Origin of the sequence: Streptomyces luteogriseus (assembly GCF_014205055.1) — a bacterium.
GTDB classification, from domain to species: domain Bacteria; phylum Actinomycetota; class Actinomycetes; order Streptomycetales; family Streptomycetaceae; genus Streptomyces; species Streptomyces luteogriseus.
Genome location: NZ_JACHMS010000001.1, coordinates 1,474,378 through 1,589,720, shown reverse-complemented (window position 1 = coordinate 1,589,720; position 115,343 = coordinate 1,474,378). Strand labels below are relative to the sequence as shown.

Sequence of the window (115,343 nt, the reverse complement as noted above, 5' to 3'; positions counted from 1 at the left end):
CGCCTCAACGGCATGGTCGGCGACCTCTTCGAGCTCTCCCGTATCCACGCCGGGGCCCTGGCCCTGACGCCCACCCGGATCTCCCTGTACGACCTGGTCGGCGATGCCCTCGCCGGTGTCGACCCGCTCGCCCGCGAGCACGGGGTGCGGCTGGTGGGCGGCCTCATCGAACCGGTGCCGGTGGAGGTGGACGGCAAGGAGATGAGCCGGGTGCTGGGCAACCTGCTGGTCAACGCGATCCGCCGGACCCCGGCCGACGGCACGGTCGCGATCGAGGCCGAGCGCTCCCCCGAGGGCGTCGTACTGTCCGTGACGGACGGCTGCGGTGGCATCCCCGAGGAGGACCTGCCGCGCGTCTTCGACACCGGCTGGCGCGGCACGCACGCCCGGACGCCCCCGGCGGGCGCGGGCCTGGGCCTCGCCATCGTCCGCGGCATCGTGGAAGCCCACCAGGGCCGGACCGGCGTACGCAACATCCCCGGGGGCTGCCGCTTCGAGGTGGTACTTCCGGCGGCAGCGTCGTGAACCCGCACGAGGCCCACGCCGCACCCCCCTGCGGCGTGGCGGCGCCCACGGACGCTCCGGCTTCGCGGTGGTCCCCTGCGGCCTGCTGACGTTGGCCGGTGTGCCGGGCTCGCGCCGGGATCGCCGTTGTGGGCGGGTGCCGGACGTCCTTGGGTTGTGCGGTGGTCCCCTGCGGCGTGCGGGTGCCGGGCGTCTCTGGGTTTTGCCCTGGTCCCCTGCGGCGCGTTGACGTCCGCCGGTGTGTCGGTCTCGCGCCGGTGCCGCCGTTGTGGGCGGACGTCCGGGAGGCCTGCGGTTTCGCGGTGGGGCCCTGCCGCGTGCGGGTGCTTCCGGTTCGCGGCGGAACTCCTGCCGCGTTCCGGCGCCCACGGACGCTCCGGTTTCGCGGTGGCCGCCCGCGGTCCGGCCGGCTACGCCCCGCGCATCCCCGCTCGCGCGAACTCCGTCATGCCCTCCTCGAAGCCGGTCTCCGGCTTCCACCCCGACTCCGCCCGCAACCGCGACGAGTCCGCGGTGATGTGCCGGACGTCCCCGAGCCGGTACTCGCCCGTGACGACCGGCTCGGGCCCGCCGTACGCGGCGGCCAGTGCCCGCGCCATCTCGCCGACGGTGTGCGGGTCGCCGCTGCCGGTGTTGTACGCGGTGAGTGCGCCGGACGCGGCCGGGGCCTCCAGCGCCACGGCGTTCGCCGCCGCCACGTCCCGGACGTGCACGAAGTCCCTGCGCTGCCGCCCGTCCTCGAACACCCGCGGGGACTCGCCCCGGGCGAGCGCCGAGCGGAAGAAGGAGGCGACACCGGCATAGGGGGTGTCCCGGGGCATGCCTGGCCCGTACACGTTGTGGTAGCGCAGCGACACCGCCGACCCCCCGGTACAGCGGGCCCAGGAGGCGGCCAGATGCTCCTGGGCGAGCTTGGTCGTCGCGTACACGTTCCGCGGATCGGCCGGGGCGTCCTCGCGGACCAGCCCCGGGGAGAGGTCCTCCCCGCACACCGGGCACGGGGGCTCGAACCGGCCCGCGTCGAGCTCGGCCACGGCCCGCGGCCCGGGCCTCACCACCCCGTGCCGAGCGCAGGCGTACCGTCCCTCGCCGTACACGACCATCGACCCGGCGAGCACAAGGGTCCGCACACCCGCCTCCGCCATGGCCGCGAGCAGCACGGCCGTGCCCAGGTCGTTGTGCGAGACGTAGTCCGCCGCGTCGGCGACCCCGTTGCCCAGCCCGACCTTCGCGGCCTGGTGGCACACGGCGTCCACACCGGCGAGGGCCCGCCGCACCGCCGCGGCGTCCCGCACGTCGGCCGCGGGATCCTCCCGCACGTCGAACACGACCGCCTCGTGCCCCCGCTCCCGCAGGGTGGCGACCACGTGGGACCCGATGAACCCGGCACCGCCGGTGACCAGTACGCGCATACGGGCACGCTAGGCGCCCACGGCCGTCGCCTCACGGGAACGCGGCCGTACGTCATGACTCCGTAAGACGGGCACGGGTGTGCCGAACCGCAACAAACCGGGCCTGCCGCGAGACCCTGCCCTCATGGCAGCCCTCTCCGCACCCGACGCCGTCCACGGCTTCGACGACCTGACCGCCCTCTACGTCAACTGCACCCTCAAACCGTCCCCGCAGCGCAGCCACACCCAGGGCCTGATCGACAAGAGCCGCTCCATCATGGAGAGCGCCGGAGTGGCCACGGACCTGATCCGCGCCGTCGACCACGACATCGCACCCGGCGTCTACCCGGACATGACGGAGCACGGCTTCGCCACGGACGTGTGGCCGGAACTGTACGAGAGGGTCATGGCGGCGGACATCCTCGTCCTGGCCGGCCCCATCTGGCTGGGCGACAACAGCTCCGTCACCAAGCAGGTCATCGAGCGCCTCTACGCCTGCTCCTCGCTGCTCAACTCGCAGGGGCAGTACGCCTACTACGGTCGCGTCGGCGGTTGTCTCATCACCGGCAACGAGGACGGCGTCAAGCACTGCGCGATGAACGTCCTCTACAGCCTCCAGCACCTCGGCTACACGATCCCGCCCCAGGCGGACGCCGGCTGGATCGGCGCGGCAGGCCCCGGGCCGTCGTACCTGGACCCTGACTCCGGCGGCCCGGAGAACGACTTCACCAACCGCAACACCAGCTTCATGACCTGGAACCTGATGCACATCGCGGCCCTGCTGAAACGCGCCGGAGGAATTCCGGCCCACGGCAACCAGCGCGCGCAATGGGACGCAGGCTGCCGCCCCGGCGCGGACAACCCCGAGCACCGCTGAACGGCGGGGCGGACGCCAAGGTGCCAGTTCTTACGCGACGGTGACGCACAGTCGGAACCAGTGGTCGGCCCTCGTCCCAGCGGTCACGGTGGTCACACCTGACACAGGAACGGAAAGGTCACCATGAACCAGGGACACAGGCGCAACCGGAAGCGGCGCAACGCGATCGTCCTGGTCGCCGGGCTGGCCGCGGGCGGTGTCGGACTCGCGCTGGTCACCATGCAGGCCAACGCGACCGACGCCCCCCGTGCCACCACCCGCGCGGCCTCACCCATTTCCTGCCCCTCGGTGGCCGACCGGCTGCCGGACGTGCCCCAACAGGCGCGTGCGGAGGTCGACCGCAATCTGGAACTGCTGCGGTCCCAGATCGCCGAGGCGGGCAATCGGCTGGCCACCACGCGCGGCCAGGGCGGTCCGGACTTCGTGCAGAACGCGATCCTCGGCCCCCTGAAGGACAAGCGGACCGCCACCGTCGACCGCATCGCCCTCGCGATCAGCCGCACGGGCGCACCCCGTCCGCAGGGTCTGAGCGGCCTGGCCGCCTGCACGCTCGCGGGCGGCCGGGGACAGCAGGGCCGGGGGCAGCAGGGCCAGGGACAGCAAGGTCAGCAGGGGCAGCAAGGGCAGGGAGCGAGCCCGTCACCGGCTGCCGGCAACGGCCCGGTACCCGAGGACTTCGTGGACATCACCAAGGTCGCCCCCAACGTGCCCGCCCGGCCCCGGAGCGGCCGCAACGCCTCCAAGGGCGTGTTCAAGACCCGTTGCGGTGTCAACGCGGAAGGCCGGCACAACTCCGACAACGTGATCGTCGCCCCGGGAGTGGGCAACGGGGCCCACCACACCCACGACTACGTCGGCGCCATAGGCGTCGACGCCTTCACGACGGACGACACCCTGGCCGCGGCGGACACCACATGCACCAATGGTGACCGGTCGACCTACTACTGGCCGGTGCTGCGCGACCGCGGCGGAGTCGAGCAGGCGGACGCGGGCAAGCCCGGCGGTGGAGCCGAGGGCAACATCGGCAAGATCCTCACCCCCACGTCTGCGAGTCTCACCTTCGTCGGCAGCCCCACCACCAAGGTGGTCGCCATGCCGCGCTTCCTGCGCATCATCACCGGTGACGCCAAGGCCAACGCCAACGGCGGCGCCAACGCCAACGCGGCCTGGTCCTGCACCGGTTTCGAGAACCGCGTCCAGCTCAAGGACAAGTACCCGATCTGCCCCGCCGGCAGCGAGGTGGTCCGCACCGAGCGGTTCCAGAGCTGCTGGGACGGCCGGAACACCGACAGCGCCAACCACCGCAGTCATGTCGCCTTCGCCGACGCCCGGGGCAGGTGCCCGGCCGGGTTCAAGGCGGTCCCGCAGCTCGTACAGCGCCTCACCTACAGCGGTCTGGCCGGCAGCACCGCCTTCGCCGTGGACAGCTTCCCCGAGTCGCTGCACAAGCCGATCACCGACCACGGCGATTTCATCAACGCGATGCCCGAGCGGCTGATGAAGCAGGCCGTGAGCTGCATCAACTCCGGCCGCCGCTGCGGCTGAGCCCGACGGGCGCCCCTGTTCACAGCGGCTTCTCGAACCAGTGGTGGGCGTAGGGCTCGTCGTTGAAGGCGGCGACCTCGGTGTACCCGCTGTCGCGGTAGAGACGAGTGGCCGCCGTCAGCGCCTTGTTGGTGTCGAGCCGCACCCGGTCGCTGCCGTGCCGGGCGGCGCGGGCCTCGAGTTCGGACAGCAGGCGCCGGGCCAGGCCGAGACCTCTGGACCGCGGGGAGACCCACAACCGCTTGATCTCCGCGGGGGCCCCGGCCGACAGCTTGAGCCCGGCGCAGCCCACCGGCTCGCCGTGCAGCCGAGCGACGAGGAACAGCCCGCGCGGAGCGCGCAGTTCGCGCGGGTCGGGCAGCAGACTGTGGGCGGGGTCGAAGCCGCCGTCGAAGAGTTCCCTCAGCTCGGCGGCGTAGGACCGCAGGCAGTGCGCGGCGTCCGGATGATCGGGGTCGAGTTCTTCCAGATGGACCGTCGAGGCGGTCAGAAGTCGCTCGACCTCCGCCATGGCGGAGGTCAGCCGCTCCCGCTGCCGGGCGTCGAGCGGGTCGAGGAGGGAGGCGGCGAGTGCGTCGCTGCGGTCGTCGAGCAGCGCGCGCTCCCGTCCGCCGGCCTCGGTCAGCCGCACGGTGCGGACCCGCCGGTCGTCGGGGTGGGGTTCGACGGTGACGAGGCCGTCCCGCTCGAGTGCCCGCAGCAACCGGCTCACGTAGCCCGAGTCGAGACCGAGCCGCTCCCGTACCCCGCGGAGGTCGTGCGTGCCGCCGTCACCGATCTGCCACAGCAGCCGCGCCTGGCCGTAGGGACGCGCACCGCCGAGATAGCGGTCGTGCAGGACCCCCACCCGCTCGGCGACCGTCCGGTTGAAGCGCCGTACCTGCTCCACCTGCTCCTTCGTCATTCTCTGACTTTAGTCAGCTAAGGGCGGCGAAGTGAAGGAAGGTCTCAGGCGCCGGGGGGCGCGAAGTCGGTCTCCTTCGCCGCGACGATGCGGGCGCCCATGTTGCGCTCCATCATCTCCAGGGCCGCTGACGCCAGGTGGGGGTGGATCGAGGCGACGGCGTCCCTCGGCACCGTCACCTCCAGATGGCGGATGTGCGCGTCCAGGGCGGAGTAGAGGACGCACTGCTCGGTGACCTGGCCCGTCAGGACCACGTGTCCGACGCCCAGGCTCCACAGGAGGTAGGACAGGGGCGTCTCGAAGAACACCGAGTGGCGGGCCTTCATGACGAAGAGCGACCGGTCGTCCGGCCGGATCGGCTCGATCAGGTGGGCGTGCCGCTGGGACAGGGCCGCGTCCAGCAGCTCTCCGTGGTGCGAGCGCCACGCCCCGAAATTGTCGTTCACGTAGATCACGGGGACGTCCGCCTCCCGGGCCCGGCCGAGCAACTCGGTCAGGACCGGGACGACCTGCTCCGCGGACGGCACGAGAAGCTCGGCGTCCTCGTGGTCGTAGGTGTTGATCATGTCGATCACGATCAGAGCCGACCGCCCGGGGTCTGTGCCTCGTTCCATGCCTCCGCCCTTCTGTTCGGTGCCGTGGTTCAGGGGGTGCGGGGGCGTTCTGGTCGTGGAGGAGGTCGGTGCATCGGATCTCCCGAGTGGTGCGTGTGGTGCGGGTTCCGGGAACGTACAGCTGAGTACCCGACGGCGCCGCGGGCGTAACAACCTGCGCCGATGTCGTCAGTCTGAGAAGACGGCGTCGCGGTGGATCCACTTCGGGGTCGCGGGCCGCCTTGTCGAGGAAGGCGGCGACGTCCGCGCGGCTGATGGTCGGGTCGCCCTTCATCGTCAGGCGCTCGCCGACGCGATAGCGGCCCTCGGCGGGCCCCTTGGTCAGCCTGGTCGGCTCGACCAGCGTCCAGCCCAGCCCGCCGGCGCGGATCATCCGCTCGGAGAGCTCCTTGTTCGCGTGGATGTTCCGGAGGAACGCTCCAGCGCCTCGGGTCTGCGGGCCAGGACGCTGACCGTGTCGCCCGCGTCGAGGGCCAGGTCGACGACGTGGCGGCCGGTGGTGCCGGTCGCGGGCGGCGCATCCCGTGGACGCAAGCTGTACAGCCCCGCGGCCCTCAAGGATCCGGGCGACCGGGAGACGCTGCGGGAGAGGGCCGCCCACGGCTTCCAGGTGCGCATCGCCACCCGCCCCGCTGCCGCAGGGGGCCGTCATCATCGACCGGCGGACCATGATCCTCACCGACCCGGCGCCCCCGCCACGGCCGCCCACGGCCCCCCGCACCTACACCCGGAGCGCCTCACGGCCCTGATCGGCGGTACCCATGCGCTGTTCGAAGCGGCCTGGGAAAGCGCCGCCGACCTGAACGCCGCCCTCGGCTCCCGGCGGCCCCGCATCGACGACCGGACCGCCGAGGTCCTGCGCACCCTGGGATCCGGCGCCACCGACGAGGCAGCCGCACGGGAACTGGGCATGTCGCTGCGCCCCTACCGCCGCCGGGTCGCGGAACTGCTCGACGGCAGCGACGCGTCCTCCCGCTTCCGGGCCGGGGTCCGCGCGGGGGAGCCGGGCCCGGGGCGATCACAGGCGTGGTACGCGAGATCAGCGGACGGCGTCGAGCTGCCCGCAAGGCCAGGTGCTGCGGGCGAAGCTCCCGGCCGTCCCCACGCGAAGGCGCGGCCAGGTGCTGCGGGCGAAGCTCCCGGCCGTCCCCACGTGAAGGCGCGAAGTCGCGGCCAGAACCTGTCCGCAAGCCCGGCTACCGTGCCTCGTATGACGAACACCAAGCGGAGCGTCACCGGCACGGCACCCCTGCTCGGCACGCGTGCCCTCAACCGCGCGACCCTCGACCGGCAGCTGCTCCTGCGCCCCGCCCGGCTCTCCGTCGCGGCGGCCGTCGAGCATCTGCTCGGGCTCCAGGCGCAGAACGTCAAGCCTCCGTACTACGCGCTCGCCGCCCGGGTCGACGGGTTCACCCCCGAGGCGCTGTCGCAACCGATGGCGGACCGCGAGGTCGTCCGCATCGTCACCATGCGCTCCACCATCCACACCCACACCGCGGACGACTGCCTCACCCTGCGGCCGCTGGTGCAGCCCGCCCGGGACCGGGAACTGGTCGCCTTCCGCGCCGGCCTCGAAGGCGTCGACCTGGACCGGCTCGCCGGAATCGCCCGCGACCTGGTCGAGGCCGAGCCCCGCACCATGAAGCAACTGCGTGAGGCCCTGCTCCGGGAGTGGCCCGACGCCGATCCGCAGTCCCTGGCCGTCGCGGCCCGCTGCCGGCTCCCGCTCGTGCAGGTGACGCCGCGCGGCCTGTGGGGGCGCAGCGGACAGGTCAGCCTCACCACCGCCGAGCACTGGCTCGGCCGTCCCGCGGAACCGGCCCCCGCCCCCGACGCCGTCGTCCTGCGCTACCTCGCGGCCTTCGGCCCGGCCTCCGTCAAGGACATGCAGGCCTGGGCCGGCATGACCCGCCTGCGCGACGCCTTCGAACGCCTCCGCCCGCAGCTCATCACCTTCCGGGACGACACCGGCGTCGAACTCTTCGACCTCCCGGACGCCCCCCGTCCCGACCCGGACACCCCGGCACCGCCACGCTTCCTCCCCGAGTTCGACAACCTGCTGCTCTCGCACGCCGACCGCACCCGCGTCGTCCCGCCCGAGCACCGCGGCCGCTCGTGGAAGGGGAACATGGCCTACTGCACGCTCCTCGTCGACGGCTTCCTCGCGGGGCTGTGGCGACTGGAGTCGGACGCGCTCGTGATCGAGCCCTTCGACCGCCTCACCAGGAGCCAGAGGGACGACGTCATCGCCGAGGGGGAGCGGATGCTGCGCGTCATGCACCCGCGGTCCTCGTACGACATCCGCTTCGGTGCCGTACGGACCTAGAAGTCCGCTTCACGGCATGGAGAGGGGGCGTTGCGGGCCGCTCGTGGAGGCCCGCAACGCCCCCTGGTCTTTCACCTGAGGGTTACTCAGGAGCTAATGCACGGTCACGAGTTGACCTGCGTCGTGACCAGGTTGGAGAAGGTGGTCAGCCGGGTGTAGACACCCGGGTAACCGGCCTGGGCGCAGCCTTCGCCCCAGGAAGTGATGCCTGCCAGGACGCCCCCGATGAGCAGGGGGCCGCCGCTGTCGCCCTGGCAGGTGTCCACGCCGCCGGAGGTCTTTCCGGCGCAGACCATGTCGCTCTGCACGAAGTCGGAGCCGTAGGAGCTCGCGCAACCGGAGTCGGACACGGTCGGTACGGTCGCGGTGCGCAGCTGGTTGGAGCTGCTGCCGCCCGAGGAGGTGGTGCCCCAGCCGAGGATGCGGGCCGTGGTGCCGGCCGCGTACACCGAGGTCTGGGAGGAGGAGACGTACTTCGCCGGGGTGTACGGCATCGACGTCGACAGCGTCAGCACCGCCACGTCGTCGCCGTTGGAGGCGTCGGTGTAGCTCGGGTGGATCCATATCTTGCCGACTCTGGCGACCGTGCCGTTGGTGCCGTTGAGGTAGGTGCGGCCACCGACGACGCGCACACTGCTGGTGGTCTCACCGACCATGCAGTGCGCGGCGGTGACGACCTTCGTGGGCGAGACCAGGGTGCCGCCGCAGAACTGGTTCTGCGAGGCGTCCGTGATCTGCATGACGAACGGGTACGCGGACGTCGTGGTCGTGGTGCCGCCGACGATCGGCTGGGGCGCGGCGACGGCCGTGGGGGCGGCGAGCAGCGCGGTCGTGGCGGCTGCGGCGGTCGCCGCGGCGACGGCGGCGGCCTTCTTGGCAATGCTGAGCCCGAACATGGGTCTCCTTGGGGAGTTGCCGGTGGGGGGTCGCGCGGGTGGTGGTGCACGGGGACCCTGACGCCGTTGTTCGGATCTCCGTGTGCCCGGCGAGCGGCACGCCCCAAAGCTAGAGCCAGGACGAGGGGGCTCCCAATGAGGGAACCCCCTAAGGGAGTTGGGCAGGGATAACCCTCGGTCCGGCTGCGTAAACCCAGGTGGGGTCAGGTTGTTCGGCGGCCCGCGGCCAGCCGGACGATGTCCACCCGGGAGCGGATGCCGAGCTTGCGGTAGACCCGGGTGAGGGTCGCCTCGACGGTCTTGACGCTGATGAACAGGCGCGCCGCGATCTCCCGGTTGGTCGCGCCCTCCATCACCAGCGAGGCCACCTGACGCTCCATCGCGGCGAGGCCCTCCAGCGCGTCGAGGGCGGCGGCCGGCGCGGCGGCGGCCGGTTCCACCGCCGCGGGACCCGCCGTGGCGGCCGCGTCGACCTGCCGCAGCCAGGGCAGCGCGCGGCAGCGCCGGAACAGCCGGGCGGCCTCGTCGTACGACGCCGGTCCCGGCAGGGGTCTGGCACCGGCCCGCGGGGAGGCGGCGGCCTGGGCGCGCAGCCGGGCCAGCGCGAAGGCGGCCCGGGCCTCCTCCAGGCCGTACCCGAGCCGGCCGAGCCGGTCCTGCACGGACGTCAACCGGACGACGGCGGCCTCGTGTTCACCGCGTGCCGCCCGCACCAGCGCCTCGGCCCGGTCGAGGACGGCCAGGACGCTCTGCCGGCCCAGCCGCAGCGCGTGCGCCCGGGTCGTGTCGATGACGTCCTGCGCCTCACCCGGTTCGCCGATGCGGACGAGGGCCTCGGCGAGGTCGCCGTGCCAGCGACCGCGTCCGGGGTCGTTGATGCCGAGCCCCTGCTCCAGCTCCCGCACCCGGCGCAGCGAACGGACGGTGGCGGCCGGGTCGCCGGCCACCAACTGGGCGTAGCCCAGTGCCGCGAGGGCCCGGGAGAGGTACATCTGGTCACCGTCGACCTCGGCGTGGTCGGCCGCCTCCCGGGCCAGGGCCAGGGCCCGGTCGACGTCCCCGGCCGAGGCCTCCGCGAGGGAGGCGAGCATGGCCGAGGCGCCCTCGCCGATCCCGGAGTCCCGGGCCAGCCGCAGGCTCTCGCGGGCCAGGTCCAGGGCCCGGCCGCAGTGCCCCGAGCGCAGTTCCGTGTCGGCGAGGAAGCGCAGGAAGTGCACCTCGCTCTCGACCATGCCGCGCCGGCGCACCTCGCGCAGCAGCGCGGTGATCGTCGCCCGCGCCTCGGGCAGCTGGTCGCTCATGATCAGCCAGCGGAACCGGGCCGACCCGGCGCCGTTGTGGTGGCAGGCGACATCGGGGTCCTGGGGTTCCTTCAGCGCCCGCTTGACGGTCACGGGGGCGTCCGGATGGCCCATCAGGGTCTCGGTGGAGGCCTGGAAGGCCAGGGCCATCAGTTCGGAGCGCCGGTCCCCGCCCCGGGCGGCCAGCTCCGCCGCGTGCGCGGCCTCCTGACGGGCCTCGGCGAAGTCGCCCTCGACGACCAGGCCGCGCCAGGCCAGCTGGTAGTGGACCTGGGCGAGCAGGCGCGGGTCGTCGCCCGCGTCGGCCAGGACCTGCGGGAAGACGGCGTCGACGTCGCCGAGGGCCTGGCCGGCTGCCTCGATGACCACCATCCAGGCCCGGACCCGCTCGGTGGGCACGGTGGCACGCGTCAGTACGTCACGCGCGATGTCCCGGGCCAGATCGGCCTCGCCGGCGGTGATCGCGTCCTCCGCGGCCTGCAGACGCCGCTCGTCGGGGCCCGGGGTGCTGTCCACCGGGGTGTGCCGGGCGGCGAGTAGCCCGAGCGAGGCGGCCACGGAGGGAGCCCCGCGGTCCCGGGCCAGCGCACCGGCCTCGGCGAGCCGGGCGGCCACGTCCGGGTCGGTGCCGGTGGTCGCCAGGGCCAGGTGCCGGGCCCGCTCGATCGGGTCGGAGGCCGCCGTGGACAGCGCGGCGTGCACGGCCCGCCGCTCCTGGACCGGGGCCTCGGCATAGAGGGCCGCCGAGATCAGCGGGTGCGCGAACCGCAGGGCCGGTGCCTCGGGGTCCGTGGCCAAGGCCAACAGGCCCAGCGCCGCCGCCTGGGCCGTCTCGGCCTCGGCGTGCTCCCGCCCGGCCGCGTGCAGCAGCGCCAGCGTGGGACGGGCACCGGCGCTGGCCACCAGGAGGGTGCGGCGCGCCTCGTCGGACAGCATCTCCAGCCGGCTCAGCACCAGGGCCCGCAGCGAGGTGGGCACGGGCAGCGGCTCGCCCGGCCGGGGCCGGGCCGGGCTCTCGGCCAGGGCCCGGCCGAGCTCCAGCGCGAAGAGCGGGTTGCCGCCGCTGGTGCGGTGGATGTCGCGGACCGTCGAGCGGGACAGAGGCGTGTAGCCGCGGTGGTCGAGCAGCGCCGAGACCTGCGTACGGTTCAGCGGGCCCAGCCGCACGGCGAGCGTGTCGGGCGGGGAGGCCGGCAGGTGGCGGTCGTACTCCTGGCCCTCGGTCCGCACCGCGCACAGCATCTGCACGGGCGTGTCGCCCAGCCGGCGGGCCGCGAAGCCGAGCAGCTCCGCACTGGCGGCATCCAGCCACTGGAGGTCGTCGGCGACCACCAGCACCGGGCCCTTCGCGGCGAGGACGCGCAGCGCCGACAGCACCGCCAGGCGCAGCGCGAGCCCGTCCCGCTGGAGCGTGGACTCGCCGCGGCCGGTGAGCGCCGACTCCAGGGCGGTGCGCTGGGCGCCGGGCAGCGCACCGGACACGTCGTCGAGGACCAGACCGAACAGGTCGGCCAGCGCCAGGAAGGGCAGGTGCGATTCGGACTCGGTCGCCGAGCAGCGCAACACCGTCCGGTCGGCACCGCCGTAATCCGCGGCCAGCGCCCGCAGGACCGTCGACTTTCCAATTCCGGCGGGGCCGTGGAGCAGCACACTGCCCCCTCGGCCGAGCTGCTCACGTGCCGCCGTGAACAGGTCCTCCCGGCCGATGACCAGGTCGGGGCGGCTCCTGGGAGGCTCCTGGAAGTCCCGTCGCACGGTCACCGCTCCCCTCCCTGTGTCGTGTCCTGGCCAATATTAGGCAACGGTTCTTTGAATTTCGGAGGGACGGGGTCGTGAGGGAAATAACAACATGTGTCGGCGGACGAATTCACCGGGCTCCCGAATGCGGCGGAACACGAGGCCGACACCCTGTCGGATCGAACGATTGGGCGCAACGGAAAACACCACAAAACTACGGCAACCACCCCGCCCGGCGCGCGGCGACCACGGCCTCGCCACGGGTACGCGCCCGCAGCTTCCGCATGGCCGACCGCAGGTACCCCTTGACGGTCTCCGGCGTCACGCCCAGCCGCTCCGCGGCGACCGCGTTCGTCGCCCCCGCCGCCACACACGCCAGCACGTCCACTTCGCGCGGCGCGAGCCGGACCAGGGGCGGCCCGGCGGGCTCGGCCGTCAGCAGCGCACACGCGCCGAGCAGCTCCGCGCGCAGCTCCGGGTCCGCGATCCGCGGCGCCAGCGCCCGCAGGGCCGTGTGCGCCTCCCGTACCTGCTCCCACCCCGGGCCCGCCCCGGCACCGGCCGCGGCCTCCGCGGCGAGCGTGCGGGCCTCGTCCCGGACCACCAGCGCCCGCTCCAGGTCCCGGGCCGCCTCCACGGCCACGTCCAGCATCCGTCCGCCCAGCGGCAGGGACGTGCGCAGCGCCCCGTACAGCACCCCGCGCACCCGGTGGCGCACCACCACCGGCACGGCCAGCACCGAGCGCAGCCCCTCCGCGGCCACCGGGGCGTCGTACTCGTGGCTGATCTGTCGCGACGCGGAGTAGTCCGTCACCACGCACGGCCGGGACAGCGCCACCGTCTTGCCGCCGAGACCGGTGCCGGAGGTCACGGCCAGCGAACGCAGGGCGTGCGTCGCCGTGCCGCTCAGTTCGCTGATGCGCATCCGCTGCCCGGCCTCCATCAGGCCGCCGAAGGCGATCGGGAGGCTGGTGCCCCGCCGCAGACGCAGCAGCGCGTTCCGTATCTCGACCGCGTCGGACGCGTCCGTCGTCACCTGATCGCCCCTTCGCTACGGCTCCTGTGCGGGCGCACCCCCCGTTCGGGGGTAGTGAGACCTGCATCACGGATTACACGATGGCTCAGAGCCGCCCGGCAATGGTCCGGTACCCAGGAGGACAGATGACATCGGCGACGGAGATGTTCCGCGAGGCGCGGGATTTCCTGCTGGAACACCGCGACGACTACCCGGCCGCCTACGCGGGCTTCCGCTGGCCCCGCCCCGAGTACTTCAACTGGGCGCTCGACTGGTTCGACGTGATCGCCCACGGCAACGCCCGCACCGCCCTGCACCTGGTCGAGGAGGACGGCCGTGAGACCCGGCTGTCCTTCGGGGAGATGTCGGTGCGGTCGGCGCAGTTCGCCACCTGGCTGCGCGAGCGGGGCGTGCGCGCCGAGGACCGGATCCTCGTCATGCTCGGCAACCAGGCGGAGCTGTGGATCACCGCTCTCGCCGCGATGAAACTGCGCGCGGTGGTCATCCCGGCCACCCCGCTGCTCGGCCCGGCCGACCTGCGGGACCGCGTCGAGCGCGGCCGGGTCCGGCACGTCATCGCGCGCCCGGAGGACACCGGCAAGTTCGCCGACGTCCCCGGCGACTACACCCGCATCGCCGCGGCCGCCGCCGGAGCCGTGCCGGAGGGCTGGCTGCCGCTGGACGACGCCTACGAGGCCTCCGCCGACTTCACCCCCGAGAGCCCGACCCGGGCCGACGACCCGCTGATGCTCTACTTCACCTCGGGCACCACCGCCCGGCCCAAGCTCGTCGAGCACACCCACACGTCGTACCCGATCGGCCATCTGTCGACCATGTACTGGATCGGCCTGAAACCCGGCGACGTGCATCTGAACATCTCCTCACCCGGCTGGGCCAAGCACGCCTGGTCCAATCTCTTCGCCCCGTGGAACGCCGAGGCTACGGTCTTCCTGCACAACTACACGCGTTTCGACGCCGCTCGTCTCATGACGGAGATGGACCGGGCGGGCGTCACCACCTTCTGCGCCCCGCCGACCGTGTGGCGCATGCTCATCCAGGCCGACCTGACGCAGCTGCGCACCCCGCCCCGCGAGGTCGTCGCGGCCGGGGAGCCGCTCAACCCAGAGGTCATCGAGCAGGTCCGCCGCGCCTGGCACCTCACCATCCGGGACGGCTTCGGCCAGACCGAGACGGCCGTCCAGGTCGCCAACAGCCCCGGCCAGCCGCTCAAGGCCGGTTCGATGGGCCGGCCGAGCCCCGGCTACCGCGTCGAACTCCTCGACCCCGTCTCCGGCGCGCCGGGCGCCACGGAGGGCGAGATCGCGCTCGACCTGTCGGAGCGCCCCGTCGGCCTGATGACCGGCTACCACGGCGACGCGGACCGCACGACGGAGGCCATGGCCGGCGGCTACTACCGCACGGGCGACGTCGCCTCCAGGGATGACGAGGGGTACCTGACGTACATCGGGCGCAGCGACGACGTCTTCAAGGCCTCCGACTACAAGATCAGCCCGTTCGAGCTGGAGAGCGCCCTGCTGGAGCACGAGGCGGTCGCCGAGGCGGCGGTCGTGCCCGCCCCGGACGACCTGCGGCTCGCCGTCCCCAAGGCGTACGTCGTGCTGGCCGAGGGCTGGGAGCCCGGCCCCGACACCGCCAAGGTCCTGTTCGAGCACTCCCGCGAGGCCCTGGCCCCCTACAAGCGCATCCGCCGTCTGGAGTTCGGCGAGCTGCCCAAGACCGTCTCCGGCAAGATCCGCCGGATCGAGCTGCGTGAGGCCACGGCGGCCGGATCGGACGCCGAGTACCGCGAGGAGGACTTCCGGTGAACTCCTACAGCCACGGCACCGGCGCGACGGCGCTGCTCGGCGACACCATCGGGGCCGACCTGGACCGGGCCGTCGCCACATGGCCGGAGCGCGAGGCCCTGGTCGACGTGCCGTCCGGACGGCGCTGGACGTACGCCGAGTTCGGCGCGGCGGTCGGCGAACTCGCCTCCGCCCTGCACGCCTCCGGCGTCGCCAAGGGCGACCGGGTGGGCATCTGGGCCGTCAACTGCCCCGAGTGGGTGCTCGTCCAGTACGCCACCGCCCGCATCGGCGCGATCATGGTGAACATCAATCCGGCGTACCGCACCCACGAGGTGGAGTACGTCCTGAAGCAGGCCGGCGTGTCCCTGCTGTTCGCCTCCCTCAGCCACAAGACGAGCGACTACCGGGCGATGGTCGAGCAAGTACGCGGCCGCGTACCGGAGTTGCGGGAGGTGGTCTACTTCGGCGACCCGGGGTGGGAGGCGCTGCTCGGCCGGGCGACCGCCGACGCCGTGTACGAGGAACTCTCCTGCGACGACCCGATCAACATCCAGTACACGTCGGGCACGACCGGCTTCCCGAAGGGCGCGACCCTCTCCCACCACAACATCCTCAACAACGGCTATTTCGTGGGTGAGTCGATCGCCTACACCGAGCGGGACAGAATCTGCATTCCCGTCCCCTTTTATCATTGTTTCGGCATGGTCATGGGGAATCTGGCCGCCACCTCGCACGGCGCCTGCATGGTCATCCCCGCCCCGTCCTTCGATCCGAAGGCGACCCTGGAAGCGGTCCAGCAGGAGCGCTGCACCTCGCTCTACGGCGTCCCGACCATGTTCATCGCGGAGCTGAACCTCCCCGACTTCGCCTCCTACGACCTCTCCTCCCTGCGCACCGGCATCATGGCGGGCTCGCCCTGCCTGGTGGAGGTGATGAAGCGGGTGGTCGCCGAGATGCACATGGCGGAGGTCTCCATCTGCTACGGCATGACCGAGACGTCCCCGGTGTCCCTCCAGACCCGCAGGGACGACGACCTGGAGCACCGCACCGGCACGGTCGGCCGGGTCCTGCCGCACATCGAGGTCAAGGTCGTCGACCCGGCGACGGGAGTCACCCGACCGCGTGGCACGGCAGGCGAGTTGTGCACCCGCGGCTACGGCGTGATGCTCGGCTACTGGAACGAGCCGGAGAAGACCGCCGAGGCCGTCGACGCAGGCCGCTGGATGCACACGGGCGACCTCGCCGTGATGCGCGAGGACGGCTACGTGGAGATCGTCGGCCGCATCAAGGACATGATCATCCGGGGCGGGGAGAACATCTACCCCCGCGAGATCGAGGAGTTCCTCTACGGACTTCCCAAGATCCAGGACGTCCAGGTGGTCGGCGTCCCGCACGAGCGCTACGGCGAGGAGGTTCTGGCCTGCGTCATCGCCCGCGACCCGGCCGATCCGCCGACGCTGGAGGAGGTCCGGGCCTTCTGCGAGGGGCGGTTGGCGCACTACAAGGTCCCGAGCCGGGTACGGATCCTCGACTCCTTCCCGATGACGGTGTCCGGGAAGGTGCGCAAGGTGGAGCTGCGGGAGAGGTTCGCGGACGGGCAGAGGTAGAAGAGTTCGGGATCGCCTTCGTCCAGCCCGTGCACCAGGCCCGCCGGTTGCCAGCCCGCTTTCAGAAGCAGTCGCTGCATGGGCTGGTTGGAGACGTTGGTCGAGGTGAACAGCTTGGGGGTGGCGCACCCGGCCTCGACGCCGGTGAGGAGCCGGGTGGCCACCCCTTGCCGCCGGGCGTCGGGTGCGACGCTCAGCAGGGTGAGGAAGCCCTGCTCGAAGAAGGTGTATTCCAGTACGGCGTAGCCCACGGGGCCGCGGGCGGTCGCTGCCAGCGTGACGAGGCCTGCCTCGCACCAGCGGCGGATACTCGCTCGTCGTGCCTCGTCCCCGGATGCCGCGAGCGGGTCCGTCCCGGCCAGTGCGGTCCAGTCGGCCGGCCCGGCTCGGCGCAGCGTGAGCGCGGCGGGGTCTGTGGTGTCCATGGAGTGCATCGTCGCAGCGGCGGAAGCCCGTTCACAGCGGCTTTCGCATGCACACCCGCGGCCAGCGGTCCAGGCCGTGCCCGGCCTCCGTCGCGCGGATCTCGCGCAGGCCGGGCGTGAGGTCCGCCTCGGGGAGGGGCCGGAAGCCGAGGCGGGCGTAGTACGGGGCGTTCCAGGGGACCTCCGTGAAGGTGGTCAGCGTCAGGGCCGTCAGGCCTTCCTCGCGGGCGCGGTCGGCGGCGTGGGCCAGGAGGGCGCGGCCCACGCCCCGGCGTGCCGCGCGCGGGTGGACCGAGACCTGCTCGATGTGCAGGGCGCCGTCCACGGCTTCGGCGAGGAGGTAGGCGGCCGGCTGGGCCTCCTCGTCCGCCGCGACCCAGCAGTGGCCCACCCGGCGGTAGCGCTCCAGCATGTCGAGCGCGGGCGGTTCGTCGTCCGCGATCTCCGGCATGCCGAGGTCGCGGAAGGGGGCTCCGGCGGCCCGTTCGATGTCCTGGAGGGCCGGGAGTTCGGCTCGGGTGGCGAGGCGGATGCGCATGCGGTGAGTATGCGGGGCCGTGGAGCCTGGGGTCCGGGCGTCCGGGGTCAGGGTGTCCGCTGCCCGGCGCCGGTGGCCGCCAGCGTCTCGGCCGGGGCGTTCACCGGCCTCGGGGTGCCGGTGAGGTCCAGGACGAACAGCGGGACGCCGAGGGAGTCGGCGCGGGCGCGGGCGTCGTCGGCGTACCCGGCGAGCGAGAAGTAGAGGCAGTCCGCGGACTCCGTCATGGCCGTCAGCCACAGGCACTCCACGTCCCGCAGGGTCGCCGGGTGTGCGGCCGGGTCCACCTGGGCGACGACACCGCGGGCGGCCAGACCGATGCCGCAGGGCGGACGCTGGTCCGCCCTGCGAACGCCCCGGTAGCCGAGCCAGCGCAGATACAGGGCAGTGGCCGTGACGGCATCGCGCGCGGTACGGATCGTGACGGAGGGGAAGGGGGGCCGGGCGGGACGCGCCTCGGCGGCGACCGTCGCGGCATCTCGCGGACGGTCGGGCTGGTCGGGCCGGTGGGGCGAGCCCTGCTGGTTGTCCTGGTCGGCCGCCGTTCCGTCCTGGTCGGTCTCCGGGCCCTGGGCGGCTGCCGTTCCGCTCCCGTCACCCGCCGCGGCCCGCGCCGTCGAACCCCGTCCCTCCACCACCGCCACCCGCAGCACCACCCCGCACGCACACCCCACCTCCGGGCGCGGCCACTCACCGTGCCGACCGCAGGAGCCGCACCGCACCGTCACCCAGTCGTCCTGCCAGACCCGCTGCGACACGGGCGTCGCCGGGCCGTCGCGGTCCAGGCGCGGGGCGACGGGCGCGCCGCACACGCAGGGGTACGCCGGCGCCGTGTAGCGGTGCTCGCGGCGGCAGGCCGGGCAGCGCACCGGAACGGTCTCGGCCATGGCCACTCCAGAACCGTGTCGCATCGGGACGAGGAGCCCATCGTGCTCCCTCGGGCCCCGCCCTGTCCGGCGCTTGCCGTCTCTTGACGCCCTTCACCCGCCCCGCATACATTCATTCCAGATCGTAGAAAACAATTTCCGCAATACGGAAGAGCTCACCGCGGGGCGCGACGGGAGTGCGAATCCGACAGCCGAAGCAGGAGAACTCGATGGCTCGAATGACCGCTGCCCGCGCGGCAGTTGAGATCCTCAAGCGTGAGGGCGTCGCCGACGCGTTCGGTGTCCCCGGCGCGGCGATCAACCCGTTCTACGCGGCGCTCAAGGCCTCCGGCGGTATCGCCCACACCCTCGCCCGGCACGTCGAGGGCGCCTCGCACATGGCCGAGGGCTACACCCGCACCCACCCGGGCAACATCGGGGTCTGCATCGGCACCTCGGGCCCGGCCGGCACCGACATGATCACGGGCCTGTACTCCGCGATCGGTGACTCCATCCCGATCCTGTGCATCACGGGCCAGGCCCCGACCGCCGTGATCCACAAGGAGGACTTCCAGGCCGTCGACATCGCCTCCATCGCCAAGCCGGTCACGAAAATGGCCGTCACGGTGCTGGAGGCCGCGCAGGTCCCGGGCGTCTTCCAGCAGGCCTTCCACCTGATGCGCTCCGGCCGCCCCGGCCCGGTCCTCATCGACCTGCCGATCGACGTGCAGCTGACGGAGATCGAGTTCGACCCGGAGACCTACGAACCCCTCCCGGTCTACAAGCCCGCCGCGTCGCGCGCCCAGATCGAGAAGGCCATCGGGATGCTGAACGCGTCCGAGCGGCCGCTGATCGTCGCGGGCGGCGGCATCATCAACGCCGACGCCGCCGAACTCCTCGTCGAGTTCGCAGAACTGACGGGCACTCCGGTGGTGCCGACCCTGATGGGCTGGGGCCTGCTGCCCGACCACCACGAGCTGAACGCCGGCATGGTGGGCCTGCAGACCTCGCACCGCTACGGCAACGCGACCTTCCTCGAGTCCGACTTCGTCCTCGGCATCGGCAACCGCTGGGCCAACCGCCACACCGGCAAGCTCGACGTCTACACCGCCGGGCGGACGTTCGTCCACGTCGACATCGAGCCCACCCAGATCGGCAGGATCTTCGCCCCGGACTACGGCATCGCCTCCGACGCCAGGTCCGCCCTGGAACTGTTCGTCGAGATCGCCCGCGAGCTGAAGACGGCCGGCAGGCTGCCCAACCGCTCCGAGTGGGCCGCGGCCGCGCAGGAGCGCAAGGCGACCCTCCAGCGCCGTACACACTTCGACGACATCCCTATCAAGCCGCAGCGCGTCTACGAGGAGATGAACAAGGCCTTCGGCCCGGAGACCCGGTACGTCTCCACCATCGGCCTCTCGCAGATCGCCGGCGCCCAGATGCTGCACGTCTACCGGCCCCGGCACTGGATCAACTGCGGCCAGGCCGGCCCGCTCGGCTGGACCATCCCGGCCGCGCTCGGTGTCGCCAAGGCCGACCCGGAGGCCTCCGTCGTCGCGCTCTCCGGCGACTACGACTTCCAGTTCATGCTGGAGGAACTCGCGGTCGGCGCGCAGCACCGGATCCCCTACGTCCACGTCCTGGTGAACAACTCCTACCTGGGCCTGATCCGGCAGGCGCAGCGGGCGTTCGAGATCGACTTCCAGGTCAACCTGGAGTTTGAGAACCTCAACTCCCCGGAGCTCGGCGTCTACGGCGTCGACCACGTCAAGGTCGCCGAGGGCCTCGGCTGCAAGGCGATCCGCGTCACCGACCCCGCCGGGCTGGGAGACGCCTTCGAGCAGGCCAAGAAGCTGGCCGCGGAGCACCGGGTCCCGGTCGTCGTCGAGGCGATCCTGGAGCGCGTCACCAACATCTCCATGTCGACGACCAACGACATCGGCAACGTCGTGGAGTTCGAGGAGATCGCCACGGAGCCGGGCCATGCGCCGACGTCGATCAAACCGCTGAAGGTCTGAGACCCGCGCGGCAGAAGGGGCGGCCCGTCCGTGAGGACGAGCCGCCCCTCACCCGTTCCTGCCCCTCACCCGTTCCTGCCCCTCACCCGTTCCCGCCCCTCACCCGTCCCCGGCCCCCTCGAAGGGCGCCGGGGACCTTCACTCGCCGCCTCCGCCTCCACCGCCCCCACCGCAGGAGAGGAAGGCGCCGCCACCGCCGTTCGTTCCGCTCGGCGAGTCCTTGAGGAGGGCCGCACGGCCGACCTCGGCCCGGCGGACCAGACCCGCCCGCAGGGCGAAACGCGGCACCAGCAGCCGCAGGGCCCCCTCGCCGTGCAGGCCGACCAGCAGCAGCCGTTCGCTGTCGCTCAGGCCGTGCCTGCTCGCCGGCAGGGAGTGCTCGCGCCGCAGGTCCCGGACATGGCGGCGCGCGGCGCGGGTCGCGCCGAGCAGCGGACGGCGCAGCAGGCCCGCCTCGGCGAGCGGGATGCGCATCACGGCCACCGCGAGGCGGACCCCGGGATCCTTCACCAAGGCCGTCGGAGTCGCGGGCGTGCGCAGACAGGCGTGCACCGCGGCCGCCAGGGGGGAGAGCGGCTGCTCCGCCCGCCCGGCGTCCGCGACACCCGCCCGGACCGTCCCGGGCAGGCCCGCCTCCACCTGGCCCCGCAGATACAGCTCCACCACGGCGACGGTGACGGCGGCCCGCGAACCGCCCCCCAGCAGTGCGATCTCGTGCGGCTCCAGCCGGACCGCCGTACCGTCGCTCATGGCTCCACCCCCGTACCGGGTCCCGCCGCCCCCGTGCCGACGGGCCCCGTGTGACGAGAATGTGCCCGGCCCCGGGGGCGGTTGAAGCCCCCGGGGCCGGGTTCAGAGGATTACTTGAGGGTTCCGTACGGGCTGTACGACCGGTGGCGTAGACGCGCTCACGCCTCGTGGTGCTCCGACAGCCCCGGCCAGTCGTCCGGCCCGCCGCCCTGCCACTCCACGAGGTCGCTCTCGGCGACGTCCGTGACATACAGGTCGGCCAGGCGCAGGATCTCGGCGACGTCGTCGGTGTGGGTGGCGACGCCCAGCGGCTCCTCGCCCAGGGTGACCCGGCGGGAGCCGTCCAGGGCGGGGGCGTGGACCACGACATGCGGATGCTCGGTGGGAGGTGCCATGTCTTCAGGCTGCTGCGAACGGGACCGGTCCGCACCCTGGGAACGGCTGGCCGTCCGGCGGCGCGAGGCTGGGCGCGACAGGACGTTCGCGCCGCCGGACGGGGTCTGGGGGGGGAGGGGTGGGTGGTGCTGGGACCGCGGCGGGTGCGACGGGCTCCGGGCGGGCTTCCCTCAGGTCGAGAAGCCGGCCCGGGCCCTTCACCACCGCACTGGCTCGCAGCCGCCGCGGTCCGCGCCCTGACCGTGTCCGTGCCCGGGGGACCACCCCTCATCCGGGTCGCCCCGGGCGGTCGGACACGGTCAGGGAGTTCAGTCCTCGCGCAGGGCGCGGACCGCCTCCTCCACGCGCCGCCCGTACTCGGGGTCGGCGGCGTGGAAGTGCGCGAGGTTCTTCTCGATCACGTCGTCGCGGGAGACCTGGGACAGGCCCCCGGCGATGTTCGCGACCAGCCGGGACTTCTCCTCGGCGGACATCAGCCGGAACAGCTCGCCGGCCTGGAAGAAGTCGTCGTCCTTGGTGTGCGGGGGCGCCTCGTGGGTGCCGGTGTGGCCGTTCACCGCCAGTGGCGCCGCGAGCGGGCGGCCGGTCTCGACCGGGCCGTCGTAGGAGTTCGGCTCGTAGTTCTTGGAGTACCGGCCCTGCGGGTTGGATGCCATGAGGCCGTCCCGGCCGTAGTTCCGCGCGGTCGTGGCGCGGGGCGCGTTGACCGCCAGCAGGGTGTGGTTGACGCCCAGGCGGTAGCGGTGGGCGTCCGCGTAGGCGAACAGGCGGCCCTGGAGCATCTTGTCGGGGGAGGGGCCGATGCCCGGCACGAAGTTGTTCGGGGAGAACGCGGCCTGCTCGACCTCGGCGAAGACGTTGTCCGGGTTGCGGTCGAGTACCAGCCGGCCCACGCGCTTGAGCGGGTAGTCCTGGTGCGGCCACACCTTGGTCAGGTCGAACGGGTTGAAGCGGTAGTCCGCCGCCTCGGCCGCCGGCATCAGCTGGACGTGGAGCGTCCAGGACGGGTGCACACCCCGCTCGATGGCCTGGAGCAGATCCGTCTGGTGCGAGCCCGGGTCCTTGCCCGCGATCTCGGCGGCCTGCTCGCTGCTCAGGGAGCGGACGCCCTGGTTGGTCTTGAAGTGGTACTTGACGAAGAACGACTCGCCCCGGCTGTTCGTCCACTGGTAGGTGTGCGAGCCGTAGCCGTTCATGTGCCGGTACGAGGCCGGGATGCCGCGGTCGCCCATCAGCCAGGTCACCTGGTGCGTGGCCTCGGGGGAGTGGGCCCAGAAGTCCCAGACGTTGTCCGGCTCCTGACGACCCGTGAACGGGTCACGCTTCTGCGAGTGGATGAAGTCCGGGAACTTGATCGGGTCCTTGATGAAGAACACCGGCGTGTTGTTCCCGACGAGGTCGTAATTGCCCTCCTCGGTGTAGAACTTCACCGCGAAACCGCGCGGGTCGCGCACCGCGTCCGCACCGCCGAGCGAGTCGGCCACGGTCGAGAAGCGCAGGAACACCTCGGTGCGCTTGCCGACCGCGCCGAGGAAGTCGGCGTGGGTGAAGTCCGTGACGTCGTCGGTCACTTCGAAGTGGCCGTACGCGCCCGAGCCGCGGGCGTGCACCACGCGCTCCGGGATGCGCTCACGGTTGAAGCGCGCCAGCTTCTCCAGCAGATGCTGGTCCTGGAGCAGGAGCGGGCCGCCGACACCGGCGGTGGCGGAGTTCTGGTTGTCGGCGACGGGGGCGCCGGACTCGGTGGTGAGCACGCGCTGCGACATCGTGACCTTCCGTACGAGAGGGCAGCGGAAATATGTTTCCGCTTTGTGGAGCCTAGGGTCGGGGCGAGCGGAGCGTCAACAGTTTGTTGAAGCGGTGGACATGGCTGGTTCCGGGCGGCGCCGCCCCTTTGGGCGCGACAGGACAGGTGTCAGCGGCGGCGCCGCCCGGGGATGGGGGGGACCCCGGGGCTACGAGGGTCGGGGGAGGGTCAGAGCTGCGCGCCGGAGAGCCGCTCCACGGCCCGCAGCAGCGCCGAGTGGTCCAGGCCGCCGTCGCCCTGCGCACGCAGGGACGCGACCAGCTGGGCGACCACGGCACCGACGGGCAGGGCCGCGCCGACATTGCGGGCGGCGTCCGTGACGATGCCCATGTCCTTGTGGTGCAGGTCGATCCGGAAGCCCGGCTTGAAGTCCCGGCCGAGGAAGTTGTCCTTCTTGCGGGTCAGCACGGTCGAGCCGGCGAGCCCGCCGTTGAGGACGTCCAGCGCCGCCTTCAGGTCCACGCCGGACTTCTCCAGGAACACCACGGCCTCGGCGCACGCCTGGATGTTCACGGCGACGATCAGCTGGTTGGCTGCCTTCACGGTCTGACCGGAGCCGTGCGGACCGCACAGCACGATGGTCTTGCCGAGCGCCTCGAGGATCGGCTTCGCGGTGTCGAAGTCGGCCTGTTCGCCGCCGACCATGATCGACAGCACGGCCTCGATGGCGCCGGCCTCACCGCCGGACACCGGGGCGTCCAGGACGCGGATGCCCTTGTCCTTCGCCGCCTTCGCCAGGTCGACCGAGGTCTGCGGGGTGATCGAGGACATGTCGATCAGCAGCGCGCCGGACTTCGCGTTCTCCAGGATGCCGTCGGGGCCGTAGGCGATGGCCTCGACCTGCGGGGAGGCCGGGACCATCGTGACGACGACGTCGGCGTCCTTCACGGCCTCGGCGATCGAACCGGCCGCGGTGCCACCGGCGGCGGCCAGGCGGTCCAGCTTGTCCTGCTCCAGCGTGAAGCCGGTGACCTGGTAGCCCGCCTTGATCAGGTTCTCGGACATGGGGGAGCCCATGATGCCGAGGCCGATCCAGGCGACCTTGGGGAGAGTGGTGCTCATGATGGGGTGCCTTTCGGTGAAGGGGGGTCAGCGGGCCAGCCAGTCGAAGGCCTCGGTGCTCGGGCGCTCGCCCGGCTTGTACTCGAGGCCGACCCAGCCGTCGTAACCCGCCTTGTTCAGCTGGTCGAGGAGGTCTTCGAGGGGCAGTGAGCCCGTGCCCGGCGCGCCGCGGCCCGGGTTGTCGGCGATCTGCACGTGGCCCGTCTTCGACGCGAACCGCTCGATCACCGCCGGGAGGTCCTCGCCGTTCATGGACAGGTGGTAGAGGTCCATCAGGAAGCGGGCGTTGCCCAGCCCCGTCGCCTCGTTGACCTTGTCGACGACCTCCACGGCAGCCGGGGCCGACGCCAGCGGGTACAGCGGGGACTCGGGCCGGTTCAACGCCTCGATCAGCAGGACCGCGCCGATCCGGTCGGCGGCCCGGGCCGCGAGGACCAGATTCTCCAGGGCGAGAGCGTCCTGCTCGGCCGGGTCCACGCCCTCGACGCGGTTGCCGTACAGCGCGTTGAGCGCCGTGCAGCCCAGGGAGGCGGCGAAGTCGGCGGCCACGTCGATGTTGGCGCGGAACCGCTCCGACTCCTCACCGGGAATCGACAGGGCGCCGCGGTCCGGGCCCGGGAGCTGTCCGGCGTAGAAGTTCAGGCCGGTGAGCTGGACACCGGCGTCCTCGATCGCACGCTTCAGGGCGTCGAGCTCGTACCGCTCGGGGACCGGCGAGTCGACCCAGGGCCACCACAACTCGACCGCGGTGAAACCCGCCGCGGCGGCGGCCGCGGGACGCTCCAGGAGCGGGAGCTCCGTGAAGAGGATCGACAGGTTGACGTTGAAGCGCTGGTCTGCGAATCCCATCGGGCTCGGCGCTCCCTTCCTGGATTTTCCGTAATGTGGAAGTTGCTTTCTGCTTACTGGAAGATTGCCCGTGACCGGGAAGGACTGTCAAGAGCGACCGCAAAAAAGCGCCCCCGCGCGGGGGCGCGGGGACGCATCGACAGGGGAGGCTCAGAGCGCGTCGACGCCGCTCACCTTCCAGCCCCCGGAGGTACGGGTGAGCGTCATCCGCACCCGGTTCAGGTCCACGCGGGACCCCGTGACCTGGGTGCTCCTGGTCACCTGGTTGACGAAGAGCAGTACGACCGCCCGGTCAGGCGAGGCCGACACGACGGAGGCCGCCCGGGCGCCACCGCCCGCGGGCTCCACGACCGTCGCCTTCACCACCCCGTGGTACTTCCGGGCGGTCGGCCCGACCACCGTCTTCGTGGTCCTGCCGTACTCGTCGCGGAAGTCGCCGGTCAGATGCGTGCGCGCCCGGGCGAAGTCGCGGTCCAGGCGCCGGTAGTCGTACGACAGCACGACCGGCGCCGCCTTCCGCGCCGCGTCGAGCGCCTCCCCCCGGGCCCGGTCCGCGCGCTGCCCCTCCCGGTACTGCCAGCCGAGCACGGCGGCGGCGACCAGCCCCGCCACGAGCAGGACGGCCGACGCGGCGGTGAGCAGCCTCCCGCGCGGGAACCGCCACCCGCGCGTGCTCTCCCGCGGCTCCTCCTCGGCGGCCTCGGGCGACGGCTCCGGCGGGTCGTCCCAGACGCCGTCCGGCGCGTCGACGAGCACCGTGCGCCCGTAGCCGGGCTCCTCCGCCTGCCGCGGTGCCTCGTCCGCCGGGGAGGAGACGGCACTCCTGCCGTGCTCGGGGAGCTCGGGTCGCCGGGCGCGTTTGGCCGCCGCGCGGGCGGCCGCGGTCATGGTGCGGCGGGCGGGGGAGCCGGCGCCGCGAACGCGGGAGGTCGGGTTCGCCACGGTCTTTCTCCTCACAGGCGGTACGGGGTGGTACGGGTGGTCAGCCGACGAACTCGACGTCGGAGGTCAGCCAGCGGCCGTCCCGATGCACGAGGTCGAGCTGCAGCCGGTAGGTGCGCGCCTCCCCGTCCGGCACGGCGGTGTTGGTCACCTTGCTGTCGGCGACGACCAGCACCCGGGCCGAACGCGCGTCGGACCGCACGATGCCCGCTTCGAGGACCTGGCCCTCGGACACCGACTTGTTCCCGGCGACGAGCTTGGTCAACTGCGCGGTCTGCGCGGCGAACTGCTTCTTGAAGTCGCCGGTCGCACCCTTCAGCACGTTCTGGCTGTCCCGGGCGTAGTGCCGGTAGTCGAGCGAGGTGAAGTTCAGCGCCGACTGCCGGGCCGCCGCCAGGATCTCCTGGCGGCGCTGCTCCGCCGCGCGCTGCTCGACCGTCTGGAGGCCGAGCCAGACCGCGAGCACCGTGGTCAGGATCGTCGCGGCGACGAGCCCCGCCGACTGCGCCCTGCGACGCCCGGCGGACCGCCCGGTGCGGCGGCCGCTGTCCGCCCGTCCGGCGGCCAGCCGCCGCAGCGGTCGCAGCGCCGAGGTGAGGGAGCCGCCTATCAGCGGGAGGAGGCCCCCGCTCATGCCATCGGTCCGACGAGCAGCCATTGCCACGAATCCTTTCCGAACACGGTCTGTTCGCCGCCCGTCGAGCCGATCTCGACGGGCGTTCCGTCCGGGCCGGTTGCCGTACCGGTCTCCGGGTCGTACGGGGCGACGTACGCGGCCGGTCCGGCGCCGCCGGAACGGCCGGACGCGCCGGGGGCGTTCTGCGCCCCGCGCACCGAGGTGCCGCCGCCGCGCGGCGCCGTGCAGCGCGCGTCGGTGTTCGCCGCGCGCGTGCCGGTGTCGGCGGGGTCGCGCCGCCGTGTGCCGTAGCCCTGGGTGCACGGCGGCGGGTCGTCGGCGTTGAGGACGAGGCCGAAGTGGGTGGTGCCGTCCCCCGGGATGACGGTGTGGCTGCCCGCGACCACCACCGGGAAGGTGACCAGGGCCTGCTCCACGCCGGGCAGCCGGGCCACCGTGACCTGGCCGCCGCTGATGAGGTTGGCCAGCAGGACCGGCAGATGCGGCCGGGTGGACCGCAGCAGCGAGTTGACCTCCTGACCGGCCGGCACCGAGTTGCCGATCAGCCGCCGTAGGTCGCCGTCGCTCGACTTCAACTCCGAGGTGAGCGCCGCCAGATCGCGGGAGAACGACTTGATGGACGAGCCCTGGTCGGCCTGCGTCTTGAGCACCTTCCGCGAGTCCTCGATCAGCGAGATCGTCTCCGGGAGCGAGTCGGAGGCCGACTCGACGAGCGCGTTGCCCGAGTCCACCAGCCGGCTCAGATGAGGTCCCGTGCCGGAGAAGGCCTCGCCCAGTTCGTCGACGGTGATGCGCAGGTCCTTCTTGCCGACCGAGGTGACGAGCCGGTCGAGGCTGACGACCATGTCCGTGACGGGCAGCGGCACCCGGGTGTCCTCGCGCGGGATCGCGCTGCCGTCCAGCAGGTACGGGCCGCCCGAGCGGCGCGGCTGCAGGTCGACGTACTGCTCGCCCACCGCCGAGCGGTTGGCCACCACCGCCAGCGTGTCCGCCGGGATGCGTGGCGCGCCGTCCTCGATCTCCAGGGCCACCGAGACCCCCTCGGAACCGGTCAGCCGCAGATCCCCGACCCGGCCCACCGGCACCCCGCGGTAGGTGACCTCCGCACCGCTGAAGATGCCGCCGGAGTCGGCGAAGTCGGCCCGCACGGTGTAGCCGCGGTCGAGGAGGCCGTCCACCAGGCCCGTGTACTCGGCGCCGACATACGACACCCCCACGGCGGTGACGGCGGCGAAGGCCAGCAGCTGGGCCTTGACCGTACGTGTGATCACGGCTGCATCCCCTTCAGCATGAGCTCCGCGAGCGCGAGGTCGATCCCCGGCGGGAGGCGGCGCGAGTCGGGCAGGGGGCCGTGGGCCGCGGTGCACACCGGCGGGCACAGCGGGTCGCTGTCCGAGGGAGCCGAGGGTTCGACGGGAGTGTCCGGCACGTCCGGTGCGTCCGGCAGGGCCGTCGGTGAGGGCAGGCCGGGCACGTCGGGAACGTCGGGCACGTCGGGGAGGCCGGGAAGGTCCGGGGTCTCGGGCTTGCCCGAGTCGCCGTCCTTGCTGCCGGGCTTGTCGGAGAGGTTGCCGTAGATGCCCGCCAGGTCCAGGTCGGCGGTCACATGGAGGTTGACGTAGTCGCCCTTGACGGCGTCCACCGCGTTGCGCGGGAACGGGTAGGTGGTGAGCATCTCGAGGGAGTTGGGCAGGTCGTCGCCCGCCTTGTTGAGCTGCTCCAGGATCGGCCGCAGCGACTTGAGGTTGGCGACCGTGTCGTCCCGCGAGGCGTTGACGACCCTGGTTCCCGTCTTGCCCAGCTTCGACAGGGCGGTGAGCATCTTCGTCAGGTCGCGCCGCTGGTCGGCGAGGACCTTCAGCGCGGGCGGCATCGTGTCGACGGCCGTGGCGATCGTCTTCTTCTCCTTCCCGAGCCGCTTGGCCAGCCGGTCGATGCCCTTGAGCGCGCGGACGATGTCCTCGCGCCGGCCGTCCAGGCCGCCGAGGAACGTGTTCAGCTCCTTGAGCAGGGACTTCACCCGGTTCTCGCGGCCCTGGAGAGCCTTGTTCAGCTCCACGGTGATCGTCTTGAGCTGGGCGACCCCGCCGCCGTTCAGGAGCGCGGACAGGGCGGACAGCACCTCCTCGACCTCCGGGTTGCGGCCGCTGCGGGACAGGGGGATCAGGTCGCCGTCGCGCAGCCGTCCGGCGGGTGCGGTGCCGGCCGGGGCGGACAGGGCCACGTACTTCTCGCCGAGCATGCTGGTCTGCCGCAGCTCGGCGACCGCGTTGCCCGGCAGCTTCACCGAGTCGGCGACCCGCAGGCGTACGCGCGCGTGCCACCCGTCGAGGTCCACCTTCTCGACGGCGCCCACGGTGACGTTGTCGACCTTGACCGCCGACTGCGGCACCAGGTCGAGCACGTCCCTGAACTCGACCGTGACGTGGTAGGCACGGCCGTCCGCGGCGGCGCCCCCGGGGAGCGGGACGTCGTACCAGCCGTTGAACTCACAGCCGGACAGCAGCAGCGTCCCGACCGTCGCCCACGCGACCGCCCCGGCTCTCGTGCGCCCGGCTCTCGTGCGCCCGCCGCTCGTGCGCCCGCCGCTCATGCGTCTGCCTCCAGGAGTCCGCCGAGTGTCCGGTCGACCGAGCCCGTGCTCGGCACCGCCGGCGCCTTCGGCACCTCGGGCAGGGAGTCGAAGAGCTTGTCCAGCTCCTCGCAGTCGGGGTTCTCGCCGCCCTCGTCGCCGGTCGTCCTCAGCAGGGAGCACAGCAGGTCGGCCGGGTCCTGCGACGCTTGCGCGTTGTTGCGGGTGTCGAGGGTGCCGGCGGACGGGTTGTAGGCGTTCTGCAGGTTGCCCAGTCCGGTGGGGGCCGCCTCCAGCAGCTCCTTCAGCGCGGCCCGTTGGGTGACCAGCACCTTGGTGACCTTGCTGAGGCCCTTGACGTCCGAAGCCAGGGTCTTCTTGTTCTTCTTCACGAAGTCGGCCACGTCACCGAGCGCCGCCGCCAGGTACTTCAGCGCCGCCGCCAGGTCCTTGCGCTCCCCGGCCAGCTGACCGGCCACCTTGGCGAGGCTGCCGTTGAACGACCGCACGCTCTTGTCGTCGGCCGCCAGCGCGGCGGTGAAGACCTGGAGGTTGCGCACGGTGCCGAACAGGTCGCCGCGGCCGTCGGACAGGGTGGTGACGGCCTTGGAGAGGTCCTCCACCGTCCGGTTCAGGTTCTTGCCCTGCCCTTCGAGGTTGTCCGCGCTCACGCCCAGCAGGCGCGCCAGGGAGCCGTCCTGGTTCGCGCCCTTCGGGCCGAGCGCCTCGGACGTGGTGTGCAGGCTGTCGAAGACCCGGTCCAGTTCGACCGGTACGGCCGTTCGCGACTCGGGGATGACGTCGCCGTCCCGCAGCAGCGGGCCCTTGCGGTAGACCGGCAGCAGCTGCACGTAACGGTCGCTGACCACCGAGGAGTTGATGATCGCGGCCTGCGCTCCGGCGGGGACCTCGCGGCCCTCGTCGTACTCCAGCTCGACCCGCACCCGGCCGCCCTCCGGGGTGATCTTCCTGACCTCGCCGATCCGGACGCCGAGCACACGGACGTCCGAGCCGGGGTAGATGCCGACGGTGCGCGGGAAGTACGCGGTGACGCGGACGGATCCGGAGCGGGGCCACAGGGCGACGGTGAGCGCGCCGGCGACCGCGAGCGCGGTGAGCAGTGCGAGAGCCTTCAGGCGCTTGTTCACGGCGCGCCTCCCTTCCGCGGGGCCACCGGAGCGGCCACCAGGTTCTGGACGTAGGCGTCGAACCAGCGGCCGTTGCCCAGGGTGTTGGTGAAGACCCGCACGTACGGGGCGAGCAGTGCGACGCTGCGGTCGAGGCTCGCCTGATTGCGTTCGAGCATCCTGACGAAGGTGTTCAGGCCCTTCAGCGCGGGCCCGATCTCGTCGCGGTTGTCCTCGACCAGGCCGGAGAGCTGGATGCCGAGCGCGGCGGAGCTCTTGAGCAGCTTGTGGATCGCCGTGCGCCGCTTGCTGATCTCCTTGAACAGTTTGTCGCCGTCCTCGACCAGCGCGGAGAAGTCCTCGGTGTGGTCGGACAGCACGCCGGTGACCCCGTTCGCGTGGTCGAGGAGCCCGCGCAGCGCCTTGTCGCGCGAGGCCACCGTCCGGGAGATCCTCGACAGCCCCTTGATGGAGGCGCGTACCTCCTCGGGCGAGTCCTGGAAGGTGGTGGAGAGGGTGTCCAGCGCCTTCGCCAGCCTTTGCGTGTCGACCTCCTCGGTCGTCGTCGTCAGATCGCTGAACGCCTGCACGACGTCGTACGCCGAGACCGTCCGCTTCAGCGGGATCTCGCTGCCCGGCTTCAGCCGGCCGGGCCCCTTCGGGTGCAGGGCGAGGTACTTGGCGCCGAGGATCGTCTTCACCCGGATCGAGGCGCCGGTCTCGGTGCCGAACTCCGGATCGTCCTTGACCTTGAAGGTCACCTCGACGTGGCCGCCGGCCAGATCGACCTCCTCGACCTTGCCGACCTTCACCCCGGCGATCCGCACCTCGTCGCCCGGCTTCAGCCCGCCGGCCTCCGAGAAGGCCGCGCTGTACGTCTCGCCGCCGCCGATCAGCGGCAGGCTGTCGGCGTTGAACGCGGCGGCCGTCAGCAGGGCCAGGGTGGTCAGGCCGACGGCGCCGATCACCACGGGGTTGCGGTCGCGGAACGGCTTCGTGCGCGGGCGGCGCAGCCGGACGCGCGGCAGCCGCGGCAGCTTCGGCGGCAGGATCCGCACCTTCACCAGCGGCTCGGGCCGACGGGCCCCGCGTTTCGGCGGCTTGGGGCTCCTTCGCAGCTTCGGCAGCCCCGGCAGTTTCGGCGGCAAAGTCCGCACCTTCACCAACGGCTCGGGGCGACGGCGGCGCCGCCGTATGACGCGCGGGCTCATCCGCCGCACCTCGCCCGCGCCACGTGCATCTCGGGAGTGAGCACCTGCTTCGTCTTCGGCAGCACGATCCGGCCGTCGAAGTCGCAGAGGTAGAAGTTGAACCACGAGCCGTAGGACGCCGTCCCCGTCAGCTCGTTCAGCTTGTTCGGCAGCCGCTTCAGCACGCCCTCCACGGTCTTCTCGTTCCTGTTCAGCGTTCCGGTGAGATCGGTCAGCCCGGCGATGTCGTCCTTCAGGGCCGGGCGGGCGTCCTCCAGCAGCCCCGAGGTGGCCGCGGTGAGGTTGCCGATGCTCACCAGCGACGTCCCGATGGGTTTGCGGTCGGCGGACAGCCCGGAGATCACCCGCCGCAGCTGCTTCAGCAGTCCGGAGAAGCGGGCACCGCGCTTGTCGAGCGTGGCCAGCACGGTGTTGAGGTTGTCGATCACGGAGCCGATCAGCTTGTCGCGGCCCGCGAGCGTCGTGGTGAGCGACGCGGTGTGCGCGAGCAGGCTGTTGACGGTGCCGCCCTCGCCCTGGAGGGTCTTGATGATCTCGGTGGCGAGCTGGTTGACGTCCTGCGGACTGAGCGCGGCGAACAGCGGCTTGAAGCCGTTCAGCAGCGCGTTCAGGTCCAGCGCCGGCTGCGTCCGCGACAGCGGGATCGTGCCGCCCGGCCGCAGCCGGGTGTCCGTGCCCACACCCTCGGTCAGTGCGATGTACCGCTGCCCGACCAGGTTCCGGTAGCGGACCACGGCCTGCGTGCTGGTGAGCAGCGGGCGCTCCGCCGCCACCGTGAAGCTGACCTCCGCCAGCGTCCGGTCCTTGATCCGGATGCCCTCGACCTCGCCGACCCGCACCCCGGCCACCCGGATGTCGTCCCCCTCCTCCAGGCCCGTCACATCGCTGAACACCGCGCGGTAGGTGTGCTTCTCGGCGAGGGAGACATTGACGATGGTCGCGGCGAGCAGGGCCGTCGCCGTGATCGTGACCAGCGCGAACAGGCTGAACTTGATCAGCGGCGCGGCTGTGCTGCGTGCTCCGGTCGCCCTCATGCGACGCTCACCGCCGTCCCGCGGGCCAGCGGTCCGAACAGCAGGGTCGTGACGGGCGGCACCTCGTCGGCGGGCACGCCCAGGACGGGGGCCACGAGCGAGCCGACGGCCCGCTGCTCGGCCTCGGTGGCGGACACGTGCGTACCTCCGGGCAGGGCGCCGTCCGAACCGTCGGCCGACGTACCGTCGTTGAGCTGGGGTTTCGGGCCGGGCACCGGCGGACCGGGCAGACCCCGGCAGTTCGGCCCCGACCGCTCGCCGTAGCGCGGCTCCTCGCCGGGCTCGTACGCGCGCTGGGCCCGCACCACTTCGAGGGTGATCCGCATCCTGCCGCCCCGGAACGCCTCCTCGGAGGCCTCCTCCTGCCGCACCAGGCCGTCCAGCAGGCACGGGTACTCGGGCGAGTAGCGGGCGAAGAGCGCCAGCGTGGGGCGGGAGACCCGGCCCAGCGTGATCAGCCGGTCGCCGTTCTCGGCCAGGAAGTCCTCCGTGGTGCCCGCCATGGTCGCGGTCGTGCGCAGGGCGGCGGCCAGCCGGTCCTCCTTCTCGACGAGGGTGCGGCTGGTGGTGACCGTGTTGCGCAGGATCCTCATCAGGTCGGGCGCGGCGTCCCCGTACACCTCGGCGACGTCGGCGAAGCGCGCGATGTCCTCCTTCAGGGACGGCAGGTGCGGGTTGAGGCGCCGCACATAGTCCTCGACGCGGGTCAGGTTGTCGCCGATCCGGTCGCCCCGGCCCTCCAGCGCGGTGGCGAACGCCGAGAGCGTCGCGTTGAGTTCACCCGGCTCGACGGTCCGCAGCAGGGGCAGCAGGTCGTTCATCAGCTGTTGCACCTCCATGCCCACCTTGGTGCGGTCCTGGGTGATGACGTCCCCGGCGCGGATGGGCCGGGCGGCCGTGGAGCCGCGCGGTGCCACCAGGTCGACGTACTTCTCGCCGAACAGCGTCTTGGGCAGCAGCCGCGCGTGCACGTCCGACGGGATGGACGCGACGTGCTCCGGCTTGAGCGCGAGGTCGAGCGTGGCCTTCTCACCGTCCGCGCGCACCGAACGCACCTCGCCGACCAGCAGCCCGCGCAGCTTGACGTCGGCCCGCGGATCGAGCTGGTTGCCGAGGCTGCCGGCCTCCAGCGTGACGCGCACGACCGGGGTGAAGGCCTGCTGGTAGACGGCCACGGCGAGGGACAGCAGCAGGGCGAGCACGGTGAGGAAGGCGATGCCGTACAACCGCAGCCTGAGCACTCTCATCCGGTTCATGTGACTCACCCCGCGATCCGTACGGTCGTGCTGGCGCCCCAGATGGCGAGGCTCAGGAAGAAGTCCAGGACGTTGATGGCGACGATCGAGGTGCGCACCGCGCGGCCCACCGCGACGCCGACACCCGCCGGTCCGCCGCTCGCGTAATAGCCGTAGTAGCAGTGCACCAGGATGATCAGGACGGCGAAGACGATCACCTTCCCGAACGACCAGAGCACGTCGACCGGCGGCAGATACTGCTGGAAGTAGTGGTCGTAGGTGCCGGCCGACTGCCCGTAGTAGCCGGTGGTGATGGTGCGGGCGGCCAGATACGAGGACAGCAGCCCGACCACGTACAGCGGGATCACGGCGACGAACCCGGCGATCATCCGCGTGGTCACGAGGAACGGCAGCGAGGGGACGCCCATGACTTCCAGGGCGTCGGTCTCCTCACTGATCCGCATCGCGCCGAGCTGGGCGGTGAAGCCGGCGCCCACCGTCGCGGACAGGGCGAGCCCGGCCACCAGCGGGGCGATCTCCCGGGTGTTGAAGTACGCCGACAGGAACGCCACGAAGTTGGAGGTGCCGAGCTGGTTGAGGGCCGCGTAGCCCTGGAGGCCGACCTCGGTGCCGGTGAAGAACGACAGGAAGGCGATCACGCCGACCGTGCCGCCGACGACGGCCAGCGCGCCACGGCCGAAGGTCACCTCGGCGAGCAGGCGCAGGACCTCCTTCTTGTAGCGGCGCAGGGTGCGGCCGGTCCAGGCCAGGGAGCGGCCGTAGAAGGAGAGTTGGGTGCCCAGCTCTTCGAGGGAGCGCAGGGGGCGGTCGAGGAGTCTCATCGGCTAACCCCTCTGCGGGACGACCTGGAAGTACACCGCGGTCATCACGAAGTTCGTCACGAACAGCAACATGAAGGTGATCACCACCGACTGGTTCACCGCGTCTCCCACGCCCTTCGGCCCGCCCTTGGCGGTCAGTCCCTTGTACGAGGCGACGATCGCGGCGATCGCCCCGAACACCAGCGCCTTCAGCTCGGCCGCCCACAGGTCGGAGAGCTGCGCGAGGGTGGTGAAGGACGCCAGGTACGCGCCGGGCGTGCCGTTCTGGAGGACCACGTTGAAGAAGTAGCCACCCGCGACGCCGACCACCGACACCAGGCCGTTGAGCAACAGGGCGACCACCATCGACGCCAGCACCCGAGGGACGACGAGGCGGTGGATCGGGTCGATGCCCAGCACCTGCATCGCGTCGATCTCCTCGCGGATCTTGCGCGCACCCAGGTCCGCGCAGATGGCGGTACCGCCGGCGCCCGCGATCAGCAGCGCGGTGACGATCGGGGAGGCCTCCCGCAGGACCGCGAGCACCGAGGCGGCACCGGCGAACGACTGGGCGCCGAGCTGCCGGGTCAGGCTGCCGATCTGCAGCGCGATGACCGCCCCGAAGGGGATGGACACGAGCGCGGTGGGCAGGATCGTGACACTCGCGACGAACCACGCCTGCTGGATGAACTCCCGCACCTGGAAAGGGCGACGGGGCATCGTGCGCAGGACGTCCAGCGCCATCGCGAACAGGCTCCCCGAGTGCCGCAGCGCCCCGGTGGGCGACAGGCTCATGCGTCCGCCACCTCCTTGCGGCGGTGCGGCTCGGCCTCACGTGCGGCGATCGCCTCCCAGCGGGGCGGGCGCGTGATGCCCGGCCCCGGCAGCAGGCGGGGAGTCAGGTCCCGGCCGCCGGGAGTCTCCGTGCGCGCGCCGGCGCCGAGCTGCGCGAGCTCCTGCTCGACCTGGGCGGCGTCCTTCTCCTCGGCCATGCCGATCGGCCCCTGCATCCGGCCGTTCAGGAACTGCCGTACGACCGGCTCGTCGCTGGTCAGCAGCTTCTCCCGGGGGCCGAACATGACCAGCTCGCGCCGGAACAGCAGCCCGATGTTGTCGGGCACCTGGCGGGCCGAGGCGATGTCGTGCGTGACGATCAGGAACGTCGCGTCGATCTGCGCGTTGAGGTCGACGATCAGCTGGTTGAGATAGGCCACACGCACCGGGTCGAGCCCCGAGTCCGGCTCGTCGAAGAGGATGACCTCCGGATCGAGCACCAGGGCGCGGGCCAGCCCGGCCCGTTTGCGCATGCCGCCGGAGATCTCGCCGGGCAGCTTCTCCTCGGCGCCGATCAGGCCGACCATGTCCATCTTCTCGAGGACGATCCGCCTGATCTCGCTCTCGGACTTGCGGGTGTGCTCGCGCAGCGGGAAGGCGATGTTGTCGTAGAGGTTCATCGAGCCGAACAGCGCGCCGTCCTGGAACAGCACCCCGAACAGCTTCCGCACCTCGTACAGCTCGTGCTCGCGGAGCTTGGTGATGTCCCGGCCCTGGATCGTGATCGAGCCGCGCTCCGGCTTCAGCAGTCCGACGAGCGTCTTGAGGAACACCGACTTGCCCGTGCCCGAGGGGCCGAGCATGACCGAGACCTCCCCGGCGGGCAGCGTCAGCGAGACGTCCTGCCAGATGACCTGGTGACCGAAGGACTTGGTCAGCCCTTCCACGCAGATCTCGACACCCATCCGGTTCACCCTTCAGCCGTGGAGCAGCTCCGACATCTGCTCTACGGGGAAGGGCGGGGCGTCCGTCGCGACCGGGGCGGATTTTTTTCGAACGGGTTTCGCGGGCCGGGTGGCGGGCCGCTCCAGGGGCGGCCCGACGTGCGGTTCTACGGGAGCGCGGGCGTCATGGGGAGGGCGTCCGGCACGGCGGACGTGTCCAGAACGGAGGGGGTCGCCGGGGTCGATCCGACCGACGGGACGGCGGACTCGGCCGGAACGTCCGGCACATCCGGGACGTCGGGCACATCCGGGAGGCCCGGCGTTTCGGTCACGTCGGCGAGCTCGGGCAGCTCCGGCACCTTGGGCACGTCCGGGACCTGCGGAACCACTGGGACCTCGGGGGCCGACAGCGCCGGAAGCGGGGGCACCGGAGCCTCCGGCAGGGACGGCACGGACAGCGGCAGCAGCGGACCGGCGGCGGGAGACTCCGCCGCCCGCCCACCGGGCACCGCCGGCACGGACGACGACCCGGGCGATCCGGGAGTGCCCACCCGGCCGTCACCGTCGGGCCGGATCGCCTCGGAAGGCCCCGACACGGAGGGCTTCGACGCGGGGCCGCCCCCGCTCCCGCCCCCGTCGAGCGCGTACGGCAGGACGAACCCCGCCACCGCCAGGGTCGCGGCCGTGGAGGCGACGGCCACCGCGTGTGCCTTGCCGCCCCCGCGTGGCCGCCCGCGCCCGATCAGGAACAGCACGACCCCCAGCGTCCCGGCCAGCGAGGCGCGCAGCGTGCGCCGGGCCCGGGCCAGCAACGACTCGACGGTCCGGTAGCTCAGCCCCATCCGCACGGCGACCTGCCCGACGTCCAGGTCCTCGGACTTCAGCCGGAGCGCCTCCGCCTGGCGGGCGGGCAGGTCCCCGCTGCGCACCGCCAGCCACCTGGCCTCGGCCCGGTCGCACACGACCTCGTCGACGGGCACCGGACCGGGCGCGACGAGCGTGGGGCTGGTGCGGACCTCGGCCTCCCGGTTGACCTGGCGGTACCGGTCGACGCACAGCCGCATGGTCACGGTGGTCAGCCAGGCGCCGAGGCGCTCGTCGTCGAGGTCCGGGCGCTCCGCGGCGCGCAGCATCGCCTCGTGCACGGCGTCCTCGGCGTCCTCCAGGCTCATCGACCGCCGCCGGGCCACCTTGAGCAGCTGCTCGCGGTGGCTCCACATGCGCTGCCAACGGTCGTGGGCCTCCTGTGTCCGAGCAGCCATGGCCGCCTCTGCCTCAGCAGGCATGTCCGTCGCCATGAGGGCCCCTCCACGCTCACCCGCCGGTTCCTGTGCCGTCCGGCGGCTGGCGACATTACCCCCCGGTAGCCGTGGTTGTGGAGGGGTCGGTTCCCATTGTGTCCTCACCGTTGCTGGTCAGCGGACCGTCGCCGGGCAGCACCCCGTCCCCGGGCAGCCGCACCTCCGGGTCGGGCACGGGGAGCAGCGGCTCGTCCAACTCCCCGGCTCCGCCTGCCGGACGGGACGGAGCGGGGGAAGGCGAGGCGGGCGGCGTGGCGGGCGAACGGGAGGGGGCCGCACTCGGGCGGCCGGAGTGTTCCGGCGCGGCGGGCTTCGGCGTGCCCGGGCGGCGCCCCGGCTCCGGTCGGCCCGGCATCTCGCCGCGGCCGTCCGGCACCACCCGGTGCCCTTCCAGGAAGTGCGCGTACCAGGCCCTGACCATGAGCAGGTACGCCCGCGAGTGGTTGTAGCCGAGGATCGCCCGGTCCAGGTCGGCCGGGTCGGACAGGTTCCGGCCGCCCGCACACAGATAGCGGCCCGCGGCGAGCGCGGCGTCGAAGACGTTGTTCGGGTCCGCCCGGCCGTCGCCGTTGCCGTCGGCTCCCCAGCGGGCCCAGGTGGACGGGATGAACTGCATCGGGCCCACCGCGCGGTCGTAGGCCGTGTCCCCGTCGTACGCCCCGTGGTCGGTGTCGCGGATGACGGCGAAGGGGCCGCCGTTCAGCCGGGGGCCGAGGATCGGCGTCGCGGTCGTGCCGTCCGCCGTCACCCGGCCGCCGCGCGCCTGCCCGGACTCCACCTGCCCGATCGCGGCCGGCAGCTGCCACCGCAGTCCGCAGGCGGGGGTGGTGCGGGCCAGCTCCCGCTCGGCGTGCCGGTACGCGGCGAACATGCTCGCCGGGAGGGCGCCGCCCTCCGTCATCGGCCCGGTGCCCTTCTTCCGCTTCCCCGTCCGCAGCGGCGGCAGCTCGGTGCGGTAGGGGGTGTCGCCGGACACGCTCGGCCCGCGTTCGGCGGGTGTCGCCTGACGCGCGGGCTCCGCCGCCCGGGCCGGGAGCGCCCCCGGCGCCTGGGACGCGGTCAGCGCGGCCATGGCCGCCGCCGCGATCGCCGTACCTCCGGCACCCCTGAGAACAGCACTCCTGAATGTGCGCACCTCGCGTTCCCCTCCCTGTGTGGATTCGTCCTCTGCTCTACGCGGTGGGGCGGCACATCCGTCGCACGGATCGGGGCCCGCTGAGCAGGCGAGGTCCGCGACCGTGTCCGTTAAGGTCTCCCCAAGCGGCCGGGGCGTTCCGGTCCCGATCGCGGACCTGGCGGCACGCGCGGGTCGGAGCAGATGCATGGGGGCACAGTGCGACTGAAAGTGGAGTTCACGACCGAGCCCTTCGACCTCGACGAGGCGCCCGCGCACGCGCTGGTGGCCCGGGAGGTCATCGAGGCCGCCGAGCTGGACGCCGTGGACGTGGGCCCGTTCGGCAACACCGCCGAGGGCGGTGCCGACGCGGTGCTCACCGCCGTGGACGCCCTGCTCCGCAAGGCCCTGGAGGCCGGTGCCACCCGGGTCTCGCTCCAGGTCAACGTGGTCGAGGAGGGCGAGGCGTGAGCGGCGCGGGGGACGAGCCGTTCATCGCGGCCGTCAAGCCCCTGGTCGACGCCATGGGCGGCGAGATGATCCCGCCCGACGAGGCCGGCCCCGACGACGTCGTCCTGGCCTGGGAGGGCAAGGACGCCGTCGCCGTACGGCTGCCCCAGCTCGCCGACTCCCTCGATCACATTCTGGCCGCCATGGAGCGCCGCAAGGGCATGCCGCTGGCCGATCTGGACCGCAGGGCCAAGCAGGAGGTCGTACGGATACTCGAGGCGCGCGGCGCCTTCTCCGTACGGCACGGGGTGGAGACCGTGGCGAGCGCCCTCGGCGTCAGCCGCTTCACCGTCTACAACTACCTCAACCGCGAGAAGGGGGCCTGACCGCACCGCGCCGCACGGGTCCGGTTTCGCGCCACCGAATTTTCAACAAACTGTTGACGTGCTGTCGCGGGGGGCGTTAGCTATCGGCACGCCCGTTCAGCACGAAGGCCGAATCCGGCCACGGAGGCTCCCGTGACTTCCACTTCCACGCCGCCGGGCCTGGCCCGGTTCAACACCCTCGAGGAGCACGCGGCCCTCGCCGCGCTCCACGAGGCGTGCGCTTCCACGGCGTGGGCGAAACGCCTGCTGGCCGCCCGCCCCTACGCCACCGTCGAGGACCTGTACGCCGCGAGCGACGCCGCCATGGCGGAGCTGACGGCCGCGGACCTCGACGAGGCGATGGCCGGCCACCCGCCCATCGGCCGCCCCAAGCCCGGTGACCCCACCTCGGCGCGGGAGCAGCGCGGCATGGCCGGCGCCTCCGACGCACTCAAGGCGGAGATGCTGGAACTGAACCTCGCCTACCAGGAGAGGTTCGGCCATGTCTTCCTGATCTGCGCCACCGGCCGGACCGGCGAGCAGATGCGCGACGCGGTCAGGGAACGGATCGGCAACACACCGGAGCGGGAGCGGGAGATCGTCCGCACCGAGCTGGGCAAGATCAACCGTATCCGGCTCGCCCGCCTCGTCGAAGAAGACTGAAGAGGACGCCCCACCATGAGCACCAGCACCACCGCATCCGTGTCCACACACATCCTGGACACCAGCGTCGGCCGCCCCGCCGAGGGCGTCGCCGTCCAGCTCTCCGCCCGCTCCGGGCGTGCCGCGGACTGGCAGACGCTCGGCGGCTCCGCGACCGACGCGGACGGCCGGTGCAAGGACCTCCCGGCGCTGCCCGAGGGCACCACCCACGTACGGCTCGACTTCGCCGTCGAGGCGTACTTCGAGAAATCTGCGAACCAGCAAGCCGATGCGCAGCAGGACGCCCCCGCGAATCGGGACAGCGGCGCCGGTGTGTTCTTCCCGGAGGTGGCGATCACGTTCGCCGTCGTGCCGGGCGAGCACTACCACGTACCGCTGCTGCTCAACCCGTTCGGCTACTCCGTTTACCGAGGGAGCTAGCTACTCATGCCCACCATTCTGGGACAGAACCAGTACGGCAAGGCCGAGAACCGAGTCGTGAAGATCACGCGGGACGGCGCCACCCACCACATCAAGGACCTGAACGTCTCGGTCGCGCTCTCCGGCGACATGGAGGAGGTCCACTACTCCGGCTCGAACGCCAACGTCCTGCCGACCGACACCACCAAGAACACGGTGTACGCGTTCGCCAAGGAGCACGGCATCGAGTCGGCCGAGCAGTTCGGCATCCACCTCGCCCGGCACTTCGTGACCTCGCAGGAGCCGATCAGGACGGCCCGGATCCGCATCGAGGAGTACGCCTGGGAGCGGATCGAGGCCTCCGACGCCAACTCCCGGTTCATCGGCGCCGACGAGGTCAAGCACTCCTTCGTCCGCAAGGGCCAGGAGACACGGCTCACGCAGATCACCTACGACGGTGAGCGCTGGGAGGTCGTCTCCGGCCTGAAGGACCTCGTCGTGATGAACTCGACGAACTCCGAGTTCTGGGGCTACGTCAAGGACAAGTACACGACCCTGAAGGAGGCCTACGACCGCATCCTGGCCACCGAGGTCTCCGGCCGCTGGCGGTTCAACTGGACCGACGACGAGCAGCGCATGCCGAACTGGGAGAAGTCCTACGAGCAGGTGAGGAAGCACATGCTCCAGGCCTTCGCCGAGACCTACTCGCTCTCGCTCCAGCAGACCCTGTACCAGATGGGTGCGCGGATCATCGACAACCGCAGCGAGATCGACGAGGTCCGCTTCTCCCTGCCGAACAAGCACCACTTCCTGGTGGATCTGGAGCCGTTCGGGCTGAAGAACGACAACGAGGTGTACTTCGCCGCCGACCGCCCCTACGGCCTGATCGAGGCGACGGTCCTTCGGGACGGCTGCGAGGCGAAGATCCCCGTGGACCTCACCAACCTCTGAGGTTCCCTCTTTCGGCACCCGTGGCCGGGGAACCCTTCTCCCGGCCACGGCACTCAAAACTTCCGGGGTCCTGCCGTGCCCTCTCCATCACAGCGCAAAGGACGAACCATGGCAGCAGACCGGCGCATCGTCATCGAGAACTGCGCGATCGCGACCGTCGACGGACACGACACCGAGTACGCCTCCGGGCACGTGGTCCTCGCCGGCAACCGCATCGAGTCCCTCGGAGCGGGCAGGGCCCCCGAGGGCCTGGAGAACGTCGCACGCCGCATCGACGCCTCCGGCCACCTCGTGACCCCCGGCCTGATCAACACCCACCACCACTTCTACCAGTGGATCACCCGGGGCCTGGCCACGGACCACAACCTCTTCAACTGGCTCGTCGCGCTGTACCCGACCTGGGCGCGCATCGACGAGCCCATGGTCCGCGCGGCCGCCCAGGGCTCGCTCGCGATGATGGCCCGCGGCGGCGTCACCACCGCGATGGACCACCACTACGTCTTCCCGCGGGGCTCCGGCGACCTCTCCGGCGCCATCATCGGCGCCGCCCGCGACATGGGCGTCCGCTTCACCCTCGCCCGCGGCTCCATGGACCGCAGCGAGAAGGACGGCGGCCTGCCCCCGGACTTCGCCGTCGAGACCCTGGACGGGGCGCTGGCCGCGACCGAGGAGACCGTCCGGCAGCACCACGACTCCTCCTTCGACGCCATGACCCAGATCGCCGTCGCGCCTTGCTCGCCCTTCTCCGTCTCCACCGAACTGCTGCGCGACGGAGCCCAGTTGGCCCGCCGCCTCGGCGTCCGGCTGCACACCCATGGCTCGGAGACCGTGGAGGAGGAGAAGTTCTGCCACGAGCTGTTCGGCATGGGCCCGACCGACTACTTCGAGTCCACCGGATGGCTCGGCGAGGACGTGTGGATGGCGCACTGCGTCCACATGAACGACTCCGACATCGCCGCCTTCGCCCGGTCCCGCACCGGCGTCGCGCACTGCCCGTCCTCCAACGCCCGCCTCGCCGCCGGGATCGCCCGCGTCCCCGACATGCTCGCGGCCGGCGTCCCCGTCGGCCTCGGCGTCGACGGCACCGCCTCCAACGAGTCCGGCGAACTCCACACCGAACTGCGCAACGCCCTCCTCATCAACCGCCTCGGCGGCCACCGGGAGGCAGCGCTGAACGCCCGTCAGGCCCTGCGCCTCGGCACCTACGGCGGCGCCCAGGTCCTCGGCCGGGCCGCGGAGACCGGGTCCCTCGAGCCCGGCAAGCTCGCCGACCTCGTGCTGTGGAAGCTGGACACCCTCGCCCACGCCTCCATCGCCGACCCGGTCACCGCCCTGGTCTTCGGCGCGGCCGCCCCGGTCACCGCCTCCTTCGTGGACGGCCGGCAGATCGTCGAGGACGGGCGGCTGCTCACGGCCGACGAGGACGCCATCGCCCGCGCCACGCGGGACGAGGCCCAGCGCCTGGCGAGGATCGCCGCGCAGGCCTGAACACCCGGATACTCCGGCCGGGAGGGACGGCTCCCGGCCGGTGGCCGTGGACCCGAGCGGGGACCACGGCGGTCGTCTCCGGGGTGCGCGTGAACGCGTGCGCCCCGGAACGGCCACTCCCGTCACCTGGTCCCGCACGACCACCCGCACCACCTCCCTGACACCCACGGCGGCGATCCGACGCAGCCGTGTAACCGACCGGAGGGACGCCGCTGTGGCCGACCACCCCGTTGACGAAAAACTCCCCGCGCTCAAGATGGCGACGACCGGCCTGCAGCACGTGGCCGCCATGTACGCGGGCGTCGTCGCCCCGCCCCTGATCGTCGGCGCGGCCATCGGCCTCTCCGCCACCGACCTGACCTTCCTCACCGGCGCCTGCCTGTTCACCGCGGGCCTCGCCACCTTCCTGCAGACCCTCGGCATCTGGAAGATCGGCGCCCGGCTGCCGTTCGTCAACGGCGTCACCTTCGCCGGTGTCGCCCCGATGACCGCCATCGTCGCCTCCACCGAGGACAAGTCCGACGCCCTGCCCGTCATCTTCGGCGCGGTCATCGTCGCCGGACTCCTCGGCTTCCTGGCGGCCCCCGTCTTCTGCAAGGCGATCCGCTTCTTCCCGCCCGTGGTCACGGGCACCGTCATCACCCTGATCGGCATATCGCTGCTGCCGGTCGCCTTCGGCTGGGCACAGGGGCCGAACCCGGCGGCACACGACTACGGCTCGGCCACCAACCTCGGCCTGGCCGCCGTCACCCTGCTGATCGTGCTGCTGCTGCGCCGCTTCACCACCGGCTTCGTCAAGCAGATCGCCGTGCTGCTCGGCCTCGTGATCGGCACGCTGATCGCGATCCCGTTCGGCGCCACGGACTTCGGCCCCGTCGCGGACGCCGCCGTCATCGGCTTCCCCACGCCGTTCCACTTCGGCGCCCCGCAGTTCCAGCTCGCCGCGATCATCTCGATGTGCGTGGTGATGGTGGTGTCGATGACCGAATCGACCGCCGACATGCTGGCGTTGGGCGAGATCGTCGAGCGCCCCGCCGACGAGCGGACCATCGCGGCCGGCCTGCGCGCCGACACCCTCGGCTCGGCGGTCAGCCCCCTCTTCAACGGCTTCATGTGCAGCGCCTTCGCGCAGAACATCGGCCTGGTCGCCATGACGAAGATCCGCAGCCGGTACGTCGTCGCCGCGGGCGGCGGGTTCCTGGTGCTGATGGGCCTGTGCCCGATGGCGGCCTCGCTGATCGCCGTCGTACCGCGCCCGGTGCTCGGCGGGGCGGGCGTGGTCCTGTTCGGCTCGGTCGCCGCCAGCGGCATCCAGACCCTCGTCCGGGCCGCCCTGGACAAGGACAACAACGTCCTGATCGTGGCCGTCTCCCTGGCCGTCGGCATCATCCCCATCACGGCGCCGGAGTTCTACCACGCCTTCCCGGAGACGGCCAGGATCGTCCTGGACTCCGGCATCTCGACGGGCTGTGTGGCCGCGGTCCTGCTGAACCTGGTCTTCAACCACCTGGGCCGCGGCGGCCGCGACGCCCACGACGTGACCCACCCGATGGAGGCGGGCGAGGAGATCACGGGCGTGCCGAAAGCTCCGGCCGCGTCCTGAGCCCACCGATACGGGGCGTGCGGACGCTACCGTCCGGTGTAGGTGAACTCGTCGGCCGGGCTGGTGGGAGAGGTGGCCTGGCCGACCGTCACGGTGATGTTCACCGTCTGGTTGTCGTCGAGCTGACCGGGCGCGGTTGCGGTGATCTGGCCGGTGGAGACGAACTTGACCGAATCGGATGCCTTGTCCTTGAAGTGCACGGTGGCGCCACCGGCGAAGCCCGAGCCGCTGATGGTGATCGAGGTGCCGGCCTTTCCGCTGGTCGGGCTGACCGCACTGACCACCACGGGTGCGGGTCCGCCATAGGCGAACTGCCCCATCGCGACCGCCGGGGAGGTGCCGAGGGTGTTGGTGACGCGGACGTGGACGACGCCTGTTCCGTTGGGGACCTTGGCGGTGATCCTGAGGCCGGAGGGGTCGATGTTGAGCGTGGTGCAGGCGACGTGGCCGAAGTCGACCATGCTGTCCGGACTGAAACCGCTGCCGTTGATGGTCACCGTGGCGCCTGGTGCGCCGAAGGTGGGGGTCACGTCGGTCACCACCGGCCCGGAAGGAACGGCAGGCGCCCCCACCAGGCCCAGGTAGGTGGAGTTGGCGTGCTGGAAGGCGACCTGGCCGAGGAAGTCCTGGGTGGTCTTGTTGACCAGGTTCTTGGCAAGGCTCGTGTATCCGGTGTTCATCGGGAAGAGCGTGCCGGGCTGGACGTAGACGTTGCCCTTGGTGCGCTTGGAGATCGCCCCGATGAGCAGCTTCACTTCCTCGGTCGCCTGCGGTCCCGGGCTCGGGTACCAGCCGGCGGCGGTGTCGAGATCGGCCCACGCGTGCGGTACCAGGTCGTAGGCGTTGTTGTGGCGCTCGTCGATGACCCACGGCAGGGAGTCGAAGTAGTCGGCGAAGCTCTGCACGCCGGCGGTGGGAGCGGCATAGGTGATCACCGCGAACTGCGGCTGATTCTTCCAGGTCTGTGCCTGCAGGTACGGCGCGAGCATGGTGGCGATGCAACCGCCCAGGCTGTGACCGGTCAGATAGACGGTCGGCCGCGGCGAGGAGGGTGCCGCGTTGAGCGCGGCGGCGAGCGCCTGAGCGAGCGTGACGTTCGGGGAGGGTGAGGCGATCGAGCGGGCGTTGACCACCCGTTGGAACGCGTCCATGGCTCCCTTGGAAACGACGGGCTTCGGCGATCCGCTCTCGGGGAACGGGACGACTGTGCCGACGTCGAGGTCCTCGAGGATGTCGGTCAGATCGGCGTCCGTTCCGCGAGCGACCACGGCGAACTCGTTCGAGCCGTTGGTGCTCCGGGCGATGTAGGCCATATTGGCGTTGGCGTCGCTCAGGGCGAGCCACACCAGCTTCCACGCGCCCTGCGTCGCAAGGCGGGGATCGCTCAGTTGCGCGTTGATGCCGGTGATGATCCGTTCGGTCTGTTGGATCGGGGTTTCCCCGGACGGACGTGGGGTGGCCCCGGTGGCTGCGAGGGCAGCCAGGGTCATGGTCACCTGGGCGATTGTCGGATCGGTTGCCATCGTCGTTCCTGCTCCTCGGACGTTTGAGTGGATCGCGCACCATCAGACCTCCCCTGTGCGTTGTCCGGTGCTTTTCCTGCCTGCAGGATGACCAGGTTCACCTTGTTGGCCGTTCGTCATCCGTGTGCGGTTCGCCGAGCCATGGGCGCAGCGCGGCCGCCAGAGCAGCGGTGTCTGCGGGCGCGCCCGGGGTGGCGGCCCCGGCGACGACGCCGTACGGCGGATGAGCGCGACCGAGAGATCGCCGCGGTCGGCACGGGCGGCCGCCACGGTCGGCAGGCTGTCCCGCCATCCGGCCGCAGCCTCGCTCTCCAGAGGCCGGACGCGAAGAGCTCGCTGAGGCGAAGAGCCGTTCCAGCGCGAGGACCGCAAGGGCGACATCCGCTTCGACTGCGAGGACACCGACTGCGCGCTGGAGAGCGACACCAGCGTGTCCGTGCCGATGTTCACCGATGAGGGCGTCTCGCCCTGCTCGTGCTCACGACGAAGTCGACCGCGCTGCCGGAACTCGCTGCCCTCACGATGGACATGACGATCTGGCGCGACGCCGCTCAGAGCCCGAACATGCCCGGATCCGCCGCCAGCTTCCTGAAGACCTCCGCGGGGTCGGCGACCAGTCTGCGCTGCTCCAGGTCCAGGATGCCGCCGACCGCCGTGATCTCGGCGGCGACCGAGCCGTCGGCCTTCAGGACGCTCTGTTCGATCCGGAACGTCTTGCCGCCGCCCCACTCGAAGGCGCACGTCACCTCGACCTCGTCACCCGCGAGGAGCTCGCGCTTGTAGCGGATGGTCGTCTCCAGGGCGACCGGACCCACGCCGCCGCCGATGAGCGCGGCCTGGCTGATGCCGGCGGCGTGGAGCAGCGACCAGCGGGCGTGCTCCGCGTAGTTCAGGTACACCGCCTGGTTGAGGTGCCCCTGGACGTCGGTCTCGTACCCACGGACGGTCACAGGGACGGAAAACGGCTTGCTCACGGGTTTCCCTTCTCGCGCCGGATCTCTCACACCGGACTCTCGTGCACCGCACAACGATCCACCGATCTTGGCATGCCCATTACGTCCGGCGTGGCGAAGCCAGCAGATACCGGGTCCCGCCGCGTGGCTCGCGGTGCTCGCTCACCTGCCAGCCTGCCCCTTCCAGGGTGGCCGCGCAGGCCCGCAGCGCCTCGCCGTCCGGCTCGTGGACGGCGACGGCCTCCGGCTGCGGGGTCTCCCGCACGCGATATCCCGGGCCCTCCCGCCCCGCCGGATCGTGCCCGGCCGCCTCCAGCGCCAGCGCGGCGGCCCGCACCAGATGCGTACGCTCCCACCCGCACGGCCGGTCCACATCCCCGCCCGGGTTGGTCATCCGGCGCAGCTCCAGAAGCCCCTGCCAGGCGCTTTGCACCTCTCGGCGCCGGGCGGGCGAGGCATCCGCGGCGGCCTCCTCCCCGCCGACGCGCGCGGCGAACACCCCCGTCGAGGCGGGAGCATCCACGGACCCCTCCGGCTCGGGCACCTGCGTGATGCCCTGCCGTACCCGGTGCCCTTCCGGCGTCAGGAAGTGATCGTGCGGCGGGCGGGGGTGGCGGAAGGCGAGACCCCGCTTCACCAGTGCAGTGAGCTGCGACTCCGTGCCCCGGAGCCGCCCGGTGACGGGGTCGGCGGCGTCGATGACACGCCGCTGCGCGGCGGTCGGCGGTCGGGTCACGGCGTGCTCCTCTCCGGCCTGCGACGGGCCCCGGGGGTCTGCGGGGCTCCGCGCCCCACCTGCTCGAAGGCTACGACCCGCCACTGACATTCCGGGCCCGCGCGACTCCCCGCCCAGCGCTCCGGCCCGCCGCCCCCCGGCCCACCGCGCCCCGCCGCTCGGGCCGCCAGGTGGCCACCGACGCGGCGGCCAGCAGCAACTCGGCCAGGTCGCCGCCGTAGTACATGATCTCGGCGCCGCCCCGCACCTGGTCGATCGGCGCGTGGATGTCGGCCCAGAAACCGCCGTACATCAACTGGGAGATCACGGCGTGCGCCGCGACCGCGACGCCGAGGTAGACCAGCCTGGCCCTGACTCCCGGCCGGTCCGGGGCGGGGTCGGGGCCGGCGATGACATGGGCGAACAGGCATCCGGAGAGCAGGAAGTGCGCGTGCAGCAGCCAGTGCGCTGCCGGGTCGGCCGTGATCGCGTTGTACAGAGGAGTGAAGTACAGCACCGCGAGGCCGCCCGTGGAGAGCGCCAGCGCGACCGCCGGGTGGGCGATCACACGGGCGGGCGGACTGTGCAGCACCGCGGTCAGGCGACGGCCCCCGGATGCGGGCAGGGTGCGCAGCAGGAGTGTGACGGGGGCGGCCAGGACCAGGGCGAGCGGCGCGTACATGCCGATGAGGAGGTGCTGGACCATGTGCCCGCGGAAGTCCGCGTGGGCGAAGGGGGCCACGGGCGGCAGGAGCGCGACACCGAGCAGGACGATCCCGCCCAGGAAGCAGCCGGTCCGCCACCGGCTCCAGCCGAGGACCGGATGGCGGTGGCGTGCCCGGCGGACGAGCAGCAGGTAGACACCGGAGGCGACGAGCAGCATCAGCGCCGGCGGAAGCCAGTCCGGGGTGCCGCCGCCCGCGGCGTGCCCGTGCCCGTGCAGATGGTGGCCCATCAGCCGTGCAGGCCCTCATGCCGGTCGGCAGGTGCACCGGGGTCGAAGAACTGTCCGCCGCGCTGGAGCAGGTGGCCGCCGGTGACCAGCAGGGCGCCCAGGACGAGGAAGCCGATGTCCCACCACAGCCGGCCCTCCCCGGCGTGGACGTGGTGGATGCCGAGAATGTGATGGTCCAGCACGCCCTCCACGAGGTTGAACAGGCCCCAGCCGACGAGCATCCAGCCCCACAGCACCCGGGAGGTCCACACCCGCCGCCGGTCGTGGGTGACCCGCGTGTACAGCACGGCCAGCCCGAGCAGGACCGCGAGCCAGCACACGGTGTGGAAGACGCCGTCCCACAGGGTGTTCATCTCCAGGCCGGAGACGGTGTGGGGGTTGTAGTACCGCACCCCGATGCGGTCCTGGTTGGTGCTGGAGAGCATGTGGTGCCACTGGAGCAGCTGGTGCAACAGGATGCCGTCGGCGAACCCGCCCATCCCGACCCCGAGCACGATGCCCGGCAGCCGGAGGTCCGCCGGTCGTGCCGTGCCGGATCGGGCTTCGCCCTGCGTGGTGGCCATCACTCGTCTCCGCTCCTGCCTGGGGGAAGGACCGAGGACGACGTTCCCCGTTGCGCGGCGCTCACGCCCTGCTCAGGGCCTCCATCCGGCTCAAAGGCCCTTTCCGGCCGTCCCCGCAGGTCGGCGGGAAACGCTCGGCCCTTACTGCCGGTATCCGCCGAGGAACCGCCCGATCCGGCCGATCGCCGCCTCCAGGTCCTCCGCGTGGGGCAGCGTCAGGATGCGGAAGTGGTCCGGCGTCGGCCAGTTGAAGCCGGTGCCCTGGACGACCTGGATCTTCTCCCGCAGCAGCAGGTCCAGGACGAACTTCTCGTCGTCGTGGATCTGGTGGACCTTGGGGTCGAGACGCGGGAAGGCGTAGAGCGAGCCCTTCGGCTTCACACAGGTCACACCGGGGATCTCGTTCAGCTTCTCCCAGGCCACGGTGCGCTGTTCGTGCAGCCGGCCGCCGGGCGCGGTCAGCTCGCGGATGGACTGCCGGCCGCCGAGCGCGGCCTGGATGGCGTACTGCGCGGGCGCGTTGGCGCACAGCCGCATGGAGGCCAGCATGGTGAGGCCCTCCAGGTAGTCCCTGGCGTGCTGCCGCGGGCCCGTGACCACCAGCCAGCCGGAGCGGAAGCCCGCCACGCGGTAGGTCTTGGACAGGCCGCAGAAGGTGAGGACCACGAGGTCGGGGGCGAGGGCCGCGGCCGAGTGGTGCACGGCGTCGTCGTAGAGGATCTGGTCGTAGATCTCGTCGGCGAAGACCATGAGGCCGTGCCGCCGGGCGAGGTCGAGGATGCCCTCGACGATCTCCTTGGGGTAGACCGCGCCGGTGGGGTTGTTCGGGTTGATGATCACGACCGCCTTCGTACGGTCGGTGATCTTCGACGCCATGTCGTCGAGGTCGGGGTACCAGTCGGCCTGCTCGTCGCACAGGTAGTGGACGGCCTTGCCGCCGGCGAGCGTCGTGACCGCTGTCCAGAGGGGGAAGTCCGGGGCGGGGATGAGGATCTCGTCGCCGTCCTCGATCAGCGCCTGCACGGCCATCGACACCAGCTCCGAGACGCCGTTGCCGAGGAAGACGTCGTCGACGCCGACCTCCAGGCCGAGCGTCTGGTACCGCTGGGCCACGGCGCGGCGGGCGGAGAGGATGCCGCGTGAATCGGTGTAGCCGTGCGCCTGCGGCAGCATCCGGATCATGTCCTGGAGGATCTCCTCCGGCGCCTCGAACCCGAAGAGCGCGGGATTGCCGGTGTTCAGGCGCAGCACACTGTGGCCCGCCTCCTCCAGCGCGTTGGCCTGCTCGATGACCGGGCCGCGGATCTCGTAACAGACCTCGCTGAGCTTGCTCGACTGCCGGAACTCCATGCGCTGCTTCCCCTCTGGCGACTGGTTCTGCTTGGTTTTACCAAGTACGCGCTTGGAAAGTCCAACAAGTTGTCTAGACTGCGTCGCATGCCACCTCGCCGAAGCTACGACCAGTACTGCTCCGCCGCCCGTGCGCTCGACGTCGTCGGTGACCGCTGGACCCTGCTGATCGTCCGGGAGCTCCTCGCCGGTCCCCGCCGCTACACCGACCTGCACGCGGACCTGCCCGGCGTCAGCACCGACGTCCTCGCCTCACGGCTGAAGGACATGGAGCGCGACGGCCTGGCGACCCGGCGCCGGCTGCCGCCGCCCGGCGCGGCGTACGTGTACGAAGTCACGCCTCGTGGACGCGAGTTGCTGCCGGTGCTGCAGGCGCTGGGGGAGTGGGGGCAGGCCGAACTCGGGGAACGCCGGCCGACGGACGCGGTCCGGGCCCACTGGTTCGCCCTGCCGCTGCTGCGCCTGCTGGACGGCGAGGGGCTCGTGGAAGTCCGTCTGGAGGAGGGCCTGTTCCATCTGCACGCCGGCGCCGAGGAGGGGTCCGTGTACGGCGACGGGCCCGCCCCCGGCGAGCCGGACGCGCGGCTGGTCCTGGACACCGCCACGTGCACGGCCCTCGCCCGCGGGGAGCTGAGCCTGGCCCACGCCGTGCGGGACGGCCGGGTCGCGGTGAGCGGCGAGGGCCCCCTCGCCAAGGTGCTGCACGAGGAAGGAGAGAAGGCCCGCACGGGGCGGGCCTTCTGAGGGCCGATCAGGTGGGGTCGATCGGATGAGGGGCGGTCAGGTGAGGGCCAATCAGGTGTGAGGCGGTCAGGCCCCCGGCGGCACCCGGGACGGCCGTCCCGTCCCGCGCGTCAGCGCGTAGCCGCCGACCCCCGCCAGCGCGGCGAGGATCCCGCCGATCGCGGTCCACACCCACCGGTCCGACCACCAGCCGGACGCCCAGCCGTCCTCGGGTTCGAGACCGGCCAGCACGGCGGCCTTCTCCTGCTCCTCCTCGGGCTTCGTGGCGACGCCCGGCACCAGCGGCTCGGCCAGTGAGCCGTCCACCGCCGCCGATCCGCCGATGTCCTTGGAGTCCACCCGCACCTCGCTGCCGACCGGGAGGCCGAGGTCGGCGGTGGGGACGCCGGTGGCGGTCAGCCGGATGTAGTAGGTGCCCGGCAGAGGGTCGTTGGCCCACGGCTCCGACCAGGCCCGCACCGTGCGCAGCACGCAGGCCAGTTCGACGGAGGAGGTGTCCGCCGCTGCGGTGCGCGTCTGCGCCCCGTACTGGCATGCCTGACGGCGGCGCAGACCGTCGTAGACGTCGATCTGCCAGGTCTGCGGGGCGTGGGTCTGCGGCAGCTTCACCGTCGCCTCGACGGTGGGGCGCTGTCCGGTGTCGGCGGGGAACGACCAGTACAGGTAGTCACCGGTGGAGCCGCTCGCCGTGGCCTGCTGCCCCTGCTCGATCTCCGTGGCCGTACGGAACGACGTGCCGGCCTGCGTGGGGGCCGAGGTGTCGTCCGGCGACGGACTCGGTGAGGCGTCCGCCGCGGCCGGGGCGGCCGCCAGGCCGAGGGTCAGCAACGCGGCGCTCAACGCTCGTGCCACTCGCATCAGTTGGTCCTCCAGACCGCGAACCGCCAGCGCGACAGCCAGCCCCAGACGAGACCGGCGAGGAAGCCGGTGAGGATCAGCACGCCGAGCAGCCACCAGCCGCGGCCGAGACCGAAGGCGGCCACGTCGCCCGCCTGGCTCGGGGCGTCCACGACGTCCACCGTCAGCTCCAGCGGCAGACCGGGCGTGGTCTTCACGCCGGAGGCAGCCGAGAAGGAGTGCGAGACGGCGAGGCAGACCGCCTCCGCGGGAGCGTCCTCGTCGTCGCTCTCGGCCTTCGGGTAGCGCAGACCCGTCGAGATCACGTCCGTACGGCCGTTGCCCGCCGCCTCGCCGCGCACGATCTCGCGGCCCTTGGACGTCACGGCCCGCATCAGCACGCCGTAGCCGGGGTTCACGGCCCGGTCGGCCGCGACGCTCACCGAGGCGCGCAGCTCCTGCCCCGGCCGTACGTCCACCCGGTAGAAGCGCTGCTGCCCGAACTCCTCGCGGTCGGTGTACAGGCCCGACTTCAGCGTCGGCGCCCCCGCGCACCGGTCGGCACCCTCCGCCGGCACCGGCGTCACCACCGGATCGGCCGCCCGGTCCACCAACTGATTGACGCGGTCGGTGAGTTCGTCCTGGTGCTCGACCGAGGTGTAGGTGCCGCCGGTGGCCTCCGCGATGCAGCTCAGCTGCCGGCTCAGCTTGGCGGTCGGGACCAGGCCCAGGGTGTCGATGGTCAGGCCGATGCCCTTGGCCGCGATCTCGCGGGCCACCTCGCACGGGTCGAGCGGGGCGCAGGTGTCCTCGCCGTCGCTGATCAGCACGATGCGCTTGGAGCCGTCGCCGCCGTCCAGGTCGCCGGCCGCCTTCAGCAGGGCCGGGCCGATCGGTGTCCAGCCGGTCGGGGTGAGCGTGGCGACGGCCGTCTTCGCCTCGGTGCGGTCGAGAGGGCCGACCGGGTAGAGCTGCGCGGTGTCCTTGCAGCCCGTCTTCCGGTCGTCCCCGGGGTAGTTCGCGCCGAGGGTGCGGATGCCGAGTTCGACCTCCTCCGGCGTCGCGTCGAGCACCTCGTTGAACGCCTGCTTGGCGGCGGCCATACGCGACTGGCCGTCGATGTCCCTGGCCCGCATCGAGCCGCTCACATCGAGGACGAGGTCGACCTTGGGGGCGTCCTGGCCCGTGGGTTCGCCGGCGGCCGCCCCGGCCGGGAAGGCGAGCCCGGCCGTCAGCGCGGCGAGAAGGGCACAGACCCCTGCCGCCAGCCGTGTTCTTATGATCATCGCCGGATCCTATTGATCACCCCGGTCCGGCTCCAAAACGGGCCTTACCGGAGCGGGTTGGGCAGCTCCGCCCACTGGTCCCCGGGCGTCTGCGGCGAGAGCCGCATCAGCGTCAGCGCCTTCGTGGGCAGGGGATCCGTGCACAGCGCCGCGAGGTCGGGGGTACGCGGCAGATCCCGTACGGCCGTCTCCAGCGCCGCCGCGAGCGCCGGGCCGGAGCCGGCCGTGCCGGCCAGCGCGCCCGCCACGAGCGAGCCGAACAGCTTGCGGCGCAGCGCGCGTTCGTCGTCGGTGACCATCCGGGCGGGCAGCTCGGGCACCGTGATGCCGTGCCGGGCGAGGCGGGCGGGGCTGACGCGGATGTCGGCCAGGTCGCGGTAGACCAGCCGCAGCGGTTCGCCCGCCGCCGAGAGGACCACCAGGAGGTTCTGGCCGTGCGCCTCCAGCGCCACGCCCAGCTCCAGCAACCGCAGGCCCACGGTGAGGGTGAGCCGGGCGAAACCGGCCAGCCAGGCGGGGGAGCCGGGGAGGGCGGTGGTGGCGAGCGCCGCCACCGGAAGCACCCGTTCACCGCTGCCCGCGTACGTCTCGGGCGACTCCCGCAGAACGGCCGCGAAGTCGGAGGAGCCGGCCGCCGCCGCGCCCAGAGTGCGGGTGACGTGCAGCAGGCCGTCCGTGCGCGCCGCGGGCGTCCCGGCGAACTCCGACAGCATCGCCGACGCGGCGACCGAGGGAAGGGAGATGTCCCGCACCGAGGACGTCAGCCGGGCGCTCAGCGAGGTCTTCACATGCGGCCCGCCGGGCAGCGCCAGGGTCCGCAGGGACATCAGCGGATGCGCGGGGCTCCGCTCCTCGCACGTCCGCTTCAGCACATGCGCCGCCTGCCACGGGTGCACCGGCAGCACCACCCGCCCCCCGTCCCGCAGCTCGTCCGGCCACACGCCCGTCACCAGGCACTCCTCCGCCCGCACCGGCACCAGCCCCAGCTCCACGACCGGCCGGTGCTCGGGCCCGTAGGCCAGCTGCTCGGCCACCGAGAAGCCCGGCCGGGACCGGCACGTCGGATGGAACGGATGACCGTCGACGATCCGCTGCTCCCACTCCCAGTCGTGCTCCGGCCCCTCGCCCCGGTCGCCCTCCTGCCCCGCTCGCGACAGCGCCAACGAGGCGACACTGTGCCCGAGTTCGGAGGCGAAGGAGACGGAGTGCGGTACGGCGAGGTCCGTCAACAGCCGCGCCGGATCCTCGTAGGCCCTCTCGTCCAGCCGTACGACGGTGACGTACGCGCCGGTCGCGTACGGATCCGGCCGGGGGCCGTGCAGCCGGCGGCCGTCCGGCAGGGACAGTGTCAGCCCGTCCCCGTGCTGCTCGCGGCGCGCGACCCAGGGCAGCGGATCGTGGGCCAGACCGCGCCACAGCCGGGACAGCACGGCCGCCCGGGCGCCGGGCAGTTCGGCCTCGTACCGTGCCAGGAGACCGGGCCGCACGACGGACAGCTCGTCGGCGACCTCGGTCTCGGTGGTGGGGGGACGGTGCACGGGCGGGCTCCTCGGGTACGAAAGCGGGTACGAACAGGGGTGTCACAGCGGAGTGGCGACGACCGACATACTGATCATCTCCGCCCGGAGCGCTGGAACGACCGTAGGGACGAGTGGAACGCGTGGACCTCATGCCCCCGCCCGCCGACGACGACTCGGCCCCCGGCGCCTCCGCCCCCGGCGACGGCCCGGCCGCCGGCGCTCTCGCCGACGCGTACGCCGCCGTGCCCCTGCTGAACTGCCTGCTGCGGGAAGTGGCCCGGCCGGTGCGGCAGGAGGGCGGACACCGCGTCTACCGACTGCCCGGCGGGGACCGCCTGCTGCGAGTGCGCGACACCCGGCGGCCCGCCGAACCGGAAATCCACGGGGCGGGCGCCTGGCACCGTCTCGGCCACACCGAGCTGGTCAAACTCGTCGCCGAGGAACTGCGCCGGCACACCGGCACGTCCAACCACGAACTGCCCGCCGAGATGCTCGACAGCCGGGAGGCCGTGGCCGCGCTGCTCGCCGCACGCACCCGGGCCACCCCGCCCGACGACCTCTACCGGCGCTCCGAGCAGTCCCTCCTCACCGGCCACACCCACCACCCGGCGCCCAAGGCGCGCGGCGGCGGCCCCGCCGCCGGTTGGCTGCCGTACGCGCCCGAGGCGTACGCCCGCTTCCCGATGACCCTGCTCGGGCTCCGTGAGGACACCGTCGTCGAGGAGGGCGACACCTCCGCCCTCGACGCCCTCGGCACGGCCCCGCCCGGCTATCGCCTGCTCCCGGCCCACCCCTGGCAGCTCGACCTGGCCGCCCCGGAGCTCGCCGCCGCCTTCGTGGACGGCAGGCTGATCCGGCTCGGCACGACCGGCTTCGACACCTGGCCCACGGCCGCGATCCGCACGCTCTACGCGCCCCGGCACGACCTCTTCCTCAAGTTCAGCCTCGACGTGCGCATCACCAACGACATCCGCCGGCTGTGGCGCCACGACCTGCTCGCCCTGCGCCGGACGGACGCGGCCGTGTGCGCCGCCTTCGCGACGTTCGACGGGCCCCCGGCCTGGCTGGGCGACCGCGGGTACCGCACCGCCGACTTCGCCTTCGAGGCCCTCGCCGTCCTCGTCCGCGACGGTTTCGGCGACCACCTCCTGCCCGGTACGACCCCCCTGCTCGCCGCCGGACTCGTCGAGGGCTTCGACGGCAGCCCGCTCGACCGCGCCCCCGAGCCCGCCGCCTGGTGGGAGGCCTACCTGGCCCAGGTCGTGCCCCCTGCGCTGACGGCCTTCGCCGGGCACGGCGTCGTCATCGAGGCCCACCTGCAGAACACCCTGGTCGCCGTGGACGCCGACGGCCTCCCGGTGCAGGCGCTGTACCGGGACGCCGAGGGCGTGAAACTGCTGCCGGACGTGACGCGGCAGACCGGCTGGGAGCGGCTCGTGTACTGCCTGGTCGTCAACCACCTCGTCGAGATCGCCGGCGCCCTCACCGAACGGCATCCCGGGTTCGACCCCTGGCCCGCCGCCCGCCGGGCGTTCGCCCGCCACGACCTCCCCGAGATCCCCGCCCTGCTCACCTCACCGACCCTGCCCGCCAAGACCAACCTGCTGCTGCGCTGGACGGGAGCGGACGGCGCCGACGCCCGCTACCGGCCGCTGCCCAACCCGCTCGCGGACGGGCCCTGGCCCCTCGCGGGCGGCCCCCGGATGAAATGATGATCACAACGGCTGGAGAGGGAGGGTGCGGCATGTCCGCGACGCCGGACGCAGGAGTCCCCTGCCGCGTCGTCGTCTGCCGGGACTGCTGCTGCGGCAGCCCCAAGGTCACCGGCGTCGATCACACCGCCCAGACCGAGCGCCTGCGCGAAGCGGCCCCGGTGCGCGTCTCCGACTGCCTCGACGTCTGCGACCAGGCCAACGTCATCGTCGTCCAGCCCTCCGCCGCGGGCCGGGCCGCCGGGGGCCGGCCGGTGTGGCTGGGCCTGGTCAACGACCCGGCGGCGACCGAGGACGTCGTCTCCTGGGTCCGGCAGGGCGGCCCCGGCGTCGCGCCTCTGCCCGACATCCTCGGCCTGTACGCCTTCACACCCCTCGCGCGCCGCCGCACCGACGGCTCATGACACGGCGGGCACACACAGCACCGGCACGCTCGACAGGTGGAGCAGCTTGTGCGGAGTCGAGCCCAGCAGCGCCCCGCGCACCGGGCTCTCACCCCAGGTGCCCACCACGATGACCCGGGCGCCATGGCGGGCCGCCGCCTCGATCAGCGCCTGCGCGGGCTTCTCGTCGATGAGCTCCACCGACGTCCGGACACCGGCCTCCTCGGCCACCCGGACCGCATGACCGAGCGCGGTGCTGCCGGCCTCGCGGACGGCTTCGTGATGAGCGCCGTACTCCTCGCCCGTGACGCCGGGGGCGGCGACACCGTAGACGATCACCAGGGGTTCGTCGTAGGCGGTCGCCACCTCGATGGCCACGCGCAGGGCCTGCTGAGCGCCCGGGGACTCGTCGTATCCGAGGACCACCGACATCTTCAGGACTCCTTGCCGTCGACGAGGGCCGGGTCGACCACGCTCGGGTGTTCCGACCAGAAGGCGGGCGCCATCAGCCGCCACACGAGCATCAGGACCACGCCCGCCGCGGCGATGCCGATGCCGATGACGAGCGGCGGACCGAGCCCGAACCACGAGACGCCGCTGTAGGAGTTCTCGGGGTCGGACATGTCCGCCACGGATTCCACCAGCAGCCAGGCCAGCAGCCCCGCGCCGATCAGCGGGCCGAGGCCGATCAGGAAGAAGTTGCGGGCGCTGCGGGTCAGGTGGCGGCGGTAGTACACCGCGCAGGCCAGGCCCGTGAGCGCGTAGTAGAAGGCGATCAGCAGGGACAGGGCGGTGAGGGAGTCGAAGAGGGCGTTCTCGCTGACGTGGTAGAGGACGAGGTACCAGGCGATGGCGATGCCGGCGACCCACCAGGTGCTCACGTCGGGGGTGCGGAACCGCGGGTGGATGCGGCCGAAGTGCGCGGGCAGGGCATGCCGGCGTGCCATGGACAGGCCTGTGCGGGACGCCGGGATGATCGTCGTCTGGGTCGAGGCGAGCGCCGACGTCGAGACCGCCAGCAGCACGACCCAGTCCCAGTCGCCCATGGCCTCCTCGGCGAGCAGGGCGAAGACGAACTCCTCCTCCGCCGCGTTCTCGGCGAGGAAGTCCGTCCCCGCGTAGGCCACGACCGCGTAGGCGACGGCGATGTAGGTCACCAGCAGCAGCACCGTCGACCACACGGCCGCCTTGCCGGGGGCGGTGGCCGAGTCCTCGACCTCCTCGGTGAGGTTGACCGCGGACTCCCATCCCCAGTAGATGAACACGCCCAGCAGCAGGGACGCCGTCAGCGAGGCACCGCCGGCTCCGAAGGGGTCGAGCCAGTTGAACTTCGGGTCGATGGCGTCGAGGGTGCCGGTGTCGGCGTAGACGCGGTAGAGCGCCACCACGGCGAAAGCGAACAGACAGGCGACCTGGGCCAGGATGAGGACGTTCTGCACCTTGGCCGAGATCTCGGTGCCGATCACGCAGACGGCCGTCATCACCAGGATGAGCAGCACCGTCAGCACCTGGCGCACCACGTCGTTGTCGGCCCAGCCGTCCAGGCCGACGGCGAGCAGGAAGAACGTCACGGCGACGTCCGCGAGCGACCCGACGACCAGGACGCCCGTCATGGTGATGGCCCAGCCGCCGAGCCAGCCCGCCCAGGGCCCCATGGCGCGGGTGACCCAGGAGAACGTCGTGCCGCAGTCCTGGTCGACCTTGTTGAGGTAGTAGAACGCCGACGCGATCAGCAGCATGGGCACGAACGACGCCAGCATCACCCCGGGGGCGTAGATGCCCACCAGCGCGACGATCGGGCCGATGACCGCCGCCACGGAGTACGCGGGGGAGGTCGCGTTGAGCCCGATGACCAGCGCGTCGACGAACCCGATCGCGTCGGGCTTCAGGCTCGCCTCCCGGGGCGGGCCCGAGTCCGTGATGTCCTTGGCCATGCTCCCTCGCTCCCGTTGTGTGTGCATCCATACAACAGGTGCTTTCGGGGCACTTCGCCCATTGACGCCCTTTCAGGGCCTCATGTCGCCCTCCGGCTGCGGACCAGCAGGTACAGGAAGTACGGCGTGCCGATCACCGCGGTCATCAGGCCGGCGCCCAGCTGGGCGGGGGCGATGACGGTACGGCCCAGCAGGTCGGCCGTGCCGACCAGGGCGGCGCCGAGCAGGACGGCGACGGGGACGACCCGGACATGCCGCCGGCCCACCAGGGCACGGGCCGCGTGCGGCGCCACCAGGCCCACGAAGCCGATCGTGCCGGCCGAGGCGACGGCGGTCGCAGCGAGCAGCACGCCCACCACCAGGAACCCCAGCCTGGCCCGGGGCAGTCCGAGGCCGAGCAGCCGCGGGGTGTCCTCGTCCAGGGAGACGAGATCCAGCTCGGTGCGGCGGGCGACCGCCACGGCCAGGCCCAGCGCCAGCACGAGCGCGACGGGCAGCACGTCCGGCATGGTCCGCCCGTACGTCGAACCGGACAGCCAGGTCAGCGCCTTGACGGCGTTGAACGGGTCGGTGAGCACGATGAGCAGGCTGATCAGGGCCGTGGAACCGGCGGCCATGCCGATGCCGACCAGGACCAGCCGGTTCTGCCGGTAGCCGCCCCGGGCGGAGAGCCCGAAGACGATCGCGGAGGCCAGCGCGGCGCCCCCGAACGCGGCGCCCGCCACGCCCCAGGACCCGGCCGCGGGCAGGGTGGTGACGAGCAGGACGGCGCCGAGTGCGGCACCGCCGGAGACGCCCAGCACCCCGGGCTCCGCCAGGGGGTTGCGGGTCACGGCCTGTACCAGCGTGCCGGCCAGGGCGAGCGCAGCGCCCGCGAACAGGGCGGCGAGCACCCGCGGCACGCGGGTGTCCAGGACGAAGGAGACGGTCTGACCGGCCCGTCCCTGCACCCAGTTGGCGACATCGCCGAGCAGCAGCTTGCTGTCGCCCAGCAGGACTCCGGCCAGGGTGATGCCGACGACCGCGGCCACGAGCGTGGTCACGGTGACGAGGAAGGCCGTCCGGCTCGGGATGCGCAGCCGGTCCGGCGCGTCGGCCCCGGCGGTGTCGCGCAGCCGCAGGGCTGTCACCACCAGGAAGACGGCACCGACCAGGCTGGTCACGACGCCCGTCGGCACGGCGACCGCCGTGTCCGCCGGGATGAGGGCCCGCAGCAGCACGTCCGACCCGAGCACCAGCCCGGCACCGGCCAGCCCGGCCACGGGCAGGACCGCCCGGGCGCGCACGAAGCCCCGGAACCGGCGGGCGAGCGGACGTACCAGCGCGGGGGCGCACAGTCCGACGTAGCCGATGGGCCCGGCGAGCGTGACGGCCGCCGCGGACAGCAGTGCCGCCAGGACCACCACCGTGACGCGGGTGGCCCGCACCGGGACGCCCAGACCGCGCGCCGCGTCGTCCCCGAGGGCGAGCGCGTCGACCCGGCGGGCGACCAGCAGGAGTCCGACGAGCCCGATCAGGGCTACGGGCAGCATCTGCAGGACGCCGTCGAAGCCGTTCTGGCCGATGCTGCCCTGGTTCCACTGGTAGAGGCCCTCCGTCTGCTGCGGGAACAGCAGGAGCAGCCCTTCCGTCACGGAGTTCAGGCCGAGCGCGAGCGCGGTGCCGGCGAGGACCAGCCGTACGGTGCCCGTGCCGAGGCCGGACAGGGCGAGCACGACGGCCGCGGCGGCCAGTCCGCCCGCGAAGGCCACTCCGGAGGAGGCGAGCAGCGGCAGGGACACACCGCTCGCGCCGACCAGCCCGAGGGCCAGGTACGAACCGGCGTTCACCGCGAGGGTGTCGGGCGAGGCGAGCACGTTGCGGCTGACGGCCTGAAGGACCGCACCGGCGATGCCGAGGACGACGCCGACCAGGATGCCGGCGGCCATCCGCGGCAGCCGGGAGGCGATGACCACGGAGGCGTCGCCCGGATCGGCCTGCCCGGTGAGGGCCTTGAGGACCTGTCCCGGTCCGACGGCGGCGGTGCCCTGGGTGATGTCGACGACGGCCAGGGCGGCGACCAGGAGGACGAGAGCGGCCGTCACCGCGGCCGCACCGGTCCGGGACGCGGCCGCGGGCGGACGGGTGACAGGGGGCGCTTCGGTGACGGCCATGACTCCGCTACTTCGTCAGCGCGCCGACGAGGGCGTCGATGTACGCCTCCATCGACCCGGGACCGCCGAACATCCAGATGCCGTCGGGCAGCCGGTGCACCTTGTCCGCCTTCACGAACGGCAGGGAGGTCCACACGGCGTTCTTCTTCAGCTGCCCGGAGAACGGGTTGCTGGACTTGTCGTCGTCGTTGCCTATGTAGGCGAACTGCACGTCCTCGGGCAGGGCGGTGAGGCCCTCGACGTCGGTGGTGCCGAGGCCGTAGGCCGGGTCGCCCTTGACCTTCCAGGCGTTCTTCAGGCCCAGCTGCTTGTTGACGGAGCCGATGAGGGAGCCGTCGGTGTACGGGCGCAGCGAGACCTGGTTGGACGTCACGTAGCCGTCGGCGAAGGCGATGTCGGTGCCGTCGAGCTTCGCGTCGGCAAGGGCCTTCCTGCCCTCGGCGACTTTGGCCTCGAAGTTCTCGCGGGCCGTCTTCGCCTTGTCGGTGGTGCCGGTGGCCTTGGCGATGAGGTCGAGGTTGGTGAACATCTGCCCGATCTGGTCGGAGGCGTCCGCCGACTTGATCTCCAGCACCGGGGCGATCTTCCGCAGCTGCTTCACGGCCGCGTCCGGCAGGTCGGAACTGGCCACGATGAGGTCGGGGGAGAGCGAGGCGATGGTGTCCATGCTCGGCTCGCCGCGCGTGCCGATGTCCTTCGGCTCGTTCTTCAGCGGGACGGCGGTGTCCCAGGTCTTGTAGCCCTTGACGTCGGCGACGCCGACGGGGTCGACGCCGAGCGTGAGGAGACTCTCGACCTCGTTCCACTCGGTCGCGACGACCTTCTTCGCCGGGCCGTCCAGCGTGACCTTCGCTCCGGTGGAGTCGGTGAGGCTGATGGCCCCGGAGGTCTTCTTCGCGCTGTCGGCGGCCGGCTCGGTGGTGCCGCAGGCGGCGAGGGTGAGCGCCGCGGCGGTGGTGGTGGCCGCGGTGAGCAGGAGGCGTCTCATGAGGTGGTGCCGAGCCTTTCGCTTCGGGTGGTGCGGGTGTGGTGCCGGCCGATCGGACGGGTCCGCAGTCGGCCGGTGTGGGGGTCTGTGTCGACATCGATCCGGATGCCGTAGACGGCGGTCAGCCGCTGCGGGGTCAGGACGTCCTCGGGCCGGCCGTCGGCGACGATCCGGCCCGCTTCGAGCAGCGTGATCCGGTCGGCGATGGCCGCCGCCTGGTCGAGGTCGTGCAGCACGACCCCGACGGCGATCCCGTGGTCGTCCGCCAGATCGCGGACGAGGTCGAGGAGTTCGATCTGGTAGCGCAGGTCGAGATAGGTCGTCGGCTCGTCCAGCAGCAGCACGCCGGTCTCCTGCGCGAGACAGCTCGCCAGCCAGACCCGCTGCAACTGCCCGCCGGACAGGTGGTCCGCGCCGCGCTCGGCGAGGTCCGTGACCCCGGTCAGCGCGAGCGCCCGCTCCACCGCGGCCGGGGCGTCCGGATCCGGGCGGCCGAAGCGGCCCCGGTAGGGGTAGCGGCCGAACTCGACGACGTCGCGCACGGTCAGCCCGCTGGGCGTGGGGCGACCCTGCGTCAGCAGGGCCACGTACCGCGCGAACTCCCGGGCGGTCAGGGCGAGGCCGTCGGTGTCGCCGTCGATGCTGAGCTCGGCCCGGCGGGCCCGCTGCAACCGGGCGATGGTCCGCAGCAGCGTCGACTTGCCGCTGCCGTTGGGACCGACCAGGACGGTCACCTCACCGGGCCGCAGCGCGATCGCCGCGTCGTGCACGACGTCCGTGCCGTCGTACGACACGGTCACGCCGGTGGCCGACAGTTGATGCCCGCGCAGCCGCGATCCGCCCACGGATTCTTCACCAGATCTCACGTGGCGAAGGTTAGCCTAACCTAATATCGACTTGACAAGAGGGTGCGGTGCCGGGTTCATCCGGTCCGCCAGGACGACGGGTCCCACACCCCCGAGCGGCGCAGCGACATCGGGCAGTGCAGATAGATCTCCTCGATGTCGAGCACCAGGGCCAGGTCGGGGCGGCGGCCCTCGTGCGCCATGGCGTCGAAGAACGGGGCGTCGGTGAGGACGCGAGCCCGGCCGTTGACGCGCAGGACCTCCTTGCCGCCGGGTATCAGGTAGAGCAGTCCGGCGTGCGGGTTGTCGAGGATGTTGTGGAAGCTGTCGCCGCGGCGGTTGCCCGGCCGATCGGGCAGTGCGAGCGTGCCCCCGTCGACGACGTGGGTGAATCCGGCCAGATCGCCGCGCGGGGAGACGTCGCACCGGCCCTGGGTGTCGGAGGTGGCCAGCAGGCACAGGGGTGAGCGGGCCAGGATGTCCAGATCCTGTTCGGTGAGCCGGTCGTGGACCTTGTCGATGACCACGGGCCAGGGCTCGCCCAGCAGTTCACGCAACTCGGCTCGTGAGCCCAGCTCGACCCAGCCCTCCTCGGCCCCGGTGTCCGGCCCCTTGCCGGTGGTGTCGATCGTGTGCGGCAAGGCCGGCTCCCAGGGTGCGTGCGTGCGGCGGTCGAGCGGAAGCCTAGCCGGGCAGGTAAGCCTTGCCTTACTTGAATGGCTGCTGAGGTGCGGATGCCCCCGGCTGCGGCGGGTCGGCGGCCCGTCGGTCCGCGTGACCGCCGCCGCGCCCGGGCGCCCCGCTTTGTATGCTCGGGCGGTATGCGAGGGAGTTGCCCGTGAGAGACCAGGCACACGGTTCGTGGGGCCGAGGACCATGCTGAGAGAGGTCACCGCGACCCGTTACGTCGAACCCCTGCGCTCCGGCGGGTCCGTCCCCGGGGTCGTCGAGGCGGACGACCTCGGCACCTACGTCGTGAAGTTCACCGGCTCCGCGCAGGGCCGCAAGGCACTCGTCGCCGAGGTGATCGTGGGGGAGCTGGCCCGCGCCCTCGGGCTGCGCTTCCCCGAGCTGGTCCTGGTGCATTTCGACCCGGCGATCGCGGACCACGAACCCCACCAGGAGGTACGGGAGCTGCACGCGGCCAGCGCGGGCCTCAACCTCGGCATGGACCACCTACCGGGCGCCCGTGACTTCACCCCGGACGTCGCCCGGGTCTTCCCCGTCGATCCCCTGGAGGCGGGGCGGATCGTCTGGCTCGACGCGCTGACCGTGAACGTCGACCGTACGGTGCACAGCTCCAACCTGATGGTCTGGCCCACCCTCGGCGTCGCACCCGCGCGCCTGTGGCTGATCGACCACGGCGCCGCCCTGGTCTTCCACCACCGCTGGGACGCCACCGACCCCCGCAAGGCCTACGACTTCCGGCACCACGCCCTCGGTCACTACGGCCCCGACATCCCGGCCGCCGACGCCGAGCTGGCGCCCCGCGTCACCGAGGAGCTGCTGCGCGGGATCCTCGCCGAGGTCCCGGACGCCTGGCTCGCGGACGAGCCGGGCTTCGCCGGCGCGGACGAGGTGCGCGCGGCCTACGTGACGTACCTGCACGCGCGCGTGCGGGCTTCCGCGGACTGGCTGCCCACCGGCTTCCCCACCCGGGAGGAACTCGCCGCCGAGGAGGCCCTGCGGGCGGCGAGGAACCAGCAAGGACGCCCCGCGTGGCTCAAGCAGGTGCCCGACCTGCACGGAAAGCCCGCGGCCGAGCAGGATTGGTCGGTGCACCTCGGATGACGGATGTTCAGCGGATCGGGATCGAACTGACGGAGGACGCCCCGGGCGCCTCGGCACGGGTCGAGATCGAGTACTGCACCCAGTGCCGCTGGTTGCCCCGCGCGGCCTGGCTGGCGCAGGAGCTGCTCACGACCTTCGAGGCGGAACTGACGGAACTGGCCCTCAAGCCCGGCACCGGCGGGGTGTTCACCGTCCGCGTCGGCGGCGAGGTCGTCTGGGACCGGCGCGAGCAGGGCTTCCCGGAGCCGACGGCGGTGAAGAAGGCCGTACGCGACCGAGTGGCCCCGAAGAAGTCCCTGGGCCACTCGGAACGTTAGCGTCCGGCTCGGCGGGTCAGCCCTTGAGCTGCTCGTACGCCGGGAGCGTCAGGAAGTCGGCGTAGTCCTCGTCGAGCGAGACCGTCAGCAGCAGGTCGTGCGCCTGCTGCCAGTTGCCGGCCGCGAACGCCTCGTCGCCGATCTCGGCCCGGATGTTCGCGAGTTCCTCGGCGGCGACCTTGCGGGCCAGGTCGGCGGTGACCTGCTCGCCGTTGTCGAGGACGACCTCCGCGTTGATCCACTGCCAGATCTGGGAGCGGGAGATCTCGGCGGTGGCCGCGTCCTCCATCAGATTGAAGATGGCGACGGCGCCGAGGCCGCGCAGCCACGCCTCGATGTAACGGATGCCCACCTGCACGGCGTTGACCAGGCCCGCGTACGTCGGCTTGGCGTCGAGCGAGTCGACGGCGATCAGGTCGGCCGCCTCGACGTGGACGTCCTCGCGGAGGCGGTCCTTCTGGTGGGGCTTGTCGCCGAGGACCTTGTCGAAGGACTCCATGGCGATCGGCACCAGGTCGGGGTGGGCGACCCAGGAGCCGTCGAAGCCGTCGCCGGCCTCGCGGTCCTTGTCGGCGCGGACCTTCTCGAACGCCACCTTGTTCACCTCGGCGTCCCGGCGGGACGGGATGAAGGCCGCCATGCCGCCGATGGCGTGGGCGCCGCGCTTGTGGCAGGTGCGGACGAGGAGTTCGGTGTACGCGCGCATGAACGGGGCCGTCATCGTCACCGCGTTGCGGTCCGGCAGGACGAACTCGGCGCCGCCGTCACGGAAGTTCTTGACGATGGAGAACAGGTAGTCCCAGCGGCCCGCGTTCAACCCGGAGGCGTGCTCGCGCAGCTCGTAGAGGATCTCCTCCATCTCGTACGCGGCGGTGATCGTCTCGATGAGGACCGTCGCGCGGACCGTGCCCTGCGGGATGCCGCAGTACTCCTGCGCGAAGACGAACACCTCGTTCCAGAGGCGGGCCTCCAGGTGGGACTCCGTCTTCGGGAGGTAGAAGTACGGGCCCTTGCCCAGGTCCAGCAGCCGCTGGGCGTTGTGGAAGAAGTACAGGCCGAAGTCGACGAGCGCGCCGGGCACCGGGGTGCCGTCGGCGTCGACGAGATGACGCTCGTTCAGATGCCAGCCGCGCGGGCGCATGACGACCGTGGCGAGCTCCTCGTCCGCCTTCAGCGCGTACGCCTTGCCGGACTTCGGGTCGGTGAAGTCGATGTTCCGGGTGTAGGCGTCGCTCAGGTTCAGCTGGCCGCCGACGACGTTCTCCCAGGTGGGCGCGGAGGCGTCCTCGAAGTCCGCGAGCCACACCCGGGCGCCCGAGTTGAGGGCGTTGATGGTCATCTTGCGGTCGGTGGGACCGGTGATCTCGACCCGGCGGTCGTTCAGGGCGTCCGGGGCCGGGGCGACCCGCCAGGAGTCGTCGGCGCGGATCGCGGCCGTCTCCGCGAGGAAGTCGAGGGTGGAGGTGCGGGCGATCTCGGCGCGGCGCTCGGCGCGGCGGGCGAGGAGCTCGTCACGCCGGGGCGTGAACCGCCGGTGCAGCTCGGCCACGAAGGCGAGCGCCGCTTCGGTGAGGACCTCCTCCTGCCGGGGCAGGGGTTCGGCGTCGACGATGGCCAGCGGGGACGGCGCTGGAGCGGACATGAACGGTCACTTCCTTCAGCGAGCTGTGAAGACGAGCCGGCGTGCTTGGCACCGGGTGCCAGTCTTCCCGGATACGGCGTTCGGCGCCCGGGGAGCCGTCGGGCGCTTCTGAACAGTGGATACTAGTTTCCTCATGGTGGAAGTTCAATCGTCTGTTGATGTCGAGATTCTCCGGGTCGAGGCAAGGTGGCGCTCCGTGCCACCCCGCTCACTCCAGGTGGGTCAGATCGGCTTCGGTGTCGATGTCGTAGGGCCGGGCCACGTCCCCGCACTCGACGAGGGTGATGGCCGGCCGGTGCTCCTTCAGGTAGGCGCGTGCCCCCCGGTCCCCGGTCGCAGTCGCGGCGATGCCCGCCCAGTGGGCGGCACCGAACAGCACCGGATGGCCGCGCACACCGTCGTACGCGGCGGAGACGAGCGACTCCTCGCCCCCGTACGCCGCGAGGATCCGGGCCACCGCCTCGGGTCCGATGCCGGGCTGGTCGACGAGGGACACGAGGGCGGCCCGCGCGCCCGTGCCGGTGAGCGAGTCGAGTCCGGCGCGCAGGGAACTCCCCATCCCCTGCTCCCAGCCGGGGTTGTCGACCAGGACGCAGCCCGGCAGCGAGGCCCGCGCGCGCACGTCGTCGGCCTGTGCGCCGAGGACCACGTGGACGGTCGTGCAGCCGCCCTCCCGCAGCACCCGCACCGCGTGCTCCACCAGGGGCCGTCCCCGGTGGGGGAGCAGTGCCTTGGGTCGCCCGCCGAGTCGCCGTCCGCCGCCGGCCGCGAGCAGCAGTCCCGCAACCGCTCGTGCCCCGCCCGTCGTCTCCCGTGTCGTCATGGCTCCTGCATACCGCACGCCCCGTACAGGGGTGCGACGCCGCGGGGTGCGCGCCGCACGGGCGTGCGCCTCGGGCCAGAAAGTCACTCAGCGAAACAAGTCGATGACGCAATGGACTGGCGCCCGGTGGTCCGCGTCGTTTACTGTCGCCCGCACCGACCGGCCGGGCACCCGACCGCTGCCCGGTGTGGGGGACTTCGCGTCGGAAGGGCATGCGCACGACGAGGTGCGAGGGGGAGGACTGTGTTGCGGAGCGTGGAGCAGAAGCGGCAGGGGTCTGTGACCGGCGGCGAGGAGGACCCGCGCGTGACGGAGCTGCGCTCCGCGGTGTCCCGGCTGCGCCGCCGACTGGCCGCCCATCCCGGCGAGTTCGCCGACCGGACCATCGCCGAGGAGGAACTGGCCGCGCTGGCGGCCATGGCCGCCGACGGCATCCCCGAGACCCCCTGTCTGCGCCGCTCCCTCCTGCTGATCGCGGGCGCGATCGGCTCGGTGAGCGCCCTGTCCGCGGACCTCACGGAGGTCCGGCGGGCGGTCGATCTCTTCGGGGGTCCGGTGCGGGGGCAGGGGTAGTCGCCCCGGGCCGGTCGGGCCCGGGGTGGCGCGGTGTCCTGAGGGGTGGTCGGGCCCGGGGGCGTGGCGCCCTGAGTCCGCCGTCGTTACGCCGGGCTCTGGCTGGCGAGTGCCGCTGACAGCTCCACGGCGACCTGCTGGAGCACCGGCACGATCTTGTCCGTCGCCGCCTCGGTGACCCGGCCCGCCGGGCCGGAGATGGAGATGGCCGCGGCGGTGGGGGAGTCGGGCACCGGCACCGCGAGGCAGCGGACCCCGATCTCCTGCTCGTTGTCGTCGATGGCGTAGCCCTGCCGGCGTACGTCCTCCAGGGCCGCGAGGAAGCCGTCGGCGGTCGTGATCGTCTTCTCCGTTGCGGCGGGCATGCCCGTTCGGGACAGCAGGGCCCGCACCTCCTCGGGCGGGAAACCGGCGAGCAGGGCCTTGCCCACGCCCGTGGAGTGCGGCAGCACCCGCCGGCCGACCTCCGTGAACATGCGCATCGAGTGCTTCGACGGTACCTGTGCCACGTAGACGATCTCGTCCCCGTCCAGCAGCGCCATGTTCGCCGTCTCGCCGGTCTCCTCGACGAGCCGTGCCAGGTACGGCCGTGCCCAGGTGCCCAGCAGCCGGGAGGCGGACTCGCCGAGGCGGATCAGGCGCGGGCCGAGCGCGTACCGACGGTTGGGCTGCTGACGTACGTACCCGCAGGCCACCAGCGTGCGCATCAGGCGGTGGATGGTCGGCAGGGGCAGACCGCTGCTCGCGGACAGCTCGCTCAGGCCGACCTCGCCACCCGCGTCCGCCATCCGTTCGAGCAGGTCGAAGGCGCGCTCCAGGGACTGGACGCCGCCGTTGGCGGAGGACCGGGCGGAGTCGGTGGTGCTGGCGCTGGACGTCGGCACGGCGTTCCTTTCGGGGCGGGCGGGAAGGGCAGAAGCCTACCCGGCAGCCGGTTGACTCCCCGCTTGTACGTAGCTACGTTCTGCGTGCTGGAAGTTTAATTCCGCTTTGTGGAAACGTCCAGGAGTTTCGCCGAAAGGCGCCACAGTCAAGTGTGCCCTTGACTGCACGGAAGGGGGAGTGAAGACTCCTTCAACAGAAAGTTGAATTCCGTTACGCGGAAGTAAGGGGTTCGGGTGTCCGACGCTGAACTGGTGCTGCGCTCGACGCGGGTCATCACTCCCGAAGGGACGCGCGCCGCGTCCGTCGCGGTGACCGGCGGCACGATCACCGCCGTCCTCCCGCACGACGCGCCCGTACCCGAGGGTGCCCGCCTGGAGGACCTGGGCGACCACGTCCTGCTGCCCGGCCTGGTCGACACGCACGTGCACGTCAACGACCCCGGCCGCACCGAGTGGGAGGGCTTCTGGACCGCCACCCGCGCCGCGGCCGCCGGTGGCATCACGACCCTCGTCGACATGCCCCTCAACTCCCTCCCGCCGACCACGACCGTCCCGCACCTGCGGACCAAGCAGCAGGTCGCCGCCGACAAGGCGCACATCGACGTCGGCTTCTGGGGCGGCGCCCTGCCCGACAACGTCAAGGATCTCCGCCCGCTGCACGAGGCCGGCGTCTTCGGCTTCAAGGCGTTCCTGTCGCCGTCCGGCGTGGACGAGTTCCCCCACCTGGAGCGCGACCCCCTCGCCCGCACCATGGCCGAGATCGCCGCCTTCGACGGCCTGCTCATCGTGCACGCCGAGGACCCCCACCTGCTCGCCTCCGCCCCGCAGCGGCCGGGCCCGAAGTACGCCGACTTCCTCGCCTCCCGCCCCCGGGACGCCGAGGACACCGCCATCGCCCAGCTCATCCGCGAGGCGAAGGCCCTCGGCGCCCGCGTGCACGTGCTGCACCTGTCCTCCAGCGACGCCCTGCCGTTGATCGCCGAGGCGCGGGCGGAGGGCGTCCGCATCACCGTGGAGACCTGCCCCCACTACCTGACCCTGACCGCCGAGGAAGTCCCCGACGGCGCCAGCGAGTTCAAGTGCTGCCCGCCCATCCGCGAGGCCGCCAACCAGGACCTGCTCTGGCAGGCCCTCGCCGACGGCACCATCGACTGCATCGTCACCGACCACTCCCCGTCCACGGCCGACCTGAAGACCGACGACTTCGCGACGGCCTGGGGCGGCATCTCCGGACTCCAGCTGAGCCTGGCCGCGGTGTGGACGGAGGCCCGCAGGCGCGGGCACGGCCTGGAGGACGTGGTGCGCTGGATGTCCGCGCGCACCTCCGAACTGGTCGGGCTCGACGACCGCAAGGGCGCCATCGCGGTGGGCCGTGACGCCGACTTCGCCGTCCTCGCCCCCGACGAGACCTTCACCGTCGACCCGGTGTCCCTCCAGCACCGCAACCACGTCACGGCGTACGCGGGCAGGACCCTGCACGGCGTCGTGAAGTCGACCTGGCTGCGCGGGCAGCGCATCGTCGTGGACGGTGAGTTCACCGAACCGAAGGGGCGGCTCCTCACCCGGACCCACTGAATCCCATTCCGGACCTCGAAAGGCAGATCTGATCACCGTGACGGCGATTCCCAGCTTCACCGGCGACGCGAACCCCTACGGAGGCGGCGACCCGTACGCGGACTACCGCACCGCCGACTTCCCCTTCACTCAGTACGCCGACCTCGCCGACCGGCGTCTCGGAGCCGGAGTCATCGCCGCCAACGACGAGTTCTTCGCCCAGCGCGAGAACCTGCTGGTGCCCGAGCCCGCCGAGTTCGACCCCGAGCACTTCGGCCACAAAGGCAAGATCATGGACGGCTGGGAGACCCGCCGCCGCCGGGGCGCCTGCGCCGACCACCCCTGGCCGACCGCCGAGGACCACGACTGGGCGCTGGTCCGCCTCGGCGCCCCCGGCGTGATCCGCGGGATCGTCGTCGACACCGCCCACTTCCGCGGCAACTACCCACAGGCCGTGTCCGTCGAGGGCACCCGCCTCCCCGGCTCACCGTCGCCGGAGGAGCTCCTCGGGGACGACGTGAAGTGGACGACCCTCGTCCCGCGCACCGCGATCGGCGGCCACGCGGCGAACGGTTTCGCCGTCGCCGCCGAGCAGTGCTTCACGCACCTCAGGGTCAACCAGCACCCCGACGGCGGCATCGCCCGCCTGCGCGTCCACGGCGAGGTCGTCCCCGACCCCGCGTGGCTGGAGGCGCTGGGCACCTTCGACGTCGTCGCCCTGGAGAACGGGGGCCGGGCCGAGGACGCCTCCGACCTCTTCTACTCGCCCGCCTCCAACACCATCCAGCCGGGCCGCTCCCGCAAGATGGACGACGGCTGGGAGACCCGCCGCCGCCGCGACCGGGGCCACGACTGGATCCGCTACCGGCTGGCCGCCCAGGCCCAGGTCCGCGCCCTGGAGATCGACACCGCCTACCTCAAGGGCAACAGCGCCGGCTGGGCCTCGGTCTCGGTCAAGGACGGCGAGGACGGCGACTGGCAGGAGATCCTGCCCCGCACCCGCCTCCAGCCCGACACCAACCACCGCTTCGTCCTCCCGGCCCCGGCCGTCGGCACGCACGCACGCGTGGACATCTTCCCGGACGGTGGCATCTCCCGGCTCCGCCTGTTCGGCTCACTGACCCCGGAGGGCACGAGCAGGCTGGCGGCACGCCACCAGGAGCTCGGCGGCTGAACCGGCCCACGGGGCGCACCGGCCGGACAGCACCGGTGCGCCCCACGTACGTCACGGCACACGTGCCCTCACGGGGGAACGCTCTTCACGGCGCCCGTGCCTCACCGGGAGCACGCCGTGAGAAACACGTACGTCCACGCCTGCCTCACGCCGCGTGGCCTCCGTCCACCGAGAACTCCGCCCCGGTCACGTACGTCGCCCCCGCCAGGTGGGCGACCGTCGACGCCACCTCCTCCGCGGTCCCGAACCGGCCCAGCGCCGTCATCGCCGCCTGCCCGGACGCGTACGGCCCTCCGCCGGGTTCATGTCGGTGTCGATCGGGCCGGGAAGGACCAGGTTCGCCGTGATCCCGCGCCCGCCCAGCTCCCGGGCCAGTGCCTTGGTCAGGCCCGCCAGGGCCGCCTTGCTCGTCGCGTAGAGGGTCCCGCCCGGCCCCGGCACCCGCTGGGCCATGCAACTGCCGATCGTGATGATCCGCCCGCCCTCGGGCAGCCGCGCCGCGGCCGCCTGGGAGGCCAGGAAGACACCCCGTACGTTGATGCCGAGGACCCGGTCCACGTCCGCGAGCGACAGGGTGTCCAGCGGACCGAGCACCCCCACGCCGGCGTTGTTGACCAGGATGTCGAGCCCGCCCAGCGCCTCCGCCGCCGCGTCCACCACCCCGGCCGCCTCCGTGGCGTCGCCCGTGTCCGCGCGCAGCGCCACCGCCCGGCGCCCCAGCGCCTCCACGGCCCGTACGACGTCCTCCGCCGCCTCCTTGCCGTTCACATAGCTGACGGCCACGTCCGCGCCCTCCCGGGCCAGCCGTACCGCCGTCGCCGCTCCGATGCCACGGCTCCCGCCGGTCACGAGAGCCACCTTGCCGTCCAGAGTTCCCTGAGAAGTCATGGGTCCATCCCAGCGGCCGCACGGCACCGGCGCTGGCGGCGAACGGACGTCGACGTCTTCACCGCGCACACCCGGTTCGGAGCACATTCGGAACCTTTCCCTCCGCTTCTTGCGTTCTCCGGTCGTGACCCTTCAGCAAGAGATCGTCGGCAACGCCATGCAGATGGCGGTCGTGAGCCTGCAGCCCGGTCAGACGGTGTACTGCGAGGCCGGAAAGTTCCTGTTCAAGACCACGAACGTGACCATGGAGACCCGCCTGGGCGGCCCGTCGAGCGGTGGCGGGCAGCAGTCGCAGCCCGGCGGCAGCGGCTCGGGCGGCATGGGCGGGCTGCTGCGCCAGGCCATGGGCACGGCCATGCAGGCCGGCCAGCGCGCCCTCGCGGGGGAGTCGCTGGCGTTCCAGTACTTCACCACCCAGGGCGGCGAGGGCACCGTCGGCTTCGCGGGCGTGCTCCCCGGGGAGATGCGCGCGCTGGAACTGGACGGCACGCGCGCGTGGTTCGCCGAGAAGGACGCCTTCGTGGCCGCCGAGTCCACCGTCGACTTCGGCATCGCCTTCCAGGGCGGCCGCACCGGCCGGAGCGGCGGCGAGGGCTTCGTCCTCGAGAAGTTCACCGGACGCGGGACGGTGATCATCGCCGGAGCCGGCAACTTCATCGACCTGAACCCGGCCGACTTCGGCGGCCGCGTCGAGGTCGACACGGGGTGCGTCGTGGCCTTCGAGGAGGGCATCCGGTACGGCGTCCAACGCGTCGGCGGCCTCAACCGCCAGGGTGTGATGAACGCCGTCTTCGGCGGTGAGGGCCTGTCCCTGGCCACCCTGGAGGGCGACGGCCGCGTGATCCTGCAGTCCCTCACCATCGAGAGCCTCGCCAACGCCCTGAAGAAGGCCCAGGGTGGCGACAAGCAGGGCCCGACGGGCGGGCTGTTCTCCACCAACGCCCAGTGAGGCGGCGTACGGACCAGCGGTGACCTGGCGGGTGCCGACGGGGTCTTCCGGCCTGCCGGACGGCGCGTGAGGGCGCCGCGCCGCCGGTGAACTTCCCGCGAACTCCGGGGGCTTCACAGGAAATTCTCCATGCTTGTCATTGACATGCCAGCGTCTACGCGCGTCATCATGAACGTCATGAATTTCCCCCCACGCGCCACGCGGCTCGGCGCAGCAGCCGCCCTTCTGTCCGCTCTCCTCGTCGGCGGAACCGTCTCCGCCACCACGGCCGACGCGGCCCCCACCGCCGTCGGCGACATCTGCTACAGCGCCCTGCCGTCCCAGGCCCACGACACGCTCGACCTGATCGAGCAGGGCGGCCCCTACCCGTTCGACCAGGACGGCACCGTCTTCCAGAACCGGGAAGGCGTCCTGCCGAGCAAGTCCTCCGGCTACTACCACGAGTACACGGTCATCACCCCGGGCTCCTCGACCCGCGGTGCGCGGCGCATCGTCACCGGTGAGCAGAACCAGGAGGACTACTACACGGCCGACCACTACGAGTCGTTCGACCTGGTCGACTACGGCTGCTGAGCCCTGAGGGACCGCGGGCCGGACGTCCGTCGGCAGCTCAGACGGACTTCCGGCTCCCGGCCGCCCCGAACAGGGCAACGCCCAGCACGAGCAGTGCGACGCTCGCGTAGATCTCGTAGCCGTCGAGGAACCCCAGGCGCTGGACCAGGCCCCAGTTCCAGTCGGTGAACTCGTGCACCAGGCCCGCCACGCCCTGGACCAGGGCGAGGAAGCCGAGAATCTCCAGTACCTGCTTCATACCGCCAGCCTCGTCCCGCGGACCCCCCACGCACATCGGCCGCGGGACGAGCCCAGCAGGACGGAAGTCCCCGCCCCGGCGCCGCGACCGTGCCGAAAGTCTGCGGTGCGCCGACTTTGGTCGACGATCCCGCCCGAGGGCGGGTGGGACGGACATCGGCTGCGTAGATTTGTCGCTCGTGAGTGGTGACGACGTGGGGCACGCCTCCCCGGTACCGGCGGGAGGGACGCCCGCGCTGATCACCGGGCGCAGATGGTTCTTCCCATCGGCCCTCCTGCACGAACTCGATCCCGACGCCGCACGGGCCGGCAGGCGGCCCCGGCGCACCGCCCGCGACTGGATCGTCGACTTCTCCTGCTTCCTGCTGGCCGTGCTGGTGGGCGCGACCGCCATGGAGGCGCTCGCCGACAACCCCCACGTGCCGCCCGGGCTCGCCGCCGTCGACCAGGTGATCGGCGCGCTGGCCTGCGCGGCGGTCTGGCTGCGGCGCCGCTGGCCGCTGGGGCTGGCCGTGGCCATGACGCCCCTGACCCTCGTCTCGGACACCTCGGGCGGCGCGGGCCTGATCGCCCTGTTCACCCTCGCGGTGCACCGCCCCTTCCGGTACGTGGCCTGGGTGGGCGGCATCAACGTGGCGTTGGTGCCGCTCTACTACTGGGTGCGGCCCGACGCGGACCTCCCCTATCTGGTGAGCGTTGCCTTCGTGGTGGTGCTCACCGTGGCGATCGTCGGCTGGGGCATGTTCGTACGGGCCAAACGGCAGCTGATGGTGAGCCTCAGGGACCGCGCCCGGCGCGCCGAGACGGAGGCGCGGCTGCGGGCCGATCAGGCGCAGCGGCTCGCCCGCGAGGCCATCGCCCGGGAGATGCACGACGTGCTCGCCCACCGGCTGACGCTGCTGAGCGTGCACGCGGGCGCTCTGGAATTCCGGCCCGACGCGCCTCCCGCGCAGACGGCGCGGGCGGCGGGCGTGATCCGGGAGAGCGCGCACGAGGCGCTCCAGGACCTGCGGGAGATCATCGGCGTGCTGCGCGCGGGCGAGCCCGACGACACGGGCCGGCCGCAGCCGACCCTGGCGGCGCTGGACACGCTGGTCGCCGAGTCCCGCGAGGCCGGCATGAAGGTCGCCCTGGAGCAGCGCGTCGAGGACTCCGCCACCGTGCCGGCCTCCGTCGGGCGCACCGCCTACCGGATCGCCCAGGAGGGCCTGACCAACGCGCGCAAGCACGCCCCCGGCACGGAGGTCACGGTGACCGTCACCGGCACGCCGGGCACGGGCCTCACCGTCCGCGTGCACAACCCGCCGCCCGTGGGCGAGGTGCCGCACGTCCCCGGCTCCGGGCAGGGCCTGATCGGCCTCACGGAACGGGCGACCCTCGCGGGCGGCCGGCTGGAGCACGCGCGCACGCCCGGCGGCGGCTTCGAGGTGCGCGCGTGGCTGCCGTGGCAATGAGCACCCCTCGCCCTGGCCTCCGGCCGTCAACCTCACGCGCGGCGCCGGGCGTTGGCCCCGCCCGTCCGGTCCCGAAGCCCGGCCCGCCGTGATTACGTAAGGCCCATGACTGCGATCAGACTGCTCCTCGTCGACGACGATCCGCTGGTGCGGGCCGGGCTGTCCCTCATGATGGGCGGCGCCGACGACCTCGAGATCGTCGGTGAGGCCGCCGACGGCGCCGAGGCGGAGGCCCTCGTCGACCGCACCCGCCCGGACGTCGTGCTCATGGACATCCGGATGCCGACGGTGGACGGTCTCACGGCCACGGAGCGGCTGCGCGCCCGCGAGGACGCCCCGCAGGTGGTGGTGCTCACCACCTTCCACGCCGACGAGCAGGTCCTGCGGGCGCTGCGCGTGGGCGCCGCCGGATTCGTCCTCAAGGACACCCCGCCGGCCGAGATCATCGCGGCGGTGCGCCGTGTCGCGGCCGGCGACCCGGTCCTGTCGCCCGCGGTCACCCGCCAGTTGATGCGGCACGCCGTCGGCACCGGCCCCGACACGCGCCGCACCCGTGCCCGGGAACGCATCGCCGTCCTGAACGACCGCGAGCGCGAGGTCGCCGTCGCGGTCGGCCGGGGCCTGGCCAACGCCGAGATCGCCACCGGCCTCTTCATGAGCGTCGCCACCGTGAAGACGCACGTCTCGCGCATCCTGGCCAAGCTCGACCTCAACAACCGCGTGCAGATCGCGCTGCTCGCCTACGACGCGGGGCTCTTGGAGGAGGAGCAGGAAGAGCACTGACCGGCCGGGTACGCCGTCAGGCGAACGGGGGCGGGGAACCGCCGGCGATCTCCGCGAGGTGCACCGGCCTGCGCTCCCGCCGCGACAGTTCGCACGCCTCGGCGATCCGCAGTGCCTGCAGCGCCTCGCGCCCGTCGCAGGGGTTGGCCCGCTCGCCCCGGACGACCTCGACGAACGCGTTCAGCTCCGCCTCGTAGGCAGGTCCGAACCGCTCCAGGAAACCCGGCCACGGCTTGTCCGCGGCCGGTGGCCCGGTCGGCTCGGTGGACGCGATCGGCGTACGGTCGTCCAGGCCGACCACGATCTGGTCGCGTTCCCCGGCGAGCTCCATGCGCACGTCGTAGCCGGCCCCGTTCATCCGGGTCGCGGTGAGCGTGGCGAGGGTCCCGTCGTCGAGGGTGAGGAGCGCGGCGGCGGTGTCGACGTCGCCCGCCTCGCGGAACATCCGCGGCCCGGCGTCGGACCCGGCCGCGTAGACGTCCGTGACCTCCCGGTCGGTCACCCAGCGCAGCACGTCGAAGTCGTGGATCAGCGTGTCCCGGTACAGGCCGCCGGACAACGGCAGCCACGCGGCGTCCGGCGGCGCCTGGTCGCTGGTCAACGCTCGCACCGTGTGCAGCCGCCCCAGCCGGCCGGACCGCACGGCCTCGCGCGCACCCGTGTAGCCCGCGTCGAAGCGGCGCTGGAAGCCCATCTGGAGAACAGTCCCGGCCGCCTCGACCTCGGCGATCGCGGTCAGGGACCCCGGCAGATCCAGCGCGATGGGCTTCTCGCAGAACACCGGCAGACCCGAGCGTGCTGCCCGACCGATCAGTTCGGCGTGGGCCGACGTCGCCGTCGTGATCACCACGGCGTCGACGCCCCAGCGGAAGATCTCCTCCACGCCGGGCGCCGCCGTCTCGCCCAGCCGGTGCGCCAGTCCCTGGGCCCGGGCGGCGTCCGCGTCCGTGAGGATCAGGGAGCCGACCTCGCGATGCCGGCTGAGCGTGTTCGCGTGGAGGGTGCCGATGCGGCCCGTACCGATGACGCCGATGCGCATGAAAACAAAGTGCGTGCACAGCTCGCCGCTGTCAATCTGTATGTCCGGACAATCTGACTACACGACTTCCCGTCAACAACGCACGGAGCTACGCTCGGCCCGTGCCGAAACCAGAAGTGGACCCGACCGTGCAGCTCGAGCTGAGTGTGGACCGCAGCTCTCCCGTGCCGTTGTACTTCCAGCTGTCCCAGCAGCTGGAGGCCGCGATCGAGCACGGCACGCTGACCCCCGGCAGCCTGCTGGGCAACGAGATCGAGCTCGCCGCCCGGCTCGGCCTGTCCCGGCCGACCGTCCGTCAGGCGATCCAGTCGCTCGTCGACAAGGGCCTCCTCGTACGCCGCCGGGGCGTGGGCACCCAGGTCGTGCACAGCCAGGTCAAACGCCCGCTCGAGCTCAGCAGCCTCTACGACGACCTGGAGGCGGCGGGCCAGCGCCCGGCCACCCGCGTGCTCGTCAACAGGCTCGTCCCCGCCTCCGCCGAGGTCGCCGCCGCACTCGGCGTCGCCGAGGACAGCGACGTCCACCGCGTCGAACGCCTCCGCCTCGCCCACGGCGAGCCCATGGCCTACCTCTGCAACTTCCTGCCGCCCGGCCTCATCGACCTCGACACGGACCAGCTGGAGACCACCGGCCTCTACCGCATGATGCGGTCGGCGGGCATCACCCTGCACAGCGCCCGTCAGTCGATCGGCGCCCGGGCGGCGACGAAGGAGGAGGCGGAGCGGCTGGCGGAGGAGGCGGGCGCGCCGCTGCTGACCATGCAGCGGGTGACGTTCGACGACACCGGTCGAGCAGTGGAATTCGGCACACACACGTACCGTCCGACGCGCTACTCCTTCGAGTTCCAGCTGCTCGTACGGACGTGATGGTCATGCTGATGAGGGGCACGGGGCTGGGCTGATCAGCGGCTCCGCCGCGGGGGCGCGACAAGCCCCCACCGGGCCGCACTCGGCAATGATCCGCACCCCCCTCTGCTCCGCACCCTGCCCCCTGGTGAGGCAGAATCGGCGGCGATGAGCACCTACCGCGACTTCACCGCCCCCATCGGCTCCCGCCGTGCCACCGTGCTCCGCACCGTCGGCACCCGGGAGCGCCGCTCGCACCTGACGGCCCCCCGCGTGCCCACGGTCGGCATCGACATCGGCGGTACGAAGGTGATGGCGGGTGTCGTCGACGCCGACGGCAACATCCTGGAGATGCTCCGCACGGAGACCCCGGACAAGTCCAAGAGCCCCAAGGTCGTCGAGGACACCATCGCCGAGCTGGTCCTTGACCTCTCCGACCGGCACGACGTGCACGCCGTCGGCATCGGCGCGGCCGGCTGGGTGGACGCCGACCGCAACCGCGTGCTGTTCGCCCCCCACCTGTCCTGGCGCAACGAACCGCTCCGCGACCGCCTCTCGGGCCGGCTGTCCGTCCCGGTCCTGGTGGACAACGACGCCAACACCGCCGCCTGGGCCGAGTGGCGCTTCGGCGCCGGGCGCGGCGAGGACCACCTCGTCATGATCACCCTCGGCACCGGCATCGGCGGCGCGATCCTGGAGGACGGCCAGGTCAAGCGCGGCAAGTACGGCGTCGCCGGAGAGTTCGGCCACATGCAGGTCGTACCCGGCGGACACCGCTGCCCGTGCGGCAACCGCGGCTGCTGGGAGCAGTACAGCTCCGGAAACGCCCTGGTGCGCGAGGCCCGCGAGCTGGCCGCCGCCGACTCGCCGGTCGCGTACGGGATCATCGAGCACGTCAAGGGCAGCATCGGCGACATCACCGGCCCGATGATCACCGAGCTGGCCCGCGACGGCGACGCCATGTGCATCGAACTGCTCCAGGACATCGGCCAGTGGCTCGGCGTCGGCATCGCCAACCTCGCCGCCGCCCTCGACCCCTCCTGCTTCGTGATCGGCGGCGGTGTCTCGGCCGCCGACGACCTGCTGATCGGCCCCGCCCGGGACGCCTTCAAGCGGCATCTCACCGGCCGCGGCTACCGCCCCGAGGCCCGCATCGTCCGGGCCCAGCTCGGCCCGGAGGCCGGCATGGTCGGCGCCGCCGACCTCGCCCGGCTGGTCGCCCGCCGCTTCCGCCGCGCCAAGCGCCGCCGCGTGGAGCGGTACGAGCGCTACGAGCGGTACACGCAGTCGCTGCGCAGTACCCAGGAGACGTTGTGACCGCTTCCCTGCCCCACCAGGGTTCCTGGCCCGACGAGCCGGACCGTCCGGCCGAGGACCGCCGTCACATGATCCGCCGCAGGGCCCTCACCCTGCTGATCATCGTGCTGCTCATCGGCGTCCCGGCCGGCTACCTCGTGATCTCCGCGAACCAGAGCCGCGACAGCGGCAAGGACAAGGAGGCGAAGTACTCGGCGACCGGCCTGACCGAGGGCTGGCCCTCCAAGCTCCAGCGCCGGATCTACCAGGTGCCCGTCCCGCACCCGGCCTGGCACGTGGCGTACTACGAGACCAACAACTGGAAGACCAGCCGCCTCTACACCCAGTTCGAGACCAACGCTGCCGGTCTGGACGCCTACCTGACGGGTCTGGGCGTGACCCGCAAGGACCTGAAGCAGGGCCACATCACCATCGGCGCCCGCGACCGGAAGATCACCGGCTGGAAGTTCGCCACGACCGACTCCTGGTACGGCTTCGTCCACCGGCAGAAGAACCCCGCACCCACCCACGACGTGGTCGTGGACCTGTCCAACCCGGCGTACCCCTGGGTGTACGTCGTGGGCCGGACGGTGCCCTAGGGGGCGTGACGCCGCGGAGATCCGTCAGCAGCCCCCTGGCCCGCCGCCGGGGCCGATTGTCAGAGGCCGCCCGTAGAGTCGGAGACAACTGATCCGACACGCTGGGCGGGAGGTGGCAGGACGTATGCGAGAGGCGGCCCAGGTGGCCGAGCGGACGGGGGACACCACTGTCCCGGTCCGGCTCCCCGCCGTCTTCCTGCCCGCGCCCCTCCCGCGCGAGGGCCGCATCGCCTTCTGGGACCCCGAGGGCGAGCCCCTCCCCCCAGGGGACGCGCAAGACACCGCGGACGCCCGGGACACCGAGCTGACCGTCGTACGACGGCACGGCGCCGCCGGAGTCCGGCGCCGCACCACCCGTGCGCTGACCCTCCCGCTCGACGCGGCCCTGCCGCTCCTCGTGCGCGCCCGGCACGACCCCGCGGCCCACCCCGCCACGGCCTGCTGGGGCGCCGCCGCCCTGCACGCCCTGCGGCTGACCGCCCGCGGCCGGCTGCTGCCCGGCCTCACCGCCATGGGCCACGACGCCTGGCGGGCCGGCCCCCTCGACCCCGACGACATCGCGCACCTGCGCGCGGTGGCCGCCGCCCTGCCCTACGAGGGCCACGCCGTGCCGCTGCCGGGCCCCGGCCCGATCCTGCTGCCCGAACCGGAAGCCCTGGTACGCGCCTTCCTCGACGCGGTCGCCGACACCCTGCCCCGCACCCCGGCCGCGCCCCACACCTCCGGCAGGCCCTTCGCCGCCCGCGAGGCCCAGCACCTGCCCACCGCCCACGACTGGGCCGCCGAGGTCGCCGCCGGCATGGACGCCGGCGTGCGGATCTCGCTGCGCCTGGACTTGTCGGCGTACGACCTGTTCGACGACGCCTCCGGCGGTGCCCGCAGCGCCGGAGCCGCGATCGTCCAGGTGCACAGCCTCGCCGACCCCACCCTCGTCGCCGACGCGGCGGCCCTGTGGGCGGGCGCCGCCGACGCCTTCGGGCCCCGCGCGCGCGTGGACGCCGCCCTCGCCGTGCGCCGCGCGGCCCGCGTCTGGCCCCCGCTCGACCGGCTCGCCGACCAGGACGTGCCCGACGTGCTGGCCCTGACCGAGGACGAGCTCAGCGACCTGCTCGGCGTCGCGGCGACCCGGCTCGCGGCCGCCGGGGTCGCCGTGCACTGGCCCCGGGACCTCGCGCAGGACCTGTCCGCCGCGGCGGTGGTCCGAACGGCCCCCGGCTCGGCGACCGACGGCACCGGCTTCTTCGAGAGCGAGGACCTCCTCCAGTTCCGCTGGCAGCTGGCGCTCGGCGGCGACCCGCTCACCGACACCGAGATGGACGCCCTCGCCGAGGCCCACCGCCCGGTCGTCCGGCTGCGCGACCAGTGGGTGCTGGTGGACCCGGCGCTCGTCCGCAAGGCCCGCAAACGGGACCTGGGCCTGCTCGACCCGGTCGACGCGCTGTCCGTAGCCCTGACCGGCACGGCCGACGTCGACGGCGAGACGGTCGAGGCCGTCCCCGTCGGTGCGCTGGCCGCCCTGCGCGACCGCCTGACCGCGGGGATCCGCCCGGCCGAACCACCCCCGGCCCTTCGGGCCACCCTCCGGGACTACCAGCTCCGGGGCCTGGCCTGGCTCGACCTGATGACCTCCCTCGGCCTCGGCGGCTGCCTCGCCGACGACATGGGCCTCGGCAAGACCGTCACCCTCATCGCCCTGCACCTCAAGCGGGCCCGCCGCGAACCGACCCTGGTGGTCTGCCCTGCCTCCCTGCTGGGCAACTGGCAGCGGGAGATCAACCGCTTCGCCCCCGGCGTCCCCGTCCGCCGCTTCCACGGCCCGGACCGCAGCCTCGACGACCTGGACGGCGGCTTCGTCCTCACCACCTACGGCACCATGCGCTCGGCGGCCCCCGCCCTGGCCGACCGCACCTGGGGCATGGTCGTCGCCGACGAGGCGCAGCACGTCAAGAACCCCTACTCGGCCACCGCCAAGGCCCTGCGCACGATCCCGGCCCCCGCGCGCGTGGCCCTGACCGGCACCCCCGTCGAGAACAACCTCTCGGAGCTGTGGGCGCTGCTCGACTGGACCACCCCGGGCCTGCTCGGCCCGCTGAAGTCCTTCCGCGCCCGGCACGCGCGCGCCGTGGAGAACGGCGAGGACGAGGAGGCGGTGGAGCGTCTGGCCCGGCTGGTCCGGCCCTTCCTGCTGCGCCGCAAGAAGTCCGACCCGGGCATCGTGCCCGAGCTGCCGCCCAAGACGGAGACCGATCATCCGGTGCCGCTCACCCGTGAACAGGCCGCGCTGTACGAGGCGGTCGTCCGCGAGTCGATGCTCGCCATCGAGACGGCCGAGGGCATGCCCCGCCGCGGCCTGGTTCTGAAGCTCCTCACCTCGCTGAAGCAGATCTGCAACCACCCCGCGCTGTTCCTCAAGGAGGAGCACACCCCGTCCGCCGGCGACCGGCTCGCCGCCCGCTCCGGGAAACTCGCCCTGCTGGACGAGCTGCTGGACACCCTGCTGGCCGAGGACGGGTCCGCCCTCGTCTTCACCCAGTACGTCGGGATGGCCCGCCTGATCACGTCCCATCTGGCCACCCGCGCCGTCCCGGTCGACCTCCTCCACGGCGGCACGCCGGTCCCCGAGAGGGAGCGCATGGTGGACCGTTTCCAGGCCGGTTCGACGCCGGTCCTGGTGCTGTCGCTCAAGGCGGCCGGGACCGGCCTCAACCTCACCCGGGCGGGCCATGTCGTGCACTTCGACCGCTGGTGGAACCCGGCCGTCGAGGAACAGGCCACCGACCGCGCGTACCGCATCGGCCAGACCCAGCCGGTCCAGGTGCACCGCCTCATCACGGAGGGCACCGTCGAGGACCGCATCGCCGAGATGCTCCGGTCCAAGCGTGCCCTGGCCGACGCGATCCTCGGCTCCGGCGAGTCCTCCCTCACGGAACTGACGGACCGGGAGCTGACCGACCTGGTGTCCCTGCGGAGGTCGGCATGACACCCCGCGAGGACCGTGCACCCGCCCCCGGGGACGACGCGACGGGCGCCCGCCCGGCCGACGAGGCCCGCCGCGCGCTGCGCGAGGCCCGCGAGCGGGCGGCTCAGGACCCGGCCCGTACGGAACCCTCACCGGCCGGGGGAGCCGCCGCCCAGGAGGAGGCTCCCGGTCCGGCGGACGCGGCACGCGAAGCGCTGCGGAGGGCGGTGTCCGGGCGGCGGGGGGACGATGCCTGCGAGGTCGCCGGCCCCTCCGCTTCCGAAGGCGGCGCTGAGCGGCACGACACGACTGCCCCCGGTGTGGACAGTGGGCCGGAGGACGTCGGCACGCCCCGCGACGCCGATGCACGCGCGGACAGCCCGGCGGTCGTGAATCCGGAGCCGCGGGAATCCGGCGCCCCGCGGACGAGTCCGGAGGAGACCACCCCGGCCGGTGCGGCCCCCGCACGGTCTGCCGACCGGCCGGGCGCCGAGCCGCGGGCCGCGGACGTCGCACGCGAGGCGCTGCGCGCGGCTCGGGACGACGCACGGCGGGCCCGCGAGGAGACCGAGCGGGAAGGTGCCCGCCGCAGGCGCCGGGCCCGGCAGCGCGCCGTGGACGACAGGGCGGCAGCTGCGCGACGGGCGGGCGCGGACGCCTCCGGCAGGGGCGCGCACGGCCTACGGCAGTTGCTGTCCGACGCCTTCCGGATGCCGGACCTGTCGGACGCGACCTCGGACGACCATGAGCTGACGACCGGGCAGGAGAGCCGGTCCGCTCGCACGGCCGACCCGCTGCGGGGCATGGGCGCGGCGGGCTCGGATGTGCCGGACCGTGGGAACGGCTTGGCTGCATCGGGCTCGGATGTGCCGGACCGTGGGCAGGACTTGGCTGCGGCGAACCCGGAGACGTCGGACACCGGGCACGGCCTGGCCGCATCGGGCCCGGATGCGCCGAACACATGGCATGGCCTGGCCGCGCCGGGCTCGGATGCGCCTGGCAGCGGGCAGGACTTGGCCACGGCGAGCCGGGAGGCGTCGGGCAGCGGGCAGGACTTGGCCGCGGCGAGCCCGGAGGCGTCGGGCAGTGGGAGCGGCCTGACCGCGCCGAGCTCGGATGCGCCGGGTGGTGGGCACCACTTGGGCGCGGCGAACCCGGAGACGCCGGACCGTGGGCACGGCCTGACCTCATCGGGCCCGGAGGCGTCGGGCAGCGGGCAGGACTTGGCCGCGGCGAACCCGGAGACGCCGGACCGTGGGCACGACTTGGTCGTGCCGCGCCCCGACACGCCGGACACTGGGCACGACTTGACCGCGCCGAGCCCGGAAACGCCGCGCAGCGCAGGAAGCCCGGAATCTCGTCCCGAGGCCTCGGCTGCCCCGACCACCGGCACGAGTGACCCGGCCCCCCGGGAACCGGCCCCCATCCCGCACGGCAACGGCCGGGCCGACCAGGATCTCGCCCCCACCCAGCACCACGACGCCCAGCACCACGACGCCCCGCCCACCACCGATACCCCGCCCTCAGACACCCCGACCAGGCCTGCCCCGGCCTCCGTCGCGACCCCACCCCCGTCCCACACCCGGCCCCGCCACCCCGCGCCCACGAGCTCCGCGTCCCACGCCCCCCGGTCGGCCCGATCCCCCCGGTCCATGGCCGCCCCGTCCCGTGACAACGAACTCCGCCGTACCTTCCCGCCCCTCCCGCCCCGGGACGGCGACCGCTTCGCCGAGAGCTGGTGGGGCAACGCCTGGGTCGAGGCGCTGGAGCAGGGAGCGCTCGACGTGAAGCGGCTGGAGCGCGGGCGGGGATACGCGGGACAGGGGCATGTCGACGCCATCACCGTGACCCCCGGCCTCGTGCTGGCCTACGTCCAGGGCAGCCGCCCCCGCCCGTACCGCGTCCAGGTGCGCCTGCGCACGCTCGACGACACCGACTGGGACCGCTTCCTGGACGCCGCCGCCGACCGCCCCGGGCACATCGCGGCCCTGCTCGACAAGGAGATGCCCCAGTCCCTCGCGGAGTGCGGCGTGCCGCTGCTGCCCGGCCCCGGTGACCTGGAGCCCCATTGCAGCTGCCCCGACCGCGGCCACCCCTGCAAGCACGCGGCCGCCCTCTGCTACCAGACCGCCCGGCTGCTCGACGCCGACCCCTTCGTCCTGCTCCTGCTGCGCGGCCGGGGCGAGCGGGACCTGCTCGACGCGCTGTCGCGGCTGAGCGCCACCCGCGCGGCGCGCGCCGCGCAGGACAGGGGCCCGGCGCCCCTGCCCGGCGTGCGGGCGGCGGAGGTGCTCGCCTCGCGCGCCCCCGCGCCCCTCCCCGCTCCATTGCCTCCGCCCGCCCACCCCGAGCAGCCCCCGGCCTACCCGGCGGCTCCAGGCGGCCCGGACCCCTTCGCGCTGGACCAGTTGGCCACGGACGCCGCGGCCCGCGCCCACGCCCTGCTCGGCACCGGCCGTGACCCGGTCGGGCAGCTCACCTTCTGGCAGGACGCCGTCCGCCTGGCCGCCGCCCGACCCGGGGCGGGACTCACCGCCGGCACCCGGGCGCTCTACGCGTCCCTCGCCGCCGCGGCGGGCCGTACCCCGTCCGAGCTGGCCCGGGCGGTCGCCGCCTGGCGTCAGGGCGGACCGGAGGGCCTCGCCGTACTGGAGGAGCCGTGGGATCCGCCGGCCGGGCGGTTCGACCGGGCCCGCCCTCTCCTGCTCGCCGCCGACCTGCCCGCCTTCCGGCCCCGGCGCAACCACCTCACCCACCCCCAGGGCCACGTCCAGCTCCGTCTCGGCCGCGACGGCCTCTGGTACGCGTACGAGTCCGAGCCGGGCCGCGACGACTGGTGGCCCAGAGGCACGCCGGACCTGGACCCGGTCGGCGCCCTCACCGGCCTCGGGCTGCCGGGCGACCTCTGATGGAGCCCCCCGGGGCGTCCTCGGGGCTCACGCGTGACGGCGGTGCATGGACTCCAGGGCGGCGGCCAGGACATGGGGATCGTGGTGGCCCTTGTAGACGGGTGGAGGCTGCTTGTCGAGGCGGAGGAGTCGGGCCACCGCTGTCCAGGCAGTGCGTACGGAGTACTCGACGGTGAAAACGACGTCGTCGGGTACTTCGGCGAACTGTCCGATGAAGGCGAGATTCACTGATCCCTCGGGGACGACCTTGGGCCGGTCGTCGCGGCGGCGGGCCAGGAACTGGCTGGTGAGGTACGGCATCAGGCAGGGCACGGCGGTGGAGGTCTCCAGGACGCGAGCGCTCACCCGCTCGTCGAACGGCAGGTGGTGAAGGACCTCTTCCAGGATTTCCCGGCCGGAGCACATCGTCATCGGCTTCGGCGTGTGGTTGCCCGCACGGCCGGGGAACAGGCCGTAGCCCCACCAGACCGAGACCCCCTCAGGCTGGTCGGGACCGATGGGCCGGCGGGGCGCGACGATGGTGAGGAGCCAGTTCGAATCGGTGAAGGTCATCAGGCCGCCCTCGCCGGTCTCGCGGCCGCTGAACTCCTCCAGCGCTTCGAGGAAGCCCGGCTCCTTGGCGGTGACGGTGAACGACTCCAGGCGGGACTCCTTGATGTGCTTGTCGAAGACGGCCGGGTTGCCGAAGTCGTCCCGTCCGCGGGCCAGCCGGTGCCAGAGCAGCCAGGCGTCGGAGCGGTGGGGCCGTGGGGACGGTGGGGCGGTGTGCGAGCCAAGACTGCAGGCGTCCGTCATGGAGCCGTTGGTCACCAGGACCAGGTCCTCGGGTGCCACGACGATCCTCTCGTCCCGTCCGTGCCGGGAGAGGAAGATGGTCTTGACGACCGTGTTCGGGCGTTCCGGTGCGAGTCCGAGGTCGGTGACGTGGCATCCGGTGTGGAAGGTGACGCCGCGTTCGCTCAACCAGGCGGTCAGGGGGCGCACGAGGAAGTCGTACTCGTTGTAACGCGTGCGGTGGATGCCTGACATGGCGGAGAACTCGGGGAAGAGGTGGATGAAGCGCCTGAGGTAGCGGCGGAACTCGATGGCGCTGTGACAGGGCTGGAAGGCGAACGCGGTGCACCACATGAACCAGAAGTTCGTGGAGAAGAAGTGCTCGCCGAAGCAGTCGGTGATCCGCTTGCCGTCCAGGTGCCCTTCAGGGGTGGCCAGGCACCGGACCAGCTCCAGTCGGTCGCGCTCGGAGAATCCCATCGAGCGGGTGTCGACGATCTTCCCGTCGCCGTCGATGAGGCGTGCGACGTCGTCCCGGGCGAAGTCCACGTGTCCGGCGAGGATTTCCTGCGTAACCGGCACCGAGGGGTCGTCGAGGGCGGGAATGCCGGAGAGCAGGTCGTGGGTACAGCGGAACTCGGCCTCGAACATCCGCCCGTCGCGCATGGCGTGACCGGCGCCGGCCGTGCCGTCCGCGTCCGGTTCGCCGCCGATCTCCCGTCGTTCCTCGAAGAGGTGGATGTCAGCTCCGTCGAATCCGCCGTCGCGGATCAGGAACGTGGCCGCGGCGAGCGCCGCGACACCGCTTCCCACCAGATATGCCTTCGCCATCACGTGCCCCTCGTTGTCACCCGTCGGTCGGGAACCGCACCATCAGTGATTCCCGCGTCTGTCGCGCCCGCCAGCGGGCGGTTGGCCACCTGTCCGGGCAGAACAGCCGGGGGGTGTCGCAGCCCTCCAAGCGGGGTGGGAGGTCCCGACGGCGTTCAGGCTGTCGGGCCGGGCAGCCACAGGTCGGGGCCGAAGACCTCGTAGCGGATGCGCTGTGCCGGAACCCCGGCGTGCAGCAGTTGCGCGCGAACGTCACGCATGAACGGCAGCGGGCCGCACAGGAACACCGTGGCGTTCTCGGGCAGTTCGATGCCGTCGAGGTTCATCAGGCCCTCGCGGGCGTCGGGTTCCTCCGTGCCGGGCCGCTCGTACCAGAAGACGGCGCGGGCGTCCGGCAGTTGCCCGGCGAGCTTGCTCGTCTCGGTGCGCAGGGCGTGGTCGGCCGGGGAGCGGTCGGCGTGCAGGACCAGCACGGGGCGGGCCGAGCCGAGGGCGGTGAGATGGGCCAGGATGCCCGTCATGGGGGTGCCGCCGATGCCCGCGGAGACGAGGACGACGGGCGCGGTGGCATCGGCCGCATCGTCGAGGAAGACATCGCCGAAGGGCGCGGAGAGCGTCAGTTCGTCGCCCTCGTGGATCTGCGCGTGCAGCAGGTTGGAGACCTCGCCGTCCGGTGCCCCGGCCGTCCCGGCGACCCGCTTCACGGTGATCCGCCGCTGATCTCCGCCCGGGTCCGAGGACAGGCTGTACTGGCGCAGCTGGTGCACCCCGTCGGCCATCGGGACCCGCACGCTCACGTACTGGCCCGCCCGCGCCCGCGGGGCCGGCTGGCCGTCGGCCGGGCGGAGCAGGAAAGACACCACGTCCGGGGTCTCGATGCGGCGCTCGACGACCGTCCACTGCCGCCACCCCTTGCCGGGTTCCACGCCCGCGTCCTGGTACAGGCGGGCCTCACGGCCGATCAGGGCGCCGGCCATCAGCCAGTACACCTCGTCCCAGGCGGCGGCCACCTCGGGGGTGACGGCGTCGCCGAGGACCTCGGCTATCGCGCCGAACAGGTACTTGTGCACGATCGTGTACTGGTCGTCGGTTACGCCGACCGCGGCGTGCTTGTGCGCGATCCGGTCCAGCAGCGTGTCCGGGCGGGTTTCCGGATCGTCGAGCAGCGCGGTCGCGAACCCGGCGATCGAACCGGCCAGCGCGCGGCGCTGGGCTCCGCTGGCCTGGTTGCCGCGGTTGAACATCCCGTCGAGCAACTCCGGCCGGTCGCGGAACATCGCGCCGTAGAAGCGGGTGGTGATCTCGTCGAGGGCACCGGCCACGGCGGGCAGGGTGGCACGGACCACAGCGGCGGATTCTGCGGACAGCATGAGGTCTCCCGGGCAGGGGGTGGGGTGGGAAGGGCGCCGCTCGCATCCGGCGACACCTCCTGTGTAGCAGGCACCCGACCGCGTTTCGGCGCTGATTCACGGCGCTGGGCGAAGAGGGGCCGAACGGCCCCATGGGTCGGGGCGTATCGGTCCCGAAACCCGCACCGTCGCAGGGCCGTACGGCACCGGGACGACCGACTTTCGGCTCTGTCTGTCGCAGCCGTTCCGGTGAGCGCCGGCGGTGGTGTGATCGCCAGGCGCTCCGCAGTCCTCCCCCTGTGGGAGGTGGGCCTCCGGGCGGTCTACTGATCGCGGCGCCACTTCCGGTACGCGGCCACCGCCGTCGGCAGAGTGGGAAAGATCCGTTCGCGGCCGACGGTGTCCGTCAGGCCGTAGGCCGTCAGGTCGTCCAGCAGGTCCTGCTTGACGCGGGCGAGGGCGAAGACGATGCCGAGGCGGGTGAGATCGCGGCGGACTTCGTCGACCGCGTCCAGGGCGGTGATGTCGACCTCCACATTGGCCTCGGTGTTGAGGACGAACCAGCGGACCGGTTCGGTCTGTTCGTCAACGGCCTCCAGGGCCCGGCGGCGGAAGTTCTCCGCGTTGGCGAAGAACAACGGGGAGTCGTAGCGGTAGACGAGCAGGCCCGGGATGGTGCGGGCTTGCGGGTAGTCGTCGACGTCGTGCATGCCGGCTACGCCGGGGACCAGGCCCTGAACAGCGTCGTGCGGGCGGGCCACCCGGCTCAGCAGTTCGGCCACGGACAGGCCTACGGCGACCAGCACGCCGTACAGGATGTCCAGGGCGAGAACCCCGGTCAGGCAGCCGAGCGCCAGCAGGAGTTCCCGGCGGCGGAAGGACGCCAGTCGCCGGAAGCCCGTCAGGTCGATCATGCGGACGGCCGCGTAGCCGACGAGCGCCCCGAGGACTGCCGTGGAGGTGCGGGAGAGCAGCGGGCTCAGGAAGAGCAGGACCGCGAGGACAGCCGTACCGGCCACCAGTGAGTACGCCTGGCTGTGCCCGCCCGCTGAGGAGGCGAGCGCGGTTCGGCTGGCGCTGCTGCTGACCGGGAAGCCGTGCAGCGTGCCCGCGCCGAGGTTGGCCGCGCCCAGGGCGAGGAACTCCTGGTTGGCGTCGAGCCCGGGACCCTGGTCGTCCCGCGTGGTGAAGGCGCGTGCGGTGAGGATGACATCGGTGTAGCCGACCAGGAGGACGCCCAGGGCGGGGAGCACCAGATGCGGCAGTTCGGTCAGCTCGGGCAGCGCCACGGCGGGCAGGCCCGACGGGACGTCGCCGATCACCTTGATGCCGTAGTGGTCGTCGAGGTCGAACAGGGCCACGGCCGCAGTAGCGAACACCACGACGAGCAGAGGGCCGGGGACGGTGGGGAAGAAGTGGGCCACCGTGAAGAGGACGCCGAGCGCCACCATGGAGAACAGGGCCGTGGCCACGTGGAGGTGCGACAGGTGGCGTACGAAGGACCACAGTTGGGGGAAGAAGGCTGAGCCCGTCGTCGGGACACCGGTCAGTTTGGGTAGCTGGTCCACGATCATGATCAGTGCCACGCCCGCCAGATATCCGATCAGCACCGGCCGGGACAGCAGATCAGCGATGAAGCCGAGCCGCGCCGCCCATGCCAGCAAGCACAGCAGGCCGACCGCGATCGCGAGGGTGGCCGTCAGCGCCGCGTAGCGTGCCGGATCTCCGGCGGCGAGCGGGCCGACCACCGTCGCTGTCATCAGCGCGGTCGTCGACTCGGGGCCGACGGAGAGCAGGCGGGAGGAGCCCAGCAGGGCGTACAGGGCGAGCGCGGGCAGGATCGCCCACAGCCCGGCGACCGGCGGCAGGCCGGCCACGCCCGCGTACGCCATCACCTGGGGCACGAGATACGCGGCCACCGTCACTCCGGCCAGGACGTCGCCCCTCAGCCACGAGCGCCGATAGCCGAGCAGCGCGCCGAGCCCGGGCACCAGGCGGCGCCACCTCGGAGCACGGTCGACCGAGCTCTGGGACATGATCCTCCTTGGGCCGAAGGAACTCAGGATCCTCCGGGCTTCCGGCCGACCGCGAGGTGCCGAACGGCCCGCGAGGCATCCGCTGCTGACACAGCGCTGCTCGTCGACATGCCGGGCAGCGGCAGCTGACACCTCCTTGGGGAGCAAACTGCACACGAGCGCTCCGAGAACCGAGGCTGGGCGCGCCCGGACGCCACCGCTCGACTTCGTTCCGCTCGCACGCGCCGCCCTGTCGTCGGCCGGAGTCGACGGACGCTGCATGGCGAGCCAATGCTCGGCCCATGGGGCCTATCGGCCCCCGACGAGGGACCTGCGGTCTCTGCACCGTGCCCTTGCCCCGCCACCATCCTGGGACTCGGAACCCCGATCAGGAGGAGGACATCATGTCCCGTACCGTCACCGTGGGCCTCGACGGCTCGCCCGAGAGCCGTGCCGCTGCTGAGTGGGCGGCCCGCGAGGCGAAGCTGCGTGGCCTGCCGCTGAAGTTGGTGCATGTCTGGGAGCCCGTCCCGGAGCCCATCGCGCAGGCCCCGCTTCTGGGTTCCGAGACGCAGGCGCACTGGAGCGAGCGGATTCCGCGCGAGGCGGCTGAGGGACTTCGCCTGCGCCACCCGGGCGTTGACGTGGCCATGGAGCAGATTTCCGGCAGGCCGACGGACGCATTGGCCGAGGCGGCGAAGGACGCCGAGTTGCTGGTCCTCGGCTCCCGCGGACTGAGTGGGATCGGTGGATTCCTCGTCGGGTCCGTGGGCGCGGCCGTGATCGCTCGCACCGAGACCCCCGTTGTCCTCGTGCGAGCCGGTGAGCAGGCCGCCGACGAGCACGAGAAGGACCCTGCGGGCATCCCGTCCGCCGCCACCGCTTACCGGCCCGTGGTGCTCGGCCTGGACACCGACCATCCCCATGACACCGTGATCGCTTTCGCGTTCGAGGAGGCCGCCCGCCGTGGCACCGCGCTGAAGGTCGTGCACGGCTGGAACCTGCCGCCTTACTTCGCCTACGGCCTGCCCGCCGACCCCCAGCTCAACGCCGAACTGGGCCGACAGGACGCTGCCGCTCTCGCCAGGGTCCTGAGCCCCTGGCGGCAGAAGTACCCGGACGTCGAGGTCGTCGAGGAGTCCCGCTCCGGCAGCCCTGCCAACCACGTCATCGACGCCTCCCACGAGGCATCGCTGGTCGTCGTCGGCCGCCGGATCCGCCGCAGCCCGATCGGCGCCCGCATCGGATCCGTGACGCACGCGGTACTGCACCACGCCACCGCCCCCGTCGCCGTCATCGCGCACGACTGAACGCACCATCCGAGGGAGTGGAGATCATGAACGCACCGGCCGAACGAGCCCCTGGGCCCCTGGTCGTGGGCGTGGACGGTTCCGAGCCGAGCCTGCGTGCCGTCGACTGGGCGGCCGGCGAGGCAGTGCTGCGCGGGGTGCCGCTGCGGGTGGTGTACGCCTGCCTGTGGGAGCGGTACGAGGGGGCCGCACTCGCCCGGGACATCGGCAAGCCGACCGCGCTGCCCTTGGCCCAGGACGTCGTCGGCGCCGCCGCGCAGCGGGCCCGCGTCCGGCATCCCGACCTGCGGGTGACCGCCGACGTGGTGTTCGAGGAGCCGGAGTACGCCCTGGTGCGCGAGGGCCGGAACGCCTCCGCGCTGGTGGTGGGCACCCGCGGCCGCAGCGGCGTCGCCGAGATGCTTCTCGGCTCGGTCAGCCTGGCCGTTGCCGCCCACGCCGACTGCCCGGTGATCGTACTGCGCGGTAGTCACGACAACCAGGCGACGCCCGCGGTCCATGGACGCGTCGTGGTGGGCGTCGGTGACGAGGCAAAGGAGTCGGCAGTCGTGAGGTTCGCCGCCGAGGAGGCGCGGCGACGCGGCGTACCTCTGGAGGCCGTACGGGCCTGGCGGTGCCCCGCGCACGAGAGCACCGACCACCCCCTGCTGGCCGGCGAGCCCGCCCGACTGCACGAGAAGCAGGCCGCCGAGGAACTGGAGGCGGCACTGCGGGACCTCCCCGTGGACGTCAGCGTGCGGCGGCGTACCGTCGAGGGCCCCGCCCGGCGGGTGCTGGTCGGGGCCTCGCACGAATCCGACCTGCTGGTGGTCGGTGCCAAGCGTCGCGAGGGGCGCTTCGGGCTCCAGCTCGGGCGGGTCGCCCACGCGGTACTGCACCACTCGGCCTGCCCGGTCGCCGTCGTACCGCACCCGGAGCGGGACGCCTGACCGGCGTCTCAGCGGCTCGCCGCGTGGTCCGGGACGTAGGTCCGCACGTCACGTCGGCGGGCGCGCGCAGCCGGTCGATGACGGTCTGGGCGGCGGATCGAGCATGGGCGGCGGGACCTCCCCCCTCTCCTTTCCACTCTCCTCTCGTCCGGCCGGGCCCGGGGCCGCACGGCCCGGAGGGACGGGGCCGCATGGCGTGCCGACGGGCTCCGCCGGCCTCTGCCCGCAGAGTCCGCGGACGACGAGCATCCTCCGTGGAGCCGCGTGGGATCGACGCTCAGCCGATCGGCGACGAGCGCGCCACCGCGCTCAGCACCCCGGAGCGACAGCCCGGGCAACAGAAGGGAGAGAGTCGATGACTGACCGTCATGTGAGCGTAGGACTGGACGGTTCGCTGGTCGCCGTTCGGGCGCTTGACCGGGCCGCAGAGGAAGCGGTGCGCCGCGGCACCGCTTTGCGCATCGTCTACGCGGTGGCCGACCGTGACGAGGCGGGACCGGTTCTGGCCTCGGCCGCGGCACGGGTCCACGAGCGCCATAGCGGTCTGCCGGTGGAGACCAGGGCCGTGGAAGGCGGCGCGGTGCGGGCGCTGGCGGGGGAGAGCGCGGACGCGAATGGAGGACGCCCGCCTGCGGCACCGCGACGGGATCCGCGCCCACGGCACCGACCTCTCGGACGTCGCCGACTGGACCTGGGTCGGCTGATCCACGCCAAAGGGCCCCGTACGAAGGGACGTTCGGGCCATCGTCCGGGCCCAGCAGCCTCTCCGACGCACGTCACGCAAGCGGCACATTGAAAGCGCGACGAGAGACGACATCTCAGGAGCAGCTCCCTCGGAGGGGATGAGCATCATGGCAGTCCACGATCACCCGCACCGCCACACGGGGTTCCGCTTCCCGTCCCTGCGCAGGACCGGGACGGCACCGGCGGCGACCGACACGGCAGCGACGACCGCGACGAGCGCGTACGTGTTCGCCGGGCTGCGTCTGCTGACCGGGTTCGTCTTCCTGTGGGCGTTCTTCGACAAGACCTTCGGCTTCGGCTATGCCACCCCGGCGGGCAAGGGCTGGATCGACGGCGGCTCACCGGCCAAGGGCTTCCTCGGCGGGGTCGCCGTCGGCCCCATGGAGTCCACGTTCCACGAATGGGCCGGGGCCGCGTGGGCGGACTGGCTGTTCATGCTCGGTCTGCTGGGCATCGGCCTCGCCCTGATCGCGGGCATCGGCCTACGGCTCGCCGCCATCGCCGGCACCGCCATGATGGCGCTCATGTGGATCGCCGAATGGCCGCCGGCCAAGCACCTGTCCGACGGGTCGGCGAGCATGTCGACCAACCCGTTCGCCGACTACCACCTCATCTACGCCATCGTCCTGATCGCCCTGGCGGTCGCGGGCGCCGGCGCCACCTGGGGACTGGGCAAGGCGTGGGCGCGGCTGCCCCTCGTCAGCCGCAACCGCTGGCTGCTGTGAGGGCCGCGCGCTCGTCTGACCGGGGCACCTCCGCTCGTCGGCGGGGTGCCCCGGTCCGTTCGTTCGCCCGCGCCGACTCGGTGTGGCGAGGCCGCGCCTGCCTGGGCCCAATGGCCCGGAAAGCGAGGGACGGACGGCGCGCCCCTGGTACGCCGGCCGGCCCTCCTCGGGGGCACCGCGAGCAACGAGGATCGACAGTGCAGACAGTTCACCTGCACAGTGAGGGAGAGACCGGCGATGACGGCAACGGTGACAGCTGGACTTCGGTCGACTACCGAGGCATGGCGGGGGTTCGTCGGCACGGACTGGCGGGAGCACGTCGATGTGCGCGACTTCATCCAGGCCAACTACACGCCGTGCGAAGGCGATTCCACCTTCCTGGCCGGGCCGACCGAGCGCACGCTCGCCGTCTGGGGCAAGGTGGCCGCTCTGTTCCCCGAGGAACGGCGCCGCGGTGTCCTCGACGTCGACACGGGCACCCCGTCCACCATCACCTCGCACCGGCCGGGCTACATCGACCGCGACCGCGAACTGATCGTCGGTCTGCAGACCGATGCCCCGCTGCGGAGGGCGATCATGCCCAACGGCGGGCTGCGGATGGTGGAGAACGGGCTGAAGGCGTACGGCTACCAGACCGATCCCTTCGTCAATCGTGTCTTCAGCACCTACCGCAAGACCCACAACGCCGGCGTCTTCGATGCCTACACCGCCGAAATGCGGGCCGCCCGCAAGGCCGGGATCATCACCGGGCTGCCGGACGCCTACGGCCGCGGCCGGATCATCGGCGACTACCGGCGCGTCGCGCTGTACGGCACGGCCCGCCTGATCGCGGCCAAGCGGGCCGAGCGTGCCCTGCTGGACGCGCGGCCCTCCAGCCCGGACGTCGTCCGCGACCGCGAGGAACTCGCCGAGCAGATCCGGGCGCTGGACGAGCTGGCCGAGATGGCGGCCTCGTACGGATGCGACGTCACGCGCCCCGCCGCCACTGCGCACGAGGCGGTCCAATGGCTCTACCTCGGCTTCCTGGCCGCGGTGAAGGAGCAGAACGGCGCCGCGATGTCGCTGGGCCGTACCTCCACCTTCCTGGACGTCTACCTCCAGCGCGACGTGGACGAGGGGGCCATCGACGAGTCGCGCGCGCAGGAGCTGATCGACGACTTCGTGATCAAGCTGCGGATCGTACGGTTCCTGCGCACCCCCGAGTACGACACCCTGTTCTCCGGCGACCCCACCTGGGTGACGGAGTCCATCGGCGGCGTCGGCACCGACGGCCGCCCGCTGGTCACCCGCACCTCGTTCCGTTTCCTGCAGACCCTCCACAACCTGGGCCCCGCCCCCGAGCCGAACCTCACCGTCCTGTGGTCGCCGCGACTGCCCGAGGGCTTCAAGCGGTTCTGTGCCCAGATCTCCATCGACACCAGTGCGATCCAGTACGAGTCCGACGACCTGATGCGTCCGCGTACCGGCGACGACACGGCGATCGCCTGCTGCGTCTCCGCGATGGCGGTGGGCAGGCAGATGCAGTTCTTCGGCGCGCGGGTCAATCTGGCCAAGGCGCTGCTGTACGCGGTCAACGGCGGCCGGGACGAGATGACCGGCGAGCAGGTCGCCCCCGAGGCGCCCGCGCTGACCCGCGAGTACCTGGACTACGAGCAGCTGCGGGCGGCGTACGACCACATGCTCGACTGGCTCGCGGCCACGTACGTCAACACGCTCAACGTCATCCACTACATGCACGACAAGTACGCCTACGAACGCATCGAGATGGCTCTGCACGACCACCCGGTGCACCGCTTCATGGCGTGCGGCATCGCCGGCCTGTCGGTCGCCGTGGACAGCCTGTCCGCCGTCAAGTACGCGCGCGTGAAGGTCTTCCGGGACGCCACCGGACTCGCGGTCGACTTCCGGACCGAGGGGGAGTTCCCGGCGTACGGCAACAACGACGACCGCGCCGACAGCATCGCGGTCGACCTGGTGGAGTCGTTCATGGCCAAGGTGCGCAAAAACCCCACCTACCGGAACGCCGAGCACACCCAGTCGGTGCTGACCATCACCTCCAACGTCGTCTACGGCAGGCACACCGGCAACACCCCCGACGGCCGCCGCGCCGGGGCGCCCTTCGCACCCGGTGCCAACCCGATGAACGGCCGGGACCGGCACGGCGTCGCCGCCTCGGCCCTCTCGGTGGCCAAGCTCCCGTACGAGCAGGCCCGGGACGGCATCTCGCTGACCACGACGATCACGCCCGAGGGACTGGGCCACGACCCGGCCGAGCGCGCCGGGCATCTGGTCGGCATCCTGGACGCTTACATGGCCTCCGGCGGGTTCCACATGAACGTCAACGTCCTGGACCGGGCGATGCTCGAGGACGCCATGGAACACCCGGAGAAGTACCCGGAGTTGACGGTCCGCGTCTCGGGCTATGCCGTCAACTTCGTCCGCCTGACCCGCGAGCAGCAGCTCGACGTGATCAGCCGCACCTTCCACGGATCGCTGTGACCACCAGGGCCGAGCCGGTGACGGGCCGGATCCACTCCTGGGACCTGTCCACGGGAGTGGACGGCCCCGGGACCCGGTTCGTGTTGTTCCTCAGCGGCTGCCCGCTGCGCTGCCTGTACTGCGCCAACCCCGACACCTGGCACCTGCGCGACGGCAAGAGGGCCACCGTCGACGAGGTGATGGCCGAGATCGAGAAGTACCGGCCCTTCATCACCACCGCGGGCGGGGGAGTGACACTCACGGGCGGCGAGGCCCTGCTGCAGCCCGCGTTCACGGCAGGCATCCTCCGCCGCTGCAAGGAACTCGGTCTGCACACCGCCCTCGACACCTCTGGCTTCCTAGGCGCCCGCGCGACCGACGAACTTCTCGCCGACACCGACCTGGTCCTGTTGGACATCAAGTCCTTCGACGTCCGCACCTACCGGAAGCTGACCGGCGGAGACCTCGCCCCGACCCTCACCTTCGCCACCCGCCTGGACCGGCTTGGCGTCCCGGTGTGGATCCGCTACGTCCTCGTGCCCGGCTGGACCGACGACCCGGCGGCCGTCGACGGGCTCGGCACGTTCCTCGCCGGGCTGGGCAACGTCGACCGGGTGGACGTCCTGCCGTTCCACAAGCTCGGCGCGCACAAGTACGACGCGCTGGGCATCCCTTTCCCCTTGCGCGACACACCCGCGCCGGATCCTGAGCTGACGGATCGGGTGCGCGAGCAGTTCCGGGAGCACGGCCTGCGGGCCCTGTGACTGAGGCGCCGTTCACGGCGCCTGCCTTAGGCCGGTTTTCCCGGTGCGGTGCGGCTTGTGACCGGTGTCCCGCCTCCGCTGACCCTTGGGGGAGGGAACCGGATGGATGCAGGTGCGCTCAGGCAGGCTTGTGCACAACTGGTCGCGGCCAAAGTGCAGTTGGACGACTGGCTGGTGGGACTTTCACGACGGTCCGTGGCGCGAGGTTCCGGAGCCCTGTCAGCTCCTGGCTGCGGCACTGCCCGGAGCCGACTTCCGGCCTGTTCGCTTCGATCGCGCCCATGCTGACCCGGGCAACCGCCCATGGACCGGGGTCGACTCCGCCCTCGTCGTGGGTGGCTCGTGGCGCAGGCCGGAAGAGCCCGACCCGCGGGAGGACTGTCGGGCAGTCTCGGCCAAGATCAACGCAGCCAGGGGTGGGTGACTCCGCCCGAGGGGTGCTGCTCGGACGGAGGGGTGTCGTCGACACTGGACGTCAGGTTGTTCACGACGCCGACCACGCCGTCCACCCGCCAGGTCAGCTGGATGGTGAGGGGGATGTCGCTGCGCTGCTCGACCTGCCCCTCAAGTGTGACCATGCCGTCCCGAACCGAGGCGATCACGGTGTGGGGCGGCAGGCACATGGCGCGTGTGAGGACATCGTCGGTGACGTCCCGTCGGATCTCCTCGTCCGTTCGCAGGAAGACCCGCAGCAGGTCCCGCCGGGTGGCGATGCCGATCAGCCGGTCCTCCTCGTCCACCACGGGAAGCCGGTCGACGTGGTGGCGTTCCATGACCCGAGCGGCGTCCGCGACGCGCTGTTCGGGATGCACCGTGATGGCGGGCGTCGACATCAGCTCTTCCGCGGTTGTGGTCCGTGCCGCCGTGGTCGCGTGCCGGGTGGAACGGCGCGGCGCCGCCTTGCGGAACCGCCGTACGCGGCCACGGGTGGCCTGGGCTGCCTGGCGGCGTATCAGGTCGGTCTCGGAGACCACGCCGACGACCTTGTCGTCGTGGTCCACCACGGGCAGGCCGGTGATGCGGTGGCGGTCCAGCAGCAGGGCCAGTTCCTTGAACGATGTCTCCCGGCGTGCTTCGACGACCTCGCTGGTCATCACCTCGCCGACCGTGCGGGCCATGACGCCAACTCCCTTCCTCGTCCACCGTCCGCAGGGGGAACGTGATGGATGCTGCTGTGCCGGGACGCGGGCCGGCGTGAAGTCCGGTGGGACACGGCGTCTGCGATGGCATCGGGGGCCGGAGCGCACGGGCTCTGTCGGCCGAGCGGCCGCAGCCCGGGACGCGGGCGGGTCACATCTCGAAGACGATGCGGGCCTTGATACGCCCGTCGAGGACGTCGGCGATGGAGTCGTTGACGGTGTCCAGCGGCCGCGTCTCGTAGATGACCTTGGTGCGCCCGGCTGCGTGGAGCTGGAAGACCTCGTCGAGGTCCTGGCGGGTGCCGACGATGGAGCCGATGACGGAGGTGCCGTTCAGGACGGTGTCGAAGATCGGCACCTGGATCGTTCCGCCGGCGGGCAGGGCGACCATGACCAGCTTGCCGCCGCGCCGCAGACCGCGATGGACGGAGGCGAACGCCTGCTCGTCGACGGCCAGTGCGATGGCCGCGTGGGCGCCGCCGTGCTGCCTGAGCACCTCGGCCGGGTCCTCCTTGCGGGCGTCGATGAGGATGTCCGCGCCGAGTTCCCGGGCGAGGTCGAGCTTGTCGTCGGTGACGTCGATCGCGGCGACGGTGGCTCCGGCGATCTTCGCGTACTGGACGGCAAGGTGGCCGAGGCCGCCGACCCCGGAGATCGCCACCAGCTGGGTCGGCCGGACACCGGCTACCTTGAGGGCCTTGTAGGTGGTGACGCCGGCGCAGGTCAGCGGGGCCGCGTCGCGTGGGTCGATGCCGTCGGGGACAGGGGCGGCGAAGTCGGCCGGGGCGAGCATCTTCTCGGCGTACCCTCCGTCCACGCTGTAGCCGGTGTTCTGCTGCTGCTCGCACAGCGTCTCCCAGCCGGACAGGCAGTGCTCGCACCGTCCGCAGGCCCAGCCCAGCCAGGGCACGGCCACCCGCTGCCCGATCTCCAGGTGGGTCACCCCCTCGCCCAGCGCTTCGACCATGCCGACGCCCTCATGGCCGGGGACGAACGGCGGATCGGGTTTGACCGGCCAGTCGCCGTGCGCGGCGTGTATGTCGGTGTGGCACAGCCCGGACGCCTCGAGCCGGACACGGACCTGGCCGGGGCCGGGCTCCGGGTCGGGACGTTCCTCGATCACCAGCGGCTCGCCGAACGACCGGACGACTGCTGCCTTCATGGAATGCTCCTCAAAGCTCTGTCGGTGCGGGCAGTCCCAGGGTCGGCCGCGGCGCGGCGTGGTGGCAGGTGCTGGACGTCCTCGTGGGTGGGGCCGATCGGCCCCGAGATGCCTCAACCGGCTCTGGGCGGGCGCTCCGACCGGGTACCCCGGCGGTAGACCGAGGCGTTGGGACCAGTAGGGCCGATCGGCCCTGGCCCTTTGGCCCGCGATCGCGCAAGATCTGCAGTAAGAAAGGATCGGTCGCGCCCAGCGGGTGACGTCCGGTACAGGATTCAGACGGTGTGGAAGCGCAGAACTAGGAGCATCCGATGGCGGACGGCGCGCAGCCCGGCCCCGACAACCCGATCCGGGTCTTCCTGCTGGACGACCACGAGGTGGTACGGCGTGGGGTGCACGACCTGCTGAACGACGAACCGGACATCACAGTCGTCGGCGAGGCCGCCAATGTCGAGCAGGCGCTGGTGCGCGTGCCCGCACTGCGCCCGCAGGTAGCGGTGCTCGACGTGCGGCTGCCGGACGGCGACGGCGTGACCGTGTGCCGGGAGCTGCGCTCGCAGATGCCGGAGCTGGCCTGTCTGATGCTGACCTCCTTCGACGACGAGGAGGCCCTGCTGGACTCGATCATGGCGGGTGCCTCCGGGTACGTGCTGAAGCAGATCCAGGGCTCGGACCTGGTCTCGGCGGTGCGCACGGTGGCCCGCGGTCAGTCCCTGCTCGACCCCAGCGCCACCGCCAAGCTGATGGCCCGGCTGCGCCAGGGACAGGAGCCGGAGCCCGAGCCCGACGCCCTGCCCGGCCTGACCGAGCGGGAGCGGGAGATCCTGGCCCTGATCGGCGAGGGGCTGACCAACCGGCAGATCGGCCAGCGGCTCTACCTTGCCGAGAAGACGGTCAAGAACCACATCTCCCGGCTGCTCGCCAAGCTCGGCGTCGAGCGCCGCATCCAGGCCGCCGTCATCGCCACCCAGGCCCAGGACCGGCTCAAGCAAGAAGGCCGCTGACGCCCCCGGGCGAGCCGTGGGCCGAACGTCCCCCGGCTCGCCCCCGTCCGGCCCAAGCTCCCTCTCCTTTCCCGCCTGCAGGCTGGCAGTGCATCCAGAGGCGGATCGACCGGGAGGGCGACGGACATGGGCGTGCGGCTGGGAATCAACGGCTTCGGCCGTACCGGACGCAATTACCTGCGGTTGGTCCTGGAGCGCGCGGAGACCTCCGCCGGCACACCGGTCGAGATCGTGGCGATCAACGACATCACCTCGTCGGCCGCACTGGCGCACCTGTTGGCGTACGACTCGACGTACGGCCGCCTCGGCCGCACCGTCGGACACGACGACACCTCAGGCGGGCCTGCACCTGACTGCGGGGGCGCGCAAGGTGCTGCTGTCCGTGCCGGGCAAGGGCGTCGACGCCACGATCGTGATGGGCGTCAACGAAGGCACCTACGACCCGGAGCACGACCACGTCGTCTCCAACGCCTCGTGCACCGCCAACTGCGTGGCCCCTGTGGTCAAGGTGGTCGACGAGCACTTCGGCCTGGTCAAGGGACTGATGACCACCATCCACGGCTACACCGACGACCAGGTCGTCCTCGACGGCCCACACAAGGACCTCCGCCGCGGCCGCAGTGCCGCCGTCAACATCATCCCCACGTCCACCGGCGCCGCCCGGGCCGTCGGCCTGGTCCTGCCGGAGCTGTCCGGGACCTTGGACGGCATCGCCGTCCGCGTGCCGGTCGAGGACGGCTCGCTGACCGACCTGAGCGCGGTCCTCGACCGGCCGGTGACCGCGGACGAGGTCAATGCCGCGTTCCGGGAGGCCGCCGACGGGCCGCTCAAGGGCGTACTGAGGGTGTCCCACGCCCCGATCGTCTCCCGCGACATCGTGGGCGACCCGGCCTCGTGCGTCCTGGACGCCCCGCTCACTCAGGCGCACGGCGAGCTGGTCAAGGTCTTTGGCTGGTACGACAACGAGTGGGGCTACACCAACCGTCTGCTCGACCTCACCGAGTACGGCGCCGCTCGCCTCCCGTATGCCTGACGGGGCCGGGTTGTCAGACGAGAAGCGGCAGGCGGCCGTCGCCTCGGGTGGCCATACCGCGACGTTCTGCGGAACCCCGCGCCGGCTCGTCGGCAAACGGGGAAACAGCTCGTCGTGGCACAGGGACGTACGGTGATCCGCTCGTCTGGGTACCCGACGGAGTGGGACCCTGTCGTATCGGGAACGCGCGAGGAGGATGTCATGGCATCGCGGCTGGAGGAGAAGACGGTGGCGGGGCTGGTGGCCGACGCCGTGGCGGCCCCGTCCATGCACAACGCGCAGCCGTGGCGCTTCCGCTTCCTGACCGGCGAGCGGCTCGTCCAGCTGTATGCCGACCCGGAGCGGGCCATGCCCCACTCGGATCCTGACAACCGGGCGCTGCACATCGGCTGCGGCGCGGCGCTGTTCAACCTGCGCGTCGCCGCGGCGCACGCCGACCTCGTCCCGGAGGCGCACCTGCTGCCCGAGCCGCACGATCCGCTGCTGCTCGCCGCCCTGCACCTGGCCGCCCCGGCCGGGCGCCCGCGGGAGGACGAGCTGGCGCGGCTGCACCCGGCGATCCGACAGCGGCACACCAGCCGCCACCCCTTCGCCGACAAGGACGTGCCCGAAGACGTCCGGACCACCTTGCAGGACGCCGCCGCGCAGGAGGGAGCCGAGCTGCACTTCCCCGGCGCCTGGCATGCGGAGACCGTGCTCGACCTGGTGCGCGACGCGGAAAGCCGCGACGTCATGGCCCCCGGCGCCAACGAGGACCTGCTGCGCTGGACCCGGCTCGGACCGGAGGCGGACACCGCCGTCGACGGCGTCCCCGAGTACGCCTTCGGGCCCCGCAAACGGGACGGCAAGGCTCCCGTACGGGACTTCGCCGGGCGCCGGCAGGTAGCCGACCGCGGCACCATCACCTTCGAGCGCACCCCGCACCTCGCCCTGCTGAGCACCCCGGGCGACAGCCCCGCCGACTGGATGCGCGCCGGCCAGGCCCTTGAGCGAGTCCTGCTGGAGGCCACTCTGGCCGACCTGGCCACCTCCCTGACCTCCCACGCCCTGGAGAACCGCGAGCTGCGCCTGCTGGCCCGCGACCCCGGCTCGGGCACCGGCCAGGTACAGATGGTGCTGCGTCTGGGCTATGGCCCGCGCGGCCCGGCCACGCCTCGCCGTCCGGTACGGGACGTCCTGGAGAGCGTATGACGAGGTGCCGCGCCGCTCGGCCGGGCCGTAGGGCTCGACTGCCTCATTGACCGGCTGGCTGTTGAAATCCGGGAGAGCAGCAGGTTACGGCGATGGTGTATCTGTGACCATGCCGCCTAGGCACCCGCCTGTCCCCGGATCACGGCGAGCACGCCGTCCAGCTGGTCAGGTTTCACCAGCACGCCACGAGCCTTGGACCCTTCGCCGGGCCCGACGATCCCGCGGGACTCCATGAGGTCCATCAGCCGCCCCGCCTTGGCGAAGCCGACGCCCAGTTTGCGCTGGACCATGGTGGTGGACCCGAACTGCGTGGCGACAACCAGTTCGGCTGCCTGGCACAGCAGGTCGAGGTCGTCGCCGATCCCTTCGTCGATCTCCCCCTTCTGCTCGGTGCCCACGACGACGTCGTCCCTGAAGACGGGCGTCATCTGGTCCTTGCAGTGCTGGGCGACCGCCGCGACCTCGTCCTCGGTCACGAACGCGCCCTGCATGCGCGTCGGCTTGTTCACGCCCATCGGCAGGAACAGCCCGTCACCCTTGCCGATCAGCTTCTCGGCGCCGGGCTGGTCGAGAATGGCCCCCGAGTCCGCGAGCGAGGAGGTGGCGAAGGCGAGCCGTGAGGGGACGTTCGCCTTGATGAGACCGGTGACGATGTCGACCGACGGCCGCTGCGTGGCGAGCACCAGATGGATGCCGGCCGCGCGCGCGAGCTGTGTTATGCGCACGATCGCGTCCTCGACGTCGTGCGGCGCGACCTTCATCAGGTCGAAGAGCTCGTCGACGATCACCAGCAGGTACGGGTAGGGCTGGAGCTCCCGCTCACTGCCCTCCGGCGCCTTCACCTTGCCGCCCCGCACGGCCTGGTTGAAGTCGTCGATATGGCGGAAGCCGTATGCCGCGAGGTCGTCGTAGCGCAGGTCCATCTCCCGTACGACCCACTTGAGGGCCTCGGCGGCCCGCTTCGGGTCGGTGATGATCGGCGTGATCAGGTGCGGGATGCCCTGGTAGAGGGCCAGCTCGACGCGCTTGGGGTCGATCAGGACCATGCGCACGTCCTCCGGGGTCGCGCGCATCATGACGGACGTGATCAGGCAGTCGATGAAGGACGATTTGCCGGAACCGGTGGCTCCGCCGACGAGTAAGTGCGGCAACTTTGCGATGTTGGCCATCACATAGCCGCCCTCGATGTCCCGGCCGAGCGCGACGAGCAGGGGGTGGTCGTCCTCGGCGGCGGCCGCGAGGCGCAGCGCGTCACCGAGGCTGACCATCTCGCGGTCGGTGTTGGGGATCTCGATGCCGACCGCGGACCTGCCGGGGATCGGGCTCACGATCCGTACGTCCGGGCTGGCGACGGCGTACGCGATGTTCTTCGTCAGCGCGGTGATCCGCTCGACCTTCACGGCGGGCCCGGGCTCGACTTCGTAGCGCGTGACCGCCGGCCCGCGCGTGAAGCCGGTGACGCGGGCATCGACCTTGAACTCGGAGAAGACATTGGTGAGTGAGGCGACGACGCGGTCGTTGGCGGCGCTGCGCGCCTTGCCGGGGGCCCCGCGCGTGAGGAGGTCGAGGGAGGGCAGGGAGTAGAGGATGTCGCCGGACACCCGTGGCGGTTCTGTAGCGGGCCGTGTGGGCCAGGACGAGAGCGTGCCCTCGGCGACGGCACGCGCCTTCTCTGTACGTCGGTTGGTCCGCGATTCAAGGGCGATGGCGTCCAAGGCCGTGCTGACGTGCGCGTCGAAGGGCGAGGGCGGATAGGGCCCGGGGACTGTGGCCGGGGGCCGGAGTGTTCGCTGTGCGGCGACCTTGACCGATCTCGCGACGGCCACCCGATATTCCAGCTCGGCCCACATCTGCGGCCTCTGCCGTACGCCGGCGCTGAGGGTTCGCTCGTAGACGTAGTCGTACAACTCGGGCACGGTGACGATCCCGTCCTGGTCCTGATCAGCGTCGCCGGTGCGCAGCCCGTCGATGATCGCCCCAGTGAATCTGGAGGGCTCAGGCAGCAACTCACTGAGGTGTTCGCCCTCCCAGGCGTACTCGGTGCGATTGGTGGCCGTGAGGATGGCCCTGCCGTGGCCTGCGAGGACCTCGTTCACGTGCACAGCAGTGTCGCCCTTGGCCCCCGGTAGAAAAGCACCGCTGTAGCAGCAGTCCAGGAGCACCACGATCGACTTCGCCCGGCAACGGTTCATCTGATCCTGCACGAAGGCTGCGGATATCGCCGTCGACGCGAGGAGCCTTCTGTCCGTGTCCTTGGCTGCGAAATAGAGCCTCCCGTTGTCGTCCTTGATGCCGTGGCAGGAAACGTGCAGCAGGAGCAGATCGTCGCGACTTCGATCCAGGAAGAAGCCCTCGATGGAGCGCGTCACTTCATGATGAGGCCGATCGATCACCTGAACCACGTCGAAGTGTCCGATGCGCGGATCGTGCAGCACTTCGGCCAACCCGGCGGCATCACGCGCCGGTGATCGGAGCCGTTGCAGGGCGGGATTCTCGTACTCGCCGGTGGCGATGAGCAGTGCTTGGCGGCTACCGGGCATGGCCACCAGCCATGTGTCTCTCCAGGATCAAGCAGGGCATATCACGTCCCGGAGGGTGCGTCGTCTCTGTCCGGCTGCACACCCGGGATGGGCAGATGGGCCGCGATGAAGGCGTCGACCAGACGCCGCTGGTCCTCGGACGAAGCCTGCTCCAGCTCGATGCTGTCCTCACCGAAAGACACTCGCACCTTGCGGATGGGACGGTTCGTGATCCAGGTCTCGAGGAGCCTGAGCACCCCCCGCAAGGCGATGGGCGACAGGGAGACCGCAAGAGCGCCAAGAGCGATGGCGTCACTGGGTTTGGAACCCGCGGGCACGCTCCGGGAGCGGACGAGTTCGACGCGATCAACTTCCAATTCGAGCAGGGAGGCTCGGAGTTGGATCGTGAGTTCGTCGAGTTCGACCCGATCGCTGGCCGGTGCACCCTCGAGCATCACGGTCATCAAGTCTGCGCTGGCCACAGAACCCCCCGGAAGTTGCCGACGTGAATCAGCCTACCTTCAAGAGGGGGAACGATTTATGGAGTTGAACAGGCAGGCACCCGGGAGATGGGCCCGCTGCCGGAGACGTCCTACGCGTGCCGGTGACCCCGACTGGCGTTGAATGCGATCCACGCTCGGTCCCACTGCGACCCGCGACGCACATCCAGCCGTAGACGGGCAGCCCACCAGACGCCCACCACCAGGACGCACACGCCCGTTCCGGCGGCCGCACCGAGCGCGGCACCCTGCGACCTGGCCTGGGCAGGGGTGGGAGGGGCCGGACGAAGGCGGCCCGTGTCGTCGAGCCACACCGTGGTGGACGAGCCCGCCTTGCTGCCCGCCGACACGAGAGCCTCACCGGTCCTGGAGGAGCCGTCAGACATCGCCCACCGTACGGTCACCCGTACCTGGTCGTTCGCCATGTCGGAGAATCGTGACGGCGCCGCGGGGACCCTTTCGACGATCCGCGCGGCCGTGCGGTGCAGGCCCTGCGCCCGGTCGAGAGCTGAGCGCTCACCTACGGCGGTCACGGCTGCGCCCACCGACGGCGCCGCGAGCAGCAGCACCGCCAGCGCTGTGACGCCCAGCCAGGTCTCGGTGACGTCGGAGCGCCGCTTGAGCGGGTTGCGCCGCCAGCGCCAGAGCCACACTCCGCCACCGCGTTTGGACATGCGTGCATCCCTCCGAGCGCGACGGACCTGAAGATCACACGACCACGGTGACGGATCGGTGATCGATGGCGGCAGAGACCAACCGGGTCGTGTGGGGAGGGCCGATCGGCCCTGTTACGAAAGGCCGGCCGGGGCCGTCGTTCGTGTGAGCGGCTTGTGCGGAGGGCGTTGGCCGGTTACTGAAGGCTGCTCCAGTACGGCCGGAACCGGGTGAGGACGAGCAGCACGATGATCCCGTACCAGGCGCCGAGCAGCATCCAGTGCGTGTCCCGTACGACCTCCGGGACGCCCCGGGGCACGGGGACGATTTCCTGTTCCAGGCAGTGCAGGGTCACGTACCAGAACAGGGCGATGGTGGCGATCCAGACCACGGCACAGTAGGGGCAGAGCTTGTTGAGTTCGTAGAGCGACTGTCCGATCAGCCAGTGCGCGAACACCACCCCCACCAGCGCCCCGGCGTCCAGCGTGAGCCACAGCCGGCGGTGCAGGCGCGCTCCGGAGAGCACGGCGATGCCCAGGGCGGTCACGGCGGCGAAGGCGCCCAGGCCGAGCAGCATGTTGGGGAAGCCGAACAGGCTGCCCTGCGGGCTGGACATGACGCTGCCGCAGCTCACTACGGGGCTGATGTCGCAGGGCGGCTGGTGGGCCGGGTCGCGCAGTAGCCGCCAGTCGTCCACGGTGAGCTGGAAGGAGGCCAGCCAGCCGACGATCCCGGTGAGGACCATCACCCACCCCGTGCGGCGGCTCGCGCCCACCGCGGTGGGAGGCCGGGTGGACGGGGCGGCCGGTGCGAGCGCGGGTCCGTGACTCATGCCGCTCGCCGGGAGCCCGAGGCCGACCGGGTCCGGCCGCCCGCCGTCGTGGCTGCCGTCGGTGTGGTGCGCCGCCTGTAGACCAGGTACGGGCGGGCCAGGTAGCCGATCGGGGCGCTCCACACGTGCACCAGCCGGGTGAACGGCCAAGCGGCGAAAAGCAGGAAGGCGCTCATGGCATGGAGCTGAAACAGCAGCGGTGCCCCGGCGATCGCCCCGGGCTCCGGCTGGAGGACGAACAGGCCGCGGAACCAGACGGAGACGGTGGAGCGGTAGTCGTATCCGGCGCCGAACACGTTGTGGGCGGCGGTCGCGGTGATGCCCAGCAGGACGGTGACGGACAGCAGCGGGAAGAGGATCTTGTCGCTGCGGTCGGTGCCCAGCCTGATCTGACGGGTCAGCAGCCGGCGGGCGCACAACATGCCGAGGCCCGCGACCATGGCGACGCCCGCCACCGAGCCCGCCCACACGGCTGTGGTGTGGTATCCGTGCTCGGTGATGCCGACGGCCTCGGTCCAGGAGTCGGGAATGGCGAGCCCCACGACGTGCCCGGCGATCACCATGAAGGCGCCCAGGTGGAACAGCGGGCTGCCCCAGCGCAGCCAGCGGTGTTCGAGGAGCTGGGTGGTGCGGGAGGTCCAGCCGAACTGGTCCTGGCGGTAGCGCCAGACATGCCCGACCACGAACACGGCGAGGCAGATGTAGGGGATCGCGACCCACAGGAGCAGATCGGCGCCGCTCGCCGAGGCGGCGGCCAAGGGGGAGACGGCGGCGTTCATCGAGGGCCTTCCCTACGGCTGGTCGAAGCGGGCGGAACATGCGTCGGCGGGGCGGGCATCGGCGGCACGAAGGTGCCGGGAGGAGCGAACTCCCCCTCCCCGTAGGTCCCGTAGGGGTCGAGGCCGACCTCCTCGTTGGGCGGGCCCTCGGCGACGAGCTGGGCCACCGCCGCGCGGTCCGCCTCGGTGGGCGGCGGCAGCAGGGTGAGCAGCGCGGCCAGGACGTGCCCGTAGGGGGAGCCTGCGTCCGTCAGCGCCCGGTGGATCAGCTCCAGGCCGCGCCTGTGCTGGCGCAGCGGTGCCTCGCCGCCACCGGGGCCCGCCAGGGCGGCGAACTCCAGGACGACCGGGAGGTGGTCGGGAAGTTCTCCGCCGTCGGTGTCCCAGCCCGCGGCCCGGTAGCGCTGGTTGAGAGTGAGCAGGGCCATGCCGCGGCGGCGGGTGTCGCCGTGCAGGTAGTAGGTGAGGTAGAGGCTGCTCTTGCGGCGCAGGTCGAACATCTCGACGTAGTGCCGCTCCAGCGCCTCGGGCTCCTGTGCGGCGAACCAGTTGGTGAACCGGGCAAGGTGTTCCGCCCCGGGCGTGGCCGGCAGGGCCTCCACGACGGTGGTCAACTCCGTCCGCGCCGAGGCCAGTTCGGAGTCAGGGTATTGCAGGAGCAGCGACACGAGCCGCAGTACCAGCGCTCGGCCCGCCCTCTCCTCGAGTGTGAGCCGGGCCGGGCGGCGTACGGCGGCCCGAACGCGGGTGCGAACTAGGGCGGGAATCGTCGTGGGGTGCGGGCTCACGATCGGCCTCCGGCAGTGGTGTTGCGGCGCAGGGTGGGGACGCCGAGCATGATCGTGCGGGGCTCGGGGTCGCCGGACGTCTCGACCGGGCAGCGGTTCTCCATCGCGGTGAGCGCGGCGGCGTCCTCCTTGTGGGCGGCGGGGACGACGTACCGGTCCTGGTATTTGGCGATGGCGAGGAGGCGGTGCAGGTCCTCCGCCTCGCGCACGGTGAGCCCGACGGCCTTGAGTACGGCCTCGTCGCCGTCCTCGCCGAGGGTGCGCTCGCGCATGTACGAGCGCAGCGCGGTGAGCTTCATCAGCACCCCGGCGACCACCTCGGAGTCGCCGGCGGTGAACAGTTCCGCCAGGTACTCCAGCGGGATGCGCAGCCGGGTGACGGCGGCGAAGACGTGGTCGGGGTCGTCCTGGTTTCCGCCCGCCGCGTCGACGGCGTCCAGCACCGGGGAGAGCGGGGGCACGTACCAGACCATCGGCAGGGTGCGGTACTCGGGGTGCAGGGGCAGCGCGACCTTGTAGCGCATGACGAGGTCGTACACGGGGGAGCGGCGGGCGGCCTCCAGCCAGTCCTCGGGGATGCCCGACTCCCGGGCCGCCGCGCGGACTTCGGGGTCGTGCGGGTCGAGGAACACCCCGCGCTGGGCGTCGAGGAGGTCCTTCTCGTCCGGGGTGGCGGCGGCCTCGCCCACGCGGTCGGCGTCGTAGAGGAGCAGGCCGAGGTAGCGGAGCCGTCCGACGCAGGTCTCGGAGCAGACGGTGGGCTGTCCGGCCTCGATGCGCGGGAAGCAGAAGGTGCACTTCTCGGCCTTGCCGGTGGCGTGGTTGACGTACACCTTCTTGTACGGGCAGGCCGTGACGCACATGCGCCAGCCGCGGCACTTGTCCTGGTCGACGAGAACGATGCCGTCCTCGACCCGCTTGTACATGGCGCCGGAGGGGCAGGCGGAGACGCAGGCGGGGTTGAGGCAGTGCTCGCACAGGCGGGGCAGGTGGAAGAGGAAGGTCTGCTCGAACTCGAACTTCACCTTCTCGGCCCACTCACCGCTGAGGTTCGGGTCGCCACCCGCGTTTTCGGGTGCGCCGCCGAGGCCGTCCTCCCAGTTGGCGCCCCAGGTGATGGCCGTGGGCTTGCCGGTGAGGACCGAGCGCGGGCGGGCGACGGGGATGTCCTTCTGTGCGGGGGCGCTGACCAGGTTGTCGTAGTCGTAGGTGACCGGCTCGTAGTAGTCCTCGATGGACGGCAGGTCGGGGTTGGAGAAGATCGACAGCAGGCGCTTGATCCGGCCGCCGGAGCGCAGGACGAGCCGTCCGCGCTTGTCGAGCATCCAGCCGCCCTTCCACTGCTGCTGGTCCTCGTAGCGGCGGGGGTAGCCGACGCCGGGCTTGGTCTCGACGTTGTTGAACCAGGCGTACTCGACGCCGGTGCGGTTGGTCCAGGTCTGCTTGCAGGTGACCGAGCAGGTGTGGCAGCCGATGCACTTGTCGAGGTTCATGACCATCGCCACTTGAGCCATTACGCGTCCGATGGTGGCTTCGCCACGGGGCATGTCAGTACTCCACATCCTGCGAGCGACGGCGGATGACCGTGACCTCGTCGCGCTGGTTGCCGGTCGGGCCGTAGTAGTTGAAGGCGTAGGTGAACTGGGCGTAACCGCCCGCGAGGTGGGTCGGCTTGAGCAGCAGCCGGGTCAGGGAGTTGTGGATGCCGCCGCGCTTGCCGCTGACCTCGGTCTTCGGGACGTTCACGTTGCGGTCCTGGGCGTGGTACATGTACACGGTTCCCTCGGGCATGCGGTGGGTGACCACGGCCCGGGCGGCGACGACGCCGTTTCGGTTGTACGCCTCGATCCACTCGTTGTCCTTCACGCCGATCTTCTCGGCGTCCTCCAGGGACATCCAGATCGTGGGTCCGCCCCGGGACAGGTCGAGCATGTACTTGTTGTCCTGGTAGTTCGAGTGGATGGACCACTTCGAGTGCGGGGTCAGATAGCGGACGGTGACCTCCGCCCGGCCGTCCTCGCGCAGCTGCTCGTCGCCGTAGTGCCGGGGCGTGTTCAACGGGGGACGGTAGACGGGCAGTTGCTCGCCCAGCTCGGCGATCCAGTCGTGCTGGACGAAGAAGTGCTGGCGGCCGGTGAGGGTGTGCCAGGGCTTCTTGTGCTCGGTGTTGATGACGAACGGCGAGTAGCGGCGCCCGCCGGTCTCGCTGCCGGACCACTCGTACGAGGTGATGACCGACCGAGGCTGTGTGCGGGTGTCGGCGAAGGTGATCCGCTCGGCCTCCCGCTCGGAGGCCAGCTCGACGAGCCCTTCGCTGCCGGTCTGCCGTTCCATCTCGCGGAAGCCCTCGGTGGCCAGGCGGCCGTTGGTGGTGCCGGACAGGGCGAGGATCGCTTCGCACATGTCGGAGGCGGTGGCGAGCGAGGGCCGTCCGGCGGCGATCCCGTCCCGTACGGTGCCGTTGCGGTGCCGCAGCTCGTCGATTTCCTGGTTCGGGTGGACGGTGACGCCCTTGGTGGTGGTGCCCAGGGTGTCCAGCAGCGGGCCGACGGCGCGCATCTTCTGCGCGATCGCGGCGTAGTCCCGTTCGATGACGACCAGCTTGGGCATGGTCCGCCCGGGGACCGGCTCGCACTCCCCGGTCTTCCAGTCCCGCACCACGCCGCCCGGCTGGGCGAGTTCGTCGGGGGTGTCGTGCAGCAGCGGTACCGCCAGGACGTCGGTACGCGTGCCCAGGTGCTCGGCGGCCAGCTCGCTGAACCGGTCGGCCATGGTCAGGAACGTGTCGTAGTCGGTGCGGGCCTGCCAGGGCGGGGCGATGGCCGGTGTGAAGGCGTGCACGAAGGGGTGCATGTCCGTGGATGACAGGTCGTCCTTCTCGTACCAGGTCGCGGCCGGCAGGACGACGTCGGAGAGCAGACTGGTGGAGGTCATCCGGAAGTCCATGGTGACCAGCAGGTCGAGCTTGCCCTCGGGGGCTTCGGCCCGCCACACCACGTCCTTCGGCCGGTGCGCGGCCGGGGTCTCCTCGGAGCGGACCGCCGCGTCGGTGCCCAGCAGGTGACGCAGGAAGTACTCGTTGCCCTTGCCGGAAGAGCCCAGCAGGTTCGCCCGCCAGACGGTCAGGACACGGGGGAAGTTGGCCGGGTCGTCGGGGTCCTCGACGGCGAACCGCAGCCGCCCGGACTTCAGCTCGTCGACGACGTGCTCGGCGACCTCCTTGCCCTGAGCCCGGGCCTCGTCCGTCAGGTCGAGCGGGTTGCGGTTGAAGCCGGGGTGACCGGGCGTCCAGCCGAGGCGCACCGCCTGTGCCAGGCAGTCCGCGAACCCCTTGCCCGCGAACCGCCCTTCTCCGAGGGGGGAGGCCAGCTCCTCGGGCCCGAACGCCTCGTAGCGCCACTGGTCGGAGTTCAGGTACCAGTACGAGGTGCCCGCCATGTGCCGGGTGGGCCGCTGCCAGTCGAAGGCGAACGACAGGTGCTGCTGCCCGGTGACCGGGCGGACCTTCTCCTGACCGACGTAGTGCGCCCAGCCGCCGCCGTTGACGCCCTGGCATCCCGTCATGGTGGTCAGGGCCAGGAAGGCGCGGTAGATGGTGTCGGAGTGGAACCAGTGGTTGGTGCCGGCGCCCAGCGCGATCATCGAACGGCCCTGGGTGCGCTCGGCATTGCGGGCGAACTCCCGGGCGATCCGGGCCGCCTGTCCGGCCGGCACGGAGGTGATGGTCTCCTGCCAGGCAGGGGTGTACGGCTCGGAGGCGTCCTCGTACGACGACGGCCAGCTTCCCGGGAGGCCGGGGCGGTGCACGCCGTACTGGGCGAGCATCAGGTCGAAGACGGTGGTCACCAGCCGGCCGCCGACCCGGCGGACCGGAACGCCTCGGACCATGACCGAACCGCCCTCCGTGGTTCCCTCGTCGAAGCGGGGCAGCGCGACCTCAGCCGTGTCCTCCGCACGCTCCAGAAGACTCAACTCGGGTACGACGTCACCCAGTTCGAGGTTCCAGTGGCCGCGCCCGGCTTCCCCCCACCGGAAGCCGAGCGAGCCGCCGGGGACCACGGGCTCGCCCGTGGCCCGGTCCAGGAGGACGGTCTTGGACTCCGCGTTCTCCTCGCCGTCCTGGCCGAGGTCGGTGGCGGTCAGGAACCCGTCCGGCACGAGACCGCGGTCGTGCTCGCGCAGGGTCACCAGGAACGGCGCATCGGTGAACTTGCGCATGTAGTCCTGGAAGTAGGGCACTTCGCGGTCCACGAGGAACTCGCGCAGGATCACATGCCCCATGGCCATCGCCAGCGCCCCGTCGGTGCCGGGATGAGGCGCGACCCATTCGTCGGCGTGCTTGACGTTGTCCGCGTAGTCCGGGCTGACCGCGACCACCTTGGTGCCGTTGTAGCGGGTCTCGGTCAGGAAGTGCGCGTCGGGCGTACGGGTCACGGGGATGTTGGAGCCCCACATGATCAGGTAGCCGGCGTTCCACCAGTCGGCGGCCTCCGGCACGTCCGTCTGGTCGCCGAAGACCTGCGGCGAGGCGATCGGCAGGTCGGCGTACCAGTCGTAGAACGACAGCAGCGTGCCGCCGATCAGCGAGTGGAACCGTGCCCCGGCCGCGAACGACGCCATCGACATCGCCGGGATGGGCGAGAAACCCGCGACACGGTCCGGGCCGTATTCCTTGACAGTGTGCACCTGCGCGGCGGCGATCAGCTCGCTCACCTCGTCCCAGTCGGCGCGCACCAGACCGCCCTTGCCCCGCGCCCGCTTGTACGCCCGCGCCTTCGCCGGGTCGCCGGTGATCTCGGCCCAGGCCGCCACCGGGTCGCCCAGCCGCTTGCGGGCCTCGCGCCACAGCTTCAGCAGCGCGCCGCGCACATACGGGTAGCGGACGCGGCTGGGGGAGTAGGTGTACCAGGAGAACGACGCGCCGCGCGGGCAGCCGCGCGGCTCGTACTCGGGACAGTCCGCGCCGATCGACGGGTAGTCGGTGGCCTGGTGCTCCCAGGTGATGATGCCGTCCTTGACGTACACCATCCACGAACACGAGCCCGTGCAGTTCACACCGTGCGTGGAGCGCACCACCTTGTCGTGCGACCACCGGTCCCGGTAGAAGCCCTCCCACTTCGGATCGCCCGTGCCGAACACGGCGCGCCCGTCGGCGGACACCTCGCGGCGGGTGAGCAGCCTGCGGGCG

97 protein-coding genes and 6 pseudogenes (2 of these 103 only partly in view) are annotated in these 115,343 nt (G+C 71.9%); 40 read left to right on the top strand and 63 right to left on the bottom strand.

The window, feature by feature from the left end; translation table 11 throughout:
- Positions 1-525 carry the end of a sensor histidine kinase gene (locus BJ965_RS07245; RefSeq protein WP_184907909.1) on the top strand. It extends 588 nt beyond the left edge of the window, so only the last 525 of its 1,113 coding nucleotides appear in the window; its start codon lies off the left edge, out of view; the stop codon is at positions 523-525.
- Positions 526-935: 410 nt separating this feature from the next.
- Here BJ965_RS07245 and BJ965_RS07240 read toward each other — a convergent pair whose 3' ends face one another.
- Complete coding sequence (locus BJ965_RS07240; protein ID WP_184907908.1) at positions 936-1,937, bottom strand: NAD-dependent epimerase/dehydratase family protein; 1,002 nt, start codon at positions 1,935-1,937, stop codon at positions 936-938.
- Between the two features lie 124 nt (positions 1,938-2,061).
- On the opposite strand from BJ965_RS07240, the gene BJ965_RS07235 reads away from it, so the two are divergent.
- Positions 2,062-2,793 (top strand): flavodoxin family protein, encoded by a 732-nt coding sequence (locus tag BJ965_RS07235; protein WP_184907907.1) that lies wholly within the window; start codon positions 2,062-2,064, stop codon positions 2,791-2,793.
- A 123-nt stretch (positions 2,794-2,916) separates the two neighbouring features.
- Entirely contained in the window at positions 2,917-4,338 is a 1,422-nt protein-coding gene (locus BJ965_RS07230; protein ID WP_184907906.1) for a DUF1996 domain-containing protein, read from the top strand.
- Between the two features lie 19 nt (positions 4,339-4,357).
- Here the strand turns inward: BJ965_RS07230 and BJ965_RS07225 are convergent, their stop codons facing one another.
- The 3 genes and pseudogenes from BJ965_RS07225 to BJ965_RS07215 all read right to left on the bottom strand — a co-directional run.
- Positions 4,358-5,242: a bifunctional helix-turn-helix transcriptional regulator/GNAT family N-acetyltransferase gene (locus tag BJ965_RS07225; RefSeq protein WP_184907905.1), complete on the bottom strand. Its 885-nt coding sequence runs from the start codon at positions 5,240-5,242 to the stop codon at positions 4,358-4,360.
- A 44-nt stretch (positions 5,243-5,286) separates the two neighbouring features.
- A complete protein-coding gene (locus BJ965_RS07220; protein ID WP_184907904.1) occupies positions 5,287-5,856 on the bottom strand; it encodes a cysteine hydrolase family protein in 570 nt (189 codons plus the stop codon).
- A gap of 265 nt (positions 5,857-6,121) precedes the next feature.
- Positions 6,122-6,508 (bottom strand): annotated as a pseudogene (locus tag BJ965_RS07215) (hypothetical protein); the annotation flags it as partial.
- Between the two features lie 558 nt (positions 6,509-7,066).
- Here BJ965_RS07215 and BJ965_RS07210 point away from each other — a divergent pair.
- Entirely contained in the window at positions 7,067-8,182 is a 1,116-nt protein-coding gene (locus BJ965_RS07210) for a winged helix DNA-binding domain-containing protein (protein WP_184907903.1), read from the top strand.
- Positions 8,183-8,286: 104 nt separating this feature from the next.
- Here the strand turns inward: BJ965_RS07210 and BJ965_RS07205 are convergent, their stop codons facing one another.
- The 3 genes from BJ965_RS07205 to BJ965_RS07195 form a co-directional block, all read right to left on the bottom strand.
- Positions 8,287-9,078 carry a S1 family peptidase gene (locus BJ965_RS07205; protein WP_184907902.1) on the bottom strand — a complete coding sequence of 264 codons (792 nt, stop codon included), beginning with the start codon at positions 9,076-9,078 and terminating at the stop codon, positions 8,287-8,289.
- Between the two features lie 203 nt (positions 9,079-9,281).
- Positions 9,282-12,140: an AAA family ATPase gene (locus BJ965_RS07200; RefSeq protein ID WP_184907901.1), complete on the bottom strand. Its 2,859-nt coding sequence runs from the start codon at positions 12,138-12,140 to the stop codon at positions 9,282-9,284.
- 190 nt (positions 12,141-12,330) lie between these two features.
- Positions 12,331-13,152, bottom strand: a complete 822-nt coding sequence (locus tag BJ965_RS07195) for a helix-turn-helix transcriptional regulator (RefSeq protein ID WP_184907900.1) — start codon at positions 13,150-13,152, stop codon at positions 12,331-12,333.
- A gap of 125 nt (positions 13,153-13,277) precedes the next feature.
- Here BJ965_RS07195 and BJ965_RS07190 point away from each other — a divergent pair, with 125 nt between their 5' ends.
- Both BJ965_RS07190 and BJ965_RS07185 read left to right on the top strand, forming a co-directional pair.
- A complete protein-coding gene (locus BJ965_RS07190) occupies positions 13,278-14,957 on the top strand; it encodes an AMP-binding protein (protein ID WP_184907899.1) in 1,680 nt (559 codons plus the stop codon).
- Complete coding sequence (locus BJ965_RS07185) at positions 14,954-16,546, top strand: AMP-binding protein (RefSeq protein ID WP_184907898.1); 1,593 nt, start codon at positions 14,954-14,956, stop codon at positions 16,544-16,546. Before BJ965_RS07190 ends, BJ965_RS07185 begins: the two co-directional genes overlap by 4 nt.
- Here BJ965_RS07185 and BJ965_RS07180 read toward each other — a convergent pair.
- The 3 genes from BJ965_RS07180 to BJ965_RS07170 are packed head-to-tail and all read right to left on the bottom strand — an operon-like array spanning position 16,438 to position 18,396.
- Positions 16,438-16,971, bottom strand: coding sequence for a GNAT family N-acetyltransferase (locus tag BJ965_RS07180; RefSeq protein ID WP_184907897.1), 534 nt, complete (start codon positions 16,969-16,971; stop codon positions 16,438-16,440). The two genes, BJ965_RS07185 and BJ965_RS07180, sit on opposite strands and share 109 nt — an antisense overlap.
- 31 nt (positions 16,972-17,002) lie before the next feature.
- On the bottom strand, positions 17,003-17,509 hold the full coding sequence (locus tag BJ965_RS07175; RefSeq protein ID WP_184907896.1) for a GNAT family N-acetyltransferase: 507 nt from the start codon (positions 17,507-17,509) through the stop codon (positions 17,003-17,005).
- A gap of 47 nt (positions 17,510-17,556) precedes the next feature.
- Positions 17,557-18,396, bottom strand: a complete 840-nt coding sequence (locus BJ965_RS07170) for a hypothetical protein (RefSeq protein WP_184907895.1) — start codon at positions 18,394-18,396, stop codon at positions 17,557-17,559.
- 209 nt (positions 18,397-18,605) lie between these two features.
- On the opposite strand from BJ965_RS07170, the gene gcl reads away from it, so the two are divergent.
- Positions 18,606-20,390: a glyoxylate carboligase gene (gene gcl, locus BJ965_RS07165; protein WP_184907894.1), complete on the top strand. Its 1,785-nt coding sequence runs from the start codon at positions 18,606-18,608 to the stop codon at positions 20,388-20,390.
- A 138-nt stretch (positions 20,391-20,528) separates the two neighbouring features.
- On the opposite strand, the gene BJ965_RS07160 is transcribed toward gcl, so the two are convergent.
- The 18 genes from BJ965_RS07160 to BJ965_RS07075 form a co-directional block, all read right to left on the bottom strand.
- Positions 20,529-21,140, bottom strand: a complete 612-nt coding sequence (locus BJ965_RS07160) for a TIGR04222 domain-containing membrane protein (RefSeq protein ID WP_184907893.1) — start codon at positions 21,138-21,140, stop codon at positions 20,529-20,531.
- Positions 21,141-21,298: 158 nt separating this feature from the next.
- Positions 21,299-21,535, bottom strand: a complete 237-nt coding sequence (locus BJ965_RS07155; RefSeq protein ID WP_031134159.1) for a hypothetical protein — start codon at positions 21,533-21,535, stop codon at positions 21,299-21,301.
- A 309-nt stretch (positions 21,536-21,844) separates the two neighbouring features.
- Positions 21,845-23,302 (bottom strand): catalase, encoded by a 1,458-nt coding sequence (locus BJ965_RS07150; RefSeq protein ID WP_184907892.1) that lies wholly within the window; start codon positions 23,300-23,302, stop codon positions 21,845-21,847.
- 209 nt (positions 23,303-23,511) lie between these two features.
- Positions 23,512-24,405, bottom strand: coding sequence for a 2-hydroxy-3-oxopropionate reductase (locus BJ965_RS07145; RefSeq protein ID WP_184907891.1), 894 nt, complete (start codon positions 24,403-24,405; stop codon positions 23,512-23,514).
- 27 nt (positions 24,406-24,432) lie between these two features.
- Positions 24,433-25,254 (bottom strand): TIM barrel protein, encoded by an 822-nt coding sequence (locus BJ965_RS07140; RefSeq protein ID WP_184907890.1) that lies wholly within the window; start codon positions 25,252-25,254, stop codon positions 24,433-24,435.
- A 150-nt stretch (positions 25,255-25,404) separates the two neighbouring features.
- Positions 25,405-26,196 (bottom strand): hypothetical protein, encoded by a 792-nt coding sequence (locus tag BJ965_RS07135; RefSeq protein ID WP_184907889.1) that lies wholly within the window; start codon positions 26,194-26,196, stop codon positions 25,405-25,407.
- A gap of 40 nt (positions 26,197-26,236) precedes the next feature.
- The gene (locus BJ965_RS07130; protein ID WP_313667727.1) at positions 26,237-26,674 is read right to left on the bottom strand and encodes a hypothetical protein; all 438 of its coding nucleotides are present in this window, start codon (positions 26,672-26,674) and stop codon (positions 26,237-26,239) included.
- Between the two features lie 152 nt (positions 26,675-26,826).
- Positions 26,827-28,104, bottom strand: a complete 1,278-nt coding sequence (locus tag BJ965_RS07125) for an MCE family protein (RefSeq protein WP_184907888.1) — start codon at positions 28,102-28,104, stop codon at positions 26,827-26,829.
- Entirely contained in the window at positions 28,101-29,426 is a 1,326-nt protein-coding gene (locus BJ965_RS07120) for an MCE family protein (RefSeq protein WP_184907887.1), read from the bottom strand. The genes BJ965_RS07125 and BJ965_RS07120 overlap by 4 nt, the downstream gene beginning before the upstream one ends.
- Entirely contained in the window at positions 29,423-30,553 is a 1,131-nt protein-coding gene (locus BJ965_RS07115; RefSeq protein WP_313666746.1) for an MCE family protein, read from the bottom strand. Before BJ965_RS07115 ends, BJ965_RS07120 begins: the two co-directional genes overlap by 4 nt.
- A complete protein-coding gene (locus BJ965_RS07110) occupies positions 30,550-31,743 on the bottom strand; it encodes an MCE family protein (RefSeq protein ID WP_246545854.1) in 1,194 nt (397 codons plus the stop codon). The genes BJ965_RS07115 and BJ965_RS07110 overlap by 4 nt, the downstream gene beginning before the upstream one ends.
- Positions 31,740-32,777 carry an MCE family protein gene (locus BJ965_RS07105; RefSeq protein WP_184907886.1) on the bottom strand — a complete coding sequence of 346 codons (1,038 nt, stop codon included), beginning with the start codon at positions 32,775-32,777 and terminating at the stop codon, positions 31,740-31,742. The genes BJ965_RS07110 and BJ965_RS07105 overlap by 4 nt, the downstream gene beginning before the upstream one ends.
- Complete coding sequence (locus BJ965_RS07100) at positions 32,774-34,033, bottom strand: MCE family protein (RefSeq protein WP_376777904.1); 1,260 nt, start codon at positions 34,031-34,033, stop codon at positions 32,774-32,776. The genes BJ965_RS07105 and BJ965_RS07100 overlap by 4 nt, the downstream gene beginning before the upstream one ends.
- Before the next feature lie 5 nt (positions 34,034-34,038).
- Complete coding sequence (locus BJ965_RS07095) at positions 34,039-34,854, bottom strand: MlaE family ABC transporter permease (RefSeq protein WP_031107739.1); 816 nt, start codon at positions 34,852-34,854, stop codon at positions 34,039-34,041.
- Between the two features lie 3 nt (positions 34,855-34,857).
- Positions 34,858-35,628, bottom strand: coding sequence for an MlaE family ABC transporter permease (locus tag BJ965_RS07090; RefSeq protein WP_184907885.1), 771 nt, complete (start codon positions 35,626-35,628; stop codon positions 34,858-34,860).
- A complete protein-coding gene (locus BJ965_RS07085; RefSeq protein WP_184907884.1) occupies positions 35,625-36,572 on the bottom strand; it encodes an ABC transporter ATP-binding protein in 948 nt (315 codons plus the stop codon). The genes BJ965_RS07090 and BJ965_RS07085 overlap by 4 nt, the downstream gene beginning before the upstream one ends.
- A 146-nt stretch (positions 36,573-36,718) precedes the next feature.
- Complete coding sequence (locus BJ965_RS07080; RefSeq protein WP_246545853.1) at positions 36,719-37,837, bottom strand: RNA polymerase sigma factor; 1,119 nt, start codon at positions 37,835-37,837, stop codon at positions 36,719-36,721.
- A 67-nt stretch (positions 37,838-37,904) separates the two neighbouring features.
- Positions 37,905-38,924, bottom strand: coding sequence for a lytic transglycosylase domain-containing protein (locus BJ965_RS07075; protein WP_184916884.1), 1,020 nt, complete (start codon positions 38,922-38,924; stop codon positions 37,905-37,907).
- A 261-nt stretch (positions 38,925-39,185) separates the two neighbouring features.
- Between BJ965_RS07075 and BJ965_RS07070 the strand changes: the two genes are divergently transcribed.
- The 7 genes from BJ965_RS07070 (at position 39,186) to BJ965_RS07040 (ending at position 44,885) form a co-directional block, all read left to right on the top strand.
- Positions 39,186-39,437 carry a hypothetical protein gene (locus tag BJ965_RS07070; RefSeq protein WP_184907882.1) on the top strand — a complete coding sequence of 84 codons (252 nt, stop codon included), beginning with the start codon at positions 39,186-39,188 and terminating at the stop codon, positions 39,435-39,437.
- The gene (locus BJ965_RS07065) at positions 39,434-39,802 is read left to right on the top strand and encodes a helix-turn-helix domain-containing protein (protein WP_031134190.1); all 369 of its coding nucleotides are present in this window, start codon (positions 39,434-39,436) and stop codon (positions 39,800-39,802) included. Before BJ965_RS07070 ends, BJ965_RS07065 begins: the two co-directional genes overlap by 4 nt.
- A gap of 132 nt (positions 39,803-39,934) precedes the next feature.
- Positions 39,935-40,444 (top strand): 2-oxo-4-hydroxy-4-carboxy-5-ureidoimidazoline decarboxylase, encoded by a 510-nt coding sequence (gene uraD, locus BJ965_RS07060; protein ID WP_184907881.1) that lies wholly within the window; start codon positions 39,935-39,937, stop codon positions 40,442-40,444.
- Between the two features lie 15 nt (positions 40,445-40,459).
- Positions 40,460-40,864, top strand: a complete 405-nt coding sequence (gene uraH / locus BJ965_RS07055) for a hydroxyisourate hydrolase (protein WP_184907880.1) — start codon at positions 40,460-40,462, stop codon at positions 40,862-40,864.
- 6 nt (positions 40,865-40,870) lie between these two features.
- Positions 40,871-41,794 carry a factor-independent urate hydroxylase gene (gene pucL, locus BJ965_RS07050; protein ID WP_184907879.1) on the top strand — a complete coding sequence of 308 codons (924 nt, stop codon included), beginning with the start codon at positions 40,871-40,873 and terminating at the stop codon, positions 41,792-41,794.
- A gap of 108 nt (positions 41,795-41,902) precedes the next feature.
- Complete coding sequence (locus tag BJ965_RS07045; RefSeq protein ID WP_184907878.1) at positions 41,903-43,282, top strand: 8-oxoguanine deaminase; 1,380 nt, start codon at positions 41,903-41,905, stop codon at positions 43,280-43,282.
- Between the two features lie 214 nt (positions 43,283-43,496).
- Positions 43,497-44,885, top strand: a complete 1,389-nt coding sequence (locus tag BJ965_RS07040; RefSeq protein WP_184907877.1) for a nucleobase:cation symporter-2 family protein — start codon at positions 43,497-43,499, stop codon at positions 44,883-44,885.
- Positions 44,886-44,911: 26 nt separating this feature from the next.
- On the opposite strand, the gene BJ965_RS07035 is transcribed toward BJ965_RS07040, so the two are convergent.
- The 6 genes from BJ965_RS07035 to BJ965_RS07010 all read right to left on the bottom strand — a co-directional run bounded on the left by BJ965_RS07035 (position 44,912) and on the right by BJ965_RS07010 (position 50,944).
- Positions 44,912-46,408 carry an IPT/TIG domain-containing protein gene (locus BJ965_RS07035; protein WP_184907876.1) on the bottom strand — a complete coding sequence of 499 codons (1,497 nt, stop codon included), beginning with the start codon at positions 46,406-46,408 and terminating at the stop codon, positions 44,912-44,914.
- Positions 46,409-46,959: 551 nt separating this feature from the next.
- Positions 46,960-47,382, bottom strand: coding sequence for an acyl-CoA thioesterase (locus tag BJ965_RS07030; protein ID WP_184907875.1), 423 nt, complete (start codon positions 47,380-47,382; stop codon positions 46,960-46,962).
- Positions 47,383-47,461: 79 nt separating this feature from the next.
- On the bottom strand, positions 47,462-48,097 hold the full coding sequence (locus BJ965_RS07025) for a hypothetical protein (RefSeq protein ID WP_184907874.1): 636 nt from the start codon (positions 48,095-48,097) through the stop codon (positions 47,462-47,464).
- Positions 48,098-48,167: 70 nt separating this feature from the next.
- A complete protein-coding gene (locus BJ965_RS07020) occupies positions 48,168-49,031 on the bottom strand; it encodes a cytochrome c oxidase assembly protein (protein WP_184907873.1) in 864 nt (287 codons plus the stop codon).
- Complete coding sequence (locus BJ965_RS07015) at positions 49,031-49,594, bottom strand: DUF2243 domain-containing protein (protein WP_184907872.1); 564 nt, start codon at positions 49,592-49,594, stop codon at positions 49,031-49,033. Before BJ965_RS07015 ends, BJ965_RS07020 begins: the two co-directional genes overlap by 1 nt.
- 141 nt (positions 49,595-49,735) lie before the next feature.
- The gene (locus BJ965_RS07010; protein WP_184907871.1) at positions 49,736-50,944 is read right to left on the bottom strand and encodes a pyridoxal phosphate-dependent aminotransferase; all 1,209 of its coding nucleotides are present in this window, start codon (positions 50,942-50,944) and stop codon (positions 49,736-49,738) included.
- An 87-nt stretch (positions 50,945-51,031) separates the two neighbouring features.
- Here BJ965_RS07010 and BJ965_RS07005 point away from each other — a divergent pair, with 87 nt between their 5' ends.
- Positions 51,032-51,688, top strand: coding sequence for a winged helix-turn-helix transcriptional regulator (locus tag BJ965_RS07005; protein ID WP_184907870.1), 657 nt, complete (start codon positions 51,032-51,034; stop codon positions 51,686-51,688).
- A 66-nt stretch (positions 51,689-51,754) separates the two neighbouring features.
- Here BJ965_RS07005 and BJ965_RS07000 read toward each other — a convergent pair whose 3' ends face one another.
- From BJ965_RS07000 to BJ965_RS06990, 3 genes are read right to left on the bottom strand one after another with little or no spacing between them, the layout of a single operon-like run.
- Entirely contained in the window at positions 51,755-52,546 is a 792-nt protein-coding gene (locus BJ965_RS07000; protein ID WP_184907869.1) for a hypothetical protein, read from the bottom strand.
- Entirely contained in the window at positions 52,546-53,811 is a 1,266-nt protein-coding gene (locus BJ965_RS06995; protein WP_184907868.1) for a VWA domain-containing protein, read from the bottom strand. The genes BJ965_RS07000 and BJ965_RS06995 overlap by 1 nt, the downstream gene beginning before the upstream one ends.
- A 44-nt stretch (positions 53,812-53,855) precedes the next feature.
- Positions 53,856-55,349, bottom strand: coding sequence for an IucA/IucC family protein (locus BJ965_RS06990; RefSeq protein WP_184907867.1), 1,494 nt, complete (start codon positions 55,347-55,349; stop codon positions 53,856-53,858).
- 131 nt (positions 55,350-55,480) lie between these two features.
- Here BJ965_RS06990 and BJ965_RS06985 point away from each other — a divergent pair, with 131 nt between their 5' ends.
- Together BJ965_RS06985 and BJ965_RS06980 are read left to right on the top strand one after the other, a co-directional pair.
- Complete coding sequence (locus BJ965_RS06985) at positions 55,481-57,043, top strand: IucA/IucC family protein (RefSeq protein WP_184916880.1); 1,563 nt, start codon at positions 55,481-55,483, stop codon at positions 57,041-57,043.
- Positions 57,044-57,075: 32 nt separating this feature from the next.
- Entirely contained in the window at positions 57,076-57,447 is a 372-nt protein-coding gene (locus BJ965_RS06980) for a (2Fe-2S) ferredoxin domain-containing protein (protein ID WP_184907866.1), read from the top strand.
- On the opposite strand, the gene BJ965_RS06975 is transcribed toward BJ965_RS06980, so the two are convergent.
- From BJ965_RS06975 to BJ965_RS06950, 6 genes are all read right to left on the bottom strand, one after another.
- Positions 57,442-57,858 (bottom strand): universal stress protein, encoded by a 417-nt coding sequence (locus BJ965_RS06975; RefSeq protein ID WP_184907865.1) that lies wholly within the window; start codon positions 57,856-57,858, stop codon positions 57,442-57,444. The two genes, BJ965_RS06980 and BJ965_RS06975, sit on opposite strands and share 6 nt — an antisense overlap.
- A gap of 2 nt (positions 57,859-57,860) precedes the next feature.
- On the bottom strand, positions 57,861-59,360 hold the full coding sequence (locus BJ965_RS06970; RefSeq protein WP_184907864.1) for an APC family permease: 1,500 nt from the start codon (positions 59,358-59,360) through the stop codon (positions 57,861-57,863).
- An 80-nt stretch (positions 59,361-59,440) separates the two neighbouring features.
- The gene (locus BJ965_RS06965; protein ID WP_184907863.1) at positions 59,441-61,513 is read right to left on the bottom strand and encodes an iron ABC transporter permease; all 2,073 of its coding nucleotides are present in this window, start codon (positions 61,511-61,513) and stop codon (positions 59,441-59,443) included.
- Positions 61,514-61,520: 7 nt separating this feature from the next.
- On the bottom strand, positions 61,521-62,501 hold the full coding sequence (locus tag BJ965_RS06960) for an ABC transporter substrate-binding protein (RefSeq protein ID WP_184907862.1): 981 nt from the start codon (positions 62,499-62,501) through the stop codon (positions 61,521-61,523).
- Positions 62,498-63,367 carry an ABC transporter ATP-binding protein gene (locus BJ965_RS06955; protein WP_184907861.1) on the bottom strand — a complete coding sequence of 290 codons (870 nt, stop codon included), beginning with the start codon at positions 63,365-63,367 and terminating at the stop codon, positions 62,498-62,500. The genes BJ965_RS06960 and BJ965_RS06955 overlap by 4 nt, the downstream gene beginning before the upstream one ends.
- Positions 63,368-63,423: 56 nt before the next feature.
- Entirely contained in the window at positions 63,424-63,987 is a 564-nt protein-coding gene (locus BJ965_RS06950) for an MSMEG_1061 family FMN-dependent PPOX-type flavoprotein (RefSeq protein ID WP_184907860.1), read from the bottom strand.
- Positions 63,988-64,222: 235 nt separating this feature from the next.
- Between BJ965_RS06950 and BJ965_RS06945 the strand changes: the two genes are divergently transcribed.
- Entirely contained in the window at positions 64,223-65,137 is a 915-nt protein-coding gene (locus BJ965_RS06945) for a HipA family kinase (RefSeq protein ID WP_184907859.1), read from the top strand.
- On the top strand, positions 65,134-65,454 hold the full coding sequence (locus tag BJ965_RS06940) for a SelT/SelW/SelH family protein (RefSeq protein ID WP_184907858.1): 321 nt from the start codon (positions 65,134-65,136) through the stop codon (positions 65,452-65,454). The genes BJ965_RS06945 and BJ965_RS06940 overlap by 4 nt, the downstream gene beginning before the upstream one ends.
- Before the next feature lie 16 nt (positions 65,455-65,470).
- Here the strand turns inward: BJ965_RS06940 and aceB are convergent, their stop codons facing one another.
- Positions 65,471-67,096, bottom strand: a complete 1,626-nt coding sequence (gene aceB, locus BJ965_RS06935; protein ID WP_184907857.1) for a malate synthase A — start codon at positions 67,094-67,096, stop codon at positions 65,471-65,473.
- Between the two features lie 208 nt (positions 67,097-67,304).
- On the bottom strand, positions 67,305-67,919 hold the full coding sequence (locus BJ965_RS06930; protein WP_184907856.1) for a nucleotidyltransferase family protein: 615 nt from the start codon (positions 67,917-67,919) through the stop codon (positions 67,305-67,307).
- Between the two features lie 243 nt (positions 67,920-68,162).
- Here BJ965_RS06930 and BJ965_RS06925 point away from each other — a divergent pair, with 243 nt between their 5' ends.
- Positions 68,163-68,492, top strand: a complete 330-nt coding sequence (locus BJ965_RS06925) for a DUF5955 family protein (protein ID WP_184907855.1) — start codon at positions 68,163-68,165, stop codon at positions 68,490-68,492.
- Positions 68,493-68,578: 86 nt separating this feature from the next.
- Here BJ965_RS06925 and BJ965_RS06920 read toward each other — a convergent pair whose 3' ends face one another.
- On the bottom strand, positions 68,579-69,376 hold the full coding sequence (locus BJ965_RS06920) for an IclR family transcriptional regulator (RefSeq protein WP_030839524.1): 798 nt from the start codon (positions 69,374-69,376) through the stop codon (positions 68,579-68,581).
- Positions 69,377-69,610: 234 nt separating this feature from the next.
- On the opposite strand from BJ965_RS06920, the gene allB reads away from it, so the two are divergent.
- Both allB and alc read left to right on the top strand, forming a co-directional pair.
- Positions 69,611-70,951 carry an allantoinase AllB gene (gene allB / locus BJ965_RS06915; protein ID WP_184907854.1) on the top strand — a complete coding sequence of 447 codons (1,341 nt, stop codon included), beginning with the start codon at positions 69,611-69,613 and terminating at the stop codon, positions 70,949-70,951.
- 37 nt (positions 70,952-70,988) lie between these two features.
- Positions 70,989-72,104 (top strand): allantoicase, encoded by a 1,116-nt coding sequence (gene alc / locus BJ965_RS06910; RefSeq protein ID WP_184907853.1) that lies wholly within the window; start codon positions 70,989-70,991, stop codon positions 72,102-72,104.
- A 145-nt stretch (positions 72,105-72,249) separates the two neighbouring features.
- Here the strand turns inward: alc and BJ965_RS06905 are convergent.
- Positions 72,250-72,992, bottom strand: a pseudogene (locus BJ965_RS06905) (SDR family oxidoreductase).
- Positions 72,993-73,116: 124 nt separating this feature from the next.
- Here BJ965_RS06905 and BJ965_RS06900 point away from each other — a divergent pair.
- Together BJ965_RS06900 and BJ965_RS06895 are read left to right on the top strand one after the other, a co-directional pair.
- Complete coding sequence (locus tag BJ965_RS06900; protein ID WP_184907852.1) at positions 73,117-73,941, top strand: AIM24 family protein; 825 nt, start codon at positions 73,117-73,119, stop codon at positions 73,939-73,941.
- A 177-nt stretch (positions 73,942-74,118) separates the two neighbouring features.
- Positions 74,119-74,514, top strand: a complete 396-nt coding sequence (locus BJ965_RS06895; protein ID WP_184907851.1) for a ribonuclease domain-containing protein — start codon at positions 74,119-74,121, stop codon at positions 74,512-74,514.
- A 37-nt stretch (positions 74,515-74,551) separates the two neighbouring features.
- Here the strand turns inward: BJ965_RS06895 and BJ965_RS06890 are convergent, their stop codons facing one another.
- Positions 74,552-74,752, bottom strand: coding sequence for a hypothetical protein (locus BJ965_RS06890; protein ID WP_184907850.1), 201 nt, complete (start codon positions 74,750-74,752; stop codon positions 74,552-74,554).
- Between the two features lie 178 nt (positions 74,753-74,930).
- On the opposite strand from BJ965_RS06890, the gene BJ965_RS06885 reads away from it, so the two are divergent.
- Together BJ965_RS06885 and BJ965_RS06880 are read left to right on the top strand one after the other, a co-directional pair.
- Positions 74,931-76,205 (top strand): sensor histidine kinase, encoded by a 1,275-nt coding sequence (locus BJ965_RS06885; protein ID WP_376777903.1) that lies wholly within the window; start codon positions 74,931-74,933, stop codon positions 76,203-76,205.
- A gap of 105 nt (positions 76,206-76,310) precedes the next feature.
- A complete protein-coding gene (locus BJ965_RS06880) occupies positions 76,311-76,988 on the top strand; it encodes a response regulator (protein WP_184907849.1) in 678 nt (225 codons plus the stop codon).
- A 16-nt stretch (positions 76,989-77,004) separates the two neighbouring features.
- Here BJ965_RS06880 and BJ965_RS06875 read toward each other — a convergent pair whose 3' ends face one another.
- On the bottom strand, positions 77,005-78,027 hold the full coding sequence (locus tag BJ965_RS06875; RefSeq protein ID WP_184907848.1) for a Gfo/Idh/MocA family protein: 1,023 nt from the start codon (positions 78,025-78,027) through the stop codon (positions 77,005-77,007).
- Positions 78,028-78,155: 128 nt separating this feature from the next.
- On the opposite strand from BJ965_RS06875, the gene BJ965_RS06870 reads away from it, so the two are divergent.
- The 5 genes from BJ965_RS06870 (at position 78,156) to BJ965_RS06850 (ending at position 86,635) form a co-directional block, all read left to right on the top strand.
- Positions 78,156-78,893: a GntR family transcriptional regulator gene (locus BJ965_RS06870; RefSeq protein ID WP_184916874.1), complete on the top strand. Its 738-nt coding sequence runs from the start codon at positions 78,156-78,158 to the stop codon at positions 78,891-78,893.
- A gap of 147 nt (positions 78,894-79,040) precedes the next feature.
- Positions 79,041-80,189 carry an ROK family glucokinase gene (locus BJ965_RS06865; protein ID WP_030839551.1) on the top strand — a complete coding sequence of 383 codons (1,149 nt, stop codon included), beginning with the start codon at positions 79,041-79,043 and terminating at the stop codon, positions 80,187-80,189.
- Complete coding sequence (locus tag BJ965_RS06860) at positions 80,186-80,767, top strand: hypothetical protein (protein WP_030839554.1); 582 nt, start codon at positions 80,186-80,188, stop codon at positions 80,765-80,767. Before BJ965_RS06865 ends, BJ965_RS06860 begins: the two co-directional genes overlap by 4 nt.
- 124 nt (positions 80,768-80,891) lie before the next feature.
- Entirely contained in the window at positions 80,892-83,747 is a 2,856-nt protein-coding gene (locus BJ965_RS06855; protein ID WP_184907847.1) for a DEAD/DEAH box helicase, read from the top strand.
- On the top strand, positions 83,744-86,635 hold the full coding sequence (locus BJ965_RS06850; RefSeq protein WP_376777902.1) for an SWIM zinc finger family protein: 2,892 nt from the start codon (positions 83,744-83,746) through the stop codon (positions 86,633-86,635). Before BJ965_RS06855 ends, BJ965_RS06850 begins: the two co-directional genes overlap by 4 nt.
- A gap of 27 nt (positions 86,636-86,662) precedes the next feature.
- On the opposite strand, the gene BJ965_RS06845 is transcribed toward BJ965_RS06850, so the two are convergent.
- The 3 genes from BJ965_RS06845 to BJ965_RS06835 all read right to left on the bottom strand — a co-directional run bounded on the left by BJ965_RS06845 (position 86,663) and on the right by BJ965_RS06835 (position 91,625).
- Positions 86,663-88,240: an oleate hydratase gene (locus BJ965_RS06845; RefSeq protein ID WP_184907846.1), complete on the bottom strand. Its 1,578-nt coding sequence runs from the start codon at positions 88,238-88,240 to the stop codon at positions 86,663-86,665.
- A 155-nt stretch (positions 88,241-88,395) separates the two neighbouring features.
- Positions 88,396-89,610 (bottom strand): globin domain-containing protein, encoded by a 1,215-nt coding sequence (locus BJ965_RS06840; protein WP_184907845.1) that lies wholly within the window; start codon positions 89,608-89,610, stop codon positions 88,396-88,398.
- A gap of 302 nt (positions 89,611-89,912) precedes the next feature.
- Complete coding sequence (locus BJ965_RS06835; protein ID WP_184907844.1) at positions 89,913-91,625, bottom strand: SulP family inorganic anion transporter; 1,713 nt, start codon at positions 91,623-91,625, stop codon at positions 89,913-89,915.
- A gap of 383 nt (positions 91,626-92,008) precedes the next feature.
- Between BJ965_RS06835 and BJ965_RS06830 the strand changes: the two genes are divergently transcribed.
- The 6 genes and pseudogenes from BJ965_RS06830 to pflA all read left to right on the top strand — a co-directional run bounded on the left by BJ965_RS06830 (position 92,009) and on the right by pflA (position 98,554).
- Positions 92,009-92,914 carry a universal stress protein gene (locus tag BJ965_RS06830; protein WP_184907843.1) on the top strand — a complete coding sequence of 302 codons (906 nt, stop codon included), beginning with the start codon at positions 92,009-92,011 and terminating at the stop codon, positions 92,912-92,914.
- A gap of 26 nt (positions 92,915-92,940) precedes the next feature.
- Positions 92,941-93,843, top strand: a complete 903-nt coding sequence (locus BJ965_RS06825; protein ID WP_184907842.1) for a universal stress protein — start codon at positions 92,941-92,943, stop codon at positions 93,841-93,843.
- Between the two features lie 355 nt (positions 93,844-94,198).
- Positions 94,199-94,456: pseudogene (locus BJ965_RS39180) on the top strand (universal stress protein); the annotation flags it as partial.
- Positions 94,457-94,694: 238 nt separating this feature from the next.
- Complete coding sequence (locus BJ965_RS06820) at positions 94,695-95,312, top strand: DoxX family membrane protein (protein WP_184907841.1); 618 nt, start codon at positions 94,695-94,697, stop codon at positions 95,310-95,312.
- A gap of 237 nt (positions 95,313-95,549) precedes the next feature.
- Complete coding sequence (gene pflB / locus BJ965_RS06815) at positions 95,550-97,811, top strand: formate C-acetyltransferase (protein ID WP_184907840.1); 2,262 nt, start codon at positions 95,550-95,552, stop codon at positions 97,809-97,811.
- Complete coding sequence (gene pflA / locus BJ965_RS06810) at positions 97,808-98,554, top strand: pyruvate formate-lyase-activating protein (protein WP_184907839.1); 747 nt, start codon at positions 97,808-97,810, stop codon at positions 98,552-98,554. Before pflB ends, pflA begins: the two co-directional genes overlap by 4 nt.
- A gap of 401 nt (positions 98,555-98,955) precedes the next feature.
- Here the strand turns inward: pflA and BJ965_RS06805 are convergent, their stop codons facing one another.
- A complete protein-coding gene (locus tag BJ965_RS06805) occupies positions 98,956-99,672 on the bottom strand; it encodes a CBS domain-containing protein (protein ID WP_184907838.1) in 717 nt (238 codons plus the stop codon).
- A gap of 172 nt (positions 99,673-99,844) precedes the next feature.
- On the bottom strand, positions 99,845-100,855 hold the full coding sequence (gene adhP, locus BJ965_RS06800) for an alcohol dehydrogenase AdhP (RefSeq protein ID WP_184907837.1): 1,011 nt from the start codon (positions 100,853-100,855) through the stop codon (positions 99,845-99,847).
- Positions 100,856-101,166: 311 nt separating this feature from the next.
- On the opposite strand from adhP, the gene BJ965_RS06795 reads away from it, so the two are divergent.
- The 3 genes and pseudogenes from BJ965_RS06795 (at position 101,167) to BJ965_RS06785 (ending at position 104,083) form a co-directional block, all read left to right on the top strand.
- A complete protein-coding gene (locus BJ965_RS06795; protein ID WP_184907836.1) occupies positions 101,167-101,859 on the top strand; it encodes a response regulator in 693 nt (230 codons plus the stop codon).
- Between the two features lie 126 nt (positions 101,860-101,985).
- Positions 101,986-102,892: pseudogene (locus BJ965_RS06790) on the top strand (type I glyceraldehyde-3-phosphate dehydrogenase).
- A gap of 201 nt (positions 102,893-103,093) precedes the next feature.
- On the top strand, positions 103,094-104,083 hold the full coding sequence (locus BJ965_RS06785; RefSeq protein WP_184907835.1) for an Acg family FMN-binding oxidoreductase: 990 nt from the start codon (positions 103,094-103,096) through the stop codon (positions 104,081-104,083).
- Between the two features lie 116 nt (positions 104,084-104,199).
- On the opposite strand, the pseudogene BJ965_RS40595 reads toward BJ965_RS06785, so the two are convergent.
- The 9 genes and pseudogenes from BJ965_RS40595 to BJ965_RS06745 all read right to left on the bottom strand — a co-directional run.
- Positions 104,200-105,684, bottom strand: a pseudogene (locus tag BJ965_RS40595) (DNA translocase FtsK); the annotation flags it as partial.
- Between the two features lie 300 nt (positions 105,685-105,984).
- A pseudogene (locus BJ965_RS40590) lies at positions 105,985-106,623 on the bottom strand (caspase family protein); the annotation flags it as partial.
- A gap of 41 nt (positions 106,624-106,664) precedes the next feature.
- Positions 106,665-107,066, bottom strand: a complete 402-nt coding sequence (locus BJ965_RS06775) for a hypothetical protein (protein ID WP_246545851.1) — start codon at positions 107,064-107,066, stop codon at positions 106,665-106,667.
- 128 nt (positions 107,067-107,194) lie between these two features.
- On the bottom strand, positions 107,195-107,776 hold the full coding sequence (locus BJ965_RS06770; RefSeq protein WP_184907833.1) for an Rv1733c family protein: 582 nt from the start codon (positions 107,774-107,776) through the stop codon (positions 107,195-107,197).
- A gap of 176 nt (positions 107,777-107,952) precedes the next feature.
- Positions 107,953-108,588, bottom strand: a complete 636-nt coding sequence (locus BJ965_RS06765; protein WP_246545850.1) for a vitamin K epoxide reductase family protein — start codon at positions 108,586-108,588, stop codon at positions 107,953-107,955.
- Complete coding sequence (narI, locus tag BJ965_RS06760) at positions 108,585-109,367, bottom strand: respiratory nitrate reductase subunit gamma (RefSeq protein WP_184907832.1); 783 nt, start codon at positions 109,365-109,367, stop codon at positions 108,585-108,587. Before narI ends, BJ965_RS06765 begins: the two co-directional genes overlap by 4 nt.
- The gene (narJ, locus tag BJ965_RS06755) at positions 109,364-110,155 is read right to left on the bottom strand and encodes a nitrate reductase molybdenum cofactor assembly chaperone (RefSeq protein ID WP_184907831.1); all 792 of its coding nucleotides are present in this window, start codon (positions 110,153-110,155) and stop codon (positions 109,364-109,366) included. The genes narI and narJ overlap by 4 nt, the downstream gene beginning before the upstream one ends.
- A complete protein-coding gene (gene narH / locus BJ965_RS06750; protein ID WP_184907830.1) occupies positions 110,152-111,702 on the bottom strand; it encodes a nitrate reductase subunit beta in 1,551 nt (516 codons plus the stop codon). The genes narJ and narH overlap by 4 nt, the downstream gene beginning before the upstream one ends.
- 1 nt (position 111,703) lies before the next feature.
- Positions 111,704-115,343: the 3' portion of a nitrate reductase subunit alpha gene (locus BJ965_RS06745; RefSeq protein ID WP_184907829.1), read on the bottom strand. 62 nt of this gene lie beyond the right edge of the window; the window shows 3,640 of its 3,702 coding nt (coding positions 63-3,702); its start codon lies beyond the right edge, outside the window; its stop codon occupies positions 111,704-111,706.

Bases quoted from the DNA above. Each gene is read 5' to 3' on its own strand.
- BJ965_RS07240 (WP_184907908.1), bottom strand. From the start codon at position 1,937: ATGCGCGTACTGGTCACCGGCGGTGCCGGGTTCATCGGGTCCCACGTG.
- BJ965_RS07235 (WP_184907907.1), top strand. From the start codon at position 2,062: ATGGCAGCCCTCTCCGCACCCGACGCCGTCCACGGCTTCGACGACCTG.
- BJ965_RS07230 (WP_184907906.1), top strand. From the start codon at position 2,917: ATGAACCAGGGACACAGGCGCAACCGGAAGCGGCGCAACGCGATCGTC.
- BJ965_RS07225 (WP_184907905.1), bottom strand. From the start codon at position 5,242: ATGACGAAGGAGCAGGTGGAGCAGGTACGGCGCTTCAACCGGACGGTC.
- BJ965_RS07220 (WP_184907904.1), bottom strand. From the start codon at position 5,856: ATGGAACGAGGCACAGACCCCGGGCGGTCGGCTCTGATCGTGATCGAC.
- BJ965_RS07210 (WP_184907903.1), top strand. From the start codon at position 7,067: ATGACGAACACCAAGCGGAGCGTCACCGGCACGGCACCCCTGCTCGGC.
- BJ965_RS07205 (WP_184907902.1), bottom strand. From the start codon at position 9,078: ATGTTCGGGCTCAGCATTGCCAAGAAGGCCGCCGCCGTCGCCGCGGCG.
- BJ965_RS07190 (WP_184907899.1), top strand. From the start codon at position 13,278: ATGACATCGGCGACGGAGATGTTCCGCGAGGCGCGGGATTTCCTGCTG.
- BJ965_RS07180 (WP_184907897.1), bottom strand. From the start codon at position 16,971: ATGGACACCACAGACCCCGCCGCGCTCACGCTGCGCCGAGCCGGGCCG.
- BJ965_RS07175 (WP_184907896.1), bottom strand. From the start codon at position 17,509: ATGCGCATCCGCCTCGCCACCCGAGCCGAACTCCCGGCCCTCCAGGAC.
- BJ965_RS07170 (WP_184907895.1), bottom strand. From the start codon at position 18,396: ATGGCCGAGACCGTTCCGGTGCGCTGCCCGGCCTGCCGCCGCGAGCAC.
- gcl (WP_184907894.1), top strand. From the start codon at position 18,606: ATGGCTCGAATGACCGCTGCCCGCGCGGCAGTTGAGATCCTCAAGCGT.
- BJ965_RS07160 (WP_184907893.1), bottom strand. From the start codon at position 21,140: ATGAGCGACGGTACGGCGGTCCGGCTGGAGCCGCACGAGATCGCACTG.
- BJ965_RS07155 (WP_031134159.1), bottom strand. From the start codon at position 21,535: ATGGCACCTCCCACCGAGCATCCGCATGTCGTGGTCCACGCCCCCGCC.
- BJ965_RS07150 (WP_184907892.1), bottom strand. From the start codon at position 23,302: ATGTCGCAGCGCGTGCTCACCACCGAGTCCGGCGCCCCCGTCGCCGAC.
- BJ965_RS07145 (WP_184907891.1), bottom strand. From the start codon at position 24,405: ATGAGCACCACTCTCCCCAAGGTCGCCTGGATCGGCCTCGGCATCATG.
- BJ965_RS07140 (WP_184907890.1), bottom strand. From the start codon at position 25,254: ATGGGATTCGCAGACCAGCGCTTCAACGTCAACCTGTCGATCCTCTTC.
- BJ965_RS07120 (WP_184907887.1), bottom strand. From the start codon at position 29,426: ATGAGCGGCGGGCGCACGAGCGGCGGGCGCACGAGAGCCGGGCGCACG.
- BJ965_RS07110 (WP_246545854.1), bottom strand. From the start codon at position 31,743: ATGAGCCCGCGCGTCATACGGCGGCGCCGCCGTCGCCCCGAGCCGTTG.
- BJ965_RS07105 (WP_184907886.1), bottom strand. From the start codon at position 32,777: ATGAGGGCGACCGGAGCACGCAGCACAGCCGCGCCGCTGATCAAGTTC.
- BJ965_RS07100 (WP_376777904.1), bottom strand. From the start codon at position 34,033: ATGAACCGGATGAGAGTGCTCAGGCTGCGGTTGTACGGCATCGCCTTC.
- BJ965_RS07095 (WP_031107739.1), bottom strand. From the start codon at position 34,854: ATGAGACTCCTCGACCGCCCCCTGCGCTCCCTCGAAGAGCTGGGCACC.
- BJ965_RS07090 (WP_184907885.1), bottom strand. From the start codon at position 35,628: ATGAGCCTGTCGCCCACCGGGGCGCTGCGGCACTCGGGGAGCCTGTTC.
- BJ965_RS07085 (WP_184907884.1), bottom strand. From the start codon at position 36,572: ATGGGTGTCGAGATCTGCGTGGAAGGGCTGACCAAGTCCTTCGGTCAC.
- BJ965_RS07080 (WP_246545853.1), bottom strand. From the start codon at position 37,837: ATGCCTGCTGAGGCAGAGGCGGCCATGGCTGCTCGGACACAGGAGGCC.
- BJ965_RS07075 (WP_184916884.1), bottom strand. From the start codon at position 38,924: ATGGCCGCGCTGACCGCGTCCCAGGCGCCGGGGGCGCTCCCGGCCCGG.
- uraH (WP_184907880.1), top strand. From the start codon at position 40,460: ATGAGCACCAGCACCACCGCATCCGTGTCCACACACATCCTGGACACC.
- pucL (WP_184907879.1), top strand. From the start codon at position 40,871: ATGCCCACCATTCTGGGACAGAACCAGTACGGCAAGGCCGAGAACCGA.
- BJ965_RS07045 (WP_184907878.1), top strand. From the start codon at position 41,903: ATGGCAGCAGACCGGCGCATCGTCATCGAGAACTGCGCGATCGCGACC.
- BJ965_RS07035 (WP_184907876.1), bottom strand. From the start codon at position 46,408: ATGGCAACCGATCCGACAATCGCCCAGGTGACCATGACCCTGGCTGCC.
- BJ965_RS07020 (WP_184907873.1), bottom strand. From the start codon at position 49,031: ATGGGCCACCATCTGCACGGGCACGGGCACGCCGCGGGCGGCGGCACC.
- BJ965_RS07015 (WP_184907872.1), bottom strand. From the start codon at position 49,594: ATGGCCACCACGCAGGGCGAAGCCCGATCCGGCACGGCACGACCGGCG.
- BJ965_RS07010 (WP_184907871.1), bottom strand. From the start codon at position 50,944: ATGGAGTTCCGGCAGTCGAGCAAGCTCAGCGAGGTCTGTTACGAGATC.
- BJ965_RS07005 (WP_184907870.1), top strand. From the start codon at position 51,032: ATGCCACCTCGCCGAAGCTACGACCAGTACTGCTCCGCCGCCCGTGCG.
- BJ965_RS07000 (WP_184907869.1), bottom strand. From the start codon at position 52,546: ATGCGAGTGGCACGAGCGTTGAGCGCCGCGTTGCTGACCCTCGGCCTG.
- BJ965_RS06995 (WP_184907868.1), bottom strand. From the start codon at position 53,811: ATGATCATAAGAACACGGCTGGCGGCAGGGGTCTGTGCCCTTCTCGCC.
- BJ965_RS06985 (WP_184916880.1), top strand. From the start codon at position 55,481: ATGCCCCCGCCCGCCGACGACGACTCGGCCCCCGGCGCCTCCGCCCCC.
- BJ965_RS06980 (WP_184907866.1), top strand. From the start codon at position 57,076: ATGTCCGCGACGCCGGACGCAGGAGTCCCCTGCCGCGTCGTCGTCTGC.
- BJ965_RS06975 (WP_184907865.1), bottom strand. From the start codon at position 57,858: ATGTCGGTGGTCCTCGGATACGACGAGTCCCCGGGCGCTCAGCAGGCC.
- BJ965_RS06970 (WP_184907864.1), bottom strand. From the start codon at position 59,360: ATGGCCAAGGACATCACGGACTCGGGCCCGCCCCGGGAGGCGAGCCTG.
- BJ965_RS06965 (WP_184907863.1), bottom strand. From the start codon at position 61,513: ATGGCCGTCACCGAAGCGCCCCCTGTCACCCGTCCGCCCGCGGCCGCG.
- BJ965_RS06960 (WP_184907862.1), bottom strand. From the start codon at position 62,501: ATGAGACGCCTCCTGCTCACCGCGGCCACCACCACCGCCGCGGCGCTC.
- BJ965_RS06945 (WP_184907859.1), top strand. From the start codon at position 64,223: ATGCTGAGAGAGGTCACCGCGACCCGTTACGTCGAACCCCTGCGCTCC.
- BJ965_RS06940 (WP_184907858.1), top strand. From the start codon at position 65,134: ATGACGGATGTTCAGCGGATCGGGATCGAACTGACGGAGGACGCCCCG.
- aceB (WP_184907857.1), bottom strand. From the start codon at position 67,096: ATGTCCGCTCCAGCGCCGTCCCCGCTGGCCATCGTCGACGCCGAACCC.
- BJ965_RS06930 (WP_184907856.1), bottom strand. From the start codon at position 67,919: ATGACGACACGGGAGACGACGGGCGGGGCACGAGCGGTTGCGGGACTG.
- BJ965_RS06895 (WP_184907851.1), top strand. From the start codon at position 74,119: ATGAATTTCCCCCCACGCGCCACGCGGCTCGGCGCAGCAGCCGCCCTT.
- BJ965_RS06890 (WP_184907850.1), bottom strand. From the start codon at position 74,752: ATGAAGCAGGTACTGGAGATTCTCGGCTTCCTCGCCCTGGTCCAGGGC.
- BJ965_RS06880 (WP_184907849.1), top strand. From the start codon at position 76,311: ATGACTGCGATCAGACTGCTCCTCGTCGACGACGATCCGCTGGTGCGG.
- BJ965_RS06875 (WP_184907848.1), bottom strand. From the start codon at position 78,027: ATGCGCATCGGCGTCATCGGTACGGGCCGCATCGGCACCCTCCACGCG.
- BJ965_RS06865 (WP_030839551.1), top strand. From the start codon at position 79,041: ATGAGCACCTACCGCGACTTCACCGCCCCCATCGGCTCCCGCCGTGCC.
- BJ965_RS06855 (WP_184907847.1), top strand. From the start codon at position 80,892: ATGCGAGAGGCGGCCCAGGTGGCCGAGCGGACGGGGGACACCACTGTC.
- BJ965_RS06850 (WP_376777902.1), top strand. From the start codon at position 83,744: ATGACACCCCGCGAGGACCGTGCACCCGCCCCCGGGGACGACGCGACG.
- BJ965_RS06845 (WP_184907846.1), bottom strand. From the start codon at position 88,240: ATGGCGAAGGCATATCTGGTGGGAAGCGGTGTCGCGGCGCTCGCCGCG.
- BJ965_RS06840 (WP_184907845.1), bottom strand. From the start codon at position 89,610: ATGCTGTCCGCAGAATCCGCCGCTGTGGTCCGTGCCACCCTGCCCGCC.
- BJ965_RS06835 (WP_184907844.1), bottom strand. From the start codon at position 91,625: ATGTCCCAGAGCTCGGTCGACCGTGCTCCGAGGTGGCGCCGCCTGGTG.
- BJ965_RS06830 (WP_184907843.1), top strand. From the start codon at position 92,009: ATGTCCCGTACCGTCACCGTGGGCCTCGACGGCTCGCCCGAGAGCCGT.
- BJ965_RS06825 (WP_184907842.1), top strand. From the start codon at position 92,941: ATGAACGCACCGGCCGAACGAGCCCCTGGGCCCCTGGTCGTGGGCGTG.
- BJ965_RS06820 (WP_184907841.1), top strand. From the start codon at position 94,695: ATGGCAGTCCACGATCACCCGCACCGCCACACGGGGTTCCGCTTCCCG.
- pflB (WP_184907840.1), top strand. From the start codon at position 95,550: ATGACGGCAACGGTGACAGCTGGACTTCGGTCGACTACCGAGGCATGG.
- BJ965_RS06805 (WP_184907838.1), bottom strand. From the start codon at position 99,672: ATGGCCCGCACGGTCGGCGAGGTGATGACCAGCGAGGTCGTCGAAGCA.
- adhP (WP_184907837.1), bottom strand. From the start codon at position 100,855: ATGAAGGCAGCAGTCGTCCGGTCGTTCGGCGAGCCGCTGGTGATCGAG.
- BJ965_RS06795 (WP_184907836.1), top strand. From the start codon at position 101,167: ATGGCGGACGGCGCGCAGCCCGGCCCCGACAACCCGATCCGGGTCTTC.
- BJ965_RS06785 (WP_184907835.1), top strand. From the start codon at position 103,094: ATGGCATCGCGGCTGGAGGAGAAGACGGTGGCGGGGCTGGTGGCCGAC.
- BJ965_RS06775 (WP_246545851.1), bottom strand. From the start codon at position 107,066: ATGACCGTGATGCTCGAGGGTGCACCGGCCAGCGATCGGGTCGAACTC.
- BJ965_RS06770 (WP_184907833.1), bottom strand. From the start codon at position 107,776: ATGTCCAAACGCGGTGGCGGAGTGTGGCTCTGGCGCTGGCGGCGCAAC.
- BJ965_RS06765 (WP_246545850.1), bottom strand. From the start codon at position 108,588: ATGAGTCACGGACCCGCGCTCGCACCGGCCGCCCCGTCCACCCGGCCT.
- narI (WP_184907832.1), bottom strand. From the start codon at position 109,367: ATGAACGCCGCCGTCTCCCCCTTGGCCGCCGCCTCGGCGAGCGGCGCC.
- narH (WP_184907830.1), bottom strand. From the start codon at position 111,702: ATGCCCCGTGGCGAAGCCACCATCGGACGCGTAATGGCTCAAGTGGCG.